103 protein-coding genes and 1 riboswitch (2 of these 104 cut by a window edge) are annotated in these 114,894 nt (G+C 55.5%); of the genes, 54 read left to right on the top strand and 49 right to left on the bottom strand.

The window, feature by feature from the left end; genetic code table 11:
* The 5 genes from AC2IBB_RS01610 to AC2IBB_RS01590 form a co-directional block, all read right to left on the bottom strand.
* Window positions 1-923 carry the 5' portion of an ADP-ribosylglycohydrolase family protein gene (locus AC2IBB_RS01610; RefSeq protein ID WP_486331173.1) on the bottom strand. Its footprint begins 13 nt before the window's first position, so the window shows 923 of its 936 coding nt (coding positions 1-923); it begins with the start codon at window positions 921-923; its stop codon lies beyond the left edge, outside the window.
* Between the two features lie 11 nt (window positions 924-934).
* Window positions 935-4,255, bottom strand: a complete 3,321-nt coding sequence (locus AC2IBB_RS01605; protein ID WP_486331172.1) for a DEAD/DEAH box helicase — start codon at window positions 4,253-4,255, stop codon at window positions 935-937.
* 87 nt (window positions 4,256-4,342) lie between these two features.
* Complete coding sequence (locus AC2IBB_RS01600; protein ID WP_486331171.1) at window positions 4,343-4,690, bottom strand: hypothetical protein; 348 nt, start codon at window positions 4,688-4,690, stop codon at window positions 4,343-4,345.
* Complete coding sequence (gene ybiA / locus AC2IBB_RS01595; RefSeq protein WP_486331170.1) at window positions 4,668-5,147, bottom strand: riboflavin biosynthesis intermediates N-glycosidase; 480 nt, start codon at window positions 5,145-5,147, stop codon at window positions 4,668-4,670. Before ybiA ends, AC2IBB_RS01600 begins: the two co-directional genes overlap by 23 nt.
* 15 nt (window positions 5,148-5,162) lie before the next feature.
* A complete protein-coding gene (locus AC2IBB_RS01590; RefSeq protein ID WP_486331169.1) occupies window positions 5,163-5,903 on the bottom strand; it encodes an NUDIX hydrolase in 741 nt (246 codons plus the stop codon).
* A 124-nt stretch (window positions 5,904-6,027) separates the two neighbouring features.
* Between AC2IBB_RS01590 and pnuC the strand changes: the two genes are divergently transcribed.
* The 6 genes from pnuC (at window position 6,028) to AC2IBB_RS01560 (ending at window position 14,306) form a co-directional block, all read left to right on the top strand.
* On the top strand, window positions 6,028-6,657 hold the full coding sequence (pnuC, locus tag AC2IBB_RS01585; protein ID WP_486331168.1) for a nicotinamide riboside transporter PnuC: 630 nt from the start codon (window positions 6,028-6,030) through the stop codon (window positions 6,655-6,657).
* Window positions 6,650-7,657, top strand: a complete 1,008-nt coding sequence (locus AC2IBB_RS01580) for an AAA family ATPase (protein WP_486331167.1) — start codon at window positions 6,650-6,652, stop codon at window positions 7,655-7,657. Before pnuC ends, AC2IBB_RS01580 begins: the two co-directional genes overlap by 8 nt.
* 131 nt (window positions 7,658-7,788) lie before the next feature.
* Window positions 7,789-8,862 (top strand): bifunctional nicotinamide-nucleotide adenylyltransferase/Nudix hydroxylase, encoded by a 1,074-nt coding sequence (locus AC2IBB_RS01575; RefSeq protein ID WP_431687412.1) that lies wholly within the window; start codon window positions 7,789-7,791, stop codon window positions 8,860-8,862.
* Window positions 8,863-8,943: 81 nt separating this feature from the next.
* Entirely contained in the window at window positions 8,944-10,323 is a 1,380-nt protein-coding gene (locus AC2IBB_RS01570; RefSeq protein ID WP_486331166.1) for a nicotinate phosphoribosyltransferase, read from the top strand.
* Between the two features lie 628 nt (window positions 10,324-10,951).
* Window positions 10,952-12,997 (top strand): elongation factor G, encoded by a 2,046-nt coding sequence (gene fusA, locus AC2IBB_RS01565; RefSeq protein WP_486331165.1) that lies wholly within the window; start codon window positions 10,952-10,954, stop codon window positions 12,995-12,997.
* A 382-nt stretch (window positions 12,998-13,379) separates the two neighbouring features.
* Window positions 13,380-14,306 carry a glutaminase gene (locus AC2IBB_RS01560; protein WP_486331164.1) on the top strand — a complete coding sequence of 309 codons (927 nt, stop codon included), beginning with the start codon at window positions 13,380-13,382 and terminating at the stop codon, window positions 14,304-14,306.
* Window positions 14,307-14,354: 48 nt separating this feature from the next.
* Here the strand turns inward: AC2IBB_RS01560 and nagA are convergent, their stop codons facing one another.
* From nagA to nagB, 3 genes are read right to left on the bottom strand one after another with little or no spacing between them, the layout of a single operon-like run.
* A complete protein-coding gene (gene nagA, locus AC2IBB_RS01555; RefSeq protein ID WP_486331163.1) occupies window positions 14,355-15,494 on the bottom strand; it encodes an N-acetylglucosamine-6-phosphate deacetylase in 1,140 nt (379 codons plus the stop codon).
* On the bottom strand, window positions 15,488-16,369 hold the full coding sequence (locus AC2IBB_RS01550; RefSeq protein WP_486333912.1) for a glucosamine kinase nucleotide-binding domain-containing protein: 882 nt from the start codon (window positions 16,367-16,369) through the stop codon (window positions 15,488-15,490). Before AC2IBB_RS01550 ends, nagA begins: the two co-directional genes overlap by 7 nt.
* Window positions 16,369-17,154, bottom strand: a complete 786-nt coding sequence (gene nagB / locus AC2IBB_RS01545; protein WP_486331162.1) for a glucosamine-6-phosphate deaminase — start codon at window positions 17,152-17,154, stop codon at window positions 16,369-16,371. Before nagB ends, AC2IBB_RS01550 begins: the two co-directional genes overlap by 1 nt.
* A 292-nt stretch (window positions 17,155-17,446) precedes the next feature.
* Between nagB and AC2IBB_RS01540 the strand changes: the two genes are divergently transcribed.
* The 5 genes from AC2IBB_RS01540 (at window position 17,447) to AC2IBB_RS01520 (ending at window position 22,815) form a co-directional block, all read left to right on the top strand.
* Window positions 17,447-18,721: an ABC transporter substrate-binding protein gene (locus AC2IBB_RS01540; protein ID WP_486331161.1), complete on the top strand. Its 1,275-nt coding sequence runs from the start codon at window positions 17,447-17,449 to the stop codon at window positions 18,719-18,721.
* Between the two features lie 142 nt (window positions 18,722-18,863).
* Entirely contained in the window at window positions 18,864-19,793 is a 930-nt protein-coding gene (locus tag AC2IBB_RS01535) for a carbohydrate ABC transporter permease (RefSeq protein WP_486331160.1), read from the top strand.
* A gap of 14 nt (window positions 19,794-19,807) precedes the next feature.
* Window positions 19,808-20,692 (top strand): carbohydrate ABC transporter permease, encoded by an 885-nt coding sequence (locus AC2IBB_RS01530; protein WP_486331159.1) that lies wholly within the window; start codon window positions 19,808-19,810, stop codon window positions 20,690-20,692.
* A 70-nt stretch (window positions 20,693-20,762) separates the two neighbouring features.
* Window positions 20,763-21,914 (top strand): ABC transporter ATP-binding protein, encoded by a 1,152-nt coding sequence (locus AC2IBB_RS01525; RefSeq protein ID WP_486331158.1) that lies wholly within the window; start codon window positions 20,763-20,765, stop codon window positions 21,912-21,914.
* An 82-nt stretch (window positions 21,915-21,996) separates the two neighbouring features.
* Window positions 21,997-22,815: a GntR family transcriptional regulator gene (locus AC2IBB_RS01520; protein ID WP_486331157.1), complete on the top strand. Its 819-nt coding sequence runs from the start codon at window positions 21,997-21,999 to the stop codon at window positions 22,813-22,815.
* A gap of 70 nt (window positions 22,816-22,885) precedes the next feature.
* Here the strand turns inward: AC2IBB_RS01520 and AC2IBB_RS01515 are convergent, their stop codons facing one another.
* The 3 genes from AC2IBB_RS01515 to exbB are packed head-to-tail and all read right to left on the bottom strand — an operon-like array spanning window position 22,886 to window position 24,547.
* Window positions 22,886-23,725, bottom strand: coding sequence for an energy transducer TonB (locus AC2IBB_RS01515; RefSeq protein WP_486331156.1), 840 nt, complete (start codon window positions 23,723-23,725; stop codon window positions 22,886-22,888).
* Entirely contained in the window at window positions 23,722-24,102 is a 381-nt protein-coding gene (gene exbD, locus AC2IBB_RS01510) for a TonB system transport protein ExbD (protein WP_486331155.1), read from the bottom strand. The genes AC2IBB_RS01515 and exbD overlap by 4 nt, the downstream gene beginning before the upstream one ends.
* Window positions 24,103-24,109: 7 nt before the next feature.
* The gene (gene exbB / locus AC2IBB_RS01505) at window positions 24,110-24,547 is read right to left on the bottom strand and encodes a TonB-system energizer ExbB (RefSeq protein WP_486331154.1); all 438 of its coding nucleotides are present in this window, start codon (window positions 24,545-24,547) and stop codon (window positions 24,110-24,112) included.
* A gap of 246 nt (window positions 24,548-24,793) precedes the next feature.
* Between exbB and AC2IBB_RS01500 the strand changes: the two genes are divergently transcribed.
* The gene (locus tag AC2IBB_RS01500; RefSeq protein ID WP_486331153.1) at window positions 24,794-25,684 is read left to right on the top strand and encodes a substrate-binding periplasmic protein; all 891 of its coding nucleotides are present in this window, start codon (window positions 24,794-24,796) and stop codon (window positions 25,682-25,684) included.
* Between the two features lie 45 nt (window positions 25,685-25,729).
* Here AC2IBB_RS01500 and AC2IBB_RS01495 read toward each other — a convergent pair whose 3' ends face one another.
* The 6 genes from AC2IBB_RS01495 to AC2IBB_RS01470 form a co-directional block, all read right to left on the bottom strand.
* A complete protein-coding gene (locus AC2IBB_RS01495; protein ID WP_486331152.1) occupies window positions 25,730-27,490 on the bottom strand; it encodes an ABC transporter substrate-binding protein in 1,761 nt (586 codons plus the stop codon).
* A gap of 74 nt (window positions 27,491-27,564) precedes the next feature.
* Window positions 27,565-27,837 (bottom strand): DUF2160 domain-containing protein, encoded by a 273-nt coding sequence (locus AC2IBB_RS01490; RefSeq protein ID WP_041599056.1) that lies wholly within the window; start codon window positions 27,835-27,837, stop codon window positions 27,565-27,567.
* A gap of 11 nt (window positions 27,838-27,848) precedes the next feature.
* Entirely contained in the window at window positions 27,849-28,655 is an 807-nt protein-coding gene (locus AC2IBB_RS01485; protein WP_085944420.1) for a carbohydrate ABC transporter permease, read from the bottom strand.
* Window positions 28,656-28,752: 97 nt separating this feature from the next.
* Window positions 28,753-29,622: a carbohydrate ABC transporter permease gene (locus AC2IBB_RS01480; RefSeq protein WP_486331151.1), complete on the bottom strand. Its 870-nt coding sequence runs from the start codon at window positions 29,620-29,622 to the stop codon at window positions 28,753-28,755.
* A complete protein-coding gene (locus AC2IBB_RS01475) occupies window positions 29,619-30,716 on the bottom strand; it encodes an ABC transporter ATP-binding protein (protein ID WP_486331150.1) in 1,098 nt (365 codons plus the stop codon). Before AC2IBB_RS01475 ends, AC2IBB_RS01480 begins: the two co-directional genes overlap by 4 nt.
* A gap of 3 nt (window positions 30,717-30,719) precedes the next feature.
* Window positions 30,720-31,808: an ABC transporter ATP-binding protein gene (locus tag AC2IBB_RS01470; RefSeq protein ID WP_486331149.1), complete on the bottom strand. Its 1,089-nt coding sequence runs from the start codon at window positions 31,806-31,808 to the stop codon at window positions 30,720-30,722.
* Window positions 31,809-32,165: 357 nt separating this feature from the next.
* Between AC2IBB_RS01470 and AC2IBB_RS01465 the strand changes: the two genes are divergently transcribed.
* The gene (locus AC2IBB_RS01465) at window positions 32,166-34,112 is read left to right on the top strand and encodes a sigma-54-dependent Fis family transcriptional regulator (RefSeq protein ID WP_486331148.1); all 1,947 of its coding nucleotides are present in this window, start codon (window positions 32,166-32,168) and stop codon (window positions 34,110-34,112) included.
* 31 nt (window positions 34,113-34,143) lie between these two features.
* On the opposite strand, the gene glpK is transcribed toward AC2IBB_RS01465, so the two are convergent.
* The 4 genes from glpK to AC2IBB_RS01445 all read right to left on the bottom strand — a co-directional run bounded on the left by glpK (window position 34,144) and on the right by AC2IBB_RS01445 (window position 39,389).
* Window positions 34,144-35,649: a glycerol kinase GlpK gene (glpK, locus tag AC2IBB_RS01460; protein ID WP_486331147.1), complete on the bottom strand. Its 1,506-nt coding sequence runs from the start codon at window positions 35,647-35,649 to the stop codon at window positions 34,144-34,146.
* 153 nt (window positions 35,650-35,802) lie between these two features.
* The gene (glpD, locus tag AC2IBB_RS01455) at window positions 35,803-37,332 is read right to left on the bottom strand and encodes a glycerol-3-phosphate dehydrogenase (protein ID WP_486331146.1); all 1,530 of its coding nucleotides are present in this window, start codon (window positions 37,330-37,332) and stop codon (window positions 35,803-35,805) included.
* A gap of 375 nt (window positions 37,333-37,707) precedes the next feature.
* A complete protein-coding gene (locus AC2IBB_RS01450) occupies window positions 37,708-38,484 on the bottom strand; it encodes a DeoR/GlpR family transcriptional regulator (protein ID WP_011400628.1) in 777 nt (258 codons plus the stop codon).
* Between the two features lie 101 nt (window positions 38,485-38,585).
* Window positions 38,586-39,389, bottom strand: a complete 804-nt coding sequence (locus AC2IBB_RS01445; RefSeq protein WP_486331145.1) for a flagellin N-terminal helical domain-containing protein — start codon at window positions 39,387-39,389, stop codon at window positions 38,586-38,588.
* Between the two features lie 333 nt (window positions 39,390-39,722).
* Between AC2IBB_RS01445 and AC2IBB_RS01440 the strand changes: the two genes are divergently transcribed.
* Window positions 39,723-40,175 carry a YaiI/YqxD family protein gene (locus AC2IBB_RS01440; protein WP_486331144.1) on the top strand — a complete coding sequence of 151 codons (453 nt, stop codon included), beginning with the start codon at window positions 39,723-39,725 and terminating at the stop codon, window positions 40,173-40,175.
* Between the two features lie 12 nt (window positions 40,176-40,187).
* Here AC2IBB_RS01440 and trpA read toward each other — a convergent pair whose 3' ends face one another.
* The gene (gene trpA, locus AC2IBB_RS01435) at window positions 40,188-40,967 is read right to left on the bottom strand and encodes a tryptophan synthase subunit alpha (protein ID WP_486331143.1); all 780 of its coding nucleotides are present in this window, start codon (window positions 40,965-40,967) and stop codon (window positions 40,188-40,190) included.
* Window positions 40,957-42,237 (bottom strand): tryptophan synthase subunit beta, encoded by a 1,281-nt coding sequence (trpB, locus tag AC2IBB_RS01430; protein ID WP_486331142.1) that lies wholly within the window; start codon window positions 42,235-42,237, stop codon window positions 40,957-40,959. The genes trpA and trpB overlap by 11 nt, the downstream gene beginning before the upstream one ends.
* Before the next feature lie 97 nt (window positions 42,238-42,334).
* Between trpB and AC2IBB_RS01425 the strand changes: the two genes are divergently transcribed.
* From AC2IBB_RS01425 to AC2IBB_RS01405, 5 genes are all read left to right on the top strand, one after another.
* A complete protein-coding gene (locus AC2IBB_RS01425; protein WP_486331141.1) occupies window positions 42,335-42,814 on the top strand; it encodes a TetR/AcrR family transcriptional regulator in 480 nt (159 codons plus the stop codon).
* On the top strand, window positions 42,811-44,121 hold the full coding sequence (locus AC2IBB_RS01420; RefSeq protein ID WP_486331140.1) for an NAD(P)H-binding protein: 1,311 nt from the start codon (window positions 42,811-42,813) through the stop codon (window positions 44,119-44,121). The genes AC2IBB_RS01425 and AC2IBB_RS01420 overlap by 4 nt, the downstream gene beginning before the upstream one ends.
* A gap of 15 nt (window positions 44,122-44,136) precedes the next feature.
* A complete protein-coding gene (locus AC2IBB_RS01415) occupies window positions 44,137-44,607 on the top strand; it encodes a DUF2269 family protein (protein WP_486331139.1) in 471 nt (156 codons plus the stop codon).
* 599 nt (window positions 44,608-45,206) lie between these two features.
* Window positions 45,207-47,189, top strand: a complete 1,983-nt coding sequence (locus tag AC2IBB_RS01410; RefSeq protein WP_486331138.1) for an alpha/beta hydrolase family protein — start codon at window positions 45,207-45,209, stop codon at window positions 47,187-47,189.
* A gap of 172 nt (window positions 47,190-47,361) precedes the next feature.
* Window positions 47,362-47,874 carry a M23 family metallopeptidase gene (locus AC2IBB_RS01405; RefSeq protein WP_486331137.1) on the top strand — a complete coding sequence of 171 codons (513 nt, stop codon included), beginning with the start codon at window positions 47,362-47,364 and terminating at the stop codon, window positions 47,872-47,874.
* Window positions 47,875-47,928: 54 nt separating this feature from the next.
* On the opposite strand, the gene AC2IBB_RS01400 is transcribed toward AC2IBB_RS01405, so the two are convergent.
* From AC2IBB_RS01400 to AC2IBB_RS01390, 3 genes are all read right to left on the bottom strand, one after another.
* On the bottom strand, window positions 47,929-49,191 hold the full coding sequence (locus AC2IBB_RS01400; protein WP_486331136.1) for an OmpP1/FadL family transporter: 1,263 nt from the start codon (window positions 49,189-49,191) through the stop codon (window positions 47,929-47,931).
* 359 nt (window positions 49,192-49,550) lie between these two features.
* Window positions 49,551-51,047 carry a trypsin-like serine protease gene (locus tag AC2IBB_RS01395; RefSeq protein WP_486331135.1) on the bottom strand — a complete coding sequence of 499 codons (1,497 nt, stop codon included), beginning with the start codon at window positions 51,045-51,047 and terminating at the stop codon, window positions 49,551-49,553.
* 275 nt (window positions 51,048-51,322) lie between these two features.
* Window positions 51,323-51,883 (bottom strand): YceB family lipoprotein, encoded by a 561-nt coding sequence (locus tag AC2IBB_RS01390; RefSeq protein WP_486331134.1) that lies wholly within the window; start codon window positions 51,881-51,883, stop codon window positions 51,323-51,325.
* Window positions 51,884-51,943: 60 nt separating this feature from the next.
* Between AC2IBB_RS01390 and AC2IBB_RS01385 the strand changes: the two genes are divergently transcribed.
* Both AC2IBB_RS01385 and AC2IBB_RS01380 read left to right on the top strand, forming a co-directional pair.
* Entirely contained in the window at window positions 51,944-52,384 is a 441-nt protein-coding gene (locus tag AC2IBB_RS01385; protein WP_486331133.1) for a GNAT family acetyltransferase, read from the top strand.
* A gap of 94 nt (window positions 52,385-52,478) precedes the next feature.
* Window positions 52,479-53,036, top strand: coding sequence for a YceB family lipoprotein (locus tag AC2IBB_RS01380; RefSeq protein ID WP_486331132.1), 558 nt, complete (start codon window positions 52,479-52,481; stop codon window positions 53,034-53,036).
* 26 nt (window positions 53,037-53,062) lie between these two features.
* Here AC2IBB_RS01380 and AC2IBB_RS01375 read toward each other — a convergent pair whose 3' ends face one another.
* Window positions 53,063-54,058 carry a LysR family transcriptional regulator gene (locus AC2IBB_RS01375; RefSeq protein ID WP_486331131.1) on the bottom strand — a complete coding sequence of 332 codons (996 nt, stop codon included), beginning with the start codon at window positions 54,056-54,058 and terminating at the stop codon, window positions 53,063-53,065.
* A 178-nt stretch (window positions 54,059-54,236) separates the two neighbouring features.
* Here AC2IBB_RS01375 and AC2IBB_RS01370 point away from each other — a divergent pair, with 178 nt between their 5' ends.
* The 3 genes from AC2IBB_RS01370 to AC2IBB_RS01360 are packed head-to-tail and all read left to right on the top strand — an operon-like array spanning window position 54,237 to window position 60,144.
* On the top strand, window positions 54,237-55,523 hold the full coding sequence (locus tag AC2IBB_RS01370) for an efflux RND transporter periplasmic adaptor subunit (RefSeq protein WP_486331130.1): 1,287 nt from the start codon (window positions 54,237-54,239) through the stop codon (window positions 55,521-55,523).
* 12 nt (window positions 55,524-55,535) lie between these two features.
* On the top strand, window positions 55,536-58,709 hold the full coding sequence (locus AC2IBB_RS01365; RefSeq protein ID WP_486331129.1) for an efflux RND transporter permease subunit: 3,174 nt from the start codon (window positions 55,536-55,538) through the stop codon (window positions 58,707-58,709).
* On the top strand, window positions 58,702-60,144 hold the full coding sequence (locus tag AC2IBB_RS01360) for an efflux transporter outer membrane subunit (protein WP_486331128.1): 1,443 nt from the start codon (window positions 58,702-58,704) through the stop codon (window positions 60,142-60,144). Before AC2IBB_RS01365 ends, AC2IBB_RS01360 begins: the two co-directional genes overlap by 8 nt.
* 129 nt (window positions 60,145-60,273) lie before the next feature.
* Here AC2IBB_RS01360 and AC2IBB_RS01355 read toward each other — a convergent pair whose 3' ends face one another.
* The gene (locus AC2IBB_RS01355; protein ID WP_486331127.1) at window positions 60,274-61,215 is read right to left on the bottom strand and encodes a GGDEF domain-containing protein; all 942 of its coding nucleotides are present in this window, start codon (window positions 61,213-61,215) and stop codon (window positions 60,274-60,276) included.
* Between the two features lie 166 nt (window positions 61,216-61,381).
* The gene (locus AC2IBB_RS01350; protein WP_486331126.1) at window positions 61,382-62,254 is read right to left on the bottom strand and encodes a MaoC family dehydratase; all 873 of its coding nucleotides are present in this window, start codon (window positions 62,252-62,254) and stop codon (window positions 61,382-61,384) included.
* A gap of 213 nt (window positions 62,255-62,467) precedes the next feature.
* Between AC2IBB_RS01350 and AC2IBB_RS01345 the strand changes: the two genes are divergently transcribed.
* Entirely contained in the window at window positions 62,468-63,223 is a 756-nt protein-coding gene (locus AC2IBB_RS01345) for a substrate-binding periplasmic protein (protein WP_486331125.1), read from the top strand.
* Window positions 63,224-63,246: 23 nt separating this feature from the next.
* Here the strand turns inward: AC2IBB_RS01345 and AC2IBB_RS01340 are convergent, their stop codons facing one another.
* From AC2IBB_RS01340 to AC2IBB_RS01330, 3 genes are all read right to left on the bottom strand, one after another.
* On the bottom strand, window positions 63,247-63,774 hold the full coding sequence (locus AC2IBB_RS01340; protein ID WP_486331124.1) for a cytochrome b/b6 domain-containing protein: 528 nt from the start codon (window positions 63,772-63,774) through the stop codon (window positions 63,247-63,249).
* 14 nt (window positions 63,775-63,788) lie between these two features.
* Complete coding sequence (locus AC2IBB_RS01335; RefSeq protein ID WP_486331123.1) at window positions 63,789-64,064, bottom strand: PepSY domain-containing protein; 276 nt, start codon at window positions 64,062-64,064, stop codon at window positions 63,789-63,791.
* 120 nt (window positions 64,065-64,184) lie between these two features.
* Window positions 64,185-64,700 (bottom strand): GNAT family N-acetyltransferase, encoded by a 516-nt coding sequence (locus tag AC2IBB_RS01330; protein WP_486331122.1) that lies wholly within the window; start codon window positions 64,698-64,700, stop codon window positions 64,185-64,187.
* Between the two features lie 192 nt (window positions 64,701-64,892).
* Here AC2IBB_RS01330 and AC2IBB_RS01325 point away from each other — a divergent pair, with 192 nt between their 5' ends.
* Window positions 64,893-65,507 (top strand): FMN-binding negative transcriptional regulator, encoded by a 615-nt coding sequence (locus tag AC2IBB_RS01325; protein WP_486331121.1) that lies wholly within the window; start codon window positions 64,893-64,895, stop codon window positions 65,505-65,507.
* Window positions 65,508-65,527: 20 nt separating this feature from the next.
* Complete coding sequence (locus AC2IBB_RS01320) at window positions 65,528-65,911, top strand: MmcQ/YjbR family DNA-binding protein (RefSeq protein WP_486331120.1); 384 nt, start codon at window positions 65,528-65,530, stop codon at window positions 65,909-65,911.
* Between the two features lie 13 nt (window positions 65,912-65,924).
* Here AC2IBB_RS01320 and AC2IBB_RS01315 read toward each other — a convergent pair whose 3' ends face one another.
* Genes AC2IBB_RS01315 through AC2IBB_RS01305 form a run of 3 tightly spaced genes read right to left on the bottom strand, consistent with a single transcriptional unit; the run spans window position 65,925 to window position 68,390 of the window.
* On the bottom strand, window positions 65,925-66,410 hold the full coding sequence (locus AC2IBB_RS01315; RefSeq protein ID WP_486331119.1) for a pilin: 486 nt from the start codon (window positions 66,408-66,410) through the stop codon (window positions 65,925-65,927).
* A 24-nt stretch (window positions 66,411-66,434) separates the two neighbouring features.
* The gene (locus AC2IBB_RS01310) at window positions 66,435-67,415 is read right to left on the bottom strand and encodes a type II secretion system F family protein (protein WP_486331118.1); all 981 of its coding nucleotides are present in this window, start codon (window positions 67,413-67,415) and stop codon (window positions 66,435-66,437) included.
* A gap of 3 nt (window positions 67,416-67,418) precedes the next feature.
* Window positions 67,419-68,390 carry a pilin gene (locus AC2IBB_RS01305; RefSeq protein WP_486331117.1) on the bottom strand — a complete coding sequence of 324 codons (972 nt, stop codon included), beginning with the start codon at window positions 68,388-68,390 and terminating at the stop codon, window positions 67,419-67,421.
* Window positions 68,391-68,636: 246 nt separating this feature from the next.
* On the opposite strand from AC2IBB_RS01305, the gene AC2IBB_RS01300 reads away from it, so the two are divergent.
* From AC2IBB_RS01300 to AC2IBB_RS01275, 6 genes are all read left to right on the top strand, one after another.
* Window positions 68,637-68,936 (top strand): hypothetical protein, encoded by a 300-nt coding sequence (locus AC2IBB_RS01300; RefSeq protein ID WP_486331116.1) that lies wholly within the window; start codon window positions 68,637-68,639, stop codon window positions 68,934-68,936.
* A gap of 78 nt (window positions 68,937-69,014) precedes the next feature.
* Window positions 69,015-69,236, top strand: a riboswitch (cobalamin riboswitch).
* A gap of 125 nt (window positions 69,237-69,361) precedes the next feature.
* On the top strand, window positions 69,362-72,223 hold the full coding sequence (locus AC2IBB_RS01295) for a ribonucleoside-diphosphate reductase subunit alpha (RefSeq protein WP_486331115.1): 2,862 nt from the start codon (window positions 69,362-69,364) through the stop codon (window positions 72,221-72,223).
* A gap of 28 nt (window positions 72,224-72,251) precedes the next feature.
* Window positions 72,252-73,469 carry a ribonucleotide-diphosphate reductase subunit beta gene (locus tag AC2IBB_RS01290; protein WP_486331114.1) on the top strand — a complete coding sequence of 406 codons (1,218 nt, stop codon included), beginning with the start codon at window positions 72,252-72,254 and terminating at the stop codon, window positions 73,467-73,469.
* Window positions 73,470-73,772: 303 nt separating this feature from the next.
* Window positions 73,773-74,564 carry a hypothetical protein gene (locus AC2IBB_RS01285; RefSeq protein WP_486331113.1) on the top strand — a complete coding sequence of 264 codons (792 nt, stop codon included), beginning with the start codon at window positions 73,773-73,775 and terminating at the stop codon, window positions 74,562-74,564.
* A gap of 164 nt (window positions 74,565-74,728) precedes the next feature.
* On the top strand, window positions 74,729-75,574 hold the full coding sequence (locus AC2IBB_RS01280; protein ID WP_486331112.1) for an SDR family NAD(P)-dependent oxidoreductase: 846 nt from the start codon (window positions 74,729-74,731) through the stop codon (window positions 75,572-75,574).
* Window positions 75,575-75,612: 38 nt separating this feature from the next.
* A complete protein-coding gene (locus tag AC2IBB_RS01275) occupies window positions 75,613-76,527 on the top strand; it encodes an AraC family transcriptional regulator (RefSeq protein ID WP_486331111.1) in 915 nt (304 codons plus the stop codon).
* A 109-nt stretch (window positions 76,528-76,636) separates the two neighbouring features.
* On the opposite strand, the gene AC2IBB_RS01270 is transcribed toward AC2IBB_RS01275, so the two are convergent.
* The 8 genes from AC2IBB_RS01270 to AC2IBB_RS01235 form a co-directional block, all read right to left on the bottom strand.
* Complete coding sequence (locus AC2IBB_RS01270; protein ID WP_486331110.1) at window positions 76,637-78,424, bottom strand: PKD domain-containing protein; 1,788 nt, start codon at window positions 78,422-78,424, stop codon at window positions 76,637-76,639.
* A gap of 385 nt (window positions 78,425-78,809) precedes the next feature.
* A complete protein-coding gene (locus AC2IBB_RS01265) occupies window positions 78,810-79,997 on the bottom strand; it encodes a tetratricopeptide repeat protein (RefSeq protein ID WP_486331109.1) in 1,188 nt (395 codons plus the stop codon).
* Window positions 79,994-82,033, bottom strand: a complete 2,040-nt coding sequence (locus tag AC2IBB_RS01260) for a DUF3857 domain-containing transglutaminase family protein (protein ID WP_486331108.1) — start codon at window positions 82,031-82,033, stop codon at window positions 79,994-79,996. Before AC2IBB_RS01260 ends, AC2IBB_RS01265 begins: the two co-directional genes overlap by 4 nt.
* 109 nt (window positions 82,034-82,142) lie before the next feature.
* The gene (locus AC2IBB_RS01255; protein WP_486331107.1) at window positions 82,143-83,840 is read right to left on the bottom strand and encodes an amidohydrolase; all 1,698 of its coding nucleotides are present in this window, start codon (window positions 83,838-83,840) and stop codon (window positions 82,143-82,145) included.
* Complete coding sequence (locus AC2IBB_RS01250; RefSeq protein ID WP_486331106.1) at window positions 83,837-85,231, bottom strand: sensor histidine kinase; 1,395 nt, start codon at window positions 85,229-85,231, stop codon at window positions 83,837-83,839. The genes AC2IBB_RS01255 and AC2IBB_RS01250 overlap by 4 nt, the downstream gene beginning before the upstream one ends.
* Window positions 85,232-85,233: 2 nt before the next feature.
* Window positions 85,234-85,962 carry a response regulator gene (locus AC2IBB_RS01245; protein WP_486331105.1) on the bottom strand — a complete coding sequence of 243 codons (729 nt, stop codon included), beginning with the start codon at window positions 85,960-85,962 and terminating at the stop codon, window positions 85,234-85,236.
* Window positions 85,963-86,043: 81 nt separating this feature from the next.
* The gene (locus tag AC2IBB_RS01240; protein WP_486331104.1) at window positions 86,044-86,439 is read right to left on the bottom strand and encodes a hypothetical protein; all 396 of its coding nucleotides are present in this window, start codon (window positions 86,437-86,439) and stop codon (window positions 86,044-86,046) included.
* 27 nt (window positions 86,440-86,466) lie between these two features.
* The gene (locus AC2IBB_RS01235) at window positions 86,467-88,062 is read right to left on the bottom strand and encodes a trypsin-like serine protease (protein ID WP_486331103.1); all 1,596 of its coding nucleotides are present in this window, start codon (window positions 88,060-88,062) and stop codon (window positions 86,467-86,469) included.
* 211 nt (window positions 88,063-88,273) lie between these two features.
* On the opposite strand from AC2IBB_RS01235, the gene AC2IBB_RS01230 reads away from it, so the two are divergent.
* Window positions 88,274-89,278, top strand: coding sequence for a serine/threonine dehydratase (locus AC2IBB_RS01230; RefSeq protein ID WP_486331102.1), 1,005 nt, complete (start codon window positions 88,274-88,276; stop codon window positions 89,276-89,278).
* Between the two features lie 24 nt (window positions 89,279-89,302).
* Here AC2IBB_RS01230 and AC2IBB_RS01225 read toward each other — a convergent pair whose 3' ends face one another.
* Window positions 89,303-90,355 carry a LacI family DNA-binding transcriptional regulator gene (locus tag AC2IBB_RS01225; protein WP_486331101.1) on the bottom strand — a complete coding sequence of 351 codons (1,053 nt, stop codon included), beginning with the start codon at window positions 90,353-90,355 and terminating at the stop codon, window positions 89,303-89,305.
* Between the two features lie 320 nt (window positions 90,356-90,675).
* Here AC2IBB_RS01225 and AC2IBB_RS01220 point away from each other — a divergent pair, with 320 nt between their 5' ends.
* The 12 genes from AC2IBB_RS01220 to AC2IBB_RS01165 all read left to right on the top strand — a co-directional run bounded on the left by AC2IBB_RS01220 (window position 90,676) and on the right by AC2IBB_RS01165 (window position 105,095).
* Window positions 90,676-91,914: an ABC transporter substrate-binding protein gene (locus tag AC2IBB_RS01220; protein WP_486331100.1), complete on the top strand. Its 1,239-nt coding sequence runs from the start codon at window positions 90,676-90,678 to the stop codon at window positions 91,912-91,914.
* Between the two features lie 57 nt (window positions 91,915-91,971).
* Window positions 91,972-92,973, top strand: coding sequence for a carbohydrate ABC transporter permease (locus AC2IBB_RS01215; protein ID WP_486331099.1), 1,002 nt, complete (start codon window positions 91,972-91,974; stop codon window positions 92,971-92,973).
* 13 nt (window positions 92,974-92,986) lie between these two features.
* Window positions 92,987-93,826 carry a carbohydrate ABC transporter permease gene (locus AC2IBB_RS01210; protein ID WP_486331098.1) on the top strand — a complete coding sequence of 280 codons (840 nt, stop codon included), beginning with the start codon at window positions 92,987-92,989 and terminating at the stop codon, window positions 93,824-93,826.
* A 38-nt stretch (window positions 93,827-93,864) separates the two neighbouring features.
* The gene (locus AC2IBB_RS01205; RefSeq protein ID WP_486331097.1) at window positions 93,865-95,181 is read left to right on the top strand and encodes a GH1 family beta-glucosidase; all 1,317 of its coding nucleotides are present in this window, start codon (window positions 93,865-93,867) and stop codon (window positions 95,179-95,181) included.
* A 53-nt stretch (window positions 95,182-95,234) separates the two neighbouring features.
* Window positions 95,235-96,329 (top strand): ABC transporter ATP-binding protein, encoded by a 1,095-nt coding sequence (locus tag AC2IBB_RS01200; RefSeq protein ID WP_486331096.1) that lies wholly within the window; start codon window positions 95,235-95,237, stop codon window positions 96,327-96,329.
* A gap of 359 nt (window positions 96,330-96,688) precedes the next feature.
* Window positions 96,689-97,693 (top strand): LacI family DNA-binding transcriptional regulator, encoded by a 1,005-nt coding sequence (locus AC2IBB_RS01195; RefSeq protein WP_486331095.1) that lies wholly within the window; start codon window positions 96,689-96,691, stop codon window positions 97,691-97,693.
* A 40-nt stretch (window positions 97,694-97,733) separates the two neighbouring features.
* Window positions 97,734-99,455 carry an ABC transporter substrate-binding protein gene (locus tag AC2IBB_RS01190; protein WP_486331094.1) on the top strand — a complete coding sequence of 574 codons (1,722 nt, stop codon included), beginning with the start codon at window positions 97,734-97,736 and terminating at the stop codon, window positions 99,453-99,455.
* Window positions 99,456-99,477: 22 nt separating this feature from the next.
* Window positions 99,478-100,464: an ABC transporter permease gene (locus tag AC2IBB_RS01185; RefSeq protein WP_486331093.1), complete on the top strand. Its 987-nt coding sequence runs from the start codon at window positions 99,478-99,480 to the stop codon at window positions 100,462-100,464.
* A complete protein-coding gene (locus tag AC2IBB_RS01180; protein WP_486331092.1) occupies window positions 100,461-101,426 on the top strand; it encodes an ABC transporter permease in 966 nt (321 codons plus the stop codon). The genes AC2IBB_RS01185 and AC2IBB_RS01180 overlap by 4 nt, the downstream gene beginning before the upstream one ends.
* Window positions 101,419-102,417 carry an ABC transporter ATP-binding protein gene (locus AC2IBB_RS01175; RefSeq protein WP_279500885.1) on the top strand — a complete coding sequence of 333 codons (999 nt, stop codon included), beginning with the start codon at window positions 101,419-101,421 and terminating at the stop codon, window positions 102,415-102,417. The genes AC2IBB_RS01180 and AC2IBB_RS01175 overlap by 8 nt, the downstream gene beginning before the upstream one ends.
* On the top strand, window positions 102,414-103,379 hold the full coding sequence (locus AC2IBB_RS01170; protein WP_486331091.1) for an ABC transporter ATP-binding protein: 966 nt from the start codon (window positions 102,414-102,416) through the stop codon (window positions 103,377-103,379). Before AC2IBB_RS01175 ends, AC2IBB_RS01170 begins: the two co-directional genes overlap by 4 nt.
* Window positions 103,380-103,400: 21 nt before the next feature.
* Complete coding sequence (locus tag AC2IBB_RS01165; RefSeq protein WP_486331090.1) at window positions 103,401-105,095, top strand: glycoside hydrolase family 9 protein; 1,695 nt, start codon at window positions 103,401-103,403, stop codon at window positions 105,093-105,095.
* On the opposite strand, the gene AC2IBB_RS01160 is transcribed toward AC2IBB_RS01165, so the two are convergent.
* Window positions 105,080-105,691, bottom strand: a complete 612-nt coding sequence (locus AC2IBB_RS01160) for a DUF1287 domain-containing protein (protein ID WP_486331089.1) — start codon at window positions 105,689-105,691, stop codon at window positions 105,080-105,082. The two genes, AC2IBB_RS01165 and AC2IBB_RS01160, sit on opposite strands and share 16 nt — an antisense overlap.
* A 116-nt stretch (window positions 105,692-105,807) precedes the next feature.
* Here AC2IBB_RS01160 and AC2IBB_RS01155 point away from each other — a divergent pair, with 116 nt between their 5' ends.
* The gene (locus AC2IBB_RS01155) at window positions 105,808-106,551 is read left to right on the top strand and encodes a sulfite exporter TauE/SafE family protein (RefSeq protein ID WP_486331088.1); all 744 of its coding nucleotides are present in this window, start codon (window positions 105,808-105,810) and stop codon (window positions 106,549-106,551) included.
* Here the strand turns inward: AC2IBB_RS01155 and AC2IBB_RS01150 are convergent.
* Entirely contained in the window at window positions 106,531-106,773 is a 243-nt protein-coding gene (locus tag AC2IBB_RS01150) for a DUF1653 domain-containing protein (RefSeq protein WP_127974222.1), read from the bottom strand. The genes AC2IBB_RS01155 and AC2IBB_RS01150 overlap by 21 nt on opposite strands.
* Before the next feature lie 624 nt (window positions 106,774-107,397).
* Between AC2IBB_RS01150 and AC2IBB_RS01145 the strand changes: the two genes are divergently transcribed.
* On the top strand, window positions 107,398-108,828 hold the full coding sequence (locus tag AC2IBB_RS01145; protein ID WP_486331087.1) for a PEP-CTERM sorting domain-containing protein: 1,431 nt from the start codon (window positions 107,398-107,400) through the stop codon (window positions 108,826-108,828).
* Window positions 108,829-108,975: 147 nt separating this feature from the next.
* A complete protein-coding gene (locus AC2IBB_RS01140) occupies window positions 108,976-109,668 on the top strand; it encodes a DUF4336 domain-containing protein (protein WP_486331086.1) in 693 nt (230 codons plus the stop codon).
* A 19-nt stretch (window positions 109,669-109,687) separates the two neighbouring features.
* Here AC2IBB_RS01140 and AC2IBB_RS01135 read toward each other — a convergent pair whose 3' ends face one another.
* Window positions 109,688-110,455 carry an oxygen-binding di-iron domain-containing protein gene (locus tag AC2IBB_RS01135; RefSeq protein WP_486331085.1) on the bottom strand — a complete coding sequence of 256 codons (768 nt, stop codon included), beginning with the start codon at window positions 110,453-110,455 and terminating at the stop codon, window positions 109,688-109,690.
* A gap of 165 nt (window positions 110,456-110,620) precedes the next feature.
* Window positions 110,621-111,304 carry an SIR2 family NAD-dependent protein deacylase gene (locus AC2IBB_RS01130; RefSeq protein WP_486331084.1) on the bottom strand — a complete coding sequence of 228 codons (684 nt, stop codon included), beginning with the start codon at window positions 111,302-111,304 and terminating at the stop codon, window positions 110,621-110,623.
* Between the two features lie 135 nt (window positions 111,305-111,439).
* Between AC2IBB_RS01130 and AC2IBB_RS01125 the strand changes: the two genes are divergently transcribed.
* Window positions 111,440-112,060, top strand: a complete 621-nt coding sequence (locus tag AC2IBB_RS01125) for a class I SAM-dependent methyltransferase (RefSeq protein WP_486331083.1) — start codon at window positions 111,440-111,442, stop codon at window positions 112,058-112,060.
* Here AC2IBB_RS01125 and AC2IBB_RS01120 read toward each other — a convergent pair.
* Window positions 112,036-112,356, bottom strand: a complete 321-nt coding sequence (locus AC2IBB_RS01120; protein WP_486331082.1) for a hypothetical protein — start codon at window positions 112,354-112,356, stop codon at window positions 112,036-112,038. The two genes, AC2IBB_RS01125 and AC2IBB_RS01120, sit on opposite strands and share 25 nt — an antisense overlap.
* Window positions 112,357-112,368: 12 nt before the next feature.
* On the opposite strand from AC2IBB_RS01120, the gene AC2IBB_RS01115 reads away from it, so the two are divergent.
* The 4 genes from AC2IBB_RS01115 to AC2IBB_RS01100 form a co-directional block, all read left to right on the top strand.
* Window positions 112,369-113,121 (top strand): SDR family NAD(P)-dependent oxidoreductase, encoded by a 753-nt coding sequence (locus tag AC2IBB_RS01115; RefSeq protein WP_486331081.1) that lies wholly within the window; start codon window positions 112,369-112,371, stop codon window positions 113,119-113,121.
* A gap of 36 nt (window positions 113,122-113,157) precedes the next feature.
* Window positions 113,158-113,757, top strand: coding sequence for a YigZ family protein (locus tag AC2IBB_RS01110; protein ID WP_486331080.1), 600 nt, complete (start codon window positions 113,158-113,160; stop codon window positions 113,755-113,757).
* A gap of 170 nt (window positions 113,758-113,927) precedes the next feature.
* The gene (locus tag AC2IBB_RS01105) at window positions 113,928-114,689 is read left to right on the top strand and encodes a M48 family metallopeptidase (RefSeq protein ID WP_305902237.1); all 762 of its coding nucleotides are present in this window, start codon (window positions 113,928-113,930) and stop codon (window positions 114,687-114,689) included.
* A 129-nt stretch (window positions 114,690-114,818) separates the two neighbouring features.
* Window positions 114,819-114,894, top strand: partial view of a hypothetical protein gene (locus AC2IBB_RS01100; protein ID WP_486331079.1) — the start only. The gene runs 1,265 nt beyond the window's last position; the window shows 76 of its 1,341 coding nt (coding positions 1-76); its start codon is at window positions 114,819-114,821; the stop codon falls past the right edge of the window.

Here is a 114,894-nt window from a genome sequence, read left to right as displayed (position 1 = left end):
TCTTTCGCCGGTTGCGCCGCGTGCAACTGTTCAGCTATGGAGGCGATGTCCTCGCGCATGTGCAACTTCTCCAGCCAGTCCTGTCGAATACCGTTAACGCCGTAGTAGGCGCCTGCGAACTGGCCAACGATGGCGGCGGTGGTGTCGGCGTCATCGCCAAGGTTTGACGCCTTCAGCACAGCGTCCTGAAAGTTATTGGTATGGGCGAAACACCATAAGGCGGCTTCCAGTGCGTCGATGACGTATCCTGTGCCGCGAATGTCGTCGTAGCTTTTGTTGAGATACTCGCCCATAGAGAGCTGGGCGACTTTGTCTGTATAGGGCACATACATGGGGTCCTCAAGCACATCCTCTTTGGCGTCGCCAGTCAGCAACTGATGCAGGATGACGCCCATCAAGCGGCAGGCGTCCACGCATTCGTCGGCTCCGTGAGTGGTGCGCGAGCTTTCGCCGCAGAATTGCACGACCTGCTCGATACGAGGGCTGTAATACATGGCGACCGGCGCCAGACGCATGATGGAGCCGTTGCCGGCGCTATGCGCGTCCAGTGAGCCGGAGTAGGGCTCGCCGCTGTCCAGAAAGCGCTGGAGAGCGCCGCGCACCGTATTGCCGATATCAAAGCAGTTTCCGGTGCTACTGAAATAGCCCCACTGCCACCAGTTGCAATAGCGGGTCATTTGATCCGCCGCGTCAAAGCCCTGTTTGGTCAGCAGGGACTCGGCGAGACATAACGCCATGGAGGTGTCGTCAGTCCATTGCCCGGGCTGTAATCCGAATGGGCCGCCGCCGACCATATCGTCGATAGGCTCGAAAGAGCCGCGCGGGCGAAACTCCAACGTAGTGCCCACGGCGTCGCCCACCGCAAGGCCCAGCAGGCAGCCCTGGTATTTATCGAGGTTGTTTCTATCTGGTGGTCCAGTCATGTACTTTTACCCTATTCAACCGGGGCGAATAACTTACGCAGTTCTTCTTCATCGAAGGTGAACTTTTCAGACTTGTCTGCAAGCAGGTTATCCGCCAGCGCTTGTTTCTGCATTTGTAATTCGACGATTTTTTCTTCCACGGTTCCTTCTGTGATCAACTTGTAAACGAACACAGGCTTATCCTGGCCGATGCGGTAGGCGCGGTCGGTCGCCTGGTTTTCAACGGCGGGATTCCACCAGGGGTCATAGTGGATGACGGTATCCGCTGCGGTTAGATTTAAACCCACGCCGCCTGCTTTAAGGCTAATCAGAAACAAAGAAACCTCTCCGCTTTGAAACCGGCTGACAGGCGTATCTCTGTCTTTTGTCGCGCCTGTCAGTTTTACATACTCGATACCAGCTTTATCTAGCTGCGCTTCGATCAATCCAAGCATAGAAGTGAACTGGGAAAACAACAGTATTTTGCGGCCTTCCTCAAGCAGGCTGGGCAACATGGACATCAGCGTATCCAGCTTGGCGCTGCTTTTCACTTTACGCGCACTGTCCAATTTAAGCAGCGATGGATCGCAACAAACCTGGCGCAGCTTCAGTAATGCGTCCAGAATTTCTATATGAGAACGCTTAACGCCTTTTTTCGCGATAGCGTCACGAATCTTCTTGTCCATGGCGACGCGAATACTTTCATAAAGATCCCGCTGCTTTCCTTCCAACAAAACAGTACGTTGTATTTCTGTTTTCTCCGGCAGCTCCTTCGCGACCTCCTGTTTGGTGCGGCGCAGCATAAACGGCTTGATGCGTTTTGATAACAAGCGTTGACGTTCAAGATCGCCCTTCTTTTCGATAGGCGTGCGGAACAGGGTTTTGAACTTTCTATCGTCCCCGAGCAGGCCCGGCGTAAGGAAATTAAACAACGACCACAGCTCGCCCAGATGATTTTCCATGGGCGTTCCAGTCAGACACAGCCGATGTCGGGCCTCAAGTCTGTGCACTAGCTGGGTGGCCTGCGCTTTTGGATTCTTGATGGTTTGGGCTTCATCCAAAATAAGATAATGGTAGTTCTGCTGCAGCAGATATTCACTGTCTCGCGGCAGTAGCGGATAGGTCGTCAAAACCAGGTCGTTGTCAGCTATTCGTTCGAAACGCTCAGTGCGATGGGGGCCGTGCAGAACAAGTACTTTTAGTTCTGGCGCGAACTTTTCCGCTTCCTTACGCCAGTTGCTCATTAAGCTGGTGGGCGCGACGATCAGACAGGGCCGATCCATTCGGCCCTGGGCTTTTTCCACGGAGAGCAGGGCGAGGGTCTGGATGGTTTTCCCCAACCCCATGTCGTCAGCCAGGATGCCGCCCATTTCGATTTCTCTAAGGAAGCCAAGCCAGTTCAGCCCCTCTTGTTGGTAGTCTCTTAGGGTGGCGTTGAACCAGTCGGGGGGGAAGACATGGCTCATTTGTTCCTGCTGCTTCAGTCGATCAATCAAGCGCGTCAGTTTATCCGCGCCCAGCCAGCGCAGGCCGACTGAAGCCATGGCTTCGTTGAGCGCCAGAAGCTGGCCAACCTGTCCTCGTTCCAGGCGGAATTTATCGTTCACCAGAGGATCATGGTCGTACAGCTCAATGAGACTGCCTAACAGGTTTCTGACTCTCTCGACATCCAGCTTGATCCACCGGGCAGGGGCGACCTGGAGCAGAACATCGCTATCTCCAGGATAATCGGCCAGTGTCTGAAGCTCCCACTCCTCCGGCGCGTCTTTAATCAGGTTGTACAGAACAGGTAGCAGGTTAATGTGCTCGCCGTCGACTTCCACGCCGAGGTCGAAATCGAACCAGTCGCTGTTGCTCTCATCGAGATTGGAGTACCAGGAGAGCTCTTCAACCTCTGTATTGAGGTACTGAAAGGGAAAGTCTTCCTCAATGGTAATCCTCCATCCCTGTGTCTCTAAGAGGGGGATGCCGTGCTGGGCGAACCCGTGCCACTCCCCGACGCTTGTAAAGCTCAGGTCCATTTGATGCGCCTCATCGACGAGCGGATAGGTTTCGATAATATTGAGCGGGCGCATATCCAGAGTCATTAGTTTGCGCAGGGCTATCTCTTCAACAAGAAAATCCCGGGGAATGATGAGATGGGTATTGTCTTTGACTGTTGTCACTTGCTGAATATCGGAGTCATAAGATACGCGGATATCGCGATAGGAAAACTCCAGCCTGGCGTAGGGAATATCGGCTTGACTCGTTCTATGTGAAAAATAGCCAGCTTGAGCAGGGCTTGCCGCCCCAAGGGTGAGATGAACCTGCGGCTTGACTTTGCTGTCCTTCTCGACGGCGATCTCTTTGGGTTTGGGAAGTCGTGCGCCGGGGAGTCGTTGCTCCAGAAGCGAACGTACTTTTTCCGCCTGCACGGGGGATAACCTGGGCGCGCGATTAAGCGTCATCAGCATGGACGGCGGCAGCTCACTACGTAGCTGGCCACATTCTCCGGTGTGGGTATTGATATAGTAGATCGGATCAGTGGCGACCATTATCAGATGTGATGGGACCATTTCCAGTGTTTGTCCGCCCTCCATGTCCACTCGCCACTCAAACTCCCCTTGCGCTGGCGCGCCTTTGAATAACTTTGGTCCTTGTGGGGTTTCCCAGTACGCGCGTTCCGTCGCCAGTATGCGCTGAAGGGCGTCAGCTCCGCTTTCTTCCGTTAACGGCAGGTCAGAGCCCCATTGCGACCATAACAGGCGTTTGAAGATCGCCAGGTCAGCTTTGGTCAGGAAGGCGGCTGGCTTACTCTGGTTAAAGGCCGCGCTGATATTGTAACGCTGGGTTTTTGTGGAGTATGCGCCAGACTTTAGAGTGCGCGTCTGGATAACGTTGACGCAGACATTGCCGTTCATTTGGTTGTGCTTCAGTAAATAGAGCACACTAATCTGATTAGCGCTATCGGGAGTCGCTTCCTCTGTTGCGGTGTCGACCAACTGGTCAAGCCAGCGCCTGACGTCAAGGTTCAGCGTTACATCTGGGTGGCGAGACGAGTTATGGCCAGACCAAGTATCTTTTTGCGCTGGAATCTGGCTTTTTTCATTCACGGCGAGCAGTGTGGCTGCAACGTGTTTACAGTTATAACCAATAGGGCATGAGCATTCCCCTTCTATTCTCAGGCCATAGGCGTCATTTTCAAGTGTTACCAAGACCTGGTAAACACTGTTACCAGAACCCCGCACTGTTGCTGTGGCGTGATCCTCGCCATATTCCACCAGAGTGACGCGCCGTTGCTTAAAATATTTTACGCCCCGCTCAAAATAAGTGCTCCCAAGCTCTTTGACTATCAGGCTTTCCTTTACCAACATGCGAACTCACTACCTTTATCAAACACTGATATGAAATAACGGGCCTGCAAGAACGCCCGTAGTCGATTCGCATGATAGGTTTTTTATCTATTCGTCTCTATAAGTTGCGATAACTTCAATACTGCCAATAATATGATCATTGAACTCTTCCAATTGCTCCGCTGGAATCCAATATTCCGCGTGTTCTTTACCGCCGACGACTTTGACGTCGAACTGGCTCAGGTATTCCGCATCCACGTCGAAACGAGTGACGTAACCCACGCCGGAGTCTTTGACGTTCCAGTCCCGGGCGATTTGACGGGCGTAGTCTTCGTTACAGACCGGGTAGAAAATGGGCTGCTCCGGCAGACGCGGGGGCCAGCGTTTGAAACCGCTGGCTTCCACCAGCGCCAGCTCATTCGGGCCTGTGGGTCTAAATAAAGTGACCGTTTTCATATTTGCTCTTACCTTGTCGAATTGCGTCGCGCACTTCCATCAGAATTTTTCCCAGCATATTCAGGCCGCTCCCGTCGCCGCCGTCCGCCCAATAACGGTCATTGGCGGTATGCTCGACCAACTCGGCGTCGCCGGTTTCCAACAGTATAGAAGTCAGTTTTTCATGCTGGACGAATTTGGCCATGACCGCTTCGCGCATGATGTCGTCTTTGACAGCTTCCCAATCCGGTCGCAAAGGGCGCGTACGCTCACGTCCCATATTGGCGGCCTCCATGGGTTTTGACGCCATGCGTACGGCTTCTTCGTGTTCAGTGCCTGCGAATTTCTGCGCCTGAAAATAATGTTCGGACGTAGGCCAGCGCTTGTCTTTCAAGTAAACCGGATCGCGGGAGAAATTGGAAAAGCATCCGTATTCGCCGTTGGTCAGGTAAAAGTTAATGGTTTTCTTCTCAGTCATTACATCTCTCCGACGTTAACTGCGCGGTCCTTCGATGGTTCTGGGGAAGAAATGATTCTCCACGCCGCGCTTGAGTCGATACAGTTTTGCAGGTCGGTTGCTGCCGGTGCGCATGGCGCCGCTTTCCTCCAGAATATCCGCATCCAGGATGCGGCGACGGAAGGACTTTTTCTCCACCTCGTTGCCCAGAATCACTTCGAATACTTTCTGCAGCTCCGTCAGCGTAAATTCCTCAGGCAGCAAGTGAATCGGCAGCGCCGTGTATTGCACCTTGCTGGTCAGCCGTTCGCGACACAGGCGCAGAATCTCGTTGTGATCAAACGCCAATTTATAGTCGCTTAAGACTTCGGTTACCGGAACCCAGCGTGTTTCTTCTTTGGCGCCTTTGGGATCGACATCGATTTCCTCATGGGCGACCAGGGCGAAGTACACCACTGTCACTGACCAGCCACGGGGGTCTCTTTGCTTACCGCCGAAGGTGGCGACCTGCTCCAGATAGGGGCTTTTTACCCCGGTTTTTTCCACTAATTTCCGATGAGCGGTGTCTTCGAGGACAGCGTCTTTCTTCAGGTCAATAAACCCGCCCGGCAGCGCCCACTTATCCCTGGCGGGATGTTGCGAGCGCTTCACCAGCAACACTTCAAGTTGCTGTTCCCTGAGCTTGAATATCGCCATATCAACAGAAGACAAAGGTACTTCGTAATCGTGAATGTTGTAGGCGGCGAGAAAGTCTTTTTCTGAGGCGTAATCTTGCATAACCTGAAAAACGTACTAATATTAGTGGCATTAGGCCACTAATATTAGCGGCCCCGGGTGGTGGTGTCAAAACAGACGCTATCGCTTTAACAATAAAAGCATATCCAAATTCCAGAGTAATACCATGGACATACAATCCTTTTTGGTCGGCTTCTTCGGCGGCTCCGCGATAGAAATCATCGCATGCCTGGCGGGCTTTATCTGCGTGTTCTTGATCATTCGGCGCAATATCTGGTGCTGGCCCATCGGGTTGGTGCAGGTGGTGCTGTATATGATTGTGTTTTATGACGCCAAGCTGTATTCCGATTTCATACTTCATGGCATTTATGTGGTGATGCAGTTTTATGGTTGGTGGTTTTGGCTCCAGGGAAGAGGGCGGGACGATGATTTAATAGTATTGCCCACCCCGCCAACGATGATGCTGTTATGGGTGGCGGTCGCTATTACTGGCAGCTTTGTCCTGGGTTATGTCATGTCTACCTACACCGACGCCTCCTTGCCTTATCCAGATGCATTCACCACGGTCGCCAGTCTGGTGGCGCAATGGTTGCTGTCCAGACGCCAATTGATCAACTGGGGCTTTTGGATTGCCGTAGACATCGTCGCCATTGGCGTGTATTGGCAGAAAGGTCTGTACCCTACCACCGTTTTGTATACGGCCTTTCTGGTCATGGCGAGTACTGGCTTATTTGTCTGGTGGCGCCGCTATCAAACCCAGACACTGGAGATGAAGGCGGACTATGCAAATGCCTGAGTATATTGTAGGGCGCAGGGTTGGCTTAACTCTAGGGAAGTTCGCGCCGCTGCACAAAGGGCATCAGTATCTGATTGAACAGGCGCTGGAGCAGGTGGATCACCTGCTGGTGATGATTTACGGCTGTCCAGATGTGATTGATGTTCCGCTGGAACGGCGAGCGTCCTGGATTAAAACACTGTACCCGCAAGCGGAAGTCATTCTGGCGCCGGATGGACCTCAGGAAGTGGGCGATACGCCGGAAATATGTCGGAAGCAGGAGGACTACATCGGGCAATGCCTGGCTGGCAGACGGGTGACTCATTTTTTCTGCAGTGAATTCTACGGCGATCATGTCAGTCGTTATCTCAACGCGCAGGACTGTCGCGTGGATGAAGCCAGAAAGATCGTACCTATCTCCGCTACTCAGGTGCGTAATAACCCCTTCGCCGCCCGAGACTGGCTGCATCCGCTGGTGTACCGGGACCTGGTGAAGAAAGTGGTGTTTCTGGGAGCGCCGTCAACCGGTAAAACCACGTTAGCGCAGGCGATGGCGGCGCGCTTTAATACGCAATGGATGCCGGAGTACGGACGGGAGTATTGGGAGGAAAATCAGATTGAGAGACGTCTGACCCCCGAGCAACTGGTGGAGATCGCAGAAGGTCATCTGCAGCGGGAGGATAACCTGCTGCTGGATAGCCATTGTTATTTGTTTGTAGACACCAATGCCCTGACGACGCGTCATTTTGCTCATTACTATCACGGCTTCGCTTTGCCCGAGCTGGAGCGCCTGGCGGATGTGGCGGCGCAGCGCTATGACTATGTGTTTCTGTGCGCTGACGACATCCCCTACGAAGATACCTGGGATCGTTCAGGGGAAGTGAATCGCGGAGATTTTCAGCGGGAAATCATTGCGGAGCTGGAGCGCAGAAAGATTGATTTTGTGCTGTTGGAAGGCGATGTGGAAGCGAGAATCCGGCAGGTCACGAAAGTTCTGAAAGAGGATAAAAAAAGCGCTTGACCACATAGTGGCATTATGACACTATGTGTCCATCGACAGGGTTCATGGGACTCATGAATCCACGGAGAAAAAGATTTAAGCGGACCTGGAAAGACCGGGTTCCCGTCAACCACAGCAAGGAGATTGCTGATATGCAAAATTTCGAATACGACTTTTTAGTATTTATCGGACGTTTCCAGCCCTTTCATCGCGGCCACCTGGCGGTGATTGAACAGGGACTGCGTAAAGCGCGTCAAATGATCGTCTTATGCGGATCGGCGCATCAGCCCCGCTCCACACGCAACCCCTGGAGCGTCAGCGAACGCGAAGACATGGTGCGCAGCGCCCTCAGCAAAGAAAATAGCCAACGCGTACATATCGCGCCGCTGATGGACATTGTCTACAACGATGAGATCTGGGTCAGAAACGTACAGTCCACAGTTCAGGGACTGGTCACCGCTCATCACGGTATGCCGCACAAATCCGCCAAGGTGGGTTTGATTGGCCACAGCAAGGACCACAGCTCTTTCTACCTGAAGCTGTTCCCTCAATGGGGGAATGTTGAAGTAGAAAACGTGGATGGCATCAGCGCCACGCCGGTGAGAGAAGCGATTTTCGGCGTTAACCAGACGGATCGTCGCGGTGGTTTGAATTATCTGGATAGCGACGAAGCCGCGCAGGTGTTGCCGACAGCGGTGCGGGAGAAACTGGCGAAATTCTGTCTCAGCGAAGACTATGAGGAAATCAAATACGAACATGATTTCATCGCCAAGTACAAACGCGCCTGGAGCGCCGCGCCCTATGCGCCCACTTTTGTAACGGTCGATGCAGTTATCGTACAAAGCGGACATGTGTTGCTGGTGGAGCGCAAAGCGCGTCCCGGTAAAGGGTTGTTAGCGTTGCCGGGAGGCTTCGTAGATCAGAATGAAAAATTACTGGATGCATGCCTGAGAGAGTTGCGGGAAGAAACCCGACTGAAAGTGCCAGCGCCGGTGTTGAGGGGCTCAATCAAAGCGCAGCAAGTGTTCGATGATCCTCATCGTTCAGCCAGAGGACGCACTATCACTCATGCATTTCACATTGAGCTGGAGCCAAGCAGCGAGCTGCCGAAAGTGAAAGGCGGCGATGACGCCAGACAGGCCATGTGGGTGCCCCTGGCGGAACTGGACCCAGGCAAATTATATGAAGATCACTACTTCATCATTCAGGAAATGACCGGTATCTAACCGGAAAATTATTAAGACAAACGAGGGACGCGGATAGACCGCAACACCCTTTACCCAAACATTGACCGGAGGATTTCCGTCATGAAAAACAGCATTATCTTAAACGTAGATTCTTACAAAACCTCTCACTACCTGCAGTATCCGGCTGGCGCCACGCAGGTTTCCAGCTACATCGAATCACGGGGCGGCGCGTTTGAAAAAGCGGTGTTCTTCGGCTTGCAGATGTTCATCAAAGAATACCTGACCAAGCCGATTACCGCGGACGATATCGAAGAAGCCAAGCTGGTGTATCAAGCCCACGGCGTACCCTTCAATGAAGAAGGCTGGCGCTATATTCTGGATAAACACGAGGGTTATCTGCCGATAGAAATCCAGGCTGCGCCGGAAGGGACTGTCATGGATGTGAAAAACGTGATGGTGCAGGTGATCAACACTGACCGCAACTGCGCCTGGTTGACCAGCTATGTGGAAACGGCTTTGTTGAGAGCGGTCTGGTATCCAACTACGGTCGCTACCGTATCCTGGAGCTGCCGCAACATCATCAAGCGTTACCTGGAAGAAACGGCGGACACTATCGAAGGATTGCCATTCAAACTGCACGACTTCGGCGCTCGCGGCGCGAGTTCTGAAGAAACCGCAGCGATTGGCGGGGCCGCTCATTTGGTGAACTTCATGGGTACTGACACCGTTAGCGGCATCATGGCGGCGAGACGTTATTACGGCGCTGATATGGCGGGTTTCTCAATCCCTGCGGCGGAACACAGCACCATTACCAGCTGGGGCAAAGAAGCGGAAGTGGACGCCTACGCCAACATGCTGGAGCAGTTCGCCGAGCCTGGCAAACTGGTGGCGGTGGTCAGCGACTCTTATGACTTGTGGAACGCTATTGACAACCTCTGGGGCGAAGCGTTGAAAACCAAGATTGAGCGCAGCGGCGGCACCTTGGTGGTGCGTCCTGACAGTGGCGATCCTGTCGCGATTGTGACCGAAACCATTGAACGACTGATGCGGAAATTCGGCTTCACCGTCAACAGCAAAGGATATCGGGTATTGCCGGCGTGCATCCGGGTGATTCAAGGCGACGGCATCTCTTTGCACACGATCGAAGCCATTCTGGCGGCGATGAAAGCGCGCAAGCAAAGCGCTGAAAATATTGCTTTCGGCATGGGTGGAGAGCTGTTGCAGAAGGTGAACCGGGATACGTTGAAATTCGCCATGAAGGCCTCTGCGATATGCGTGAAAGGCATCTGGAGAGATGTTTACAAAGACCCCATCACTGATCAGGGCAAGCGTTCTAAAAAAGGACTTCTGGCGCTGGTTAAAGATCTGGATGGCGGCTTTCAGACAGTGCGCCGGCAGGACCTGGGTAATCGGGAAGATCAACTGGTCACCGTTTTCCGTAATGGCGACCTGATGAAGGAATGGACCTTCGACGAAGTTAGGGCCAACGCAGCGCGATAAGCCCGTCGCTACAGCGGAGTCGGCTTTCCGGCTCCGCTTTCTGCGTTTCTGGACGTTGTCATTTTCTCGATAAAAGCGGATTGAATACTAAACAAAGGCTTGTTAATATCCGCGCCCACTAAACGAATTTATCTGAAGAGCAAGGTTATGACATTCACCACTACCAGCATCAGCGGCCGTGTCGGAGCGATCACCATCGTTCGCGACAGCGCGTGCATTTTGGTATTGAAGTCATAGCCTTCGCTATAGCTGGCGGAGGCGTATAGGCCTCCGGTTGCAGTGTGAAAAAGCCCCGGTAGGCCTCCGCCTCCCGGGGTTTTTTCGTTTTCGGTTCCGAAAAATTTCGGACGCTTATTCAACATCGCCAAGCAATGGTTTCGTTATGAGAACTTACGACAAGTACATCGCAGCAATAGTCCCAGCCCAAGGGCCGGAGTTCTCGCGCCTATCCCTTGGTGCTTCCACTTTTTCCACGCTTGTTCGTCCTTTGGGTAAGCGCGGAACGCCAAAAGACCGGGAAACAACTTAACGCTCCCATGACGCCTCTTGCGCCCCGGGAGTAAAACCTTCCGGGCGTAGTCAGAAAAACCTGTCCGGAAGAAAGATTTCAGGTTTTCAGAGGTTTGTTATGAAACTTCAAAAGTTAAGAAATATCGGCATCATCGCTCACGTTGACGCAGGCAAAACCACCCTGACCGAAAGGTTGCTGCACTTCACTGGCGCTCTGCACAGCATGGGCGAAGTGCATCACGGCGGAACCGTCACCGATCATATGGTTCAGGAACGCCAACGAGGCATCACTATCGCCAGCGCGGCGGTTACAGTGGGTTGGCGGGATCATCGCATCAATATTATTGATACGCCTGGTCACATCGATTTCAACATCGAAGTGAATCGCTCGTTGCGCGTGTTGGACGGCGCAGTCGTGGTTTTCGACTCTGTAGCCGGCGTTGAGCCGCAATCGGAAACCAACTGGCGATTGGCGGATCAGTACGGCGTGCCGCGAATATGTCTGGTCAATAAAATGGACCGCGTCGGCGCGGACTATTTACGCGTGGTGAATATGATTAGCGAACGGCTTGGCGCCAGGCCGCTGGTGGTTCACTTGCCGGTGTTTGTCGAAGAAATCTATGTCGGTTTAATCGATTTGACGACCATGACCCTGCATCGCTGGAACACGGATGACGGCTGGAAATATTCGTCCGAAGACATTACGCCTGAGTACCAGAAACAGGCCGAGCAATATCGGGCGCAACTGGAAGAAACTCTGGTTGAGCTGGATGATGAACTCCTGGAAGGCTGGCTCAATGGCGCCGCCTTGCAGACTGATGATCTGCGACGACTGATTCGTCAGGGCGTTGTCAGTGGCGCATTCGTTCCTGTGTTGTGCGCGTCTGCATTCAAGAACAAAGGCGTGCAGATGGTGCTGGACGCGGTGGTTGACTACCTGCCTTCGCCGCAGGACGTGAAAGGCGTGGAAACCGTCGATGGCGCTCAGGTTGTGGAAGCGGACATCGAAGGCGCATTTGCTGCATTGGCCTTTAAAGTGGTGAACGATAAACACGGCGCTTTGACGTATGCTCGGGTTTATCGGGGATCGCTTGCAGCAGGCTCTCGGGTGTTGAACGCCAATGTTGGTCAATATGAACGCATTGGCCGCATATACGAAATGCACGCGGACCGTAAAGTGGCGCGAGACCGCATCGGCGCCGGCGACATCGTGGCGCTGGTTGGCATGAAGCACACGCAGACCGGCGATACATTGTGCGCCCCGGAAGCGCCTTTGGTGCTGGAGCGCATCAGTGCGCCGGAACCGGTTATGGATATCGTGATCGAGCCTAAATCCAGGCAGGATCAGGATCGTCTGGGTGACGCATTGCGCGCCATTGTCGGCGAAGATCCCAGCCTGCGCCTCAGCACGGGCGCGGCAGGAGAAACGCTGGTGTCAGGCATGGGTGAACTGCACTTGGAAATAGTGGTGGATCGGCTACAAACGGACTTCGACATCGCTGTGACTGTTGGACGTCCGCAAGTGGCGTACCGGGAGACGATCACGCAACTGGCTGCTGTGGACTATGTCTACAAAAAGCAAAAAGGCGGACCCGGTCAGTTCGCGGAAGTGCGCATGCGCTTTGAACCCATCGCCGGCGACGGCATTGAGTTTGAAAGCCAGATTGTCGGCGCGGCCATCCCGCGGGAATACATTCCCGCAGTGGAAGACGGCGTCAGACAGGCTGCGCGCTCCGGCATATTGGGCGGTTATCCCAGCGGCGGCTTCAAGGCGGTGTTGCTGGACGGCTCCTACCACGCGCAGGATTCGTCACAGCTGGCGTTCAGCGTTGCAGGACGGGAATCCTTCAAGGAAGCCATGGCGCAGGCCGCGCCCAGGCTGTTGGAACCCGTAATGGCGGTTGAGATTGTGACGCCTCGCGACCACGTCGGCGACTGTATTGGCGACCTCATGCGACGTCGCGGTTCGATCCTCGACCAAGCGGACCGAGGCGACGCCTGCGTCATCAACGCGGAAGCGCCGCTGGCGGAAATGTTCGGCTATATCGGCGACCTGCGCACTATGACGGCAGGGCGAGCCAGTTTCTCCATGACGTTTTCGCACTATGCGGAAACGCCACAGGGAGTCGCCGACTCGGTCCTTGCTCATCAGACAGACAAATAATAGTTTCCATCTATTTGTCTGCAATGACAGCGCCTGCACAGGTCAGGCCCTGTCTCCCGTGGCTGGCCGCCGTGCAGGCGCATCCATGCGCCGGACTATTAACATGCCAATATCATTGCCATGTTAATAACGCCGATTGACCTTGCTCGTCCTGGTCCAACTGTGTTCTATAGCCAAAAGGGGCCTGAAGTTATTCCGGGCCCTTGTTTTTCTTTCCCTTCTGTTTGTGAGTCGCCCGATTTATAGTCAATACTGGCAATGATTCAACCTGGGACTTAGCATAAGTTAAGCGCCCGGCACTGCGTACATCCGCGCATTGTCTGGGCTGGATGCGGCGCCTATATTTTTCGGCCCGGCACATTAATCAGACATTGCTGAGTCCATGAAGTTACAGAAGTCCGAACTCCCCGAATTGCTTGAGCGTATTTATTCCGAGGTGACGCCTTTGTATGGCGTAGGTAAGACGGCGGATTATATTCCTCCGTTATCGCAGGTGAATCCCCGTCAGTTCGGCATGGCGATCCGCTTTGTTGATGGCGATGAATTTACGGTGGGTCAAGCCTCGACGCCTTTTTCCATTCAGAGTATCTCCAAACTGTTCGCCCTGATGCTGGCCCTGGATATTGTGGGTGATGATTTGTGGAAGCGGGTGGGGCGCGAACCCTCCGGTATGCGCTTCAACTCGTTGTTACAGCTGGAGAATGAAAACGGCGTTCCGCGCAATCCTTTTATCAACGCCGGCGCCATTGTGGTGACGGACACCATCGTTAATCACAGCGCGTCACCGGTAAAACGTCTGGAGCAATTCATGGCGTCGCTGTCCGGCAATGTGTTCAACCGCTACGATCCGGAAGTCTATGTTGCGGAAGCGCGCACCGGGTATCGCAACGCCGCCATCGCTAACTTGCTCAAGGCGTTAGGCAATTTGGAAGGTGAAGTGGATGTAGTGCTCGACAGCTACTACAAGCAGTGTTCGATGACCATGAGCTGCCTGGATCTGGCGCGCGCTACCGAGAGTCTGGCGAATAAAGGCAAATCCAGCTTTCGCACTCAGTTTCATGGTGAACGCATGGACAAGCGGGTCAACGCCTTGATGCTGACTTGTGGTTTGTACGACGCCGCCGGTAATTTCGCCTATCAGGTGGGCCTGCCGGCCAAGAGCGGCGTGGGAGGAGGCATTGTTGCGGTGCTGCCTGGCTATTTTTCCGTTGCGGTGTGGTCGCCGGAACTGGATAGCTATGGCAACTCGGTATTGGGCCAGAAGGCGCTGGAGTTACTGACTCATTACACCAGCAGTTCTATCTTCTGACAGTGCGTCTTTGAATCGTCGGGGCGTTCGCGCGACGCTTCGGCGAAACTAATTCCCTTTCCCGCCGATCCAGGTTCCCTCGACTTCTAATTGGTCATTCAACAATACCAGATCGGCGCGGTAACCCGGCGCAATTCGGCCGTACTCGTCATCAATGCCCAGAAACTGCGCAGGGTATAGTGACGCCATGCGCAGCGCTTCCTCCATATTCAGGCCAACGGCGCTGACCGTGTTGCGGACGGCGGTGGCCATATCCAGATCGGAGCCAGCCAGTACGCCTTGCTCCGTCGCCAGACGTCCACTGCTGCGCACGAGTTTCTCCCCCAATAATTCGAACTCCTCGCCCGGCATGCCGACGGAATGCATAGCGTCGGTGACCAGCATGATTTTTCCGTGAGTTTTGGCGCGAATCGCGATACGCATGGTGGCGGGATGCACATGATGATTGTCCGCAATCAGTCCGCACCAACTGTTGGCGTCGTCCAGTGCGGCGCCGACGACGCCCGGGTCGCGATTACGCAGCGGCGTCATGGCGTTGAACAGATGGGTAAAGCCGGTAGCGCCTTCCGCCAACGCCTGATGCACTTGTTCGTAACTGGCGGCGGTGTGTCCTAGACAGACAAGAACGCCGCGTTCCCGCAACTTGCTGATAAATCCTTGTGGGACTTTTTCCGGCGCCAGAGTGACGATGGTCTTACCTATGTCACCCAGGCTGCTGAGCAACTGCAGAGCGTCAGTTTCCGGCTCGCGTATGATGGACTCTCTGTGTACGCCTTTGCGGGCGGCGTTCAGATACGGCCCTTCCAGATGAATGCCCAGTATCCCGGGCGCGCCTTCCCGCAAAGTCGCCTCCACAGCGTTGACCGCCGCTTCCATTTTGTCACGGGTGTCGGTGATCAAGGTGGGCATGAAGGCGGTAGTGCCGTAGCGTCGGTGCGCGGCACCCATTTCACGCAGGACCGCAGGGCAGGGGTTGTCGTTGAACAAGGCGCCGCCGCCGCCGTTGACCTGGACGTCGATATAACCGGGCGCCAGCAGCATCCCGTTGAGAGAAATGCGCGCCGCATCGGCGGGAATCTGGTGTGCGGGCGTAATGCTGTGAATGCGTCCGCCTTCGATAATTAACGCTTGCTGCGTGAGTATAGTCTCACCGGTGAAAATCCGGCCTTCAGTTAAGGCTGTTAGCATTCGCTTGTCTCAGACTTCTGTTTAATCAGTAGAATGGCGCCGTCCAGCGCATCCCCTTGGGGAGACGTTAGATAGGGTTTGATGTCCTGCGGCAACCAGGGGTCAATGACTTCGCTCAGACCGCCCATGATGCAGACGGCGGGCGCGCCCAGATTGATGAGACCGCGAATCATCAAGACAGCTTCCTCTGCGGTTTTCGCCAGTAGCTGCGCGGCGATGGGGTCATCCTGACGGGCGAACTCAAAAACCAGGGGCGCAAACGCGGCGTAATCTCTTGGTTTGGCCTGATCCATCCAGGCCACGACGTTTTCCTGACTATCGTCAAAGCGCTTCATGACTGCATTGGTCAGGGCCGATGCGGGCTGCAGGCGCTCAAACGCCAACAGGGAGCGCCGGAGCGTATTCAGACCGAGCCAGGCCCCGCTGCCGCAATCCGATACCGGAAAACCCCAGCCCCCTAACAAATGAAACTCGTGATCTATGATGGCCACCGCGCAAGAGCCGGTGCCCATGATCAGTATTCCGCCGTCACTCCCCTTGAAAGCGCCCAGACAGGCGGTGTGTGCGTCCGTGTGTAGCGCCAGATCCGCGAAGGGGTGGGGATGGTTCAATACCAGTTCCCGCTCTTTTTTCTGCGCGACGCCAGCCAGGCCAAAACCCGCATGAATAGAGGGTAGCGCGCTGTCGTCAAGGTCGGCCGCCGCCAATGCCTGGCGGGTGGCCAGCATAATGTTGGCGTAGGCGAAGTCAAGCCCCAGGCGGGGATTGGCGCCGCCGGCAAAGCCTTCTCCAAGGACGCGGCCATTCGCGTCGCAGAGGCGCGCCCGGCAGGAAGTGCCGCCGCCGTCGACGCCAAGGTACATAGGTTGCTGCATCACAAGTAGGCCCCCTGCACCCGTAAAGTTTCGCTTTGCACCCAACGATAATAGTCGATCAACTCCAGTTTGGAGGCGGCTTCCGTGTCCACGATCACCAGCGCGGAGGCATGCATTTGCAAGGCGGAAGCCGGGTGCATGGCGCTGATTGGCCCTTCCACCATGGCTTTGACTGCATCCGCTTTGGCGGCGCCCGCCGCCAGCAGCATGACTTTGCGCGCATCCAGAATGGTGCCGATGCCCATGGTGATGGCCAGATGCGGTTGTTCCTCATCCACAGAGAAAAAGCGGCTGTTATCGCGGATGGTTTCCTGGGTGAGGGTCTTGGCGCGGGTGCGGGAGCTTAGACTGGAAGTGGGCTCATTAAAGCCGATATGGCCATTGCGGCCCAATCCCAGTATCTGTAGATCTATACCGCCGGCGCTAAGGATCTTGTCTTCATAGGCCTGGGATTCCGCAATGGGGTCGCCCAGGCCTACCGGGATATGAGTATTCTCGGGAAGAATGTCGATGTGATCGAATAATTGCTTCTGCATGAAGCTACGGTAGCTCTGTGGATGTCCAGGGGCAATACCAATGTATTCGTCCAAATTGAAGGTGCGTACCTGACGGAAGCTCACCTCTCCCTGCTGGCGCCGCTGAATCAAGTGTGCATACAATGCAATGGGCGTGCTGCCAGTGGCCAGACCCAAGACCGCAGCCGGTTTGTCCTGTAATAAACGAACGCACTGTTCAGCGCCCATCCGGGCCACTGCTTCCGGGGAATCTGCGATGATGACGCGCATAAGATCTCCTGCTGACTCAACGCCCTCTGAGGCGAGCGTTCGGGACGTTTGATCGAAACAATACCTTTTTAATACCATTAATATAATAAGCGCACATGCGGACGAATAACAGCCCCAAATTTAGATAAAGGCGCCATTTTTGGACAAAGGTATTAAATTTCAGCGCTAGGAAGACTTGATTACCACTTTGCAATGGGTTTATATTGGTATTGTCAAATAAAAATACCAATTATTCTCCGGTATTGAGTACGAGCTGTTGAATCACTAACAACCTCTATGGGAGAAACAAGCGATGAGCTTTTTAACAATAAAGGGTGCGTTTCGCCAAGCGGCGAAAATCGGGTTGGGCGTTTTCGCCCTGTCGGCATTAACCGTGGAGGCTGGCGACAAGCTGGTCATCGAAAGCTGGCGCAACGACGACGCCAAAGTCTGGAACGACGTTATCATTCCCGCCTTCAATAAAAGTCACCCCGATATCAAAGTCACTTTTACCCCTACACCTCCCGCAGATTACAACTCGGCTCTACAGGCTAAACTTCAGGCGGGCACCGCGGGCGATCTGATCACCTGCCGTCCGTTCGACGTTTCCCTGGCTCTTTACCAGAAGGGCAATCTGGAGAAGTTGAATGGTCTTGAAGGAATGGACAGTTTCCCGGATGTCGCCAAAACGGCGTGGTCCACTGACGATGGCAAAGACGTGTTCTGTTTGCCTATGGCCTCAGTTATTCATGGCTATATCTACAATAAGGAAATTTTCAAAGAGCTTGGCTTATCCGTACCTAAGACGGAGTCTGAGTTTTTCAAAGTACTTGAAAAGATCAAGGATGAGTCCCGTTACACGCCCCTGGTAATGGGGACGGCGGATCAGTGGGAAGCCGCCACCATGGGCTTCCAGAATGTAGGCCCTAACTACTGGAAAGGGGAGGAGGGCCGCAAAGCTCTGATCGAAGGCAAAGAAAAGCTGACCGATCCTGAATACGTGCAGGTATGGGAGCATCTGGCCAAGTGGAAGCCTTTCCTTGGGCGCGGTTATCAAGCACAGAAATATGCGGATTCGCAAAACCTGTTCACCCTGGGCCGCGGTGCGATTTACCCAGCCGGTTCCTGGGATATCACCACCTTCAATGAGCAGGCTGACTTTCAGTTCGGCGCCTTTCCTCCGCCAACGCCCGATGGGCAGAAAACCTGCTACATCAGCGATCATACTGATATCGGCATGGGCCTGAACGCAGCGTCCGCCAACAAAAAAGAAGCGCGTATCTTCCTGTCCTGGATGGCGGGGCCCGAATTTGCGGAACTGTACGCCAATCAACTGCCCGGCTTCTTTCCTCTGGGCAATCACAAAATCTCCATCAAAGATCCGGTGGCGAGCGAATTCCTGAGCTGGCGCAATCAGTGCGAGCAGACCATTCGCAACTCCTACCAGATCCTGTCTCGCGGTACGCCCAATATGGAGAATCAGCTTTGGAACGTGACGGTACAAGTGCTTAACGGCTCCATGGCTCCCAAAGCGGCGGCTGAAGAAGTCGAGAAGGGCCTGAAAGCCTGGTATCAACCGCACATGTAATCTTCCTCAAGAGAAGACCTCGCCCCGTCGCTCCAGTTGTGGAGCGACGGGCGCATAATGAACACAGCCGCAGACGCTTTATCGCCTGTGCAAAGGCAAACCGGGGCGGACTTCCGTCTCTCACCGGCTTGGTGTAGCGATTATGACTCACTCTGATATACGCAAACCTTTTCCCTGGCATATCCTGGTCTTTCTAGCGCCTGGACTGCTGATTTATTTGACCGTCAGCGTATACCCGTTGCTGGATACGCTAAGGCTGGGCTTTTTCAGTGAAGACGAAAGCGGCGCCACCTTCTTTGTCGGTATGCAGAATTACGCCAATCTCCTGTTCAGCGAGATATGGTCGGAACCGTTCTGGAACGCCCTGAAAAACAACTTAATGTTCTTCGTCATTCACATGCTGCTGCAGAACCCGATTGGTCTGCTGCTGGCGCTGTTATTGAGTTCTCCGCGGCTGCGTCTGAGCGGAACCTACCGCACCCTGCTGTTCATGCCGACCATGCTGTCGGTGGTGATAGTCGGCTTCGTGTGGCAGTTACTGTTGAGTCCGCTGTGGGGCATATCCGAAGACTTCATGTACAACATTGGGCTGGGTGATTATTTCGACGCCTGGCTTGGGAAAGAAGGAACGGCGTTAGTTACGTTGTCGCTGATTTCCGTGTGGCAGTTTGTTGGTATCCCCATGATGCTGATATACGCCGCATTGCTGAATATCCCCGAGGACCTCAATGACGCTGGCGTGGTGGATGGCGCTAACAGCTGGCAGATCTTCTGGAATATCAAACTGCCGTTGCTGCTGCCGACCATCAGCATGGTGTCGATACTGACTTTCGTCGCTAACTTCAACGCCTTTGAATTGATCTACGCCGTGAAAGGCGCGCTGGCTGGCCCCAATTTCTCCACGGACATCATGGGCACTCTGTTCTACCGCACTTTCTTCGGCTTCCAGCTTCAGCAGGGTAGCCCCACCATGGGCGCAGCGGTGGCGACGTTGATGTTTCTGATCATTCTTATCGGCGTGGCGATTTATCTGTTCTTCGTACAACGGCGCATCCAGCGCTTCCAACTGTAACGCGGAGGCGAACTATGTTAAACAAGATGGCGCTGGCGATGCCCCGGAGCGGTATGAATAAACTGATGTTAAAGCCGGATCTCGGCAAGAAGTTGATGGTGCACGCCGTATTGCTGACTTATACGGTGATTGCGCTGTTTCCGATTCTGGTGATCCTGATCAACTCTTTTAAAACCCGTAAGGCGATCTTCAATGATCCGCTTGGACTGCCGGATGCGAGCAGCTTCACGCTGGTTGGCTTCGAGGAAGTGCTGGCGCGCTCCTCGTTCGATGTGTTCTTTTTCAACAGCCTGATCGTGACGGTGCTGTCGCTGTTCTTCGTGCTGCTGTTCGGCGCGATGGCGGCCTGGGCGCTGACCGAATACCGGTTTCGCGGCGCGCTGTTCATTGCGGCGTTATTCGCCATGGGGATTATGATTCCCATCCGTCTGGGCACGGTGAGTATTCTACAACTGATGGTGGACCTGGATCTGGTCAATACGCGCACGTCGTTAGTGCTGGTGTATATCGCCCAGGGGTTGCCGCTGGCGGTGTATATCCTGTCGGAATTTATCCGCACCATCCCCAAAGAACTGAAAGAAGCGGCCCGTTGCGACAACGTCAGCGAGTACAAGATCTTTTTCCAGATCGTGTTGCCGCTGATTCGCCCGGCGATGGCCACGGTGGCGGTATTCACCATGATTCCGATCTGGAATGACCTCTGGTTCCCTCTGATTCTGGCTCCCGGTGAGAGCACGCAGACGATTACGTTAGGCGTGCAACAGTTTATCGGGCAGTTCGTGACGGACTGGAATGCGGTGTTGTCTTCCCTGACACTGGCGATCGCGCCGGTGCTGGTTCTGTATCTGATTTTTTCACGCCAGCTGATTCGCGGCCTGACGGCGGGAGCGGTGAAATGAGCGGCGCAATCTTTATTCGTGGCCTGCGTTCCGGCGCACCGGCGGGGCTATGTCGGACAAGAGGTGAGTAATGGCTGACGTACAACTTAAACAGATTAAGAAGAGTTACGGCCAGGTCAATGTCCTGCACGGCATAGATCTGGACATCAAGCACGGTGAATTCGTGGTGCTGGTGGGCGCGTCCGGATGCGGCAAGTCCACATTGCTGCGCCTGATCGCCGGTCTGGAGGAAATCAGCGGCGGCGAGCTGCTGATCGACAAGCAAGTGGTGAATCACCAGCCGCCCGCCAAACGCGGCATCGCCATGGTGTTCCAGTCGTACGCCCTGTATCCGCACATGTCGGTGTTCAAGAATATGGCCTTCGGCCTGAAGATTTCCGGCAAAGACAAGAACTTCGTGCGGGAAAAAGTGGAGCACGCCGCCAGGATATTGCAGATCGACCACCTGTTGGACCGCCTGCCTCGGGAGTTGTCCGGGGGACAACGTCAGCGGGTCGCCATAGGGCGCGCTATTGTCCGCGATCCCAATGTGTTTTTGTTCGACGAACCGTTGTCTAACCTCGACGCCGCATTACGGGTGCAGACCCGGGTGGAGATCGGCAAGCTGCACAAGGACCTGGACGCAACCATCATTTACGTCACCCACGATCAGGTCGAAGCCATGACCCTGGGCGATAAGATCGTGGTGATGAATAAAGGCAGAGTGGAGCAATGCGGCTCGCCGCTGGAGCTGTATCGCCACCCTCGCACGCAATTTGTCGCGGGCTTTATCGGTTCGCCGAAAATGAATTTCATGAAGGGGACCGTGTCCGCCAAAACCGAAAGCGCCCTGTTTGTGAAACTGGCGGATGGCGTAGAAGTGGAAGCCCGCGTAGAAAGCGGTTCTATGGCGGTGGGCGAGGAAGTGACAGTGGGCGTGAGGCCCGAGCATTTGCAGGAAAGTCTTCAAGGCGAAGGCCGGTTAAAAGGAAAAATTAACCTGGTCGAGCATTTGGGTGAAGTCAGTTATATATACATGACATTAACGGACGGATCTGAAGTTGTCGTGCGTGGCGACGGTGAAACGGAAGTGAAGGTGGGCGATGAGATATACGCCGAGTATCAGCCGCAGAATGTTCATGTATTCAATGCGCAGGGACTGGCTTTCAAACGATTAACGGCAGCGGAAGCCGATGCGCCGGCGGCCGCCATGATTAGGCAGGCAGCCGGTGGAAATACCTGACTTTATTCAAGTTTCTGCTATGCTAGCGTCTTCTCGCAGCTCTAAAAGCAAATCTACTGCTAAGAACCTACGTCAAGACGCTATGAGCAAACCAGACAGTCTGATTACTAAAATCTTCGGCATTCCGGAGCAAATCTCGCGGCATTCCGCTCCTTTGTATCTGCAACTGCAGACCAAGATCCGCGAGGCGGTGGACGCCGGCGTATTACGCGCTGGCGATGTGGTCCCCGCGGAGCGTGAAATCGCCGCCGCCATGAAAGTTTCCCGCGTGACCGTGAGGCGCGCGATTGACGATCTGGTGGAAGAAGGCCTGCTGACCCAGCGTCAGGGCGCGGGCACTTTTGTGACTGAGCGTGTCGAGCAGCCCTTAAACTATCTCAAGAGCTTCTCCGAAATCATGCAGGAGCGCGGCAAGAAGCCAGGCTCCCGCTGGTTGGATCGCTCTGTCGGCGTGCCTCACGAAGACGAACGCGTGGCGTTGAAACTGGCGGTGGACAGTGAAGTCGTGCGTTTCCACCGTCTGCGCTTGGCGGACGATAAACCCATGGGCTTGGAAGTGGCCACTATCCCGCGGCAGTTTCTGGATAACCCGTTTGAAGTCACCGGTTCGCTGTATGAAGCGCTGGCGGAAAAGGGATTACGTCCTGTTAAGGCGCTGCAACGTCTGCGGGCCATCTCTATTGATGAAACCCGCGCCAAGCTGCTGGATATACCTGTGGACAGCGCCGTTCTCTATATCGAACGTTTAGGCTTGCTGGAAGATGGCGTTCCCATTGAATTCACGCGCTCTTACTTCCCCGGCGACGCGTATGATTTCGTCGCAGAGATTCGCAATGTGTCTCACTATGCGCCAATGGGGTTTCATAAGTCGGATGGGGTTGAGGACGACGACGAGGGTTGAGTGCGTTGCGTCAGTGACGACTGAGCGAGGGGAGGGCGATACCGCCGACTCCCCTTTGTTTTATGTGGAGTCAGTTCAACTGAAATCGGATCGGCACCGCCATTTTCCACTGATTGCGATCAAGCTCATCCGGAATGGGGTGGAATTGCGCAAGGGTGACCAGCGCCTTGACAGCGGCTTCGTCCAGACGGGAAATGCCGGAGCTGTCCCGCAGTCGCACTTCCGCGATATCGCCGCTTTTCATAATAGTAAATTCCACCGTGGTGGTGCCTTCCTGACGACGGCGCTTGGCGCTCAGCGGGTATCTCTTGTTTTTCTCCAGAGCCAATTGCAGTGCGTTGATATAAGCCTGCTCAATACTGACGATTTGCGCAGAGCTTAATTGCGGTTGCTCCGCAATGGCCGGGGCTGTGGAGAGGTCTGTGCGCGGGTCCGGCGAGGGAACGGGGTTTTCCGCCACTTCCTTGTTGGGCTCAGGATCGACTTTGGCGACCTCCTCTTTCTTCGTCGGCTGCGGTTTCTTCACCTTCTCGACGACCTTTTTCGGCTCAGGCTGTTTCTTGACCGGCTTCTTAGGCTCTTTCGGCTTTTCGATTTTGGCGACTTCCGGTTTGGACTCTGGCGGGGGCTCAGCCGGCTCGGGCGTTTCCTCCACGATTTCAGGCTCAGGCTCTTCAACGACTGGCTGCTCGACTTCCACAACCTCTTCTACTGCTTCCGGTTCGGGTTCAGCTTCTGGTTGTTTCGCCTCGACCTGCTGCTCGACGATGCGCATTTGCGACAGCACCAGGGACACCGGCGCAGCGGCGACAGGAGCCGGCGCTGGCGTTGAAACGCCGGAAATCAGCCAGGTTGCGAGCGATGCATGCAGGCACAGGGCGACGGTGATTCCGATGATATGGCGTTTCATTGGTTACGACTGGCGAGTACGGAAAAATTAGTCAGTGAATATTTCTGCAGCAGATCAGCAACCGCTACGAAGCTTTTAAAGTCCGCCTGACTGTCTACCTTGAGGGTGATCGGATTGGACTTCTCCAGGTTTTTCAGGCGACTTTCCAACTGCTCCAGAGACGCGGCTTCATCCTGGTAGTAAAACAGGTTTTCCTTATCGATAACGATATTGACCGCATGTTCCGAGGCAGGCTTGTTGGAGACGTTTTCCGCGTTTGGCAGCTCAATGGGTATCTTGCCCTGCACCACAAAGGTGGCGGTGGTCAATACGATAGCCAACAGCACGAGCATGATGTCGATAAACGGAATGACATTGATCTGATCGAACTTTTTCATCGCGGGCCTAGCTCCCCTGGCGGGTCTCTCTGTCGGCGCGCCACAGCGCCTGTGTGACTTCCACTTTGCGGGACAGCGCGTTGTAAATCATCAGGGTGGGGATCGCCACCAACAGGCCAAGGGCGGTCGCCTTCAAGGCCAACGCCAGGCCGCTCATGATAGCGCCTACTTCCACATTGCCGCTTTGGCCAATCTGATAAAAGGTCAGCAGGATGCCGGCGACGGTGCCCAACAGGCCAACGTAAGGGGCGTTGGCGCCGATGCTGGAAATGGTGGTGAGGTGCTTGGTCAGGTCAACGGTGAGCCGGTCGAAATTCTGGTAGTCCGGCAGCGACAATGTACGCATGAACAGCCAGCGTTCGACGGACAGCCATACGACAATGAAGCTCATCAGGCCCAGAATGCTGAAAATGGTGTAATCAAGGTATTCAGAAAGAAGTTCCACTACGCCTCCCTTTGCGTCCGGCGCTGAAACGCTGTTGCGATGGAGTGGATCGCCGGGCTGCAAGACTAATTTGGGGATCAAAGACGAAAAACAATAATCATACACAAATGAAAATGATTATCAATAAGTAGCTGAGTCGACGGCATTGTAATAGTGGCCTTCTGGCGGGTCCAACCAGGGCCGACGCGGGAATGGAATTTATCGACTACTATTTAATTAAATCCTCAAGGCTTTATCTGGGTAATTATGGGCGCACCATGTTGTTTTCACCGTTATAGCCGTACGCCTCGTCGCCTTGCCGGTCTGGCGTTAGCGCTGTTGTTGTCTACTACTTCCGCATCCGCCGCTTCGGTTGGGGTGTGCGATACGCTGAATGTAACCGGCAACCCTGAGTACCCCCCGTTTTTGTGGCGGGATCGCGATAACCCGGAGCAACTGACCGGGGTCGCGGTGCGGTTGCTGGAGATGGCGTTGGAGCCGGAAAATATCGCTGTTGACTCACGCTATGTCGGGCCGTGGTCGCGGGCGCAGGTGGAAGCGCAACTGGGGCGTGTGGATATGCTTACAGGAGCGTTCATCACAGAAGAGCGGCAGACCTACATGGATTACATCAAGCCGCCCATGATGATTATGCCCAACGTCATTTTTGTAAAAAAAGGCAAAGCCTTTCCAATGAACAGCTGGCTGGACCTCAAAGATCGCCATGGCGATACTCTGATCAACAACAGCTTTGGCCAAGAATTTGATGAATTCGCTGAGCGCCAATTGAACATTGAAGAAGTCCGCTCAATTGAGTTTGCGTTTGAGCGTTTATTGTTGGGGCGCACTGATTATGTGATCTATGAGCTGTATCAGGGTTACGCCATTGGCGAAGTCAGAGGCTTCAAAGGCGAGATTGAGCACCTGCCTACTCCTATCAGCTCGGAAGGTCTTTATTACACCGTGTCAAAAAAATCGCCCTGCCATAATCAGGAGCTGATCGACTTCCTCAACAAGCGGTTACATGAGCTGGTGGATAAAAAAGCGCCGGAAAGTCTGGTGGAGCGCTACATGACGCTGTGGCGCAAACAGGCCACGGCCATTGATATCTCAGAAATCTCCTCCCTCAGAATGAAAAAAAGCCGCTTCTCAAATTGAGAAGCGGCAAACTCCCAGGATTGAAACGCTGAGGGCAGGCTTCAATTACTTGCGTGCGTCCTCCCAGGACTTGATCAGAGCGTCATAGCTGACGGTCTCGCCTTTTGGCTTCTCGTTAGCCAGTTTGGCTTTCGGAGAACCAGGCTGACTCAGCCAATAGCTCGGGTCCTTCTTCTCGTTCAGCTTGGGACCGCACTCGCCCTGTACATTGGCGCGCTCAAGGCGCTGCAGTACTCGGTCTTGTGCTTCCGCCAGGCCGTCCAAGGCTTGCTGCGGAGACTTCTCGCCGTTGGCGGCCTCCGCGATAAACTGCCACCACAACTGGGCCAGCTTCGGATAGTCAGGCACGTTGGTTCCGGTCGGCGTCCATTGAGTGCGGGCCGGGCTGCGATAGAACTCAACCAGACCGCCCAGTTTCGGCGCCACAGTGGTCATTTCTTCAGACATGATGTCGGACTCACGGATAGGAGTCAGACCCACCAGCGTCTTCTTCAGAGAGACGGTTTTGGCCACGGTGAACTGCGCGTACAGCCATGCCGCCAGGCGACGATCATCCGGAGTGGACTTCAGGAAGGTCCAGGAACCGGTGTCCTGATAACCCAGCTTCATGCCGTCTTCCCAGTAAGGTCCTCTGGGTGAAGGCGCCATCCGCCACTTCGGCGTGCCATCTGCGTTGACCACGGGCAGACCTGGTTTGGTCATGTCTGCGGTAAATGCGGTGTACCAGAAGATCTGCTGAGCGACATTGCCTTGTGCTGGAACCGGACCTGCTTCGGAGAAGGTCATGCCCTGAGCTTCAGGCGGCGCATACTTACGCAGCCAGTCCACGTATTTAGTGGTGGCGTATACCGCCGCCGGGCCGTTGGTGGCGCCGCCGCGCTCTACGCTGGAGCCCACTGGACGACAGCCGTCTACGCGAATCCCCCACTCGTCAACGGGTACGCCGTTTGGCAGACCTTTATCGCCCGCGCCCGCCATGGAGAACCAGGCGTCAGTGAAACGCCAGCCCAGGGAGGGGTCTTTCTTGCCGTAATCCATGTGGCCGTAAACGCGCTGACCGTCGATGTTTTTGACCTTGTCGGTAAAGAACTCAGCGATGTCCTCATACGCCGACCAGTTCTTGGGAACCCCCAGCTCATAGCCGTAGATTTCCTTGAACTTTTTCTTCAGGTCGTCGCGCTGGAACCAGTCATAGCGGAACCAGTAAAGGTTCGCGAATTGCTGGTCCGGCAGCTGATAGATCTTGCCGTCTGGTCCAGTGGTGAAGGACAGGCCGATGAAGTCCTGCAGATCCAGCGTGGGCAGGGTCAGGTCCTTGCCGTCGCCTTCCATCATGTCGGAGATGGGCACGGCTTTACCGTAGCGGAAGTGGGTGCCGATCAAGTCGGAATCGTTGATGTAACCATCATAGATGTTGCGGCCGGACTGCATCTGAGTCTGCAGCTTCTCGACCACGTCGCCTTCCTGAATCAGGTCGTGGTTTATCTTGATGCCGGTGATTTCATAGAATGCTTTGGCGAGTACTTTGGACTCGTACTCATGGGTGGTGATGGTTTCGGAAGCAACGTTGATTTCCATACCGCGGAAACGCTTCGCCGCCTCGGTGAACCACGCCATTTCTTTCATCTGTTCTTCTTTCGACAGCGTTGAAGCGGTGAATTCGCTATCCACCCATTTCTTCGCTGCGTCACTATACTGGTCCGCCCAGCTCGCACTACTTGAGACCATCGCCACTGCCGCAGCTAAGCTGGCCAGCCGTAGCTTCATTGGTCCGGTGGGCAGTTTAACCTTATTATTTTTCTTCATGTCTACCTCTCTAATTGTTAGTTGGTTGGCTTCCATGCAAAATCCATCTGAATCCCTATGACGCAGGGGGCGGTTTACCCCCACCTCATTACAATTCCCATCCAAAGAAGGGAAATGATCGTCGCTATCCACACCGCCATGCTGGTGAAGCCCACAAAGGCCAGGTGGATATAGGCGCTGCCGAGCAAACCGATAAAGAGACGGTCGCCACGGGTGGTCAGAAGCGGCAGAAAACCTCTACGTTCAATGCTTGGTGACTTCAGCTCCCAGACCGTCATCGCAATCAGGATGAGCACGATGGTGGTGAAGAAACTCGCCGTTGGTACAGTCCACGCCATCCAGTTCATACAAAACCCCCTTATACACGACCCAGAGCAAAGCCTTTGGCGACATGGTTACGGACGAACCAGATCACCAATACGCCAGGAACAATAGTGAGAACGCCTGCGGCTGCGAGCACGCCCCAGTCGATGCCGGATGCGGAGACGGTCCGCGTCATGACGGCTGCGATGGGTTTGGCGTCCACGGATGTCAGCGTCCGCGCCAGAAGCAGCTCCACCCATGAGAACATGAAGCAGAAGAATGCTGTGACGCCAATGCCGGAACGGATCATGGGGATGAAGATTTTGATGAAGAATTTCGGAAAACTGTATCCATCAATATAGGCGGTTTCGTCGATTTCGCGAGGCACGCCGCTCATGAAACCTTCCAAAATCCACACCGCCAGCGGTACGTTGAACAAACAGTGCGCCAACGCAACGGCGAGGTGGGTGTCGAAAAGGCCGACAGAGGAATACAGCTGGAAGAAAGGCAGCAGGAATACGGCGGGCGGCGCCATCCGGTTGGAAAGCAGCCAGAAGAACATGTGTTTGTCGCCGATGAACTTGTAGCGGCTGAAGGCGTACGCCGCCGGCAGCGCGATCAACAGGCTCATGATCATGTTCAGGGACACATAGGTAATGGAGTTCACGTATCCCATGTACCAGCTTGGATCAGTGAAGATTTTGACGTAGTTGTCAAAAGTGATGTCCTGTGGAAACAGGCTCAGACCACCCAGAATTTCCGCATTGGTCTTGAGAGACATATTGAGAAGCCAGTAGATCGGCAGCAGCACGAAGGCGATGTAGGCCACCAATCCGAATTTGCTGCGACTGAACATAGACATTACCCCTTTGCTTGCTGTGGCGGAGTCCTTTGCGCCCGTGTCGGCGGCCACATTGGCCGCTAGGTTTACGTTTTGTTGACTCATTTCCAACTCCTCATTAGCGGTCGTCTCGGCTGATGTGCATGATGGTGGTGTAGAACAACCAGCAAACCAGCAGGATGATGAGGAAGTAGATCAGGGAGAAGGCTGCTGCAGGTCCCAGGTCAAACTGTCCTACCGCCATCTTGGTCAGCGACTGACTCAGGAAGGTGGTGGCGTTGCCGGGGCCGCCGCCGGTCAATACGAACGGCTCGGTGTAGATCATGAAGGAATCCATGAACCGCAGCAGTACGCCGATAATCAACACGTTGGTGAGCTTCGGCAACTGAATGAAACGGAACACCGCCCAGCGGGAAGCGCGGTCAATGCGCGCAGCCTGATAATATACTTCGGGAATGGCGCGCAAGCCGGAGTAGCACAGCAACGCCACCAGCGGCGTCCAGTGCCAGACATCCATCAGCAATACCGTCAACCATGCGTCCACAGGGTCGCCGGCGTAGTTATAGTCGATCCCCAGGGCGTTAATGCCCCAGCCGAACAGACCGATATCGGCGCGACCGAAAATCTGCCAGATGGTGCCCACCACGTTCCAGGGAATCAACAGGGGCAGGGCGATCAGGATTAAACTCAGAGAAGCGGCTTTGCCTTTGGTCGGCATCAGCAGCGCCACACCTACGCCCAATGGGATTTCAATCAGCAATACGGCGAAGGAAAACAGGAACTGACGCACCAGCGCGTCATGCAGACGAGCGTCGTTCATCATTTGTTTGAACCATTCGACGCCGACGAAATAAGCCGTGTTCTGGTCAAAAATATCCTGCACGGAATAGTTGACCACCGTCATCAAAGGAATGATGGCGGAGAAAGCTACAATCAGGAATACCGGTAATACCAGGAACCAGGCCTTATTGTTTTCTACCTTGTTCATTGATCGCCCTCCAGCAGGAATTCATCCACATAGACCTTGAGCCATTGATCCGGGAAGCTGATGAAAGCGACGCCTTGCGGCACTTTCTGGTCTTCCTGCAGGCGCGCTTTCATTTCCACGCCGCCGAGGTAGAAGGTCATGATTTTGTAGGTGCCCAGATCTTCCACAAACCTGACGTTGACCTGCATGGCTTCGTCGTTGGCTTCATCCCAGACGTGAACGAATTCGGGGCGGATGCCGAGCTTGATATTGCTGCTGCGGATCTGCTTCAGGCGCTCCAGCAGCTTCGGCCGCAGAGGCAACTCTACGCCGCCGAACGTGGCGCCCTGTTCCGTCAGCTCAACGCTGACCAGGTTCATGCCCGGGCTCCCGATAAAAAAGCCGACAAAGGTGTGGTTCGGCGCTTCGAAGAGATCGCGGGGCGTGCCGAACTGCACGATCTGGCCTTCATACATCACTGCGATTTTGTCGGCGAATGTGGACGCCTCCAACTGATCGTGGGTGACGTAAACCATGGTGATATTGAACTGCTCATGGATCTGTTTCAGCTTGCGGCGCAGTTTCCACTTCAGATGCGGGTCGATAACCGTCAGCGGTTCGTCGAACAGGATGGCGGACACATCGTCCCGCACCAGACCGCGTCCCATGGAGACTTTCTGTTTCTCGTCCGCGGTCAGCCCTTTGGCTTTCTTATCCAGTAATGGCGTCAGATCCAGAATGGACGCGATTTCATGGACTTTGCTTTTGACCTTGTGCTCTGGCGTTTTCACATTGCGCAGAGGGAACGCCAGATTATCGAACACGGTCATGGTGTCGTAGATTACCGGAAACTGGAAAACCTGGGCGATGTTGCGGGCTTCCGGCGGCAGCGTATTCACGCGTTTGCCGTCGAACAGCACGTCGCCGTCGGAAGGCGCCAGCAGTCCGGAAATGATGTTCAACAAGGTGCTCTTGCCGCAGCCGGATGGGCCTAGCAGGGCGAAAGCGCCTCCCTGTTCCCAGATATGGTCCATCCTGCGGATGGCGTAGTCTTCATCGCTTTGCGGCGCTGGCGCATAGGAGTGCGCCAACTGAGATAGTCTGATTTCTGCCATGGCTTAAACTCCAACGCGTCTTACCGGCGCTTGCACCAGATGTCCGCTCATATCGAACGCATACAGTTTATGAGTAGGGAAATAGATATTGATGCTTTCATCCACGTCGTAAGCGTGTACGCCGGACAGGTGCATCACCAGACTCATATGGTCGTTGCGGACGTGCAGGAAGGTCTCTGAACCACTGATTTCCGCCAGATCGACATTGACGGACAGCTCCAGGTCATCGTCATTCTGCGGCACCAGCCCGATGTGGGAGGCTCTGACGCCGAATTTGTAGCGCCCTGGCTTCAGTGCGCGCAAATCCTGATTCAGCGGGAAGTGAACGGTTTCGTCGAAGGTGACTTCTTCGTCGGTAACCAGGCCTTCCACCACGTTGATAGGCGGCTCGCTGAACATTTCGGCAGTGAGAATATCCTGCGGACGGTGGTAAACTTCCGCGGTCGGACCGTGTTGGAGAACACGCCCTTCATGGATAACTGTCGTTGTGCCGCCCAGAGCCAGGGCCTCGTTGGCCTCAGTGGTGGCGTAGACGGCGATGGTGTTGCGCTCTTTGAACAGTTCCCGTAATTCCTGACGCAACTCTTCACGCAGCTTGTAGTCCAGGTTCACCAGAGGCTCGTCGAATAGAACCATGGTGGCGTCCTTGACCAGGGCGCGGGCCATTGCCGTACGTTGCTGTTGACCTCCGGAAAGCGCCAGAGGCAGCCGGTCCAGGTAGGGTTCAATATGCAGCATCGACGCCGTCTCACGCACCCGCTCCTTGATTTTGGCTTCGCTCATATTGGCGAGGCGCAAAGGAGATGCGATGTTTTCAAAGACGGTCAGGTTGGGATAGTTGATGAACTGCTGGTAGACCATGGAGATATTGCGGTCTTTTACCGGCACGCCGGTAACGTCTACGCCGTTCATGAAGATTTTGCCGCTGCTGGGTTTATCCAACCCCGCCATCAAACGCATGAGGGTGGTTTTACCGGCGAGGGTGCGGCCTAGGAGTACGTTGAAGGAGCCGGGTTTCAATGTGAGGTTCACATCGTTAATCCAGGTCTCGCCGTCAACAATACGACTGACATTTCTAAGCTCAAGGGACATCTTGCTAATCCCACCTTTGTTCTTGTTTGAATATGTTCGTAAATGTTCTTTTGAACAATTTGTTTTTTTCGAGTAGGTATATATACAAACATCAGGCCAACTTTTTTGCAAATCGGCCGTTTGCCGGAGCCAAAACAAATAAGATAGGTATAACAATGAGTTGTAGAGGCGAAAGTCGCCACTGAGAATGAAAGGTAACGGTTGGGCAACAATTTTCCATTTCGAAAAGTGTTGACAACTGTTCACACTTAACAACAATGTCTGAACAGGTTGACTGTTTTGTGAACAGTTGAACACTGTCCTGAACACCGATTTGAACACTCATGTGAGCTCACCATTCAGAGAGACGAGGGTCCTATGGACTCAGATGAAAATAAAAAAACATCAGTCTTCGCCGCTGAGGGGATGACGCGTAGTCATAAGGAATTGATCGAAGATTCCTGGCGCCGTTGTAAGGAATACGGGCTGACTCACAATAGCGTCCCCCAGTATGGCGTGTTGGGAAGAGGGGGCGTATCCGCGCTGCTGGAAGAGCACCAGTTACTGGTGAACACCACACAGAAAGAGGTGTTGCCTTATTACGACCATATTCTGTCCAACTCCAACTGTCTCATCGTGTTGGCGGATCGCCGTGGCCATGTATTGAATACCTGGGGCGAACAACGCTTCACGCCCTTGGAGTGCGCCCATGGTCTGGTGGTGGGCAACCGCTGGACGGAAATGGGGGCGGGAACTAACGCGATCGGTACGGCCATCGCAACCGGCGCCGCCGTACAAGTGGGCAGGGATGAACATTTCCTGCGCGCCAATCGTTTCATGGTTGGCTCCGCAGCGCCGATATTCAACACGCAGAAGGAAATGGTGGGCGTGTTGGACATTTCCTCTGACGCCTATCTGCCTCAGGACCATACGCTGGGGATGGTCAAGCTGATGACGTTGAGCGTGGAGAATCGGCTAATCCATAACGCTTTCCAACGCGAAAACCTGCTGATCACCTTCAATACGAATATTGCGGCGCTGGAAAGTCCCTGGTCGGGATTGGTGGTGATCGATGAGGAAGGACGCATCATTTCCGCCAATCGTCGCGCGGAAGTGATGCTGGCCCATGATCTGGCGCTGGCCAATATCGAAGACATCTTCAATTGCAAGCTGAGGGAACTGCGGCACCATCCAGAGGGAATGCCGATGGAGGTATCCGCATTGGGCAAGTATCGCATGCACTTGATGATTAAACGTCCTCCCCAGGCGGCGATTATCGCTCCGGATTATCGAAAGAAAGAAAAGCCTGCGCCGGTAATCGTGGAGGAAGAACTGCCGGACGACGTGATTCCCTTCCAGGAACTGGAGCACGGCGATGATCGGGTGGCGCGCATGGCGAAACAGGCCAACCGCATCATGGAAAAAGACATTCCCATTCTGATCCATGGCGAGACCGGCAGCGGTAAAGAGATATTCGTTCGCTCCCTGCATTACCACAGCTCCCGCAAGGCCTTTCCGCTGGTAGCGGTGAACTGTGCGGCGATTCCGGCGGAGCTGGTGGAATCGGAGCTGTTTGGCTATGAGAAAGGCGCATTCACCGGCGCCAGCAACAAAGGCTCCATCGGCCTGATCCGCAAAGCGCACCGGGGCACCTTGTTCTTGGACGAAATCGGCGAAATGCCATTGAAAGTGCAGGCGCGCCTGTTGCGGGTGCTGCAGGAGCGCTGTGTGACGCCGTTGGGCTCTACGGAAACCTTCCCGGTGGATATCAAGCTGATTTCCGCCACCAACCGAGTGTTGAAGGAGGAGGTCAAACGAGGCGAGTTCCGCGAAGACCTGTACTATCGCATTTCCGGTCTTAACCTTGAGCTGCCGCCATTACGGGAGCGCGCAGATAAAGCCAAGCTGATTGAATATGTGCACGCCAGACTGACTCGCAGCGCGGGGGAAGCCTATCATCCTTTGAGCCTTGAAGTGCTCAATATGCTGGTGGACCATCCCTGGCCTGGCAATGTGCGTCAGCTGATCAGCATGCTGAGCGTCGCTCTCGCTATGGCGGATGGCGATCCCATAGAAGACTGGCACATTCCTGATGATTTTTATGATGATCTGAATGGGTTGGGCTTGGCGGAGCATAATAGCGATGGGTTGAGCGAGGGAGCGGACTGCGCCGACCATCACAACGAAGGTCCTGTATTGCGTAATCCGAAAGAGGAGCTGGAAGCGAAAATCGTAAGGTTATATAGAGAATACGGCGGCAACGTCAGCCAGACCGCTAAGGCGGCGGGCGTCAGTCGCAACACCGTATACAAATACATCCGCTAGGCGCGCGCCCGGCGGATGCTTTCTTGGAGAGTTATTTCTTGTGCGCGGCCTTCGCCATATTGCGCACGCCTTCCACTGAGTTGAGCCAGCCTTTGTAGAGACGATCCGCCACGGTTTCTTCCATGCTGGGCGGGAAGGTTTTTTCACATTGCCAGAGTTCCTGTACTTCTTCCAATGAAGAGTAAACGCCTGCTTTCAGGCCCGCCAGAAAGGCGGCGCCTAATGCGGTGGTTTCAGTGACGAAGGGGCGATCCACGCGCACATCCAGAATGTCCGCAAGGAACTGCATGGCCCAATCATTGACGACCATGCCGCCGTCCACGCGCAGCGCCGCCAGGCTTTCTACGCCATCCGACTTCATCGCTTCAAGCAAATCACGAGTCTGATAGGCGACGGACTGTAGGCCTGCCGTGACAATCTCGGCGATGCCGGTATCCCGGGTCAGGCCGACGATGGCGCCGCGGGCATTAGGCTCCCAATAAGGCGCTCCCAAACCGGTAAAGGCGGGAACCAGATATACCGAGTGGTCAGGACCGACTTGCTCCGCATGCCCCAGACTTTCACCAGCGCTTTTCAATAGACTGATGCCATCGCGCAGCCACTGCATGGTGGCGCCCGCCATAAAGATACTGCCTTCAATGGCGTAGGTGGGTTTTCCGTTAAGCCGATAACCAACCGTGGTGAGTAGCTTATTATTCGATTCCAGCGGATCATCGCCAGTGTTCATGATCATGAAGCAACCGGTGCCGTAAGTGCTCTTGCACATGCCCGGCGCGAAACACGCTTGCCCGAACAACGCCGCCTGCTGGTCGCCGGCGACGCCGGTGATGGGGATTTCCGATCCCAGGAAGCGGTGCTCGGTCACGCCGAAATCGTCGGAACTGTCTTTCACAACCGGCAGCATATTGCTGGGCACGTTCAACATATCCAGCAGCTCTTCATCCCATTGCTGGCTGTGAATATTGAATAGAAGCGTACGGGAAGCATTGGTGGCGTCTGTGGCGTGCACCGCCCCCCCGGTCATTTTCCAGATAAGGAAACTGTCCACCGTGCCAAATAGAAGATCGCCGCGTTCGGCCTTCTCCCGCGCACCTTCCACATTGTCGAGAATCCAGCGGATCTTGGTGCCGGAAAAATAGGGATCAAGCAACAGGCCAGTTTTCTCACGCACCATAGATTCGCGGCCGTTTTCATACAGCTCAGCGCAGAAAGCGGAAGTGCGGCGGTCCTGCCAGACAATGGCGTTATAGATGGGTTCGCCGGTATGACGGTCCCACACCACGGTGGTTTCCCGCTGGTTGGTGATGCCGATGCAGGTGATGTCGCGGCCGGAGATGCCGGCCTCTTTCATAACGGCGCTACAAACGCGTTTGACGGTGTCCCATAAATCATGGGGGTTGTGCTCTACCCAGCCGTCATTGGGAAAATGCTGGGCGAACTCCTGTTGCACGCTGAATGCGGGCAGGCCTTCACGGGTAAACAGAATGGCGCGGCTGCTTGTCGTGCCTTGATCGATTGCTAATATGTACTTGCTCACAGTCGTCGTTCTCATGTTTGGCCACGGCGACGCAAGCCAGTCTGGAAACTAACATCCGGCCGCCACGGTCTGCTTATTATTGTTCAATACCCTTTCGGTCGCTTGCGTTACTTTCCGTCAGTTCCGTTTATCCGCTCTGTTTTGACCTCCCGCTCATGCGCTCGCTTGCATGGGCTGATAAGGCTCAGCGGCCCGAGGGTGTTTACCCGCGAGATACTCCGCCAGAGCGGCCTGTTGGTTTTCATTGAGGAACAGACCCATCTTGGTGCGGCGCCACAGGATATCGTCAGCGTTCATCGCAAACTCATACTCTAGCAGATAGTCCACCTCTTTTTGGAAAAAGCCTTCTCCGAACTTCTGACCCATATCCGCTTCCGATTGCGCGTCTTTCAGGAACAGCTCACAGCGGCTGCCATAAGTCGTGGCGAAGCGTTTTGCGGTGCGGGCGGTCAGGAACGGATAGCGACTCTGTAGCCCCTGGCTGTAATTGACCACTGTGCCAGGCAGGTCGCCGCCCGGCAGTACACTGTCTGCAGTCCAGGGCGCGCCCATTTGTGGGTAAAACGGCTTGAGCGTTCTCAGCGCTGATTCCGCCAGCTTTCGATAAGTGGTCAGCTTGCCGCCGAAGATGGAGAGCAGCGGCAGTTCGCCTTCGGTTTCCAGCTCGACTGTGTAATCACGGGTGATCGCCTGGGCGGAATCGGACTCGTCATCGCATAGGGGGCGTACGCCGGCATAGGTCCAGACGACGTCAGCGGGTGAAATCTGCTTCTTGAAGTGAGCGTTCACTACGTCGCAGAGATAGTCTATTTCTTCACTCGAGATGGCGACGGTTTCCGGCGCGTCTTTGTGTTCGACATCCGTGGTGCCGACGATGGAGAACTCATCCAGATAGGGAATCACGAACACGATGCGCCCGTCTTCGTTTTGCAGAATGTAGGCTTCATCTTCGTCATGTAGTTTTGGCACGACCATGTGGCTGCCTTTAATCAGGCGAATTCCGCGTGGGCTGCTGCGATGCATTTCTTTGGTCAGCAGAGTCTTAACCCAGGGACCGGCGGCGTTTACCAAACCTTTGGCCTTCAGGGTGTATTCTTCGCCAGTGACTTCATTACGCAATTGAACATGCCACAGGCCTTTTTCCTGAGATACGCCTACACACTTGGTCTGCACGAAAACATCTCCACCCAGTGAGCGGAACTGCATGGCGTTCAACACCACCAGACGGGCGTCGTCCACCCAGCAGTCGGAGTATTCGAAGCCTTTGGTGATTTCCTGCTTCAAAGCTGCGCTGGGTTGATTAAAACGAATGAATTTGCTGCCGGGAAGAATGTCGCGCTTGCCCAGCATGTCATACAGAAAAAGTCCGATTCGAATCATCCAGGCGGGACGCAGATGCGGGCGATGGGGAAGGCGAAAACGCATAGGCTTCACGATATGGGGGGCCTTGCGATAGACCGTCTCGCGCTCGTTCAGCGCTTCTTTCACCAATCTGAACTCATAATGCTCCAGATAGCGCAGGCCGCCATGAATCAATTTGCTGCTGGCGGAAGAGGTGGCCCATGCGAGATCGCGCATTTCCACCAAGGCGGTTTGCAATCCGCGGCCCTGGGCGTCTACGGCGACGCCGACGCCATTGATGCCTCCGCCGATTACGAGAAGATCGTAAACTTTCTCATTCATTATTCGGAACCTTTCCATGCGGTTAAAAATTGACTAAAGTTTAAACGAAAGAAAAAGGAAAATAAAAGGAAAATTTGCGAATTATTTTGTGACAGTTTCTAAATATTCTCTGCTTTATTGGGCGGCATGGCGAAGGTAAATGAAAATAAATTATTAAATTCAGCAAGTTAACTTTAGTGTGAAAAATAGGCTTCCGATTGCCTAAAGGAAGAGAGAACAAAACGTCAGGCCAATAGTTGGAAGCGGATCAATTGCTCTGTAGCGGCTAAAAAGGCGCGATGGGGAGAGAAAAGAAAAAAAACGAAGATAAAATCGTGAGCGGTAAGACCTGCGATGGCGAGAGGGCGTTCCCTGGCCCGTTCTCAGAAGGTGGCGTTACGGCGTACAGATATGCAAACGTACGTCGTGGTTCTTCATCATGGTCTCTATTTCTTCACTGGGGCGTTGATCGGTGAAGAACATATTGGCCTGGGTGATGCTGCCAAGGCGCACCATGGCTCTGCGACCGAACTTGGAATGGTCCGCCGCCAGAAACACATGTCGGCTTTGTTGAATGATCGCCTGGGCGACGCGAACTTCGCGGTAGTCGTAATCCAGCAGCGCGCCGTCTTCGTCAATGGCGCTGATGCCGATAATGCCAAAGTCCAGGCGAAACTGCTGAACGAAGTCCATGGTGGCCTCACCCACAATACCGCCGTCCCGCGCTCGAACCTCGCCTGAGGTGACAATCACGCGAAAATCTTCTTTTTGGCTCATCATGCTGGCGACATGCAGATTGTTAGTCACTACCTGTAAGCCCTTGTGGTTCATCAGGGCTCTGGCGATGGTTTCGGTGGTGGTGCCGATGTTGATGAACATGCTGCTGTGATCAGGCACATGCAGCGCAATTTCACGGGCGATGGCTTCCTTTTCTTCCAGATTGCGGATCTGGCGGTCCTGGTAGGACAGGTTTTCCGTGGACGTGATGGAGGTGGCGCCGCCGTGAAAGCGTTGGATCAGGTTGTAATCCGCCAGCAGATTAAGGTCCCGTCGTAAGGTTTGTGGTGTAACGTCGAAGGCCTCCACCAGTTCGTCAATGGTGGCGACGCCGTTCTTTTCGATGAGCTTGAGAATCGCGGTTTGCCGCGCATTTAAAGGCTTGTCAGCGGACATGTTCGTTTTATTTTCGTGCGCAAATGATAAAACGAAATGTTAGTAGAAAATTACCTGGGGTGAAACCAGTAATAGTACTTCCCTCGACAAAGCTGTATTTCTCAGCCGGACAATAGGGTAAGCACGAATCTGGCTTGAGCGTTGGCCTGAGCTCGGATGGCGACCTGCGCTTGTGTGAGTATTTTTTGTGTGGCCAGATTGGCGCTTTCTGTGGCGATATCCGAATCCGCAATGCGGCTGCGCGCCTCGGATGCATTGAGGCGAGCGGTTTCCAGCTCACGTATGCCTGCCTCGAAACGGTTTGACAGGGCGCCGAATTGCGCCGCCCGATCAACCGTCGCCTGCAGGCTGTCGTCAATGACGGATACTGCGCTGATGGCGCCCTGTTGGCTGGAGATATCCAAGCTGTCCAAACCGAAATTGCTCAACTCCTGTACTAGATTGCGGCCCTCTAAAACGATCTGTTCCCCGCCCTCGGCGCCAGCCTGAAAACGGTGCTCCTCATTCGAATCGAACAGATTGACGCCGTTAAAGCTGGACTGCTTCATCAATTGTCGGGTGCTTTCCAGAATTTGCGCGGCTTCCTGTTGCAAGGCGGCGCGGTCGCTGTCGTTGTATACCCCGTTGCTGGCCTGAAGAGCGAGTTGGCGGATGCGCTGTAGATTTTCGGTAACCTGGCCCAGTGACCCCTGTGCTGTCTGGGATAGGGAAATGCCGTCTCCGGCGTTGCGAATAGCGGATGAAAAGCCATTGATGCGACTGCTGATGCGGGTGGCGATGGACAGACCGGCGGGGTCGTCAGCCGCGCTGTTAATACGCGAGCCGGAACTGATGCGGGCGAAGCTCCGCTGAATTTGCGTGTCGCTCGGGGAGGGAAGTGTAGGACCATTGATGGAAACTGCCATGAAGTACCTCTATAAACCCCAGCATCAGGCCATTTTAGATCAATAAATAATCAATTGCGACACTCTTATGTTGCTATTAACATGGTGATGATTATTGGCATGTTAATAGTCAGGCGCATGGATGCGCCTGCGCGGCGGCTAGCGGCGGGAGACAGGGGCTGACCCGTACAGGCCCTGTTGTTGTAGACACTGTCTTTGCAGGCAAATAGAAGGAAGCTATTTGTCTGCCTGATTAATAGGCGCGCCGCCTCTTCAACGCGCAGCTTTCTTTTCCGTTTCCGAGCGTCATCGCTTAGACTTTGGGTTTTAACGTTTTATTGAAGAGAAATAATCATGCGTATATGGGTAGACGCTGATGCATGCCCGAACGTCATCAAAGAGATTCTGTTCCGGGCGGCGGAAAGGGTGAAGACACCCTTGATTCTGGTGGCTAATCAGCCGCTTAAGACGCCGCCGTCGCAATATATCCGCAGTTTGCAGGTGGCGCCGGGATTTGACGTGGCGGATAACCATATTGTGCAGCATGTCGAGCAGGGCGAATTAGTGATCACCGCCGACATCCCCCTGGCGGCGGAAGTCATAGACAAAGGGGCCCATGCGCTGAATCCCAGGGGGGAATTCTACAGCAAGGAAAACATTCGGCAGCGACTGATGATGCGCGACTTCATGGAAACCATGCGCAGCAGTGGCGAGCACACCGGCGGCCCCGCGGCGTTCAACCACGGCGACCGCATGGAGTTCGCCAATCAGCTGGATCGTTTTTTGGCGAAAGCAAGCAAGCCCTGACTGGGCGACGGATTACGCCGTCGCCTGACGCCCGCCCGCCGCCTCACATAGTTCCGCCATTCGCTCCGCGGCGGCGTCACCTCCAAACTTTCCTTGCCATTCAATATAGCGGGAGCAGACTGCCGCTACTTCCACGCGTCCTCGCAGTTGGCGCAAATCCTCTGCGCTGCGTACCCCGAAGCCAACTGTGAGAGGGAGTGAGGTATATCCCCTGAGTCGCGCAATATACGCATCGAACTCCGTGTCCCAGCGGGTTTGAGAGCCGGTGACGCCGGTGCGGGCAACCACGTAAAGCATACCCCGCGCGGCGTTGCTAATGCGTTGCAGGCGCTCCGGGGGGGTAACGGGCGTCACCATCATGATTGGCGCCAGTCCAAGTTTATCCAGTTGCGGTAAATGCGGCTCCAGTGCTTCCACAGGCAGGTCCGGAATGATCAGCCCCTTTAGGCCAGCCTTGGCCGCATCGATGAACAGCGGCTCAAGTCCATAACGGTAAAGCGGGTTAAGGTAGCTCATCAATAGAAAGCTCACCTGTGGGTGACGTCGAGAGACTTGCGCCGCCAACGTCAGCGCTTGTTTGACGCCACCGCCGTTCTTGAGGGCGACATGGCAGGCGTGAGCCAGGGTCGGGCCATCCGCCACTGGGTCGCTGAACGGAACTTGCAGCTCGATCATTTTCACGCCTGCGGCGACCAGTGCGTCAATGGCAGGCAGGTTGGCTTCAAGAGAGGGATAGCCCACCACCGCATGGGACATGACCAGCAGTTCTTGTGGTTTTTTCTCAGGCAACATCGACGGCGTTCTCCCCTTGCGTTGTTTGTGGTGTGAAATCCGGTTGGCGCGCCAGCTCGCGTTGCAGGAAGGCGGACCAATCTGGATGCGGGAAAGCGCGGGCCACATTGAAAATGTCTTTATCGCCGCGTCCACTCAAATTAATCACTACATGTTCGTTGGGCGACATCTGAGCCGCGCGGCGGAACCCGCCCGCCAATGCGTGGGAGGATTCCAGCGCAGGGATGATGCCTTCGTGTCGCAATAACGTCTCAAACGCCGCCAGGGCTTCCTCATCAGTGGCGGAATCTGGCGTTAATCGCCCGCGTTGGGCGAGGTCCGCCAGAATTGGCGATACGCCGACGTAGTCCAGTCCCGCCGCTACGCTGTGCGTGTGTCCAAGTTGTCCGTCAGCGTTCTGTAAGAAGAGTGTTTTGAAGCCCTGGGCGATGCCATCTTCGCCAGTTCCTTCCTGAAGTCGGATAGAGTGCTGACCTTCTTCGCGGCTGCGTCCGCCAGCTTCCACGCCTATCAATTCGACGTCATTCTGGTCGATATACGGCGCGAATGCGCCGAGGGCGTTGCTGCCGCCGCCCACACAGGCCACGACGCTGTCAGGATTGCGACCGATTTGGGACAGAGCCTGTTGCTGTAGCTCTTTGCCGATAATGCTCTGGAAATAAGCCACCAGCTCTGGGAAAGGCGCGGGGCCGCAGGCGGTGCCGAGCACGTAGTGGGTGTCTTCGAAACTGGCGGCCCAGTCCCGCAGCGCCTCGTCCATGGCTTCTTTCAAAGTGCGAGCGCCGGTGGCGACAGGAATGACCTCTGCACCCAGACGACGCATCCAGAACACATTGCCGTACTGACGCTCAATGTCATCCGCGCCCATATAAATGCGACACTCAAGGCCCAAACGAGCAGCCATGATCGCTGTGGCGAGCCCATGCTGACCGGCGCCGGTTTCGGCGATCACTCTACGTTTGCCCATGCGGCGCACCAGGAGGCCCTGGCCCAGTACGTTATTCACTTTGTGAGCCCCGGAGTGGTTGAGGTCTTCCCGTTTTAACCAAATCTGTGCGCCTCCGTTTACTTGAGACAGGCGTTCGCAGGGCGTGAGAGGCGTGGGTCTGCCACTGAATTGCTGCGCCAGAGTCTGATATTCTCGCCAGAAGTCAGGATCGTCGCGCAAACTGAAAAACAGGCGCTCCAGCTCCATCAGAGCGGGCGTCAGTATTTCCGGGGCGTAACGGCCGCCAAAGCTGCCGAACATACCGTTGTTGCTGCGGATCATGGCGATTTTCTCCTGTATTATTCGGGCCCATAAGGCATAATGGGGACGGTTCAAATTAAACTAAACTGTTTAGTTAAAATAAAGTGAAATTCTGAGCATGGCAAGAGCATCGAAGCGAGATTTTATTGTTGAGACGGCGACAGGGATTTTTTTGGAGCAGGGCTTCAAGGGAACATCGATCGATATGGTGGTCAACGCCTGCAAAGTGTCGAAACCGACGGTATACAATCATTTTCCCGACAAATCCCAGCTGATTGACGCCGTTATTGACGCCTGGCTCGTTGCGCAACGCCCGATCATGCCTGAATGCCATAATGAGGCGGCCCTGTGGCGGGAGTTAAAGCGAGAGTGGTGGCGCGGCGAGAGTGTCGCTATGTATCGTTTGATTATCGGTGAGGGCTGGCGTTTTGAGACGACCGCTCAGCGGTTTTGGCGCGAATATGATGCGAAATGGCGTGAAATTGTAGATAACTACGGGAAGAATCATCAGTTATCTGCAGATGACATCGCTTTGTTACAGGCCCGAGTCAGCCATGAGTTATGGACAAGACTCAGTCACGGAGACCAGGGTTCATGAAAATTTTACTGACTGGCGCTGGCGGGTTTATCGCCAGCGTCGTCCTGGAGAAGCTGCTGGAGCAAGGCTGTCAGGTAGTGGCGGTGGCGCGACGTCGCGCGAATATTCCTGTCTCAGATTCCGTCAGCTTCATTCAGGCGGATCTGCAAAACCTGACCCGCATGGAGGATTGGTCCCCTATGCTGGGAGACGTTGATACAGTGATTAATTGCGCAGGCATTTTGCGGGAGCCTCGCAAGGGAGACTTCGATCTGGTGCACTTTCAGGCCCCGAAAGCATTGGTGGAAGCCTGCCTGCAGAATGGCGTTGCGCGCTTTGTGCAGATTTCGGCGTTGGGAACAGAGCAGGATGGCGGTTTTATTACTTCCAAGCACAAGTTTGACGACTACCTCATGCGGGCGTTGCCGACGGCAGTGGTGTTGCGTCCTTCTGTGGTGCTGTCGGAAAGAGGATCGTATGGCGGCACTTCGTTACTGCGGGCTCTGGCGGCTTTGCCTTACCTGCTGTTCATCCCCGGTTCTGGCGATCAGAAAATTCAACCCATTCTGCTGGAGGACCTGGCGAGCGTCGTAGCGCAAGCAGCCATGCGGACGGATGACGAGCAAAGCCTGGAGCGCTCCAGTGGCGTGGCTTACACCGTGGGGTCGGAAGTCATCACATTGCGGGAATATCTCAGGTTGATGCGGCGATGGCTGAAGTTTCCCGCTGCAAAACGGGTCTCTGTTCCCTTGTCGTTAATCGGCTTGGTGGCCTGGATAGGGCAGCGGCTGGGAGCGGGGCCTCTTAATGATACGGTATGGGGCATGCTGCAGCGGGGGAACTATGCCGAGCCAGGCGCTTATGAGCAGGCTTGTGAGAAATTTGACTATGCGCCGCGTTCCGTGAAGGGATATTTACAGAATTCCGCCAGTTTTGTGCAGGATCGCTGGCACGCCAGGCTTTACCTGTTGCGGGAGCCCATATGGTTGACGCTGGTCGTAGTGTGGTTGCTTTCCGGCGTCGCCGGGATCGCGGCTCCTCCCGAGGCATTTGAGCCTATACTGAGGGCGATCAGTCTACCTGAATCTCTCTGGCGGCCTGCGGTGTGGCTCACCAGTCTGCTGGACATCGTTCTTGGAGCGTTATTGCTTAGACGACGCAATATGGCTTTGACCGGTCAATGCATGTTGTTGTGTGTGGTGGGATACACACTGACTTTGGGCGCGCTGGCGCCAGTCTTATGGCTGGAGCCATTGGGCGGACTGTTGAAGAACTTGCCATTGCTGTGTCTGTTGGGCGTATTTCTGGCTGTGGAAAAGTTGCGTTGAGAGAGGCGTTGTCGTATGGAGTGGTATCCCCTGGTCAAACTGATTCACATCCTTTCCTCCACCCTACTGTTTGGTACGGGACTGGGAACGGCGTTTTACATGTGGCGAGCGGATTGTACCGGTGATGTGCGGGTCATCGCCGTAGTGGCTCGCAACGTGGTGCTGGCGGACTGGTTGTTCACCACTCCGGCGGTGATTATCCAGCCGCTCACCGGCTTCTTGATGTTGCATTGGCTTAATATTCCCTACAGCACCCCCTGGATATGGATGAGTCTGGCGTTGTTCGTCCTGGTGGGCCTGTGCTGGCTACCGGTGGTCTGGTTACAGATACAGGTAGCCCGTGGAGCGGAAACGGCGGTGCGAGAGGGAACCGGTTTCAATTATCCCCACCGCGTTTACATGCGTATCTGGTATGCGCTGGGTTGGCCGGCTTTTTTCGCCGTTATTGGGATTTTCTATCTGATGGTGACCAAACAAGGCTGGTGATACGGATTTTGCAGGTTTGTTCGTATTAAAAAGGAGCATTTGCGGTTATCCGCCTGGGTAAATAATACGGAATCTCCGGATGTCGGTCTGATCTTTGCTAAGCTTTTGAAAAGAGTGGAATTACCATTTTACCCCGTTACAATTGCGATGAGGCTGGGCATATCTTCCAATCGTTGAGGGTGGCGCGAAGGAACGGTCCCAGCAGTCAGCTTCATGTTAATAATCAGGCGTAGGGATGCGCCTGCGCGGCGGTTAGCCGCGGGAGACAGGGTCTGACCTGTGCAGGCCCTGTCGTTGCAGGCAAATAGAAGGAAGCTATTTGTTTGCCTGATTGATAGTAAAACATGATGTCGGTCAGATGGGAACGCGAACGGCGACGGCCCGGAGACCGGGGAGAAAGGAGTTCTCTCCTCGCGGGAGGCGCGCGCGTGGCCGCCCACTGAGCAGTGACGAATGAGTTGTTAACGCAGTAATGGATGCGACGATCCGGTCCAGGTTAGACGTTCGCAGTCTGCGGTTTACGTTCCCTTTGCAGGCGGTTGGATTACACCGGCGCGCCTTACCGATGATGTCATATCACAACAAAAAGGGAATGATATATGAACATGGATCAAGAGAAGTCAGACGAATGCCTGGCTTTGAGGAAAGTTGTCGGCGCTTTTTTTATCACCGCCATGATATCCGCCCCGGCGCTCGCCGCAGACCTTGTCTGCTCCTATGGCGATGGCCAGACTTTTCTCAAATGGAATGAAGTCAATGACCCCACCGTCCGTTACCAAGTTTATCGGGGATCGCAGCCATTTCAGGTGAATGAAGCGACGCAGACAGTATTGGTGGGCGACGCGGAGATGCTCGGCGATGCGGAATTCGGCTCCGGGCTGAATAAGCGAAGGTCAGGACGGCCGTTCCTGACGCCTTATTTTCCGATGACGAAAGGCGAAGGCCTGTACGTGCACACGATCAGGCAGGACACCGCTACCGCTTATTACGCCGTGTTTCCCAATCGGGGCGGTCAGCGTCTGGAGTCCGTCGATGACGTATCCTTCGGGTGTGCGGTCAGCAACGAAAGGGTGGCGAAAACTACGCCTTTCCTGCAGGAAAACGAAGGCGGCGTTCAATACTTCACCCATTGGGGCGCGCATTACGACACCGCCGCGCAGAAAGCTTTCTCCAACATGCCCAGCCGTCCGTTCACTTTTGGCATAGAGGGCGATCTCAGTAAGCCGGACCAACCATTGTTTGTCGCCTTCCATCCACGACGCGCGGACCCGAGCAAGACGCCGGAGTTTGAGGTGAAGCCAGGCTCTTTCGATAACCCAGCCGAAGATGAGATTGTTTATTATCCAGAAAACTTCAACACCAATTTGCTTGATGCCTGTGACGGAGATGAGACACAGCCGATCTGTGAAAGAGGGCCTGTAGAGTTTGTGAATGACTTTTGGTATGGCTACCCCGACCGCCTGGGGATTCGTCATTGCAGCGCCAAGGAGTTGCCCCGCAATAGCAATGGGCAAGTGATTATTCGCGATTACAGCCGGCAGAGGGTGCTGCATATCATTGGTTGGTTGAAGAGACGATTGATCAAGACGGGGGATGAGCTGAAACCTGTCATCGACCCTAATCGAGTGTACGCCGGGGGATACTCCATGGGCGGCATTGGCGCTTTGTTCACGGCGGTGGCGTCGCCGGACATATTCGCTGCGGTGATGGCCAGCGCGCCTAAACTCAACTTCGCCGCTTCCTACAGCGAACAGACGGATCAATGGGATATCGGTGAAACGGAACGTTGCTACGGCGATCATTTATGGGGCGATATACCTTCCAGTACGGTGTTTGTCGATTCCGACGGCGTTTGGATCTACGACCGACTGAATCTGAGTTACCTGGTGGAGCACACCCGGGCTGACTTGCCGATTATGTATATCATCAACGGCAAAAACGACAATGTCGTTAGCTGGGATGAAAAGCCGGAGTTCTACCAGACGATGGAAGCCAATAAGCAGTTGGGTTATTTCTTCTGGGATCAGCGCGTCAAAGGAGGTAAGGCTCATACGCCGGTGGGCGGAGAATGGGACCCGATGATCGATTTTTCCACGGTTTACGCCTATCGCAAAAACCAAAGCTATCCGGTGTTCACTAATGTGCTGGGAGCGGATGACCCGGGCGCCGGTTCGCCGATGGACGGGGATGCTGTGGGTGTTCTCAATGGTTATCTGACATGGGACACCAATACGATTGTGGACACGCCGGTGAGATTTCGCATGACGTTGAAGTTACGCAGTCTACGCAAGTGCGTCCGCTTCAATCCAGAGAGGGACTGTCTGCAGTTGGGTAAAGCCCATGCGCCGTCAGACATTGTGACGGCGGATGTCAGTTTCCGCGGCTTACAGAGTTTTGTAACGGAACCGAAGGGTGTCTATCTGTTCAAAGCGACCAACCCTGAAAACCCTTCTGAGATATATCAGAGCGGGCTGGCGAAAGCTGACCCGGGCGGCTTGATCACGATTGAAGGGCTGCAGGTCAGAGACGCGGGCGTTACGGTGCTTCTTGGCAAAGCGGAGGACGCCGCCGAGCGGCCCTAGCCCGTCCCCTTTTCATCTTTTGACGCCGCTGCATTCTGGCGGCGTTAACCCGCCTGCAGTTCATCTTCAGTTGCGCAGAGTCTGAGGACTTTGTAAGGTCGGCGCTTTAATCTCTTTATCGCGGACTGACTTATCGCCAGTGCGACGATCGAAAATAGAGCTGGCATAGGCTGTGAAAAAGAAACGTGTTCTGCTTATTTTATTAGGAATAATCATTGTTTGGGCGGCGGCGCCGGAGTCTCCGATCATACCGGTGCAGGGAGCGACCAGCAAAGACTGGAACGCCAATACATTTTGGTATGAACCCTGGGGGAGATCCGGGGTGCACAAAGGAATAGATATCTTCGCTGATGCGGGAACGCCATTGGCGTCTCCTACCTATGGCGTCGTGGTGTTTCGTGGCGATCTTGGTTTGGGCGGAAAAGTGGTGGCGGTGCTGGGGCCGAAATGGCGCATACATTACTTCGCGCATCTTAAGGATCAGGCGGTATATCCTGGCTATCTGGTGCGTACGGGAACGTCGTTAGGAACCGTGGGAGACACTGGCAACGCGAAAGGCAAGCCGCCTCATTTGCATTACTCAGTCGTGACGCTGCTTCCTTACCCGTGGCGGGCGGATGACTCTACGCAAGGCTGGAAGAAAATGTTCTTTCTCGATCCCAACGAAGTGTTGGGCGTGAAGTGAGTCTGTCGAGCCTGAAAGAAATAAAGCGCCTGGGAGGCAGGCGCTTTGGGGAGATTACATTACCCAGTTCAACTGTACGGAGTACAGATTGGCGTCGCCTTCGGAGGAACCGCTGAATGTACCCGTACTCTCATTTGTCTCGGACAAATAGACCTTATCGCCGTTCAAGTGGGTATAGCCTGCATCAACACTGATGTTGGCGTTGACTTTATAGGTAGCGCCAATGCTGTACCACATCCGGTCCGCGTCAGGGATGCTCAGGCTACGGTTTTCTTCCGCAACAGGGGTTTCGTCCAGCGCCAGGCCTGCTCTCAAGGTCAGGTTATTGTCGACATTATAGGTCGCGCCAATCGCGTAACGGATGGAGTCGTCCCAGTTCTCATGTTTCAAAACTTCATCTTCACCACTGTTCAAGTTCACTTCCAGTTTGTCGAAGTTTTCCCAACCCATATAGGTAACGCTGGCATGCACAGCCAGTTGGTCATTAATACGTTGGAATAAGGACAGTTCGGTGATGTCGGGCAGATCTACCGTTAATGAGCCGCTGTCATTATATTCGGCCACGGTGTCCGACTTGATTTCGCCTTCCAGCTTAATGGATAACTTGGAGCGATACGACAGTCCCAAGCGGGTATCCTGACTTAGGTTCCAAAGTACGCCTGCGTTCCAGCCCCAGGTATCGCCATCGCCGGAAAGGTCGACGTTCTTGGCTCTAGACAGGCCCGTTATCCCATCGGGCATAGTGGAAAGTAGCTCTGCTTCCGCCTTCACATAGTTGATGCCAAAGCCCATGCTAAATTGGTCACTTAACTTATAAGCAATGCTAGGGTTGATATTAACTGTCGTGATGCTGGTCTTATTGGCGATATCGCTAGCGCCGAAAGTATCGCCGTAATTAGTTTCCAAGCCAAAGTTGGAAAATGCGCCGATGCCAAGCGTTACTTGGTCGTTTAAGGGGTGCACATAGTAAACGGCGGGCACCAATGCGCTGGGAGCCGCGCTATCTTTATTAGCCTCTCTGGAAGGAACTGGTAGAGGAAATTCTGAGAAGTCTCTTTCTCCATCAACCTCCACGTTAGGATCGATATAACTCAATGCGCCGCTGAAGGTGGCTTTTTCGATCAGGGACATAGCCGCGGGATTGGCCGCCAGCACGCTGGCGTCGTCTGCGATTGCGGCTTCGCCGGCATAGGCCCGGCCCATGCCTGACGCGCTGTGTTCTACTAGCTGGAAACCTGCCGCCAATGCGGAATTACTCAGGGCCAGTGCTGCGCCGGTCACTAGAGACCTTACTACTTTATCTTGAAAGTGCTTCATCAATTTCCACGCTTTTATTAGATTTTTTACGATGTCGTGTAACGGGTAAATTACCCGTCTCTTGAAAAGAGAGGATACAGGGTAGGCGTGAGGCTCGCTTCCGCCAATTGGCGTAAATTACTGTGATTGTTCGATTTTTAGGCGTCCTGCCTGAGAGGGCGCGTGGTTGCTGGGTTTTGCTAAAACATTAATTTTGTTAATTTTTATTAACTACGCCTTTTGAACTACCAAAAACGTGACGTTTAGGGGGCGGAGGCGTTCATCACTCCACAAACTTGCGTATCGGGGAAGCGGTGGCGGGAGGACAATTAGCGGGGTAAGGGCGAGGGAGGCGGCGCAATTGCGCCGCCCGTTAGGGTTTATTGAGATGTCCACTCCAAGGTGACGCCGCTGAAGTCACGATAACCACGCAGACTCATGAACCATTCGCCGGCTGAAGGGTTAGGAATGACGCAGGACTCATTATTGCCGTCTTTATATGGGCGGCACTGGAAGCGACTGCCGCTGGGCTGTCTGCCCTGGCGCACATACAGGTCGGCGTCGCCGCTGCCGCCGGAGATCTTAACGGTCAACGTCGAAACGCCTTCAGGGATGATGTCGTTGAAATGCAGCCACTCGCCAGAACCGCCGCTCAAGCCGCTCTCAACGCCGTTGCCTTCACTGCCGTCGCCGTTGTCACCGCCATCGTCGCCACCGCTGTATGAGCCGGTCAGGCTCAGACCGCTGTAGGCGCTGTAGCCCTGCAGCATGACATAGTACTTGCCAGGTTTTACAGGGAGGTCTGCACAGGTTTCGTTGTTGCCGTTTTTGTAGGGGCGGCAGTCATAGCTGGAGGAAGTCGGCTTACCGCCTGCTTTTACATATAGGTCGGCGTCGCCGGAACCGCCTTCAATTTGGAAGGAAAGGTCGCTGGCGCCAGAGGGGACGTCCAGCACATAGTATTTAGAGCTGCCAGCGGAGCCGCTCAGATTAGTCAGCGCCTTGCCGTTGCTCATGCTGACGGCGTCGCCGTTGTCGCCATCATCGCCGCCGTCGTCACCACCATCATCGCCGCCAGTGTGGGTGTTTATCCAGCTGGTGAAGCTGGGGACGGCTGTATAGACCCCATACTTATTCGGGCGCGCGCAACCGTCGCCCCAACTGACTACACCCAACTGCCGGAACTCGCCCGCCTGATTGATAAACAAGGGGCCGCCGGAATCGCCCTGACAGGAGTCCTTACCGCCCTGCTTGAGGCCGGCGCAGACGTTATGGTTGTGAATATTGCTGCTGCCATAGGCGCTGCGGCATTCTTCCAGGGACACCACAGGCACATCCACTTTCTGCAGCGAGTTGGGAGAGCTGCCGCCCTCGGAAGTGTCGCCCCAGCCAATAACCGTCGTCATGAGGCCGTCGTAGATGTCATTGCCTTCCCCGAGGGTGATGCGGGTGTATTTTTCGTCGATCTTCTGCGCCACTTTCAACAGCGCGATGTCGTTCTGCATGGTGTTCGAGTTATAGCCAGGGTGGTTGATGACTTCCGTCACCTGAATCACCTGGGCGTCGCTCATGTCGTTCTGGCGGTGCAGGCCGACAACGGCCTTGAAGCTGCTGGCGGAGCGGCCTGACGTACAGTGCGCAGCCGTGAGCACATAGTAGTCGCTGACCACGGAGGCGCCGCACCACTGTCCGCCGTTGTATTGCAGATACACCATGAATGGGAATTCGCCGGGAGAGGCTTCTTCTCCACCGACGATTTTTGCGGTAATGCTACGGTAGGATTCAATATTATCGGGGCCGCTTGCGGAGGCGTTGGCGGCGGTGAACGTCAGTCCGGTCATTATCCCTGCAAGCAGGTTTTTTTTGCACAGTTTCATTGTTGGTTCCATTGCATGAGATTGTTTTATTAGAGAGAGCTTTTTCTTAGTTGTATCGATTGCTCCCCGTCGGCTGTGCACCAAGGCGAGAGGGGACTGCGCTCCCGCGGCTCCTTTATATTTATTGGTGTTCAGATTATAAACCATACATCCACCTCCGAATGCCTTCAATTCGGTCGAATGTCTTAGGAATAGGGGCCTACGTATGGGGTTATCCGGCCTTACCGGCAAACCAATATAGCGGTGAAGCTGAGATTATGTATCACCTGTACAGCCTAGGCGTTGTTGGTCGAGGTCTCACAGTTTTGTCGTGAGGAGCGAAAGCGCACCCGCAGTTTGCCGCGACGGACCTCCACGTTTTTCACCAGACTGCGCGCCAACCGGTGACGCAGGCTATCCATGCGGAACTGAAATATGGGCGCGCCTGCGACATAACGGGATAGCGCAATACGCACGGCGGCGCGCGCCGGTTTGAGATAGCGGCTGGGGATAGGATGTATTTGTAAATCATTGATTTGCGGGTCGAAGAGATAAAAGGCGCCTTCCTGCCGTGAGTAGGAGAGAACGCCCTCCATTTCCACGATGCCAGTGGAGATGAAGCCGCCTGGAATCTGCAGTTTCACCTTGGCGCCGATGGCGATGCGATTGCGGGCGTCGTCCAGGCGCACCCAGGGATCATGTAAACGTACGCCCAGTAAATACTTTTTGGTCTCGATGGGAAAGTGCGCGGTGAGATAACGCTGCAAGTCCAGCTCGGTCAGCGCCAGCCTGTACGCCAGCGCTCTGACGATGCTGCGACTGATTTTGTAAGTCCATGCGAGCCTTAAGTTTTGCATACCGCGCTTTATTGTGTTGTGTTAGGCGTCATGTTCAATTCCTGACGGAGATGTCTGGTCATGGTAACCAGTAGTGAGTCTGAACTGATAATAAGAACTTTCCAGCGGCAAGATGAAGACGAGGTCCTCGTTTTGTGGGAAAAGTGCGGCTTAGTGCGACCCTGGAACGACCCGCGCAAGGATATTCGCCGCAAACTGGAGGTCGGCTCCGATTTGTTTCTGGTGGGAGAATGGCGTGGACGGGCGGTTGCGACAGTGATGGGCGGTTATGAGGGACATCGCGGATGGGTGAACTATCTGGCGGTGGACCCACAGCATCAGCGTTCGGGGTGGGGGCGCGCCTTGATGGATGAATTGCAAAGACGGCTGCTGGCGCTGAACTGCCCGAAGATAAACTTACAGATTCGTAAGGATAATCTGACGGCTATCGGGTTTTATACTGCCCTGGGCTATTTGGAGGATCAGTCCGTCAGCATGGGAAAACGACTGATTCCGGACTGATTCACCTCCCTGCGACGCGACGTGGATATACGCTATTGCCCCCCGCGTCGGCATATTGCAGGATGGACGACAAAGAACTCTGGAAATGATCCACATGAAAAAACTGTTTTTACCTATTTTGATTTTGATCTCTCTTTTGAGCGGCTGTGCGACCTTGTCGCCGTTCAGCATCAGCGAGGCCACGCTGGAGAGTTACATGCAGGAGCAGGTGGGTCGCTATGACCGCCAGCAGCTGGAATCCGGATCGCCATTGTCATTGGCGCTCGACAAAGTGGATGTCACCTTGGGCCCTGAAGGTCGCGATGTGGCGGTGCTGGAGTTAAACGGCGAAGTGGCGGTCAACGCGCTGATGGCGAAACTGCCGGTGGGCGTTTTCCTGAAAGTAGAGGGCGCGCCTTATTACAACAGCCAGGAAAAAGCGGTGTATATCCGTCGCCTGCGCTTGCTGGACAGCCGTATCGACTCCCCTTACTTCAAAGGCGATTTCAAGCCGGTGACGGACAACGCCATGCGCTTCCTGGCGCAGATGCTGGAAACCATGCCGGTATATCGCCTGGACGACGCCAATCTGGCGGGGCAGTTTATGTCTCTGACCAATATGGACCTCAAAGTAGCGCCGGGCAAACTGGTGTTTGTGCCTTCCGATAAGTAACCCTTTTGGACTGGCCGCTCTGGCGGTCAGTCTATGATCAGCTTACTCTTACTCTCTTCCTCTGTCGTTTCATCCCATGGACGTAAATGACATACCTGCGGACAACAGCTTGGCAGGTATTTAAGCCACTCGGCGATAGTGAAAAACTTGATCTTTTCTCTCAGCCACAGCACCCCGGGGTCACGGTCATGGCGGGCGTGCCAGATCATGGACACGGGGGTAGGGCGTATCTCCAGGGGCGGCTTAGTGACGTGCAGCGAGCCGCATTTAGCGCCTTTGGCGATCACCATGTTGGGGACGATGGAAATCAGGTCGCTGCCTTCCAGCAACGCTGGCACGGAGGCGAAATGATTCACAGTCATCGCCACCCGGCGGCTGAGCCCCTGCTGACTGAGCGTAATGTCAACGAACCCGGTAGCCTCTCCGGTTAAAGTCACCAGCAGGTGGTCCGCCTTTAGGTATTTCTCCAGCGTCAGCGGCTCCGCCGCCAGGGGGTGGTCTTTACGCATCGCGCAGACATAATCGCTTTCGAACAGGAAGTCATTACGGAACGAGGTGCGAAACTCCTGCATCACACCTACGATCAGATCCACTTCGCCGTTAGTCAGGATGCTTTCTGAGTTGTTGCCATTGGCGGGGACCGCATGCAGGTCGATATTAGGCGCCTCCGTCTCCACCATTCTGCGCATGGGCAGCCAGATCAGGTCCGTGGTGATATCGCTCATGCCCACGCGGAAGCGTCTGCGCGTCGTGGATGGGTCGAAGTCTTGCGGGTTGACCGCATCCTTCAGTTGAATCAGCGGGCCGCTGACCTGGTGCCACAGGCTGAGCGCGTGGGTGGTGGGCTGGATGCCGCGCCCGTTTTTTACGAACAAGGGATCGTTCCAGACCTGGCGCATGCGCGCCACCGCATTGGAGACTGCAGGCTGGGTCATGGAAAGCCGCTCAGCTGCGCCGCTAATGGAGTTTTCGGTCATGATGGCGTCGAAAATAACGAGCAAATTCAGATCTATATTACGCATATCGAGTCTTCATATAAAAATTAGTGATGTATCGAATATTAAATATAAATTAGACGATATCAATGATTACGAACAGAATGCAAGCATCGCAAAAAACCTGAGGCGCTAACGGAGTTACTGACAGCAGGTTGTCAGTAGAGGCCGGTTATTGTGCGCCTGTCAGTCAAAGGAGCTTGTCATGAAATTTCCCAGATCTCTCATTCTATACGGAGCGGCAGTGTCGTCGGCAGTCCTGTTGAGCGCCTGCCAGCCCGCTGAGTCTCCCCAACAGCAAGGCCACGCCATGCCGGCGCCGGCTGTGGACGTCGCTACAGTTATTAACGAGCCCGTTACGGAATGGGATGAGTTCACGGGTCGTCTGGAGGCGACCCAAACGGTAGAGTTGCGCCCCCGCGTGTCAGGATACATTGATAAGGTGGCCTTTGAAGAGGGCGCCAGAGTCAAGAAAGGCGACTTACTGTTTGAAATCGATCCGCGCTCATTTCAGGCGGAAGTCAATCGCCTGAGCGCAGAGCTGACCAGTTCGGAAGCGCGTTTGGAACTCGCTGAGCGCGATATGAAGCGGGCGCAAAGTTTGAAAAAGCAGAACGCCATTTCCGTGGAGCAGGTGGACAGCCGCGAGAGTCAGTTGAGTCAGGCCCGGGCGCAGGTGCAGTCCACCCGGGCGGCGCTGGAATCCGCCAAGTTGAATCTGAGCTTCACCAAAGTGACTGCGCCGATCTCCGGCCGCGTCTCCCGCGCCATTATTACTGAAGGCAACTATGTGCAGGCCGGTCAGAGTCTGCTGACTACATTGGTGTCGGTGGATAAGGTCTACGCCTACTTTGACGCTGATGAGCGCACTTATCTGAAATACCGCGAGCAGGTGGCCCGTGGCGACCGTCCCAGCGCACGCGATGGGGATAACCCCGCGTTGATGAGTCTGGCTGACGAGCAGGACTATTCCCACGCTGGCTACATCGACTTCCTGGATAACCGGGTGAATCCGCAAACCGGCACCATTCGCGGGCGGGCGGTGTTTGATAATCAGAACGATGAGTTCACTCCCGGCTTGTTCGCGCGGGTCAGAATCATCGCCAGCGGCCGCCATGAAGGCATCCTGATCAGCGACCGCGCCATCAATACGGATCTGAGCAACAAGTTCGTTCTGGTGCTTGGCGAGGACAACAAAGTGAATTACCGCCCGGTGGAGTTGGGACCGAAAGTGGATGGCTTGCGCTTGATCCGCAACGGTTTGCAGCCTGGCGAGAAAATCGTGGTGAACGGTCTGCAACGCGTGCGCCCCGGCGTTGAAGTGACTCCGCAGGAATCCGCCATGGTGGAGCCGGCGGCGCTGGAGCATTTCTATGCGCAACAGCGGATCGTTGAAAAGTATTTGACGGAGCAGGCCCGTCTGGAGGCGGCGCAGGCGTCCGCTCCGGCCAAGGCGACTCCTAACGCCGCTCTGGAACAGCCTCGCGGCTAAAGGTAAGCAGTTATGAATCTGTCGCAATATTTCATTCATCGGCCCATATTGGCCGGCGTACTGTCGATAATGATTTTTATCGCAGGCGCACTGGCGGTATTTGAGTTGCCAATAACCGAATATCCCGAGGTAGTTCCGCCTACGGTGGTGGTGAACGCCACCTATCCCGGCGCCAACCCGAAAGTCATTGCAGAAACCGTCGCGTCGCCGCTGGAGCAGGAGATCAACGGCGTTGAGAACATGCTCTATATGTCTTCCCAGGCCTCTTCTGACGGCCGCATGGCGTTGACGGTGACTTTCGCCCTGGGTACAGATCTGGACGAAGCTCAGGTGGACGTGCAGAACCGCGTCAGCCGCGCGCTGCCGCGTTTGCCCAACGAGGTGCAGCGTATAGGCGTCACCACAGAGAAATCGTCGCCGGACCTGACCATGGTGGTGCACATGGTGTCGCCGGATAACCGTTACGACACGCTGTATCTGGCGAACTACGCCACCTTGAACGTAAAAGACGCGCTGTCGCGCATCGAAGGCGTTGGCGCCGTGCGCGTGTTTGGCGCCGGGGATTACTCTCTGCGGATCTGGCTGGACCCCGAAAAAGTGGCGGCGTTGAATCTGACGACCAGCGATGTGCTGTACGCCATCCGTGAACAGAACCGGGCGGTGGCGGCGGGCACTCTGGCGGCGCCGCCGTCTCCCAGCGCCAGCGACTTCCAGTTGCTGATCAACGTTAAAGGCCGCCTGGAATCCACGGAAGAGTTTGAAAACATCATTGTCCGCGTTGGCCCGAATGGGGAAATGACCCGTCTGAAAGATGTCGGTCGCGTGGAGCTGGGCTCCAGCACTTATGCTTTGCGCTCTTTGTTGAATAATAAGCCTGCGGCGGCGTTGCCGATTTTCCAGCGTCCCGGCTCCAACGCTATTGAGATTTCCGATAACGTGCGCGCCACCATGGCGGAACTGAAAAAGACGTTCCCGGAAGGGGTGGACTACTCCATCGTTTACGATCCGACCGTTTTCGTGAAAGGCTCCATCAAAGCCGTGGTGCAAACCCTGCTGGAAGCCATTCTGCTGGTCGTCATCGTCGTGGTGCTGTTCCTGCAGACTTGGCGCGCTTCGATTATCCCGCTGGTGGCGGTGCCGGTATCCTTGGTGGGCACCTTTGCGGTGATGTATCTGTTCGGCTTCTCGCTGAACGCGCTGTCGCTGTTTGGATTGGTGTTGGCTATCGGCATCGTGGTGGATGACGCCATCGTGGTGGTGGAAAACGTCGAGCGTAATATCGAGTTGGGCATGACCCCGGTGGAAGCCACCAAACAGGCCATGAAAGAAGTTACCGGCCCGATTATCGCGACCTCTCTGGTGCTGAGCGCGGTATTTATTCCGACTGCGTTTATTTCTGGTCTCACCGGCCAGTTTTATAAACAGTTTGCGTTGACCATTGCGATCTCCACGATCATTTCGACGATCAACTCACTGACCCTGAGTCCGGCTCTGTCCGCTGTGCTGTTGAAACCGCATAGCGCCAAGAAAGATCTGTTGAGCCGCGTTATCGACGGCCTGTTCGGTCGCTGGTTGTTCGCGCCCTTCAACAAGTTTTTTGCGAAAGCGTCCAATGCCTATACCTGGGGCGTGAAACGCATCATTCGCGGCGGCCTGGTGATTCTGGTGGTGTACGGCGGTCTGATCGGTCTGACTTACCATCAGTTCCAGACAACGCCGGTAGGCTTTGTGCCGCAGCAGGACAAGCAGTACTTGGTGTCTTTCGCGCAGTTGCCGGATGCAGCCTCGCTGGATCGTACGGAAGACGTGATTCGGGAGATGTCTGAGATCGCATTGAAACATCCCGGCGTAGAGTCCGCCGTGGCGTTTCCCGGCTTGTCCGTGAACGGCTTCGTGAACAGCCCCAATAGCGGCATCGTATTCGTCACTTTGAAGCCTTTTGAGGAGCGCAAGGATCCGTCTCTGTCCGCCGGCGCTATCGCAGGACAGTTGAACGGGGAGTACAGCGCCATCAAGGAAGCCTTCGTGGCGATCTTTCCACCCCCTCCCGTTATGGGATTGGGGACCATCGGCGGTTTCCGTCTGCAGATCGAGGATCGCGCCAGTATGGGTTACAACGAGCTGTATGCGCAGACCCAGAATATTGTGCAGAAAGCCTGGGCGACTCCTGGTTTGACCGGCCTGTTCAGCAGCTTCCAGGTTAATGTGCCGCAGATTGATGTGGATGTGGATCGGGAGAAGGCCAAGTCGCACAACGTGTCGTTGAACGATGTGTTTGAAACCATGCAGGTCAATATGGGCTCGCTGTATGTGAATGACTACAACCAGTTCGGGCGCACCTATCAGGTGAATGTGCAGGCGGAAGACGATTTCCGTCAGGAAGCGGATCAGATCAGTCGCCTGAAGGTGCGTAATGCGCAGGGCGACATGATTCCCATTGGCTCTTTCGTGAACGTGACGCACACGGCGGGGCCGGATCGGGTCATGCATTACAACGGCTATCCGACAGCGGAAATCAACGGCGCGCCGGCGCCGGGCTACAGCTCTGGTCAAGCGCAGGCGGCGATTGAGAAGCTGCTCAACGACGAATTGCCCAACGGCATGACCTATGAGTGGACCGAGCTGACTTATCAGCAGATTCTGGCGGGCAACACAGCGGTGTTCGTCTTCCCGCTGGTTGTTTTGCTGGTGTTCCTGGTGCTGGCGGCGCAGTACGAAAGCTGGTCGCTGCCATTGGCGATCATTCTGATCGTGCCGATGACGCTGCTGTCAGCCATGACCGGGGTGATTCTGTCTGGCGGCGATAACAATATCTTCACCCAGATCGGTCTCATTGTACTGGTGGGGCTGGCGACCAAGAACGCGATTCTGATCGTGGAGTTCGCAAAGGAGCGTCAGGACGCGGGTCTGAGTCTGATGGACGCCATTCTGGAAGCCTGTCGTTTGCGTCTGCGTCCGATTCTGATGACGTCACTGGCGTTCATCATGGGCGTGGCTCCATTGGTCTACTCCAGCGGCGCCGGCGCGGAGATGCGTCACGCCATGGGCGTCGCAGTGTTCTCCGGCATGATCGGGGTGACCATCTTTGGACTGCTGCTGACGCCGCTGTTCTATCACCTGATTCGTCGCTGGGTGAAAAAGCGTAATCCGCAGGAGGAGGCGCAAGGGGAGGTGGCTCATGCGTAAGTCGAAGCTTTTTATAGTCTCCGCACTCACTCTTGCTATGGCGGGATGCGTGACAGTGGGGCCTGATTATCAGGCTCCAGAACAGCTTGAGGCGCAGTTGCAGACGTTTAATCAACAGCAGTTTGACTTCCAGCGTATGGAAGAGAACTGGTGGGGGCAGTTCAATGATCCCCGAATTGAGAAACTGGTGGACATGGCGCTCGCCAATAACCATGACATCGCCAAGGCGCGGGCCAATGTGAAGGCGGCCTACGCCGCCTTTGAGGACAGTCGCGACGACTATTTTCCGAAAGGCGGCGCAGACGCTGAGTACAGCGCCTCTCGAGCGAAGTCGGCGCCGACTTTTTCTGACGCCGCCAAGGTGGAGCAATATTCCGCCGGAGGCGCCCTGAGCTGGAACCTGGACTTCTTCGGTCGCGTGACGCGGCTGATCGAAGCGGCCGAGGCGGAAGCCCTGTCCAGTGACGCAGCATTGCGCAACATGCAGGTGGAGATTATCGCCGAGGTCGTGCGCGTCTATGCAGACTTGCGTGGCGCTCAGGCGCAGGTTCAAGTGGCGCAGCGCAATCTGGAGAATTTGAAATCCGTCGTGGATCTGACGGAAGCCAAGTATAAGACGGGAGTCGGCGCAGAGCTGGATGTGGCGCGCAGTAAAGCGCAGTATGCCGGCGCCCAGGCTACGCTGGCGCCGTTACAGGCGCGCATCGCCCGCGATGAATATCGACTGGCGGTGCTGACTGGGTCGGAGCCCGGGAAGCTGGCGCTGGACTTAAGTTATCAGCCCATTCCTCAAGTGGCCACGGCGCTGGCCATTGGCGATCCTGCCGCGCTGTTGCGTCGTCGTCCTGACGTTCGCGTCGCCGAGCGCAGACTGGCTTCAACCAACGCCAGAATTGGCGTCGCGACGGCGGATCTGTTTCCCAAAGTGGAGATGACCGGCTTTTTGGGCTTCATTTCCGGTTCAGGGAGTGAGTTGTTGAAATCTTCCTCAGGCGCCTGGTCTGTCGCCCCCAGCCTGAACTGGGCGGTCTTCGACTGGGCCTCTCTGAAGGCGCGGGTGCGTGTGGCCGAGGCGCAGAATGAGGCGGCCCTGGAAGACTATCAGCAGACGGTCCTGCGGGCGTTGGAAGACGCACAGCTCAGCTTTGTTAATTATCACCAGAGCCAGCAACGCTATCTGCACTTGCAGGCGCAGGTGGAGAGCAGCACGCGGGCTCAGGAAATCGCCCAGGCGCAATACAAGGAAGGTTTTATCGATCTGCTGGTGTTGCTGGATACAGAGCGCACCCGCCTGGCGGCGGAAGACGCCGCTGTGCAGGCGGAGACCGATATCATGAAAGGCGTAGTGGACATTTACCGCTCCCTGGGCGGCGGCTGGGAAGCGCCGGCGGATAATGTCGCCACAACCGGCTCGGAGACGTTCACACGAGGCTAGCCCCTGTTTTCTGCGGCCATCTGACGTTGTCGCGCGCTCTGCGGTCTTTTTGCGATCTCATGACAAGCGCAAGAGCGCGCGACGCTGACGGCGGATGGTCGCAGATCCTTTTCCTGTGATGGCTAGGCGTCAGGGTCTTTTCATGTGGTAGGCCGCCACCTGGTTTCTGCCATTGTCTTTGGCTTGTTGTAAAGCCACTTCCGCTTGTTTGAAAAGCTGTTCGAAGGGGGTATCGCATTCACCGATACACAGCCCGATGGAGGCGGTGACGCGAACCTCAGGATCGTTGTTCGCCGGGCCGGTGAAAATCATGGCCGCTATCGACTCAATGAGGCGCTCTGCTATCTGCAAACCAACTTTATCATTGGCCTGACTGAGGAAAATAGCGAACTCCTCGCCAGCGATGCGTCCGAACACATCGTACTCACGCAATGCGTCCCGGGTGAGTTCGGCGACACGGCGCAGTATTTCATCTCCAACCGGATAGCCGCAGCTGTCATTGACCTTTTTGAAGTGATCCATGTCCAGCAACATCAGCGTCATCGGCGCGCCGGTGCGCCAGCAGCGATTCGCCTCGGCTTCCGCCGCTTCAAAAAAGCCGCGATAGTTGGATACATGCGTGAGCTCATCCGTCATCGCCATATGGCGTAACTTCTGATTGGCGTGATTGATGCGGCCTTCCAGTTGCTTCTGCGCGGTGAGGTCGCGGGCGCGCACCAGCATCCGGCCTTCTTTGTCGATCTGCTCCGAGAATAAAAACCAGCGTCCGCCGCTGATCTCCACCTCATAGCTGCGGAACTGACGTGTGCGACGTAATTCCTGTGCGTAACGCAGCCAGCCCTCAAGATCATCGGACTCAATGTGAATCCCTTGGCGGGTGCTGTAACAGCGTTCGGCCAGACGACGAAAACTGAAACCAGCCAGAAAGTCGCGCTCGGCATTGAATAATCGGGCGAATGCGGCGTTGCAGTAAACAAGTAGGTCCTGGTCGCTGAAGAGGGCGTAAGCTTCATCGCTGCTTTCTATAAAAGCAAACAGCGTATGTTCCAGATCGTTGACTTCGCTGGACATGAATTAAGGCTCCACGGCGGGTGCAAAAAATAAATCGGAATCAGGCGTTAAGCGCTTTCTGACGCATAGTCCGGCATCGGCGCACTGTCGCGCGACAATATAGCGCTTACTAATTAAGTAGCATACTTTTCAGGATTATTCCGCCGCGGGATACGGCGGAACAGCTTCAGCCCAGCTTGTATTCTATTTCAGCGGAGACGCTGGGGGCGTTGGAGCGACTGCCCAACGTCACCATGGTGCGGTTGTCGAAAGGGTGGGCCCACAGGGAAAGGTCATTGGGCACGTAGACGGGGCGCGTGAATTTCAAGGACGCCTGACGAATCTCACGCTCGTTCTGATTGCTCAGGTAGCCCATGATTTTACCCACCGAATACATACCGTGCACGATCGGCCGCTTCATTCCGCACAGGCGCGCGGTCCACTGGTAGAGGTGGATCGGGTTGAAGTCGCCGGACAGCCGCGCATAACGGCGAATATCGGCGCTGCCGAAGTAGAAGGTAGTCTCAGGAGCGGCGTCTGATAGCGGCGTGCGCGGTCCGCTGCGGGTGGGGCGGTGATTGCCGGGATGTTTGCTGAGGTAGTGGTTGATCATTTCCACCGCTACCTGACCCCGGGTCCAGATCTCCGTCGTGATCGTGAAACTTTGTCCGTGAGCGCATTCTTCCTGGCCAGATAAGTAGGCGCGCACTGTCAGGCGGTCCTGGGCGGATATGGGGAAGCGCTGAATGAATTTGACGCCCAGGTGCACCAGTCCCAGCAGTTTGAGCGGGAATTCCGGCCGGGTCAGCAGGGTCAGCTGGGGCTTTTGTGTAAAAACATAGAGAAACGGCAGGGGCGCGCGTTCAGTTTGTCGGTATTGCGGACTAAACTCAAAGAAGTGGAGATATTTATCCAAATGGTTGCGGCAAAGAGTGATATCAAAAACCTCAACGCATAACTCCGGCAGACGAGTGTAGGTCAACTCCCGCTTCAGCAGCGTCTTGGCGTACAGCGTCAGCAGGTCGGGTAATTGGGGTTCGGTGTAGCTTACTACGTGCATAATACTCTCTTCTCGCCGCCGGCCGGTGGTCGAATGTGCTCATTCGTGACATCCCGGTTGTCTGTTATAAAGTTGTCTGTTGTAAATATGTAACCTTTTGTAAAGTTGCTATATAAATAGATTAAAAAAGAATCAGCTACAATAGGCTTTTGGGTTGGTGGGATCGGCCGAAAGGATGATAAGGCGCTTTTATCATTGCGGAGAGAACGCCAAATGAGACTGTCAGTTTTGGTGCTTAGTGGGCTGCTCACACTACTGATGATGCAGCCGTCGGCGGCGGAAATATCGCTTGTGCTGGCTTCGCAGGAGGATTTCAAGCCATATGAATGGCGCGATGGCGACCAAATCAAAGGACTGGATGTGGATATCATCGAGGAAATGGCGCGTCGCCTGGGCTGGAAGGTCGAAATCAAGCTTTATCCCTGGAAACGGGTTTTGCACGAGATCGCGGCGGGCTCCATTGATGGCGGCTTTTCCGCCTTTCGCACGCGGGAGCGGGAGGAGTACGCGATCTTTCTTGATCCCCCGGTGCATCTAAGCACCTATTGCGTGTTTGTAAATCGGGAGCGACCGATGGTGTTTTACAGCCTGGAGGATCTGGATGGCAAGGTATTGGGCAAGAATCTGGGCTTTTCTATCAACTCGGAGTTTGATTATGCGCAAAGGCGGGGGCGCTTTGAGGTTATCGAGAAATCCATGAGCCATAATCTGCGTTTGCTCGCCGCTCAGCGCATTGACGCGGTGATCGGCAATGAGCTGGAAGTTGATTATATGGCGCGAGAGTTGGGACTGGATGAGCAAATTGTGGCCTTGCCGACGAAAATGGCGTTAGATACGCCGGCCCATCTGATTATTTCCAGAAAGTCGCCGCTGGCCAAAGACCCGGAAATACTGCGGCGAATGGAAGACACGCTGCAGCGTATGCTGGAAGACGGCGCTTACGCTGAGTTTCTGCAAAAGTATCAGTAGTCGCTGATTCGGGTCGTCCGCGGTTACTCGGGTTTGTTGACGTGTTTCTTACCGGTGACCATGGCGGCGATGAGATTCTCTTTACCGGCGCGTGAATACAGGATGACTGCGGCGATATGAATAAGTATGAGCGCCATCAGGCCGTTAGCCAGCCCTTCATGGATATCTTCCAGCCAGTCTTCGCCCCAGAATGCATCCAGGCTCATCATCCAGCCGCTGACGGCCAGCGCCGCCACCAGGAGCATGAGTGCGAGAATCATCAGGCCCCCCATTGGGTTGTGGCCTACTGTCTGCGGTGGTCTACCGGAGAGAAGCCCGCCTACATAGCTTTTTAGCCGTGTCGGCGTAGGAAAAAAAGACCGGAAGCGCGCGTGGGGCGTCCCTATAAAACCCCATAAGACTCTGATCGCAATCGCGCCTCCGGCGTAATATCCCACCCATTCGTGCCAGGAACTGCCGTCCTCCAGTATCCACAGATTCAGAATGCACGCTGTGGCTAACGTCCAGTGAAACAAGCGGACCAAAGGGTCCCAGACACGAATGGTTTGCATGGAATGCTTCCTCCTTAATCTGTTTCTGTTTTGATGGCGTCGCCGTTAACCGGGTTAAAGTAGACCTCCACTTTCTGGCCCTGGTTGTTCCAGCCATAGATTTCGTAGCAACCCGTGTCTGTTTCTTTAAACTTCTTGATCTTGTAACCCTGATCCAGCAATGACTGTTTGAAGACTTCCTGATCCTGCCAGGCGGACTTGGGCTCAGTGGTGCAGGTCGGGTCGGCGAAGGCCGAGGTGGTGGATAGACTCAGGGCTGTGGCGAGTAAGGCGATTGAGATTGATTTCATAAATCTGTTCCTTGTGTGAAGGTCTTGTTTAACGACAAGGAGCAGATTAAAGGGCGAAACTTAAGGGAGGCTTAAGGCAAATTCAGGTTGCCAAGAAAGTGCGAAAAAACGGAAGGCCGCTTAGCGCGGCAGCGCCAGACCCATCAGTGTGACGCTGTAGAGCGTCTGGTCCATTTCCGCCACATCGGGCAGTTCTCCCCAGCATTGGAATCCGTGCTTACGAAACAGAGCGAGGCTGGGCGCGTTATGCGAAAAAATCACACCAATCAGCGCGGTGACGCCAAGCTGAGGCGCCAGCGCGATGGCGTGCGCTAAAAGACGCGAGCCCAGTCCTTTGCCGCGTTGCTGCGACGCGAGGTAAATGCTCAGCTCCGCCGTGTGACGATAGGCGGGGCGGGAGTGATAGGGCTCGAAACTGATCCAGCCAAGGAGAGTGTTGTTCTGTTCCGCCACTAGCAACGGGCGCTGTTCCGTATGCTTCAGAAGCCAGTCCCGGCGACTTGCTGCGGACACTTCTTCCGTATCCGCCGTCACTTGTCTCGACGCAACTGTGGAGTTGTAGATATCGACGACGGCGCGCAGATCCGCCTCGTGAGCGGGACGTAACTGAAAATCTTCAAATACGGCGTGAAGCATGTAATGTGATGTCCTTAATCCTGAGTATTGCGAAGCGTCTGGACGTTATAGCGCAAAAATTTATTATCGAAAAGCCCGCTGGCGAGTTGTATTAGCGCGGGTTAAAAACGCTATATTATTCAACCTAATGCGTTAGTCGCCATCAGGCGCGGCGTTTTACCTACATTCCGTGCAGTCAGGGATATTTCGACTATGTACATGCCTGCTTCGTTCAAGGTGGAGGAGCGCTCCGCCATGTTGGATTTTATTGATCGCTGGAGCTTTGGCGTTTTGATGACGCTGAAAGCCGGGATGCTGGAGGTCAATCAGGTTCCTTTTATACTGGACCGCGAGAATAACCGTTTGTATGGCCATCTGGCCCGGCAGAACGATCAATGGAAGGCGCTGGACGGCGCCGACGAAACGCGGGTGCTTTTTCAGGGACCGCATGCTTATGTGTCGCCGGACTGGTATGAGAGCGCAGGCATGGTTCCGACCTGGAACTTTATGAGTGTGGAAGTGCGCGGACGCTCAACGCTATTGCCCCCTGAGCGCCTGCCCGGGCTGCTGGAGCAATTGAGCGACAAGCATGAAGCCGCATTTGATGAACCCTGGAAAATGAGCAAAGTTCCTCCCGCCAGACTGGAGGCGATGATGAAAGCCATTGTTGGCTTCAGCATTGATATCGAAACCTTGAACGGCAAATTCAAACTCAGCCAGAATCGTAACCCGCAGGACAGAGCCGGTGTCATCGCCGGGCTGTCGATGCAGCCGGATGAAAACTCCCGGACGATCGCGCAGCAGATGCAGTGGCTGCAGGAAAACTGACCACAACTGGAGGCGATAACATGGATTACGCGGCGGCCAGAGAGGCGCTATTAAATAAACCCGAAGCCATTGAGGATTTTCCGTTTGGACCCGATGTGGCGGTATTCAAGATCAAAGGCAAAATGTTCGCGACCCTTGGCGTGGAAGACGGAGAAGGACGCATGAATCTGAAGTGCGATCCGGTGGAAGCGCTGGCGTTGCGGGATATCTTCCCCTCCGTGACGCCGGGCTATCACATGAATAAAAAACACTGGAATACGCTGGCGCTGGATGGCGGAGTACCGCCCGGAGAGATAGGGCGAATGATAGATAATTCCTACGCGCTGGTGGTCAAAGGCCTCACCAAGGCGGAGCGTCAAGCGCTGGAGCTGCGTTACGGCAGGGAAACCCTGTTCCCCGCCTAAGCGTTTTCGGCATTCAGAACCGGCAGTTGGAGGGCAGGTAAGCCGGATCAATATCCGTCTTGTTGGCGCCGACGGCCTCCATACCCTCGACGGCGGGGCTATGTCCGCACAACCAGGTCATTGGGCTGGCGGGGCTGCCAGTCACGATGGCGGGGCGAATGGTGAGATATTTGTCCTGCAGACTTTTGTTCACCTTGTTGCCCAACTGAACATGAAAAGCGCCGTTCTCCAAAGTGATGTTCTTCACAAAATTCCCCAATAACTTGTTGGGCGCAGGCATGCCCGCGGCGGCGTTGTCGGTGGGAAAATCGCCTTTGTATTTGTAATACTCTTTCACCTGATCACGCAGTTCGCCCACGATGGTGACGGCCTCGGTGACCTGCGCCCGCGTGACGTAGACCTGATAACTGGGCAGGGCGACGGACGCCAGAATGCCAATGATGGCGACCACGATCATTAATTCGATGAGGGTGAAGCCGTTTTGCGCTGTGTTAGTCATAATTCTGCCTTTGATGAATAACCGTTAAAAAGCGGAGCCTAAGCTGAATAACGGGAGGTAGACGGCGATGATGGCCGCCCCCACCAGTATGGCGATCAGGGTGCTGACGCCTGCGACGAGTTTGGTTTTGAAGGAAGTCAGCGCCGCGGCGTACGCGACGTTGAGTCGCTCGAACTGATACGCCAACTCCTGCTCCAGCGCGCCAGTTTTCAGGGCGATCAACAGATCCAGGTAGTCCGGTTGTGAGAGCTTGTCTTCCAGGCTGGCGCTGGAACAGAGCTGCAGCGCTTCACGTAAGGACGTTTCCGTATCCATACCGGAGCGGTTAAGCAGGTAGGCGTTGGCGAGCCAGATATAACGCAGATGGGCTTTGGCGATGGAGGACAAGCCTGGGAGGCGTTGTATGAAGTCCGGCATGGGCCTCAATCGTCGAATACAACCGACCGTCTTGAATCCAATCCAAAATAGCGGAGTCAAACCGATCAAGACGAAGATCCAGACCGACTGAAACGCCTCCAGGCCGGATATCAGCGCTATCGTAAATGCTGGCAGCTCCATGTTCATTTCACTGTGGAACGCCTGAAATCCAGGCAACACCTTGATGAGCAGGACGCTGAAAATAAAGATGGCGATCATTAACAGAACAAAGACGTAGCCAAGCAGACTTTGCAATCCGTCCCAGACGCCCCGCCAGGAGACTTCCATAGCCTGAGAGTGGCTGATGTAGTGTTCCAGAAAGCCGGGTAGCGAGCCGCCTTTGGCGCGCACAATGGCGGCGAGGCGACTTATGTCGTAGTAGGGACTGTCCTGATAAGGCGTCGCATGTAAGCTGACGTCACCCTGCAATACTTTTTTCAGTTGCTCAACCTGAGGTTGCGCGTGAGCCGGCAGGAGAGGCTTCAGTCGGGCCAGCGCCTGCTCCAGAGAAAGCCCCTGCTGAATCTGATGGTTCAAGTGCCGCAATAACTGGCTCAGATTTGAGTTTGGCGAAGAAATAAGGATCACGGTTTAACCTCTACAGATATAAGGGAGTTGCTCCGGAGGCAGCGAGCTTTTGTCGTCGCCGTAGATTTTGCGTGGACCCGAGTGGGCTGACGCGCATGTCCATCCCAGAGTGCGTAATGCGCCATCGGGATTGCTGACAACCGGTCGAAAGCTGATGGTCCTTGGCGCTTCTCCTGCGCGAGGGGAAAGGGTGAAGTGCAAGGCGCCGTCTGTATCCAGTTCAATATGCTGGAAATAAGTCGGCTCGACATTACTCAAAGCGTGAAGCCCTTCTCTGTCCGGCCAGACGCCGGAGTAAGCGTACGTTTCCGCTATGTCCAATCTGGTCCCTTCCAGCAAGCCAAAGGCCTCGGTCAGGCGGGATTTGATGATCCCGTTACGTCCGGCGTCCAATGCAAACGTCAAAGCGCTGCAAACAACGGCGATGCAGGTGAGTATCTCCAGCCAACGAAAGCTTCCGGCAGTCTGAAAAGATGGTTTTAAAGCGAGGGGCGCGCCGCCAGGTCGCGGCGGCGGGCTGGTTTCGAGTACAGGAACGCCAGCGTTCGACTGGGTTGGAACAGCTATGAACTGCTGGTTGATCCAGCGCGCCCGCCAGTTCAAATAGGTCAGGAAGAAGAAGGAGGGCAGGATAAATAAAGGATTCAATACCTGTGCGAGCGTAGCGGCGGTTATCGCCACCGCAAGATAGAGCGCGCTGGTCCATGGGCCAAGCAAAGGGTCAGAGCGACCCGCCAAGGAGGAACTGCGTGCGAGATTGCCAACCAGCGACGGAATAAAAAAGTAAAAGAATAATCCTCGCAGCGGCGGCCAGATGGGGTCTCCTGATATGAGCCGATACTTGCGCCAGTTCATGTAATGCCAGAACAGCTCATACGCGCTCAGCGTTACCACATACAAAAGACAGTGCAGCCACATAGGCGGCGCAAAATAAGGCGTCAGTGTTTCTTTGAAAAAGCGGCGGCGTTCAGGCAAAGCCAGTCCTTAATGCGAAGCAGAAAATTATTAGCAGTTTAGCTGATTTGCGTCCTGAACTACTTTTGATTCAGGTAATTACCCGTTTATTTTCTTGGGATGACAATGAGGTTGGGCAAACTTCGCCTGCAAGGCAACCTTGATAATCGTGGATATGTTAATGTGGCCGTTAGGAATATCAGTGCGGTTTAGCTGTATTGACTGCGTCGGTTTACTGTTTAGAATAGCCGCCTTTTGAGAATTTCCATGGATTTGAATCTAGTCATCGGCGTCTTGATTGAGAGCGCCTGCCTGTTCGTTGCGGCTAAGATACTAAAAGTCTCGCTGGCGTTTATTGAAGCGTTCTTGATCGTTCTTACGGCGGCATTGATTGTGTACTTTGTCTATGGTCTTCCTGGTTTTCTTCTCGCGATTGGGTTTTATTTGGTGGCGTTGAAGCTAATCACCAAAGCGGATGCTTATTCAGAGATTTTTATTCTCACGCTCATAGGATTAGGCGTCCAGGCGCTACTGAAAAAGTTTTTATTCGCCGTCGTTTTAGCCTGATTCTCTCCAATGCGGCGATGGCCGTGTAGCATCTCCTTTCCTCTATATCTAGTATTTACTTTTAATAGTTAAAACAATATATTGTGCCTCAGCTATGGTTCACGCCTGTTCACAGGTTGTGCTAAGAGGGAATCCGGTGAGAATCCGGTACTGACGCGCAGCGGTGTGGGGGAACGAAGGCGACGGGGGCGAAAACGCCCACGCACTGTCCGAAAAAGGATGGGAAGCGGTCGCCGTAGGTTCGCAAAAAACGTGTAAACGCCCCCGAGTCCGAAGACCTGCCATGCTGAAGTTATTCATGCCTTCGCGACTCAGGGTAATGATAAAGCGCCGCTTTGTGCGAGGCGATTTTCGTCCTGTCTGCGCGTCGCTTTATGTCCCGGTTCGTGGAGGTTTGGCCAGAACACGCGATAGAGGACAATTCCATGACCGGCAGTTTTTCGTCCCCCAGCGAGGCGCGCGCCTCCAGCTCCCCATCTGTTTCATCCGAGTCACACACTCATAACGCCCTGCTGCAGGTGATCAAACGCACCGGTCAGGCTGCGCCGTTTGACGACCGCAAAATCGCTATGGCGGTGACCAAGGCGTTTTTGGCGGTGGAAGGACAATCCGCGTCCGGCTCGCCCCGTGTGCGGGATTCCGTAGAAAAACTGGTTAAAGATATCGTCGCGCGTCTGCGTCGCCGCAGTCCTGAAGGCGGTTCGGTGCACATCGAGGAAATCCAGGACCTGGTGGAATTGGGCCTGATGCGCGGCGGTTTCCAGAAAGTGGCCCGCGCCTATGTGCTGTATCGTGAAGAACACGCCCGTCAGCGCGCGCCGGCGCCAAGCGAACAGGCGGGGGAGGCGCATCCCGATATTAATGTGAAGTTCGCCGACGGGACGGAAGCGCCGTTGAACATGGGGCGTCTGCGCACGGTGATTGGCGACGCCTGTGCGGATCTGGACGGCGTCAGCGAGGAAAAAGTCCTGCAGGGCGCATTGAAAAACCTGTACAACGGCGTCAAGCATAAAGACGTCAACGCTGCACTGGTCATGGCGGCGCGTCCTCTGATCGAAGAAGAACCCAACTATTCCTATGTTTGCGCCCGTTTGTTATTGGACGGTCTGCGCGAAGAGTCTCTGAGCTATCTGAATATTGCGGCGTCCGCGACCGAGGGCGAGATGGCGGAACTTTATCCGACTGCTTTCCGCGCTATCGTTGAACGCTGCATAGAGCATGAATTGTTGTCGCCAGAACTGCTGAAATTCGATCTGGAGCGCCTGGGCGCCGCGCTCAAGCCGGAACGGGATCGTCAATTTACTTACCTGGGGCTTCAGACCCTTTACGACCGCTACTTCATCCACTGGCGCGAGACCCGCCTGGAATTGCCGCAGGCGTTTTTCATGCGCGTTGCCATGGGATTGTCGGTGCAGGAAGATGATCCCAACGCCCGCGCGATTGAGTTCTACAACCTGTTGTCCTCTTTTGATTACATGTGCTCTACGCCGACGCTGTTCAACGCGGGGACCAATCGTCCGCAGTTGTCTTCCTGCTACCTGACGACGGTGCCGGATGACCTGGAGGGAATTTACGGCGCGATCAAGGACAATGCCCTGCTGTCCAAATGGGCGGGCGGTCTGGGTAATGACTGGACGCCGGTGCGTTCTCTGGGCTCCCACATTAAAGGCACCAATGGTAAGTCCCAGGGCGTGGTGCCGTTCCTGAAAGTCGTCAACGACACGGCGGTGGCGGTAAATCAGGGCGGCAAACGTAAAGGCGCGGTATGCGCTTATCTGGAGTCCTGGCACCTGGATATCGAAGAGTTCCTGGAACTGCGCAAAAACACCGGCGATGAACGCCGACGCACCCATGACATGAACTCCGCCAACTGGATTCCTGACCTGTTCATGAAGCGGGTGTTCGAGGACAAGGAGTGGACGCTGTTCTCGCCCAGCGATGCGCCGGACCTGCACGATGTATACGGCTCCGCTTTTGAATCGCGCTACACCCACTATGAATCTCTGGTGGAAAGCGGCGCTATCACCCTGTTCAAGAAAGTGTCTGCGCAGAACCTGTGGCGCAAGATGCTCTCCATGTTGTTCGAAACAGGCCATCCCTGGGTGACCTTCAAGGACCCTTGCAATCTGCGTTCGCCGCAGCAACACGTTGGTGTGGTGCATTCCTCGAACCTGTGCACGGAGATCACTCTGAACACCAGTCAGGACGAAATTGCGGTGTGTAACCTGGGCTCGGTCAACCTGGTCAACCACATTCGCAATGGCGAAATCGATCACGACCGTCTGCGCAACACCGTGTATACCGCGGTGCGCATGCTGGATAACGTTATCGATATCAACTATTACGCGGTTCCCCAGGCGCGCAACGCTAACCTGCGCCATCGCCCAGTAGGCATGGGCCTGATGGGCTTCCAGGATGCGCTGTACAAGCTTGGCCTGCCATACAGCAGCGTTGAAGCGGTGCGCTTCGCCGATCAATCCATGGAGCTGATCAGCTATTTTGCGATTACCGCGTCCTCCAATCTGGCGAAAGAACGCGGTCGCTACGAAACCTATGCAGGTTCTTTGTGGGATCAGGGCGTTCTGCCTATCGATTCTCTGGATCGTCTGGAGCAGGAACGCGGCGCGGAGTTTTGCACTCTGGATCGCGGTCACAGCCTGGACTGGGCGCCGGTGCGTGAGCTGGTGAAAAAGCAGGGTATGCGTAACTCCAATGTCATGGCGATTGCGCCTACTGCGACGATTTCCAACATTGTCGGCGTCTCCCAGTCTATTGAGCCGACTTATCAGAACCTGTTCGTCAAATCCAACTTGTCTGGCGAATTCACCGTGATCAACCCCTGGCTGGTGCAGGAGTTGAAGGCGCGGGAACTGTGGGATTCCGTCATGGTTAACGACCTCAAATACTTCGATGGTTCCGTCGCACAGATCGACCGCATTCCAGAAGACGTCAAACAGCTGTTCCTGACGGCGTTTGAGATTGATCCTCGCTGGTTGGTGGAGGCGGCCTCCCGTCGCCAGAAATGGATTGATCAGGGGCAGAGCCTCAACCTGTACATGGCGGAGCCCTCCGGTAAAAAACTCGATAACCTGTACAAGCTGGCCTGGTCCCGTGGCCTGAAAACGACTTATTACCTGCGCTCTCTCGGCGCCACGCAAATGGAGAAAATCTCTTCCGGGGCTTCCCAGAGCGACAGCGCCAAACCTGATGTTGACAACACTGAGAGTCAGGAGCCGCAACCGAAGTTCTGCTCGATTCTCGATCCGGACTGCGAAGCCTGTCAGTAAGCGACGATAACAACCAGGAGCTATGACCATGAATACCGAACTGATGAAGCAGAATGCTACCCTGTCGGACTGGGACGATCCTCTGGCGGTGGCGATTCCTGCGGTGTCGACAAATGCTTGCGTCGCCACCGATTCTCCCGTTTCCACCTCTCCCGCCGCGGCGTCAGCCGCCGGGGGGGGGGCTGTCAGCAAGACTGAGCCGGCTCCTGTAGAAGAGCCGGCGTTAGCAGAGGTTCCGCAGCAGCTGGACCCGGTCAACCCCGACGACAAGCGGGTGGTGAACGGCATGACTGACATCAACCAGCTGGCGCCGTTCAAGTATCCCTGGGCGTGGGAGTTTTTCCTCAACGCCAACAAAAACCACTGGACGCCTCTGGACATCAACATGTCCCAGGATGTGTACGACTATCACCACAAGCTGACGCTGGAAGAGAAGCATGTGTATGAAAACGTGCTGGCGTACCTGACCACGTCCGACATTCTGGCCATGCGCAATATCGGTCTGGCCGTGATGGAGAAAATGAGCGCGCCGGAATTACAAATCTATCAGGCGCGGCAGGTGTACGAAGAATCTCTGCATACCTGGACTTATCAGCACTGTATCGAAACCATTGGTCTGGATCAGAGCGAGATCTATAACCGTTACCGCGTCACGCCGGCGATCTATCGCAAGATCAAGATGGGCAACGAGCGTATCAGCGCGCTACTGCGCCCAGATATCAATCTGCGTAACCGGGATGACCTGGAAACCTTCGTGATGGCGTATATTTTCTTCGCCGGTATTTTCGAAGGCTGCTGGTTCTACAATGGGTTCAGTCCCATCTTCGCCTTGCAGCGTCGCGGATTAATGAAAGGCACCGGCGAGCAGCTGCAATACATCATGCGCGACGAAGTCATGCACTGCGCTTTTGGTATCCGTGTGGTGAAACAGATCATCAAAGAAGAAGGCGTCACCCTCGATCCCAAAGCCATCAAAACGCTGTGGGAAGAAGCTGAAGCGGCGGAAACCGGCTACGCCCACTTCCTGCTGAAAGAACCCATTCTGGGTTATACCGCGGAAGACCACATTGAACAGTTCCGCTTCATCGCCAACCGCCGCGCTAAGCAGCTTAAGCTGGACGAACCATTCCCCGGCGCCGGTAACGCACTGCCCTGGCTGGACGAACAGGCCAGCATGCGTAAAGAGAAAAACTTCTTTGAAACCCGCGTAACGGAATATCAGACCGGGGCGTCGTTGCAGTGGTGAGTTTGAGCATCAAGCGCTCGAAATAGGAATTGTAGTTATCACAAACCGAGCCTGAGCCTCGCGAAGTTAGCGAGGCTTTTAGCTTCTGGTCATTTCCCCGCCTGCCATTTATGGCATTGTTCAGCGGCAATGCACTCCTCTCAGTTAACCTGTTTTTCCTCTTTCTGAAGATGCGACTGGCGTTATCATGCACCGGCCGGTTTTCGTCCATACTTATGTACGTTAAAGCGTTGGCTCGATATGTATGGCGATAACTTGTTGTCGTGAGCAGTCGGGTTGTCCAGATGTTAAAAGGGGTTGATTTTGTTTGGATTTTTTAAGAAACCTATTGTCAGTGAGGAAGAACTTAATTGGCAGATAGACACCTACAGGTGGTTGTTGAACAACTATGGCAAAAGGTTTCGTGACGGCACTTATAAACTGGTTAAGCCTAACAAGGACTTTTTCCCGGATGAGTGCGCCTCTCCTGAAGAGGTCTTTAGAAAAACCTTCATAAGAGTCAAAGGCCTGTGCGGTCTGAAAGACTGGCCCTGTCGCCTTGAGCCCCAAGAGGAAGATCCTGACACGGTCTTGGCCCCCACTTTAAGGGTGAAAGGATCGCCAAACAGTCCGGCAGGGACATTTCGAGAGGCTTATCGTGGTTCGGCAGTTATTACCTTTAACCCCAATTTAGTGAATAACCCAGAAAGTCTTGTAGCGACCTATGCGCATGAACTGGGGCATTATCTGACGTATAACTGTCAGGTCGCGCCGCCTGGCGGCTGGGAGTGCTGGGAGCATGCCACCGACCTGACGGCCATATTCATGGGGTTTGGAATATTCATGGTGAATACGGCGTTTGTGTTCAGACAATTCACCAATGCGGAATCCCAAGGCTGGGAAGCCCGCACCCTGGGTTATATGTCACAAGAGGAAAGGGTAAACGCCCTCTGCATTTTCGTACTGCTTCAAGGCATCGACGTGAATGAGCCCTTGCCCTATTTAAAGCCCCAACTACGCAGAACCTATAAAAAAGGCATTAAGCATCTGAAAGAAGCTGAATGCCTGGAAGTTATTAAAAATACAGGGAAAATCCTCAGGTTATTGAAGCTGTAAAAACCCGCTGATATAGAGACGTCGTCACTTTTATGCACTCCGGTACCGTCCCATGTTGTGGAGTATTGTGCAAAGAGTTAAGAGAATCTTGCTAACCCTCTGGTCACTGCAGACTGCATTCTGGTACTCGCTTTCTACAGTCAATTACATCTTGGAGGTTGAGCATGTCTGATAGAAAAAACAAAACCTGGTTTATTACCGGGGCTTCTCGCGGGTTGGGATATGAGATTGCTGCCGCGGCGCTGGCGGCGGGAGATAATGTCGTGGCGACCGGGCGCCAACTGGATGCGCTGCGCAAGGTATATGAGCCTGATGAGCGCTTATTGCTGCTGGCGCTGGATGTATGCAGTCATTCCCAGGCGGAGGATTGTGCGAAACAGGCGGCGGCGCATTTTGGCGGCGTTGATATCCTGGTGAATAACGCTGGATATGGTCAGTTGGGCGTCTTCGAGGAGGTGGCGGCTGACAAAATTTCCGCTCAGTTTGAGACCAATGTATTTGGATTGATGGGCGTTACCCGTGCAATATTGCCCTACATGCGGGAACAGCGTCAGGGACGTATATTCAACATTTCCTCAATCGGAGGAGCGATAGGTTTTGAGGGCGCCTCGGCGTATTGCGCCACCAAGTTCGCGGTGGAAGGGTTTTCTGAATGTCTGGCTGCGGAGGTGAAACAGTTCGGCATTGGCGTCACCATTGTTCAACCCGGCTTTTTCCGTACGGATTTCCTGGACGACAGCTCAATCAGTTACGGCGACCTGAGAGTGAGCGACTACGAACAGTATTCCTCCGCTGTTTTGGGGGGCTATCGGAGCCGTAATCACCAGCAGGCGGGCGATCCGGCCAAGTTGGGCGAGGCGCTGGTGAAGCTGTCTCGAGAGGAAAACTGTCCGTTAAGGTTCGCTGCGGGCTCTGACGCAGTTCAGTACCTCGGCGTTGCATACAGCGCACGCCAGGAAGAAGTGGATAAGTGGGCGTCGTTATCGGTAACGACAGATATACAGGAATAACTGACGCGTAAGCGCGCAGATAAAACGGGATGCTGGGTATGTCGGAAATCTTTGATCGGATTAAAGAATTGGCGCGCCTGATTCAATGGCATTGCCCCACGGACGGCGTGCGGGAAAGCGACATTCCCAGGCTCTCGTTTATCCGCTCCTCATCACCCACGGAACCGGTGCTCGCGGTCCATCAGCCCGCCGTATGTATTGTGGCGCAAGGCGCGAAGAAAGTGATATCAGGGGAGCAGTTATTCAAGTACGACGCCGCCCATTATCTGGTGGTGTCGGTGGATCTTCCCATCGCCGGACAAGTGATGCAGGCGTCGCCTGAGCAGCCTTATTTGTGCGTGCGACTGGATTTGGACCTTACTATTCTCAGTGAACTGATCCTGGATGAAGGGAGCGTCGATAATGGCGCGCCGCATCAAAGCGTTGGCGTCAGTCTCGTGACGCCGCGCCTGTTGGAGGCGGTGATCCGGTTAGTCGCACTGCTGAACGACAATCCTAAAGACATCGCCGTTCTGGCGCCGCTGGCGGAAAAAGAGATTTTATATTGGCTGGCGAATGGCGATCAGGGTGGGCTGCTGCGCGAGATTACCAACGGGGACAGCCGATTACGGCAGATAAGCAAAGCTATTCAACATATCAAAACCACGTTTGATCAGCCTTTTGATATGGATGAACTATTGAAACTCACCTGCATGAGCGCCTCCTCCTTCTTCCATCACTTCAGGGCCGCCACCCACATGACGCCGCTGCAGTATCAGAAACAACTGCGGCTGCTGGAAGCGCGCCGCCAATTGTTGCTGGGCGACCAGGACATCTGCAACATCGGCTATGGCGTCGGCTACGACAGTCCCTCGCAATTCAGCCGCGAATACGCCCGGCTGTTTGGCCTGCCTCCTTCCAAAGACCTGGCGCGAATAAAGAGCGCCGACTCCTCTCAATACTGGCTGCCTTAGCTGACCTATTGTGCTGTAACGAAAAAGCCGACCGTGCAAGGACGATCGGCTATTGAGTACTTCAGAGCCGTTGCTTCAGGCTACTGAGTAGTAGGTGAAGGCTGGCGGATCACTCCAGTTCGCCTGTTAGATCCACCCCTGAGTAATCGCGGTAGGCGCGGATGCTGATGTACCAGTCGCCGGCGGCGGGGTTGTTGATGGCGCAGAGTTCGTTGTTGCCGTTGGTGTAGGGACGGCAGTTGTACTGGGAGGTGGTGGGCTGGGCGCCTTGGCGGACGTAGAGGTCAGCGTCGCCGGAACCGCCGGAGATGGTGGCGGTGAGTTTGCTCATGCCGGACGGGACGGACAGTTTGTAGTGCTTCCAGTCGCCAGTGTTGTCGGAGAGATTTTTCTCTTCGATTCTTGGCGTGTCTCCCACGGCGACAGTTTGCGTCTTGCTGGCGCTGTTGCCGTCGTTATCCGTGACGCTGAGGCTGACGCTGTATCCGCCAGCGCTGGCGTAGGTGTGGGTCGGGTTGCGTGAGATGGAGGAGTTGCCGTCGCCGAAATCCCATTGCCAGCTGACGATTTCACCATCGCTGTCTGAGCTTTCGTCGCTGAAGCTAACGTCCAGTTTATCCACTGTGTATGCGAAGTCCGCCACAGGATCGCCATTGGGTATTTCATTGTCGCCAGCGGGGATTTGATTATTGAAGTAGCTGGCGACCTGCGGCCAGATTTTATGAATCAACACGCCCTGATTGGGACAACCGCCGAAATGATGCAATGCAATGACGCGATTCGTTTGCGCGGCGAGTACGGGCGACCCGGAACTGCCGCCTATGGTGTCGCAGTTATAGCCCATGTCGGTGCCGGTCCCGCGTCCGTTGGCGGAAGGTCTGTCCACCCGGCACAGGCCGCCGCTGTTCTGGTCGCTTTCAATGGAAAGCTCCTTGGGATTGCCGCTGCCATGCTGGGGGATGTAGATGCGCTCCTGATTGGTGGCGGGACGCACGTCCAGACCAAAGTAACCGAATGACTGGATGGAGGAGAAGCTGTTGACGGTAAACAGGGTGTAGTCCAGCTCGTAGTTGGTGGCCAGCATGGTGGCGCCGGTCACTACTTTCGTTCCCGCCAGTGAACCGCTGCCGCAGCTGGTGCGCTGATAGTTGAACCAGACCTCTGTATTGGCTACGCCGGACTGAGACGAGACGCAATGGTTATTGGTGAAGACCCGGTTGTCGGGGCCGACGCGCCAGGCGGTGCAAAGACTGGAGCCATTCACCAGGATGCGCGCCACCGGGCGTGAACGTTCATACTCTTGCGGGTGGCTGTCCGCCCAGCACTGCACGTCGCGTCTTTCATTGACGCCGCAGGTGGAGAAGGCGCTCGCCTGCTGACTCATCAGCTCGTCGATCTCTTCCTGAGGAAAGCCCTCCATGACGGAGTCGACTTCAATCTTGTAAGTCGCCTGGCCGCTGGCGCCGGGAAAATACTCCACGATAGCGGTTGGCCCAATGACGGAAAGCGCGGCGAAAGAGGCTGTTCCATCATCGCCTTCGCGCAGGGTATGCAATGATGGGCTGGCTCCGCCGTAGCGATGCGCGATATCTCCCTGAGCGTTACGCACCACGACGTAGCTGCCCTCAGGTATGTCGAACTGCGAGAAATGCACTTTGATAAAACTGGCGTCTTCTCTATGGATTGTTATGCGGCGATCGCTGATCGCCTGATAGGCGCTTGCGCTCTCACTCCTTAGTTGGCGTTCATCCGTCAGTAACCCTTTGAACTGAGTTTCCGAAGCAATGGTGATGGGGGGTTGGGGGGCTGCGACGGCGTCGTCTGACGCGGCCTGCAAGTTGGCGGATAGTGTTAAGGACAAAGCAAGCCCGGCGACCCAAGCTATTTTTGTTTTCATAAGGTCCTCTCACATTAGATAGTTAATTCCATTTTCCTAGCCTTAGCGGCGCTTTTAACCCTACCTCTTACGTGAATGGATATACTCAAACGGAATATTTATAGTTATTGGTATTCTAATGGTACAGCATAGCCAACTTATTCGAGCAGTTAGAAAAGAAGTGATAGTTTCTACAATTTAATCTAAAGGGCGGGGCGTTTATGCTCGAAAGGAATGAGCGGCGGCGTAAACAGCCTGTCAGGAACGATATGGGCTGAAGACCGGTTTCAAGCCCGCGCCGGGGTGCGGATTCTAACGCCGGATACAACAACGCCGGCCGCTCATACAAGCGGCCGGCGTCTCAGGTAATGGCGTAGTGCGCGGGTTCTGACGAATACGCGCAGTTTTAGCCTTGTTTTAGCCAGTGACGAAAATCTTCCCGCTCCAGTAAGGGGGCAAAGCGCCCATCCTCGCGCAGAGAGGCTTCGTCAAACTCATAACTGAAGCGCTCTTTCAGGACTTTCAAAGTGTCCCAGGCGACATCGAGCCGGTCAGTTTTAATGAGAGCGAGGGTGAGCGTGGAGTAACTCGGCTCATAGTAAGAATCGCTGCGGATGGCTTCATAGGAAAGACGAATCGCCTCGTCGTACTTTTCGCTGAGCAGCTTGATGCGCGCCAGCTCGTCCAGGATGCCGGCGTCTTTCAATCCCGTCTGCTCGATCTGCGCTAGTAAATGTTCTGCCGCCGCTTGATAGTTTTCCAGGTGGAGATTGCGGTAATAAAGCAGCCACTGGTAGTTGGGAGAAGTTCCCAGTCGCTCGTCCAGTACTGCGGTCTGTTCTAGAAATCCCGCCAAATCCCCTGCGTTAAAGAGTGACTCCGCGTAGAGCAGCTGCAGGTAGTCATCAGTGCGGCGCTCATCGGCGAAACCCTGGAACACGCGATGTATCTCTTCGGGATTGTTGGACTTGGCGACCTTGCCAAGCTCAAGCATGAGCGCTTGTTTGGTGGGGTTTCTGTCCAGATTGATCCGATAGCTCAAGGACAGTCCTTGAGCGATGCGGTAGCTCAGGTCGTACACTGACAACCAGTTGTGATAATCGGTAATCCGATATTCCCCTGACGCGTCTCTGCGGTAGTAAACAGTCAGATACCCCAGGGTTTCGTCATCCAGCCGATAGGTAATGCGAAACTGCTCCGGGTCGATGTTGACAACCTCGTAGTAGCCGGTTTCCGTCGGCATATTGAGGAGGCTTTCGGCGACAATGGCGTGATAGGTGGATAACTGCGTGTCGATGATTCGACGCTTGGCGCTGGGGCGAAACGCAGCGGGAAGATCAGAGCGATCAATGGCTTTGCCCAGCAGCTCATGCATGTCCACCATGTCGACGATCCTGTCGGCGTCGCGCTTGTTCAGGCGTTCCTGTAGCTGGCCTGCGAACTCGTTGATGGAGCGGGAAGGGTAGTTCGCCTGATCTTCTGTTGCGGCGGCTGTATTGTCGCTGGTGGTGGGCTGCGTGGCGCAGCCGACGACGAACAGTGAGAGCGCCAGAACGGCGCAGTGTTTGATTACCCAGTTTCCAGAACGGATCATTGCGGCGTCTCCAAACCATATACCATTGACTGAATCGACGAGATAAAGTCTGCGAAGCGGGACTTATCGTCCGCTTTATGACGGGTCACCTGATAATAGTGCTCGCCGGAGTCGTTGATCTGCTTCTTCAGGTCCAGAAAAGTCTGGGTTTCCGCCGCAGGCATCGCCGTGCGCTTGAACTCCAGTTCGTGGTGCAATTTCAGAGTGCGGCCGAGATAATCTTCCTGATAGAAGTAGTTGAAATAGTCGTTGCTCACGCTGGCTTTGGCGGCCTGATCGGAAAACTTCAGGGCGGACGGATATTCCAGGGAGATATCGTGCACGATCCTAACAGGCCCGGGTAGATTGAGAGGGCCTGCGCGGCGCGTCACCGCTGGGCTTTTTACGTACTCGAACAGTGAGTAGGCGTAGAAGCGGGTGGCGTGTACGCTGTCCTGACGGGCGTAAAAATCATTGATGCGGTAATGCTCGTCAATAAAGAAGCGGTTGTTGGCGCCATCATCGGTGATTTTAACCGGCTCCAATTGTTCTGCGCCCGGATACAGCTTCTGCATGTAATTCAACATGTCCTGACTGAACTCGCGCGCGGACTTGTTGGCCAGACGCTGGCGCATGCGATCCGCTTCTATTCCGGTGTATTCCGTGGTGATGAAATGCTCTACGGGCGCGCTGTAATCAATGACCTTGAAGCGCTCGCGAGTGATCATGCTGGGCGTGGCCGCCACCTCCGGCAGACCGACCTTGACCAGTTCCCGCTCACTGGGATGGCCGATGACCAGCGCTTTGCCGTAATCGTAGTATCCCAGGGTATTCAAAGAGCCTTTCTGGTAGCGACGGGTGGGGTCCAGCCAGTAACGCTCGCCATCCAGCTCCACCAGGGTGATGACATGATCGAAACCGCCGGGCGAGGGCGCGATTTTATCGACGCCGGAAGCGATCTCCCAGGACACCAGGGCCGGGTAAGCGTCGATGCCGATGCTTCTGAGCAGGGACACCAGCAGCAGGGTTTTGTCTTTGCAGTCGCCGTAACGGTTTTCAATCACAGTGTCCGGCGCGCGGGGCAGGTGAGAATTCTGGCCTAACTCGATGCCCAGATAACGGATTTGTTCCTGTGCGAACTGCAGCGCGGCGATCACCGCCTGCTCTTTGGGCATGCTTTTCAGCTCATCCCGCAGGTCGCGCAGTTCTTTGGATTTGATGGGGCGCGTCGCATACAGAGGCTCCGCCCAGCGAATCACGCCATCCCAGTCCGGGAAGTCCGTCAGGCTGATAAAGCTGCCCGGTTCGTAGTCCAGAGGGTAGTCGCCTTCGTGATAGTAAGCGGGCACGTCAGCGTCATCCCATACGTAAACGCTGGACTTGCCATAGGCGCTGATCGCGGGCTGGGCGTCATACTTGACTGAAGCGATACGCAGTTCGCGGCCCGGCGGAGCGATGATGCGGGTGTACAGGCGATGCACCGGCACTTGCCAGGACATGGACAAACCTTGGAAGTAGTGATCGCCGAACACCGGGTTGCGGCCGACGATGGAATAACTGTAGTCCACCACGTCTCCCACCCGGGTGCCTTTGACGAATACCACGCTGGTCACATAGCCGCTGAACATTTCCTGGCTCAGTTCCGTTTCCTCTCTGATCAGGGTGATGCTTTGCGGGTCCAGGCGGTTGATGATCTTGCCTTCGCGGATAACGTTCAGCTTATGCCAGACCAGCTGCTGAAAGTCAGGGTTATAGGTAACTTTGAGGTGGGAGATTTCCTCCAGCCCGTCCAGATTGTTGGCGCGTTCGACAAAGCGAAAGAAATATTGGGGCGAACGCGATGCGGCGCTGGTCTGGCGGTCCACCAGCATATATTCGACCGGGCCGTTGCTGGATTCAGGGGCGGCTGGCGCTTCTATGGATTCCACCCATTTTGGGGCGGCGGATATGTCGTAGGTATAACCGTTGGATTTGTGGGTTTGGCCGTTGGCCTGGCAGGCGAGCATGACGCCCAGGGCGGCGAGAAGGCCATAAAGTCTGCCGGAGAAGCGATTCATTCGTCTTCCTTGTGAGTACATCAATCAAAAAGGGTAGGCGGCGCAGTTTACCACGTACCCCGTAGCATGTGAGCGGTCAAATTGTAAACAAATTAAGAATGTCGCCGCGTCATTCCGCGGTGTAAACCTCCTCGCCCCGCAACCAGGTCATCAACACCTGCGCCTGACGGATGTCGTTGGGGGCGGCGTTGAGAATATTCCTGTCCAGCATCACAAAGTCAGCGGATTTGCCGACGCGGATGGAGCCGGTGATCGCTTCCAGCCCCAGGGCGTTTGCTGCGTTGATGGTGTAGGCGTCAATCGCGGCGGGGACACTGGGCAGTCCGCGATCTTTGAGCTGCACCGCGTTGGCGATGGCGGCCATCGGGTTGATGGGGTTGACGTTCCAGTCGCTGCTGAGGGTGACATTGGCGCCGCTGGCGTACACATCCGCCAGGGGAATAAGTCGATGCGACCGTTGTTTCCCGATCAACGGCTCGGCCCAACTATGGTCCGCTGCGCCGACATAATCGGAGCCTACCTGAAAATCCGCGTCCACTCGCAGGGTTTTGAAGCGGTTCAGGTCGCTGGCGTCCACCAGCTCTACATGCGTCATGTTGTAGCGGCGCTGTGAGCCGGACTCGCGGGCGGCGGCGATGGCGTTGAGACTCTCACGCACGGCGCCGTCGCCAATGGCGTGGATGTGCGCGCCATAGCCCAGACGATCCAATTGGATCAGCCAATCCTGCATGACTGCCGGAGGCAGATAGTTAATACCGTAGGGGGATTGAGGAAAATAGGTGAAATCATAGGGCTGCAGGGTTTTCGCCGTGCCATTGATGAGAATGCCGTCGCTGTACATTTTTACCTGGTTGACGATCAACAGACCGTCTGGGTCCGGGTTGTAAATCGAACGTAGAAACGCCAGCTGTTCTTGTTGCGGCACATGTGGGTAGATCCAGGGGCGCAGGGATACGCGGGCGGTCAGCTCGCCGTCGGCGGCGACGGCGCGCCACACCTCATACCAGCCGCGCTTCCAGTACAGGCGACCGTCGCCGATGGTGGTGACGCCGTGACGCGCAGCTTCCGCCAGCCCGTTCAACAGGCCGTCGTAGCTGACTTCGAACTTATTACGCAGACTATTCCAGGCCTGCTCCATGATGATATCGCCGGCGTTATCCACAAGGACGCCGTTGAGCGCGCCGGTTTGCGGATCTTTCATGATTTTGCCTCCCTGCGGGTCTGGCGTATCAGCGTTGACGCCGGCAAGGCGCAAGGCGACGGAGTTGACCCACATGGAGTGAGAAGTCTGCTCCATGATCACCACCGGGCGGTCCGGGAAGATGCGGTCGATCACTTGCAGAGGGGTTGGGCCTTCACCGTCCAAGGTGGCGTCTATGGTGTGACCCCAGCCGATGACCCATTGCCCGGGCTGTGAGGATGTTCGACAGTGCTGCAGGTAGGGGACTTGTTCGCTGGGCGTCAGGTCCGGGGCGAGTTCGCAATCGCCGCCAGCGGAGGAGGCGGCCTCGAAAACATGATTGTGGTTATCGATGAAGCCGGGTAGCAGTAGTCCGCCTTTCACATCAATAATCCGGGTGTTTGCATCCAGTAACGCCTCAATGTCCGCCGTCTCTCCCACTGCGAGTATCGTCCCGTTACGCACCGCCACCGCCTGCGCCATCGGTTTCTGTGCGTCAGCGGTGTAAATCACGGCGTTGATAAAGGCCAGATCGGCGCTGTTATCACCGAGAGTCGCCGCTTCGATAATTGGCGCGTTTATGGAAAGTGTCAGCAAAATCGTGGCGCATGCATTTGTCTGGTTCATTGAGTCGGCTCCTTGGGCCAGCACAGGCTGAAGCAAGCGCCGCCTTGCCGGCTGTCAGTGACGCTTACGGTTCCGCCATGCAGTGTGGAAATACTTTTTACGATCGCCAGGCCCAGACCGGCGCCGCCGGAATCCCGGGAACGGCTGGGGTCGAGACGGGTGAACGGCTCGAAGACGCGTTGCCGCTTGCCGGGAGGCACGCCGGGGCCGTCGTCATCCACCTGAATTTCGAAGTGGGCGTCGGTCAAACGCCAGCTGATTCTGACGCTGTGGTCGGCGAAACGGGCGGCGTTTCTGATCAGGTTCACCAGTGCGCGAGAAAACAGGCGCCGGTCCGCCCATACCTGAACTTCCTGTATGACGGGGTCTGTCGGGGTGATGAAGGCCACCTGCGGATGAATGTTTCGCTGTTTAAGCAGGATCTCCTCCACCACGTCCGCTACCGTCACCGGCTCCCGTTGCAATTCGCCGCGGCCATGTTCGAGGCGGGAGTAGCTGAGGACCTCCTTCACCAGTCCGCTCAGCTCGTCCAGAGCGCCGCTGATTTCCTGGTGCAGGGCGCGGATGTTCTCCGCATCCGGGGTGAGTTTATCGGTGGCGTCATCCGCCAGATCCAGCGCAAAGCTGATGCGCGCCATTGGGCTGCGGAATTCGTGGGCGACGCCGTGCAGCAGGTCGCGCAGGTCGTCGTAGTGGCGGGCGCGGCTTTCCTTTTCACGGGCGATATGGCGCTCCACCGCCGACGCCTGTCGCAGCAGATCGGTCGGGGCGGCGGTTGGAACGGGGGTGGCGGGGCCGTTGAAGAGTTCGCTAATGCGTCGCAATGCGGCGCTCACCTGTAATATAGCTTCACCCAGCGGACGTTTTATATCGCTAAGCAGCAGGTGTAGAACCACCGCGAGCAAGCTCAGATAGAGAATGACGTAGCCCGCCAGCCAAGTATAGAAAGAGCCGCCGCTTTCCTGTTCTTTGAAGACCGCCTCCAGTGTCATGTCTTTATTGGGAATAGCGGTCTTTACGCTCCAGGAACCGGGCGAACTGCGCTCTGTCACCAGATAACCCGCCGCCTGCAGACGTTGACGCTGCGCCAGGGGCAGGGACATATCTTTGTTTTCAAGTATGGAGTACTCAATCAGCTCGTAAGAGGGTTGCAGTGAAATATCTGCATTTTCCAGAAGATCTGATGCGGCGGAGAGCATCTGGTCGCCAGCGTTTGTCTTGTTGGACGAAGACAATTCGCTGGCGATGTCCTGCAGCCCTTCGGCGGAATGCTTGCGCGCTTCTTCGGCGGTTAGCGCATTTTCCCACCACAGCAGAGGATAAGCCCAGTCGTAGGCGATGAAGCAGACACAGAACAACAAGGCCAGGGTGGCGTAAAAGCGTAGAAACATGCTCAACTCTCCCGACTGTCAGCGTTATCTACAAAGAGATATCCTTCACCTCTAATGGTCTTGATCAGGTGTGGCTGCTTGGGGTCGTCGCCCAGACGTTTGCGAATGCGTGACACGCGCAAGTCGATGGAACGGTCGAGCCCGTCATATTCCAGGTTGAAAATTTCCCGGTACACCAGATCCCGGGAAATAACCGAGCCAGCCTGGCGGGCAAGGTAATACAGCAGATTGAATTCCGCTGTGGTGAAATCTATGGCGACGCCGGATTTATAAACTGTCCTGGCGTTGGGATTGATCACCAGTTCTCCAATGCGGAGTATCCCGTTTTCATGGGGCGCCGGCATATCGACGTCCTGGACGGAGTAGGTTTCTACGCGGCGTAATTGCGCGCGTATATGCGCCAATAACACTCTGGATTTCACGGGTTTGGCCAGATAATCGTCGGCGCCGACTTCCAGACCGGCGACCTCATCGATGTCGTCGTCCAATGAGGTCAGCATGATGATAGGGCCTTTATAATGCTTCCTGACTTCACGGCAGACAGACAGGCCGTCCATGCCTGGCAGCATGACGTCCAGCAGGATCAGTTGTGGCTGGTTCCGCTCCAGCCAGGCGACGGCGGATTCGCCATCGTGGATGACTTTAACCGGATAGCCGTTCTGCTCCAGGAACTGCTTGATCAGGCGGGTCAGCCCCTTATCGTCGTCCACCAGCAACAACCGTTCAGTCATTTCTAGGCCTCGTATTTTCCATTTACATCAGCAATATAGAGAGAAGAGGGAGCGCGCGGGTTGCGGCGCGCTCCTGCCGGATCAGGTTCCGGGTTTAACCACTAAAGGGTTATTGATATACACAGTTTCCCACTCCCGCAGACCTGGGTCGGTCAAAGGCAGGGAAAAAGTCGCCCAATGCGCCTTTTTACGACACAAGTCCTGCTTCAGTCGCACTATGGTCAGGTCAGGACCGTCCCATAACAGTCTGAAGTCCTCGCGCCGGGTGCAGCCGGTGCTTTTGACGGTGAACGTCAATTGCTCCTGCTGAATCGACACCGACTGCAATACGGCGGGACGGCTGAGCGGGACGCTCACCTGTGAGTCGTCCGCTTTCTCAGCATAGCCGGGTGCGGATAACAGCCCCCATGTCAACGCCAGGGCAAGTCGGCGCCCGTTGCGAGCTATAGACCCTGGATATGTATTGTAATCGCTCATCGGGGCGACCTCCTGTATTAACCGGGATTATTGATTTCCGCTCAGGCGGCGACGCGCCAGCCAAAGAAGACCGAGCGCCGGCAGCAGATAGCCGATAGCGCCTCCGCCCCCTTTATTGTCTTTTTTCTCAGCTTTGGCGTTCAGAGCGACCGAGCGGATATGGGCGCGTTTGAATTTACCGTCGACGCTATCGGAATTGTCCTTAAGTATCCAATAGACACTGTGTTGGCCTTGCTCCAGCGTATATTCGAACTTCTTGTATTTTCCGCTCGCTTTGGCGTTAAAGATGCGCTTTCCATCAATATACAGATAGAGGTCGTCCGCCTCGCCATTATCAATCTTCCATTCGAAGCTGAAAACGCCTTTTCCACTGAAGTGCGTCAGCAGGGCGGCCTGGCTCTTATCGGCGCCCAGCTCCGTGGAGAGGCTTTTCTTACCCTTGTTGTTGTGCTGGGTCCATTCTCCATCTTCAGCCTGTCCCCAAGAGAATTCAGCGTTTTGTCCCAGTGTAAAGTCAGCTTTGTTGATGGCTTGGACTGAGAAAATATAGGTCCAGTCTGGATGCTCGCTGTCCGTGCTGCTGACGGTCATGGTTGCTGTTTTACGTCCTGTTTCCGTGAACTGCGCAGTCAGATTCAGTTGACAGGAAGCGCCGGGCTTCAGCATTGCGTTGTCACAAGAGGCGGCGTCGATCTGGTAGCCGTTGTCGCCAGTCAAGGTCAGACCCTGCACCACCATGTCTTTTGGGCTGTTATTGGTCAGAGTGAGGGCGCGCTGCATTTTGTAGTCCGCACTGATCAGTTTGAAATCCGTTTGACTGATGGACAGCCCGTCAGCCTGCGCCATTTGCTCTTTGATCCAGTCATTAAAGGTAGCGACGCGGGCATAAACGCCTGGGAAGCCAGGCTGTGCGCAACCTTCGCCAAAACTGACCACGCCAACCTGGGTCAGTACGCCATTGTTGTTCCACAGCATGGGGCCGCCGCTGTCGCCGTCGCAGGTGTCTTTTCCCCCCAGCGGGTAACCCGCGCACATCATAGTGTTGTCGATATCTATGCCAATAGCGCTGTAAGCATTGGCGCAGTCGACTTGATCGGAAAAAGGCACTTCCGTCTGCTGTAATCTCTCAGGATAGTCGAACCCATCGGCGGACATATTGCCCCAGCCCATTACTTTGAATTGGGTGCTGGGTGGCAGAGTCGCCATGGCGGCTTCATCCGCCAATGGAAGCGTAGGGTGTTTGACAGCCTCTTTCAGTTCCATCAGCATCAGGTCCCCATAGGGCTCACCCAGCGCGTGAACAAAGCGCTTCACGCCGACTCTTTGCTGTCCGGCATCCGGCTTGTTGAGGTCAAAATCGCCGGCGACGACGAATACGGTGTCCGCTGGCTCATCTTCGATGCAATGTGCGGCGGATAACGCCCAGCGCTCGGCAATAAGGCTGGCGCCGCAGAAATGGTCGCCCAGGGTTTCGTTTTGCACGGACAACATCCAGGGATATCCGTTTGGCGATTGATCTCCGCCGATAATTCTGGACGTGACAGGATCGACTGCGATGGCGTTATGGGACAGGGCGACTAGCCCAAGCGTTGCGCTCAGAGATAGAACTCTTTGAGGACTCATAGCAAACTCCACTATAAAAACAGATTTACGCTTTTCCCGGCGTAAGCTAACTTGTTGGGGCGGCAGCGGATGCTGACGCCCGCCGGCGGGGCTATTTAAGTGGTTGGCCATGTAGAGCTCTGTCTCGGTTTTGTATCAGAACGTACAAACCGGAACCAGGCGACGCTCGTTAGGAATAAACAGTAATGCTGATTTAAGGTGGGACAGGATAGTGACGACGTCAGAGCATCATCGAAACTTGGGCATTGCGGATATTGCGCAGGCCAAACGCAGAATTCATGGATATACCCTGGAAACGCCGTTAGTCAGCTCTTCCTTGTTGAACCAGTGGCTGGGGCATGAGGTTTACTTCAAAGCTGAATGCCTGCAGAAAGTGGGCGCATTCAAGGCCCGCGGCGGGTGCAATACGGTGCGCTGGCTGCTGGAGAACGGGCGCAGACCGGAGCGCATCATCGCCAACAGCTCTGGCAACCACGCTCAGGCGGTGGCCTGGGCGTCGAGTTTGTTTGGCATTCCTTCGACGATTTTTATGCCGGAGAACGTCTCCCGCGTTAAAGCCCGCGCCACCGAATCCTATGGCGCCGAAGTCGCCTTGTGCGCGACCCGCGCCGAAGTGGACGAACGAGTGCTGGAAGCGGCCAAGGACCCCGGCGTGTACTGGATTCCCCCCTACAATCATGAGCAGGTCATCTGCGGCCAGGGCACTGCGGCTTATGAGGCGCTGCATGAACTGGGAGAAGTGGACGCGGTGTTTGCGCCCTGCGGTGGCGGCGGCCTCGTCTCCGGCACATTGATCGTGACGCGGGCGCTGGCGCCCAAAGCGGAGGTCATCGCGGCGGAGCCCTTACAGGCCAATGATGCGGCGATTTCTCTGCGGGAAAACAGGATTCACCGTCTGAGCGCCACTCCAGACACCTTGGCCGACGGTGCCAGAACCTTGGCGGTGGGCGACATCACCTTTGAATATATTCGACAACTGGACGCCCTGTATGAAGTAGAAGAGCAGCGCATTGCGTTTTGGACGCAATGGTTGAGTCACTTGCTCAAGCTGCATATCGAACCCACCAGCGCCATGACCATGGATGCGGTGCGTCAGTGGCTGAAAGGCCGCAGCGGCAAGAAGCGCCTACTGGTGATACTGACCGGCGGCAACGTTGATCAAGGGATGATGTCGGCCCTGTGGCGGGACAATTATCTCAATGAGTTCGAGCTGTAACGGCGTGACGCGTCGCGTTGGGCGTTAACCCAGGCGACGCGTGGACTCTCTTATCACCAACTCCACGTTCAGATTGACGGACTCCGCGCCTTCGCCGCGAATCAGGCGCAGCAGTCGTTTCGCCGCGGTTTGCCCGACTTCATAAACCGGTTGCCGGATCGTGGTGAGGGGCGGGGTGGTGTAGGACGACATGGGCAGGTCGTCGAAGCCGATCAGGGACATGTCCTCAGGCACGCGGATACCGCGGCGGTACAGGGCCAAACGGGCGCCGTAGGCGGTCTGATCATTGGCGCAGAAGACCGCGCTGAAAGAAACCCCTTTGTCGAGCAGTCTGTTCATCGCCATCAGGCCGCCGGGCTCGATAAAATCCCCTTGCGCCACCAGATCTTCGTCAAAGGCGATGCCGGCATCCTCCAGCGCCATTTTGTAGCCATGCAGTCGGTTACTCGCGTCGCTCTGTTCCTGCGGCCCCTGAATATGCGCGATTCTGCGATGACCGAGTGAGATCAAGTGTTTGGTCGCCAGATAACCGCCCATGCGGCTGTCTATAAAAATAGACGCGGCGTTCTCCGAGTGCGCATTATGTCCGACGGCGACAATGGGAGTTTGCGAGGATAGATCCAGAATCTGTTCGTTGTTAAGGTTGCCGGTCAGCAGAATGATGCCGTCCACCCGTCGCGCGATCAGCAGGCGGATGCGCTCGATTTCGCTCTGGCTGTTCCAGTGGCCGCTGGCCATCAGCGAAGCGTAGCCCGATCCTTGCAGACCTTCTTCAATGCCCTTGAGCAACTCGTTGAAGAAGGGACTTTCCACCGCCTGGGTGATGACGCCAATCGTCATGGACTGGCCGCTCTTGAGGCTTTGCGCCAGCACATTGGGTTTGAAGTTCAGATCCTCAATGGCCCGCTCCACGGATCTGCGCTTGTCGTCGGAAACCCGGGCCGTGCCATTGAGAATACGGGAAACGGTGCTGACGGAAACCCCCGCCCGTTTCGCCACTTCGGTGACGGTGGAGGCCGCCGGCTGCGCGCCAATCCGTTTCTTCTTTACTAGATTTTTTCTGATTGTCTGTTCCAAGCTAAACTCCCATAGCCCGTCGAAATCCTGTCATTCCCTGGAAGATATGCGCATACGTCACTCTTCACTTCGCATGCGGCCGCTGAATCGTATAAGAACGGATTCGCTCCCGGCGTGTGCTCGTACGGATCTGATAATAAATGAAATTTCCGGATATTTTCATTTTTTTATTGACAAGCGTATTTGCACGACGTTATAAAATTGCTGTGTTTGAAAACGTTTTCATTACGTTTTTGTCAAAATAACACAGCGCATTGATGAATAGAATAAGCACAAAAACCAACCTCGATGTAAGGGCTTCGGCCCAGGAGAATAATAAGATGAAGATCATGCATGCTCTGCTGTTGAGCGCGGCCATGTCGGGAAGCGTCGCCGCGCAAACAGTGACTCTGGAAGTGGCTTCATTTCCGGATCTGGACAGGGGCATTAAAGCCGCCATACCGTTATATCAGGAAGCGCATCCCGATGTGGAGATCAAGCTGGTCAGCCTGGCTTTCGGCGATCACCACAATGCGATGACCACCTCTCTCGCCACCGGCTCCAATCTGCCCGACGTCATGGCGGTGGAGGTCGGGTTCATCGGCAGATTCGCCGCCTCTGGCGGTATTGAGGATTTGTCCAAACCCCCCTATAACGCCATGCAATATCAGGATCAATTCGCCAAGTTCACCCTTCCGCAGGCCACCGGCGGGGACGGCAATCTGGCGGCGGTGCCCGTGGATATCGGGCCGGGCGCTTTGTTTTATCGTCAGGACCTGCTACAAAAGGCGGGAGTGGATGAAAGCGCTTTCTCAAAAAACTGGGAGGCTTTTATCGACGCAGGTAAAAAAGTGAAGGAAAAAACCGGCGCCTATATGGTGGCGTACGCCGGTGACTTGAAAGACATCATCATCCGTTCAGATCTGGAGGACGGCGAAGGCATCTTTTTTGGCAAGGACAACAACTCTCTGGTGACCAGCCCGCGATTTGAAAAAGCGTTCAAAGTGGCGAAAGCGGCCCGTGACGCCGGCATCGACGCCAATGTGAAATCCTGGACCAGCGAGTGGACCGAAGGGCTGCGACGGGGCCAGATCGCTACGCAGATGATGGGGTCCTGGGTGGCGGGGCATCTCGCCAACTGGATTGCGCCGGAGTCCGCCGGTTTGTGGCGCAGCAAGCAATTGCCCGACAATGTTTACGCCAGCTGGGGCGGCTCCTTTTACGCCATCCCCGCTAAAGCGCGGCACAAGGAAGAGGCGTGGGAGTTTATTCGTTTTCTGGCCTTGAACAAAAGCATGCAGTTGGAGGCGTTTCATAAGCTGGATGCGTTTCCCGCCCTGGTCACGGCGCAGAATGACCAGTTTCTTGAGCAGCCCATCGAATTTCTGGGTGGGCAGAAAGCCCGCGTTCAGTGGAAAGAAGCGGCGGATCGCATTCCCGCCATTACTGTGAACAAGTACGACACTATCGCCGATGAGATCGTTAACGCCGAGCTGGATAAAGTGCTGCTGCACGATAAAGATATCAAGGAAGCGCTGGCGGATGCGCATAAGCTCATCAAACGCCGGGTTCGCTACTAAGCGGGCCTGAGTGCGTGAATGACGAAAGTCCCTATCAGACATAGTGGAGGCCCGGTAATGTCGGCGGTTATGGAGCGACGGGAGACGTCAGCAGCGGTGAAAGTCAAAACCCGACGCAGATGGCTGACCCGTAAAACGGCGCCTTATGTGTTCATCAGTCCGTTTTTCATTCTGTTCGCAGTGTTCGGATTGTTTCCGTTGCTGTTTACGATCTATCTGTCTTTTCATTACTGGGACCCCTCCACTGGCCTGGGCGGCATGAAATGGGTCGGCTTTGAGAACTTCACGTTCGTGCTCACAGACGACTGGTTTCACAAGTCGCTCTACAACACCTTCTGGATTGCGCTGGTGAGTGGCGTTCCCCAACACCTCGCGGCGATACCGCTGGCGTTTTTCCTGCACACCCGGTTGTCGCGCTGGCGCAATGCGGTGGTGGGGTTGTATTTCCTGCCGTTCATTACCTCCACGGTGGCGATTTCTCTGGTGTTCACCTCGTTGTTCTCTCGTGACTACGGCTTGATTAACGTGCTGATGACGCAGATGGGGCAATGGGAAGTCGCCGGTCTCAGACCCTTGAGCTGGGTGTTTCCCACGGAAAACATCGACTGGAATGACCCCGGACATACCAAGTGGGTGATTTCCTTTGTGGTCTGGTGGCGTTACGTGGGCTGGAACACTGTGCTGTACCTGTCCGCGTTGCAGACCATTCCCAAGGATCTGTATGAAGCCGCGAGCATCGACGGCGCCAGTCGCCGCCAGCAGTTCTGGCATATCACCGTGCCGTTGCTGCGGCCCATGATGTTTCTGGCGATTACCCTCAGCATCATCGGCAACCTGCAGTTGTTCGAGGAGCCCTTTATTCTCACCGGCGGTCTGGGGCCGGGCGGCACCAGTATCGGTGGGCCGGATCAGGCGGGTAAAACGGCGGCGATGCATATGTACGCCACCGCTTATATCGAGAGCGATTTCGGCACGGCGTCCGCGGTCGCATGGCTGTTGTTCCTGATCATCGCGATGATGACCTGGGCCAACAACAAAGCCTTCAAAGAAAAATCCTAGGCGGGAGCAGGTAATGGAAAGACGCAACATCCTGGACCCCGGTCAGTGGATCGCATTCATGGTCGTGGCTCTTGGCGCCATGATCATGCTGGGTCCCTTTTATTTCATGTTTGTATTCGCCACCCATAACAACACGGATATTCTTTCCGTGCCGCCGCCGGTGTGGTTTGGCGGTCAGTTTGTGGCGAACGTGCAGGTGCTGCTGGAGAAACTGCCTTACTTCTGGAATAACCTGGGCGTGAGCTTTTATGTGGCCATCATCACCACGGCGCTGAATTTGTTCTTCTGTTCCCTGGCGGGCTACGCCTTCGCCACCTATGAATTTCGTTTCAAGAACCTGCTGTTCATGATTGTCATGAGCACGCTCCTCATCCCGCCGTTTCTCGGCATGATACCCACCACCCTGATCATGACGCTGTTCGGGTGGATGAATGAGCCGCGGGCGCTGTATCTGCCCATGGCTTGCAGCGCCTTAGGCGTATTTTTGATGCGTCAGTACATCAGCTCGGCGATTCCCCGGGAGTTGCTGGAAGCGGCGCGCATGGACGGCTGTGGCGAATTCGCCACCTTCCGTCATATCGTGCTGCCGCTGACGGGTCCCGCCATGGGCACCCTTGGGCTGATCACTTTTATCACATCCTGGAACAACTTCATGACCCCTCTGGTGGTCATGCGGGACATGGAAATGTACACGGTTCCGTTGGCGCTGCGCGCGCTACAGGGCTCCGGGCAAGTGCCCTGGGGCGCCATTTGCGCAGGCTCCTCCATCGCCGTGGCGCCGCTTCTCGTCATATTCATACTGGCGTCGCGGAGGCTGATCGAAGGTATGACAGCCGGCGCGCTGAAGGGATAGAAGCGGCGATTTAGAAAGCAATAAGAGGCTTGTATTTTATGAATCAGAAATTTGCAAAGGATTTTACCTGGGGCGTGGCGACCAGCGCGTACCAGATTGAGGGCGCCGCCAATGAAGGCGGCAGGGGGCCTTCCATCTGGGACACCTTCTCTCATACGCCGGGCAAGACGGTGAATGGGGAGACTGGCGACGTCGCCTGCGATCACTATCATCGCTACCAGGAAGATGTGGATCTTATTGCTGGATTGGGTGTGGACGCCTACCGTTTCTCCATCGCCTGGCCGCGGGTGCAGCCAGACGGCAAAGGCGCCTGGAATGAAGCCGGCTTCGACTTTTACAGTCGCTTGATCGATGCGCTGCTGGTCAAAGGCTTGCAGCCCTACGTCACTCTGTATCATTGGGATCTGCCGCAGGCGCTGGAAGACCTGGGCGGCTGGCGCAATCGCGACACCAGCTATCGATTCGCCGATTATGCGGCGGAGTTCATGCGGCGTTACGGCAATAGCGTGAAAACGATTTCCACCCACAACGAACCCTGGTGCACCGCGACCTTAGGGCACGCTACCGGCCAGTTCGCGCCGGGTTATCAGGACGAGGCGATGGCCTATCAGGTGTCTCATCATCTGTTGTTGTCGCACGGTTTGGCGCTGCAGAGCATGCGTGCGGTGAACAGCGAGACGCCAGTGGGCATCGTGCTCAACCATACCCCTACGTATCCGGCCAACCCGGAGTCGGAAGCTGACCGCCAACTGGCCCGTCTGGACGACGGAACCAACATTCGCTGGTACATGGACCCGATTTTCCGCGGCGCCTACCCCCAGGATGTGCTGGCCTATCTCGGCGATAAAGCGCCCAAGGTCACGGACGGCGACATGGATATTATCAGGCAGCCGCTGGACTTCCTGGGCGTGAATTACTACACCCGCGGCTACTTCAGTCACGCCAATCCGCAAACGCAGGCCCCGGCGACCATGGGGCTGACCGACATGGGATGGGAAGTCTATCCGCAAGGTCTGGCGCAGCATTTGGTGAGAATCACCCGCGACTACCTGCCGCCGCCGATTTACATCACCGAGAACGGCGCCGCTTTCCCCGATCGCATGGAGAATGGCGAAGTGCAGGACCCGGCGCGCATTCATTATCTGGAGTCTCACCTGCAGGCGCTGCGCCAGGCCATGGAGTTGGGCGCGGACATCCGCGGGTATTTCTATTGGAGCCTGGCGGACAACTACGAATGGAACTGGGGTTACAGCAAGCGCTTCGGGTTGACCTACGTGGATTACGCCACCCAGCAGCGCACGCTGAAAGCCAGCGGCCACTGGTATCGGGATTTTATTGCCCGTCAACGCGCCTAGCTGCGGCGGGCGCAAGCAAGTGAAACACTAACGCGGGACGAGGGGAGAACAGTATGGCGTCCTTACAATTGCTTGGCGTTGAAAAGAGCTATAAAGGCGGCGCCGACATCATCAAAAAGCTGGATCTGTTTGTGGAAGACGGCGAGTTTGTGGTGTTGGTGGGCCCCTCCGGCTGTGGTAAATCCACTCTGCTGCGCATGATCGCGGGCTTGGAGGACGTCAGCGCCGGCCAAATCCTGATCGGCGACAAGCGCGCAGAGGGGCTGCCGTCGTCCGAACGCGGCGTCGCCATGGTGTTCCAGAGTTACGCCCTGTATCCCCATATGACCGTGGCGGAAAACATGGGGTTCTCTCTCAAGATGGCCGGTCTGCCGAAACCTCAGGTGACGCAGGCGGTGGAGCGCGCGGCGGAAGTACTGCAGATCACCCACCTGCTGCAGCGTAAACCCAAGGCGCTGTCCGGCGGTCAACGCCAGCGGGTGGCCATCGGCCGGGCGATTGTGCGCGAGCCCAGCATCTTCCTGTTTGATGAACCCCTTTCAAACCTGGACGCTGCGCTGCGCGCCCAGATGCGGCTGGAGCTGGCCAAGCTCCACAAGCAACTGGGAACCACCATGGTCTACGTGACTCATGATCAGACTGAAGCCATGACTCTGGGGGACCGCATCGTCGTGCTTAACGGCGGTCATATCGAACAGACCGGCCGTCCCATGGAGTTATATGAGCGACCCGGCAATCAATTCGTAGCGGGTTTTATCGGTTCGCCGAAGATGAATTTTCTCCCCTGTCGCGTGCAGGCCAGCAGTGAGCAGGGCGCGACGGTGCAGATCGGGTCATCGCCGCGCCCCTTGCAGATTTCCGCGCCCTCTGGTCGAACGCCTGGCGAACCGGTGTGTCTGGGCGTGCGGCCTGAGCATGTGCGGTTGACGACCCCGGATCAGGGCATTCCGGCGCGTGTGGACATCATTGAAGAAATGGGCGACGTCGCGGTGGCTTATCTGCATGTGCCGGGGCTGGAAAAACATCTGGTGGTGAAGACGCCTTCCTCCGCCATGGGCTTTTATGAAGGCGGTCAGGTCGGCGTTGCGGCCGAGCTGGAGTGCTGCCATCTGTTCAATCAACAAGGGGTTAACCTGTCTTTGGGCTGAGCCTGTTGCCGACGCGATTGCGGGGCCAGGGAACAGCCCGAAGTACGCAGAGAGCTTTGGGGGCGATTTGCGTATCGACGCGGCCAGATAGGCCCGTCTTGGTGACGGTTGTCAATTTGGGAACAAATTGGGAATCGTCGCCTTTCTTGTTTTCAGTCGCTGTATAAACGCTCTTCTCCATCTAAAAATATTAATTATTTCAATAATATAGATTATTTTTGCGGGCTTCTGGCGTAAGCAGGGTTTCGCCTCGGGTGACAGGCTGTCGCGTTATAACGCCCTGGTTAAGCCGCTGCAGCCTTGACCCTAATACCCCCCTGCAACATGATTTTGGGGACGTTCCCAACGGTAAGCCTGTCATGCCAACAATTATCGATGTATCGGAGCTGGCCCATGTGTCGAAGTCCACGGTCAGCCGGGTGGTGTCAAACAAAGGGTCTGTTTCTCCCGCCGCGCGTAAGCGGGTGGAGGACGCCATTCGCAAGCTGGGCTACCGTCCCAATCACTTCGCGCGGGGCCTGAAAAGTAATAAGTCCGACATCATCGGCGTGGTGGTGGTGAACCTCGCCAGCCCTTTCTATGCGCAGATGCTGAGCGGCGTACAGGACTACATCTCCGGTTCCGACAAACATTTGGTGGTCACCAGCGGCTATGGCGATCTGGACCGGGAAGTCGCCGTGATCAACTCATTGCTGGATCGCCGCTGCGATGGCCTGTTGCTGTATGTAGAGAACGAAGTGCCGTTGGAGCGTCTGGCCGGCGTACATCCCGGCAACTACCCCATTGTGACCATGGGACGCATGCTGCCGGGGATTTCCAAATGGTCGGCGCGGGTGGACAACCTGCATGGCGGCTATCTGGCGGCGCGTTATTTATTGGAGAAAGGACACCGGCGCATCGCGCATCTGATGGGACCGGAGGGCTATCTGGACGCCCGTCTGCGCCGGGACGGCTTCCTGCGCGCCATGGCGGAGAACGGCCTGACCGAGCGCGACTATCTGATTCTGTCCGGCCCCTACGAAGAAACGTTCGGCTATCAGGCGACCCTGCGGCTGCTGGATGGCGGCGCCCGTTTCACGGCTATTTGCGCCGGCGATGACGATATGGCGGCCGGGGTCTATCAAGCCCTGCGCGAGCGGGGCGTCAGCGTGCCGGAGCAGATCTCGGTGGTGGGGTATGACGATAATTTCCACGCCAAATTAATGTGTCCCGCCCTGACCACTGTCAGGCAGGACGTAATGAAGATGGGCGAGGCGGCGGTAAAACTGCTCATCGAACGCTTGGAGAATCCGACCATGGCGGAGAAGCATGTCGTGTTGGAGCCCAAGCTGATCGAACGGGATTCAGTGAGGGATCTGAACTGAATCCTCAGGGGTTCAACTTAAACAGGAAATGGGAAGACGAATGAAAGCGACGACAAAAATAAAAACGCGGTCTTTAATCGCTTGTTTGGCGCTGACGGCTTCGGTGCAGGCGGCGGAGGCGGATCAAAACAGGATTCACGGCGGCGAACTGGTGCTGGCCCCGACTCAGACCAACGCCCATGTGCGTAACTTCAACCCCTATAATTTCTCCGTCGGCGCTTTTTACGCCCAGGACTTCATCTACGAACCCCTGTGGATTTACAACATCGCCCACCCCGGCCAGGACTTCCCCCGTCTCGCCGTCTCCTTCGAGACCGCTGACGACCTGCGCTCCGTCACCTATCATCTGCGCTCAGGCGTAAAGTGGTCGGATGGTCAGCCCTTCAGCGCGGACGATGTGATCTTTACGTTCGAACTGGCGAAATCCCACCCGGCTTTTCCAGTCGGTCTGGACATCCAGTCTGACAGCAACCCCAACGGGCTGATCGTCAGCATGGAAAAGATCGACGACCTCACTTTCGTGGCGCGTCTGAGCAAGCCCAGCGCACTGGCGCACGAACATATCGGCGTGATGTATCCCTTGCCGCGCCATATCTGGAAAGACGTGCAGGACCCGACGACTTTCGCCAACCCGGAGCCGGTGGCCACCGGACCCTTTACGGAAGTGCGTTCTTTCAGCATGTCCCAGTTCAAGGTATGCCGGAACGAGAAATACTGGGACGCCGGCAAACCCTACATCGACTGCCTGAAGTTCCCGCAGTATTCCGGCAATGACCAGACCATGCTGGCGGCGCGGGCCGGCAAAATCGACTGGCTGGGAGACGGCATGTCGGACCCGGAAAAAACCTACGTCAACGGCGACAAGCATAACAAATACTGGTTTCCCGCCGGCGCTAACGCCAATTTGCATTTGAACACCCGTAAAGCGCCGTTCAACAGTCTGCCGTTCCGCCAGGCGTTTAGTATGGCGCTCAACCGCCGCTTTATTCTGGATGTGGCCACCTTCGGCCTGACCACGGAAACCCAGTTTCCTATCGGCACCGGCGAATTGTACAAGGACTGGTACGACGCGCAGGCCCTGCAACCCTATCGCTACCTGATGGAGTACAACCCCAGGCGCGCCAAGGCCCTGTTGGATGAGAACGGCTTTGTTGATCGCGATGGCGACGGCTGGCGCGACAATCCAGACGGCTCCCCCATTGAGTTCAAACTGGCGGTGCCCTCCGGCTGGTCGGATTGGGTCAACACCATGATGACGGTGTCGGAAAACCTGCGCGACATTGGCGTCAACGCCCATCTCAGCACCCAGGACGAAAGCACCTGGTTTGCGGGAACCACCCAGGGCGACTTTGACGTTTACATCATGTGGACCAAACCTTCCGCGACGCCCCATGGGACCTACAGCCTGATGTTCATTACCGATGGGCTGGCGGAAGGCCGGCGGCTGGAGCAGAACATGCACGGCATGGTTATCCCGGAGATCAACCAGGCGCTCGATCGTTTCGCTCAGACCCTGGATAGAGCCGAACAGAAAAAATGGCTGACGCAGGTGCACAAACAGGTGGCGGAGAAACTGCCGGTCATCACCCTGTTCGCCAACCCGGACTGGTATCAGTACAACGACTCCCGCTTTCAGGGCTGGGTAACCCAGGACAATCCCTATGTGCGGCCGATGCTGCATCTGGGGGTGCCGGAGCGGGGCGTGCATGTGTTGAACCTGTCTCTGCGTAAAGAAGCGGCGGCGCAAGTGGCGCGGCAATAGCGTCCGTCAGGGAGATGTGCTGATGCGCTTTATTCTGCGCCGTCTCGGGTTTTACAGCGCCGCCTTTGCGGTGGCGTTGACCCTCAACTTTTTTATCCCCCGTCTGATGCCGGGCGATCCGGCGGCGACGCTGTTTGTCAGCCTGCGCGGGCGCATGTCGCAGCAAAGTCTGGACGCCATGCGCGCCGCCTATGGGTTTGACGGCAGTCTGTGGGATCAGTTTGTCGCCTATGTGATCCGGCTGTTGCATGGCGATCTGGGCGTCTCCACCGTCAATTTTCCGCAGCCTGCTTCGGAAATGCTGTTATACGCCGCCGGCTGGACTTTGTTTCTGGTGGGCGTTGCGACTTTGTTGAGTTTTGGCGTGGGCATTTTATTTGGAATGCTGGCGGCCTGGCGGCGCGGCTCCTTTTTCGACACGCTGTTTACGCCAGTGAATGTCATGCTCAACGCCTTTACTCCGGCGGTGGTGGCGTTGCTCCTGTTGTACGGCTTCGCCCTGCAACTGGAATGGTTTCCCTTGGGACGGGCCTATGACATTGATCTGGAGCCGGGATGGAATATGGCCTTCATGGGCAGTGTCCTGTATCACAGTGTGCTGCCGCTGGCGTCTTTGGTGATCATCGCCATTGGCGGGTGGCACCTGAACATGCGCAACACTATGATCAATCTGCTCAACGAAGATTACATCACGCTGGCGCGGGCCAAAGGGCTCAGCGGTCGCCGCATTCTGTTCCGCTACGCCGCCCGCAACGCCATGCTGCCGCAGATCACGTCACTGGCCCTGACCTTCGGCTTTGTGCTGGGAGGGGCGTTGATCACGGAGGTGGTGTTCAACTACCCCGGACTGGGCAAGTTCACTCTCGCGGCGATTGAGAAAAGAGATTACGCCTTCATTCAGGGACAACTGTTGCTGCTGACATTCACCGTGTTGCTGGCGAACCTGATTGCGGATCTGCTGAATCTGCTGCTGGACCCCCGGTTGCGCGACAGGAGCGAATTAGCGTGAAACTGCATGATCTACAGGTCGAACTGGGCCTGGGCAACCTACAAACGGATGGGCTGCTCCGTCGGGCGCCGGCGCCTCTGCGGGTGTTTCTGGCGGATAAGCGCGGCGTCGCGGGTCTGCTGATTTTACTGTTACTGACGGCGGCGGCTTTGGGTGCGCCCTGGTTGACGGAGTTTCCCCCTGATCGCATGAGCGCCATGCCGCATTTGCCGCCGGACGGCGACCATTGGCTGGGAACTACGCGCATGGGCAAGGACGTGTTCGCGCAATTGCTGTACGGCGCTCAAGCCAGTCTGACAGTGGGGTTGCTGGCCGGGGCGCTGGCGACGCTGATCGGCGTATTCGTGGGCATGTGCGCGGGTTATTTTGGCGGTCGTCTGGATGACGTCATCAGCTTCGTCGTCAACGTGGCGCTGGTGATTCCAGCGCTGCCGCTGATTATCGTGATCGCCAGCTTTGTCGACAGCGCCAGTCCCATGGTGATCGGATTGGTGCTGGCCGCCACCGGCTGGGGCTGGACCGCCCGCATTATCCGGGCGCAGACCCTGCAAATCCGTCATAAAGACTTCATTCTGGCCGCCCAACTGTTGAATGAACCCTGGTGGCGTATTCTGGCGGCGCATATCCTGCCCAACATGCTGTCTCTGGTGGTGAGCGGCTTCGTGCTGACCACTATCTACGCCATTCTGGCGGAGGCGGGTCTGGAGTTCATCGGCCTAGGCGATCCCAGCGCGGTGACCTGGGGAACCATTCTGTTTTGGGGGCAGCAGAATTCGGCGCTGCAGGTCGGCGCCTGGTGGGAAATTCTGCCCGCCTGCTTCGCTATCATGCTTACCGGCGCGGCGCTGGTATTGATCAACTTCACAGTGGATGAAATCGCCAACCCGTTGCTGCGCAAGCGGCGCGGGGAAAAAGCGGTTATCGCTTACCTGCGCAAGAAGGGATTGCCTGCCAATGACTGACGTTTTACTGAGCATTCGCAATCTGTGTGTGGATTACCTGACGGACGCCGGCGTCGCCCGCGCCGTGGACGAGATCAGCTTCGATATCCGCGCGGGGGAAGTATTCGGTCTGGCGGGGGAATCCGGTTGCGGCAAGAGCACCACTGCTTTCGCTATCGCCAGATTGATTCGCATGCCGGGCTTTGTCTCTGATGGCGAAGTGCTGTTCGAGGGGGAGGACGTGTTGCGCATGGACGCAAAACGGCTGCGGGCGTTTCGCTGGGCGCAGACCAGCGTTGTTCTGCAGAGCGCCATGAACGCCTTGAATCCGGTGATTCGGGTGTCGGAACAGGTCTGCGACGCCATTCGCGCCCACCAGCGTGTGAATGAGGATCAGGCGCGCTCCCGAACCAGGGAGCTGTTTGCCCTGGTGGGCATCGATCCCGGCAGACTGGACGATTATCCCCATCAATTCAGCGGCGGCATGCGGCAGCGTATCTGCATCGCCATGGCGCTGGCGTTGCGGCCGCGGCTGATCATTATGGATGAGCCGACCACGGCGTTGGATGTGGTGGTGCAGCGCGACATCATCGGCAAGATTTCCGCATTGCAGCGGGAGTTTGGCTTCTCTGTGCTGTTTATCTCCCACGACTTGGGATTGATGCTGGAGTTTTGCGACCGCATCGGGGTCATGTACGCCGGTCGACTGGTGGAAGCCGGAACGGCGCGGCAGGTCGGAGAGCAACCGGCGCATCCTTATACGCAAGCGCTGCTGCGCTCCTTTCCGTCATTGCGCGGCCCTCGCAGACGCCTGCAGGGCATTCCCGGCGCGCCGCCGCGTCTGACGGAATCGATCGCGGGTTGCGCTTTTGCGCCCCGTTGCGAGAAGGCGGAGTCGACCTGTCTTACCCAGACGCAAGCGTTGGCGTCTTTAACGGAAGGACGCATCGTCGCCTGCGCCAGAGTTTCCCGTCCGCTCGTAGCGACGACGCAAACCGCGGAGGTCTCATGACGTCAGAATCTGCATTGCTGCGCATGGAAAATGTGTCCCTGGATTTTAAAACCGGAACATGGGGGCGCCGATCCGTCTTGCGCGCCTTGCGTGAGGTCAGCCTGTCTCTGCGGCCGGGCAAGGCCTTGGCGTTAGTAGGCGAGTCGGGCAGCGGCAAGAGCACCTGCGCACGCCTGCTGAGCGGGCTGCATCAGCCGACGGCAGGCGATATCTATTGGCGCGGCGCGGCTCTGGGGCAGCGTAAATCCAAAGAGACCGCGGCTTATCGTCGTAGCGTGCAAATGATCTTTCAAGACCCATTCAGCTCTCTAAATCCGGCGTTATCCATCGGTTATCAGATTGAGCGGCCCCTGCTGGCCAACGGCGTTGTCGACAACGCGGCCGACGCCGCCCGACAAGCCCGCATCTTGCTGGAGCGGGTCGGCCTGCATCCCGCCGATGAGACCGCCGCGAAACGTCCTCATGAGCTGAGCGGCGGTCAGCGTCAACGAGTCGCCATCGCCAGAGCGCTAGCGGTTAAACCGGAAGTGATTCTGGCGGACGAACCTACTTCCATGCTGGATGTGTCGGTGCGCATCGGCATTCTGAATCTGCTGTTGGATCTGAAGCAGGAGCAGGGCATTGCATTTCTGTTCATCACTCATGATCTGGCTTCGGCGCGCTATTTCGCTGACGACATCGCCGTCCTTTACGGCGGCTCTTTGGTGGAGCAGGGCGATAGCGAGGCCATTACACAGAATCCGCAGCACCCTTATACCCGGTTGCTGCTGAACTCCATTCCCGGCGCGGGGGACAATCCCTCGACCGCCCCGGCGCAGATGGACGCGCCTATGCGTCAGCCGGACGCCAAAGGTTGTCCTTTCGTCCATCGTTGTCCGCAAGCCCTCGCCGAATGCAGGGAAGTCATGCCTGCGTTGCGCCAGCTGGCGGATAACCACGCCATTCGTTGTCATCTTTATTGAACTCATTTTCGGAACGCTTTTATGTCGACCAGCCTGCTAGTGAACCATCTTGGTTATTCCTGTGACGCCGTCAAACAGTGCATCGTCCAAAGCCGGGAGCGATTAACCGGTTCGATGACGCAACTGATCAGTGAGGACGGCGAGATCGTGGCCAGATTCGCTTTGGGAGATCCCATGCGCGCCGCGGGCTGGCATACCGGCGACTGTTACGTTTTGGACTTCAGTCAGGTTACGGAAGCGGGCCGCTATCGTTTTGAAATGGATGGCTGTGAGGCGGACGGCGGTCGCGTGCGCTCGCACTGGTTTGACATAGACCCGAGTATCGGACAGCGTCTGACGCCGCTGATGACGGAGTATTTCCGGCTGGTGCGGTGTCAGGGACGCTATGACGACTATGACCGCAACCTGCCGTTTTTTGGCCAGCGTAAATCCGGACGTGTCGATGTCAGCGGCGGCTGGTACGACGCTTCTGGAGATGTCAGCAAATATTTGAGTCATCTTTCTTACGCCAACTACATGGCGCCGCAACAGACGCCGCTGGTGGTGTGGAGCCTGCTGTCGGCGGCGCCGCGTCTGCCCAAGGCTGTTCAGGCTCAGGCGGGGGAAGAGGCTTTATATGGCGCGGACTTTCTATGCCGGATGTTCGACGAGGACGAGGGATATTTTTATCAGATTGTATTTGACCGCTGGAGCAAAGACCCCGAGCAGCGCAATATCTGCAACTACGCCACGCAGAAAGGCTACAAGAGCGAGCGCTGGGAGGCCAGCCTGCGTCAGGGCGGCGGCATGGCCATCGCCGCATTGGCCGCGGCGGCGCAGTATAGCGTGGCGCTTGGCGTATATGACAAACCCTACCGGCGCATCGCTGAGCGCGCCTTTGCGCATCTGCAGGAAAACAATCTCGCCTATCTAGATAACGGCAAGGAAAATATCATTGACGACTATTGCGCCTTGCTGGCGGCGGTGGAGCTGTATCAGTTAACCGGACAGGAGCGATACAGCCAGTACGCCACGGCGCGCATCCGCAATCTGGTCAATAAACAGAGTTGCGGTCATGGCTATGAAGGCTGGTGGCGGGTGGAGGAAGACAATGACCGGCCTTTCTTCCACGCCTCTGATGAAGGCCTGCCCATCATCGCCCTGCTGAGAGCGCAGGAGGTGATGGATAGCGACATTCCCCTGCAGTTCTTTGTGCGCCGTGGGCTGGAGTTTTATCTCTCTATCAGCCGGGATGTGGACAACCCTTTCGGCTATCCCCGGCAGTTGGTGAAACCCCTCAAACAACGCCCGCGGGCGCAGTTTTTCTTCCCTCACAGCAATGAATCCGGCTATTGGTGGCAGGGGGAGAATGCGCGGCTCGGCTCGCTGGCGGCGGCGACCCGCTGGTATCGACGGCAGAACGAGGTTCCCGAACGCCTGCGGGCGGAGCTGCGAGGATTCGAACAGAATTTGCAGAATTGGCTATTGGGACTTAACCCGTTCAATTGCTGCATGGTGGAAGGCGTGGGCCATGACAACCCGCAATACAGCGAACTCTATCCCGCCTCCAAAGGCGGGGTTTGTAACGGCATTACCTCCAGCCTGCATGATGAAATGGACGTCGCCATGATGGAGACGGACGACCCCCTGCACAGTTGGCGCTGGAGCGAGCAATGGCTGCCCCACGCCGCCTGGTGGCTATTGGCGTTCTCTATGGAGGATCAGGGCGTTTCGTAGCGATAATGCCCGGTGATGGGATAGTCGAACAACATGTCCTCTAGTTTGGGACCGCGTCCGATGTTGTGCACGATCATCGGGCGACCGTTTAGCCAGTGTTTTTTATCCACGACGATGCCGATATGAGGCAGATTGCCCGGCAGCATCCAGGTCACCAGATCGCCGGGCTGATAATCCTCCGCCTTGTCGGTGACGGGCAGCGATTGGCCGTGACGGGAAAAGTAGGTCTGCAAATTGGGAACGCGACGGTGGTCAATGTTGGCGTCCGGCTTTTTCAGTCCCCAGATTTTCGGATACAGCGAGAAATACTGGCTCATGTCCTCATGCACTTCTTTTTGCAGATCCACGCCTAATTGACGGTAGGCGCGTATCACCACATCAGTGCAGACGCCGGTGTTCGCAGGCACGTCGCCGTTGGGGTAGGGAATGGTGCGATAACTGCCGTCATAAACCACCTGGTGGTTCGTCCGCTCCAGGGCGGCGATGGACAGACGTTGCGAAAACTCACCGTCGGCTATCGCCAATGCGGAATAAAACGCGATGACGGTGATCGCGGAAAAACGTGCTTTGAAATCGAAAATACAACGCATATACATAACATCTGCTTACTGGTCGGTACTCCTGTCAGCATGGCGGAAAGTGCTATGGAAAACCATTAAACTTCAGCGAATAATTCGATTCTTTTATACGCCTGCCGGACCGTCCTTTTTCTATGACGCTTCTCGATCCTAGCATATTGGTTTTTCTTGCCGCCGTGGCGATATTCACGGGTTTCGTCAAAGCGGGCGTACCGGCGTTGGGCGGTCTGATTTCCGCCGCCATGGCGTTGGTGTTTCCTCCCAAAGACGCTTTGGGAATCACCTTGTTGTATCTGCTGGCGGGAGACGTGGTGGCTGTCAGCCTTTACTGGCGGCAGGCGCATTGGAGTGAGCTGGGCAAGATGCTGCCGTCTATTTTTATCGGCATCGGGCTTGGCGCTCTGGCGTTACAGTTTCTGGACAACGAGAGTCTGGGGCCTGTCATCGGCGCCTTGATTCTGTTCCTGGTGGCGATGGAGCCGCTGCGGCCTTATATCACCGCCTGGGCGATGCGGAGGCTGAACGCCGTGCGCTATTCCTCGGGGATCATGGCGGGTGTCGCCACGACCATCGGCAACGCCGCCGGTCCCATACTCACCCTGTATTTTTTATTGCTGAAAATCGATAAGCACGGTTTTATCGGCACCGCGGCGGTATTCTTTCTAATCGTCAACCTGACTAAGGTTCCGGTCTACGCCTATCTGGGCGTGCTCAAGGATTATTACCTGCTGAGCTATCTGGCGACAGTTCCCCTGGTGTTGCTCGGCGCCTACGCAGGACGCCGTTTTCTGGTCTGGATACCACAACAATGGTTTAACCGCATCGCTCTGATCATGACTGGCGTAGCGGGATTATGGTTACTGCTGCGGGCGCTCTGAGTCAGCGTCCGCCGGGCCCACGTAGGCGAAACGTTTTACTTTGACTCCGTCTTTCTCGATGGTTTCATCAAACATCGCCAACGGCCGCACCCACACGCCATAATCACCGTACAACGCGCGATACACCACAAACCACTCCTCCGTCTCCGAATGCCGCGCCACCTCCAATAACTGATAACGCGGTCCTTTGTAATGCTGGTAGATGCCTTTGGGTAAGTGCATGCAGGAATCCTTTGAGTCTCATTTTGTATGGACAAGCCCTGTAATGGACGGCTGTCTTGTTGGCGGGGAATAATAACGCATTATTAACATGGTGATGATACTGGCCTGTTAATAATCAGGCGCATGGATGCGCCTGCGCGGCGGTTAGCCGTGGAAGACAGAGCCTGGCCTTTGAGGCCCTGTCGTTGCAGGCAAATAGAAGGGAGCTATTTGCCTGCCTGATAAATAGTATGCAATCTGCGCTTTCAATCTGATTCACATCAGCGTACCGCCCTCGCATTCACCAGAACAGGCCTTTCTCTGTTTCTGGATAACCCTCTTTTTCCAACAAATATAGCGACAAAGTAGTTCATTCATCTCGCTATTTGAGCCGCCATTTATAGCTTGTCCCCCGGAACATGAAACGTGAATATTAATCATGTAATAGGGTGACCATTTGCAAGTTTACTTAATGCTTGCGTTTATAATTAACCATTTGATTTATATAAATTAAAATAATTTTAATAAATGTCACTTCGAGTGATTGAAATGGATTTGTTTTATTGATTATAAAAATAGAATGACTCGAATAGAGATGAAATATCTGAGTTATATAAAACAAATCAGTACACAAGGGGTGTAACAGTGAAGACGACTCAAGGTCTGGGAATTTTAACTTCATTAGTGTTTGTAAGCTGCGCGTCCGTTGCGCACGCGACAGTCATTGATTGGAGCAATACAAGCGGCGGTGATTTTAATAATGGCGCGAATTGGGCGGGAGGCACGGCTCCCGGCGCATCGGATACGGCGTCTTTTAACACCAATGCAGGTAGTTCCTATACCGCATCGTTGTCGGGAGACGCAGATATTCGTGATGTCTCTGTGCGGAATGACCATGTTGTTATCGACCTCAATGAGCATGATTTAGCGATACATTCAGGCATCTCTGTCAACGGTAACGGCGATAGCCATCTGGAATTCAAGAATGGCCGAGTGAATTGGGCTAGAGAAAGCACTGTGAAAGCAAATATCCAGGTTGGAAGTGAGTCTGGGGCAAAAAACAATTTGGCTCTGAAGAAAGCTACGATGAATGTCCACTCAGCTTTAATTGAGGATGGTGGCGCAATGGTTGTAACAGATGAATCTCACCTGAAGCTCTCCAACGGAATCACTGTACAGAAAGGAGGGAGCCTGAGGGTATCGAAAGGATCGCAAAGATATAGTTTTATTGATGGTCGCGGGCCCGTTAAATTTAATGGGGAAGTGGTAGTGGATAGTGGCGGCTGGATTGATATAGACGGTACCGATCAGCTCTCCTCAATTAATGGCAATGCGACTGTTCAAAATGGCGGCGGCTTTTATACGGGAGATTTAACCATAGGTGGTGTCCTGAATTTAAATGGCCTGGACACCCGTGCAGAGGCTCGAGATGTGACAGTAACAGGGAACCTTAAAGTAGGCCATGGAACGATACTGTCAGCAGATTCGATTACTGTGCTTTCCGGTGGCGTGCTGGATCAGGACAGATATGGAACCTTGTGGATGTTGGGAGGGCCTGTAGTGGTGGATGGCGGCAGATATCAAGCATCTGGCGCGATTGAAGGTCATTTGATGAATGTAAATCATGGAATGGTCTCTATTGGTGAAGAAGGAATATACACCTTCGCTGGAGGCTATGACCAAGATAGTACGAGTACTTTGGCGCTTACTCTGGGGGAAGAAGATCTTCTTGGGTACGATAGGCTTTACCTACATGAGGGCGATGCTGTTTTGGATGGTACGCTTAAGATCGATTTGTGGGAGAGCTTCAAACCGAAACTGGGTGATGAGTTTAGGCTGATATTCGCAGGAGCGGGATTCGAAGGCATGTTCAGTAATTTTGTACTGCCGGAACTAGACACAGGGCTCGCCTGGACATGGGGAATCGAGGAGGTCGAATCTAACGAAGATGGTGAAGAGAGGTTCAGCCTGAAAGTCGTGGAAGGCCATTCCGTGCCCGAACCCTACACCCTGGTTCTAATGACCATCGGCCTGGCTGGATTCGCTGGCGCGAGGCGCTTTCGTAAAGCGGCGTAACTAGGCCCAAGCAGCTTTAAGTATGGCTCGTTCTTCAAATGAAGTAGTTGGGCGGGCTATGCTTTTAGAATATTTTGACGTCTTGGCTGGAGAGTGGCATAGGATATGCTGACGTCAGTATGTGAACGCTCATACAAGGAGGAAGGCATGAGTCTCATTTCAATAGCGGAAAATCTCTGGATCTACAACGGCGAAGCAGTTCCCTACTTTGGATTGGCGTATACCACCCGCATGACAGTGGTGCGCTTGTCCAATGGCGATATTCTGGTTCACTCACCCACTCGTTATGATGACGCATTGGCGCGGGAAGTAGCCGAGCTGGGTCCGGTCAAATATCTGGTGACGCCGAATAAACTTCATCATTTGTTTTTGCCTCAGTGGATGGCGCACTTCCCCGACGCCGCCTGTTACGGCACTCCAGGTTTACAGGAAAAACGTAAGGATATTTCCTTTGACGGCTTACTGGGCGAGAACCCGGAGCCGGGGTGGGAAAAGGATGTGGATCAGACTTTGTTTCGCGGCAGTTTCGTCATGAAAGAAGCGGTTTTCTTTCATCGCAGTAGTCGCACTCTGATTCTCGGGGATTTGATCGAAAACTTCCGAGTGGACCACTTCCATGGGTGGCGACGCTGGGTCGCTTTGCTGACGGGGATTATCGCTCCTCATGGCAAGACGCCGATAGACTGGCGTCTCACTTTTATATTCGGCAGGTCTAAAGCCAGGGCCGCGCTGAAGAAAATGCAGGCGTGGCGACCGGACAACATCATCATTGCCCATGGCGAGTGTGTCATCGGCCATGGCTCTGAGTTTCTGGCGCGGTCTTTTTCCTGGCTCAAATAGCAGATCGGCGCGGGGCCGTCTACATCAGGTCGACCCCGCACTTCAGGTCTTCGAACCAGGACAGGAACTGGCCGATTTTGTCTTTGCCGAAAAACGGCTTGCCGTGCTGCGGCAGCATCATTTCCACATCGAGCTTGCGCACTTGATTCACCCATGCCTGACAGGCTTTGTTGGAAGCCATATAGCGTTTATGGAAGCCTTCCATCAACGGGATATGCTTGGCCATATCCTGCACGGGCTCATGATCCCAGCCTGGAGTCATGGCGGCGCCGACGTCGCCGGAGAACAGGATTTTGCTGACGGGATCGTAGAAGTGAAAGTTACCAACTGAGTGTAAAAAGTGCGCAGGTACGGCGCGAATCTGGGATTTGCCCAAGGGAATCTGCGCTCCGTCGTCTGGTAACTCCACCATGCGGTGGCTGAGAGATTTATTCATTTTTCCGGAGACGAACTCCGACACCAAATGCGGCAGGAAGCGCGCCCACAGACGTGAGGTCACCACCTGACAGTCGGTGTGCATCAGCCAGCGCGGCAACGAAGTGATGATATCCGGGTCCTGGTGCGAGGCGAAGACATAACGCAGGGAGGACTTGATGGAAATGTGTTTGGACAGTTCGATGGAAAGCGGCGTGTAGGTCAGTTCGCCGCCGGGGTCAAATAGCGCGGCTTCGCCATGGTCCACGATGACCAATTGATTGCTGGGAATCGCTTCCCCTTCGACCAGACCGGTCAGGAACAGGCAGACATGCCCGTTTTTATCATACAACTTCATTGCTTTTTGGCTCATATTCCCTCCATAGCCATTCGGCGCCGGCCGCCTCGGTTAAAAACAAGACAACCTGACAAGAAAGCGGCGTATTGTACGTGGCAAGTCCAATGCGGCTCTGATATAGGTCAAAATGGAGAGATTAGGAGGGCCTGAACCATAAAGATATCAAGGACAATAGGGGGCTCAGGCCTGTTCGAGTAGTTGTTCGACCAGGGTGACGACACCTTGAGTGGCGGGTTCATTTATCACCACTGCGTCATGCGCCTCTGGATCAGCGTTAGGATCGACGATATATATGGGGACGCCGCGCATGCGCTTCTCCACCAGATAGGCGGCGGGATACACCTCCAGAGATGTACCCACCACCAGCATGATATCGGCGCTGTGAACGATTTTCTGCGCCTGGGAGAACAATGGCACCGGCTCGCCAAACCAGACTACGTCTGGCCGTAACTGGCTGCCTCGTTCGCATTTGTCGCCAATGTTAATGTCCCGATCGCCGTGCTGGTAAACCAGCTTAGGATTCACTGAACTGCGACTTCTCATTAACTCGCCATGGATATGCAGCACTTGGTTGGATCCGGCGCGCTCGTGCAGATCATCCACGTTCTGGGTGATGATGGTTACTAAGTAGCATTCTTCTAATCGACTCAGAGCGTAATGCGCGGCGTTGGGCTGAGCGGCGGCCATGATGCGGCGTTGCGCGTTCCAGTAGGTCAGCACTTTCTCGCGATCTTTGCGCCAGCCTGTTAACGAGGCGACCTCGTTATAGTCGGTCTCGCGCCACAGACCGTTTTCGCCGCGATAAGTTTGAATGCCGCTTTCGGCGCTGATTCCGGCGCCTGTAATTACCACGATATGCTTCATATAGAACGTACTTCAATATAGGAAAACTGCACTGCGTATGTGAGTCAGAATGCCAAACAATCCGCTATCAAGGCAACCACGACGACTCGCAGGCGCCGAGTCGAATCAAACATCAGCCGTTCGCAAGGAGAGGCAATGAGTTTCGATGCTTTTGTCGCACGCCATTTAAGACATCCGAAGGGATTTTTCGGGAAAGTATTCGCCAATGCGATGAGCAGCGCCAATTACGAGCTGAACCAGTTCATGAAACAGGCTATGGGTCTCGGGCCTTCAGATCGTGTACTGGAGATTGGTTTTGGCGCCGGCAAGTTGATTCGCGAGATGGCCCAAATCACTACTAACGGCGGCGTGGCGGGCATTGATACATCAGTGACCATGGTATCCCAGGCGACGCGCAACAATCGCAAACTTATCTCAGAGGGGCGCGTGACTTTAGTGAACGCCTCTGTTGAAAATATTCCATTTGAGGATGCGGCTTTCACCAAGGTGTGCAGCGCCAACACGCTTTATTTCTGGCCTGACCCGGAAGAGAATATCCGCGAAATTTATCGCGTGTTAACCAATGGCGGGACTTTAGCTTTGGGCTTTCGTACAGACAGGCAGCTGAGCAAGCTGCCGTTTTCCCGCCATGGTTTTCAGCTCTATTCCGAGGAGGGGGTGATGGCGCTTTTACGCCAAGCTGGTTTTTCTTGCGTTGAGATTCTGTGGGAAAAGCGTCAACAAATGACTTCCTACTGTGCTTTGGCTACCAAATAGTCGCCGACCTTGAAATCATCCGGCGTGACGTAAAAGCTGGCCCCGATGCGGCTGCTAACCGCGACGCCATCTTGTATCTTCGCCAGACATCCGCTGATCTCTACGGCGCATTCCAGTTGATTGGGGCGCGCTATATCAATCATTATCAGATAGCGGTTTCCGGCAGCCGATGTGATAGTCGTTTCGCTATGGCTTCCGGCGCGCTGCAGCAGCTCAGCATAGGAAGCATCCCAAAGTTCTTTCATCGCAGCCTGCAGCGCCGCAATGGCGTCTTGATGTTCGTTATTACTTAGCAAAGGAATGATCTCATGGATAAAGACAAGGCTCGGATTGCGTTAGTAACCGGAGGTAGTAAGGGTATCGGACTGGCCGTGGTGAAGAAACTGTTGCGTCAGGGGGATTGCGTGGTCACCTGCGGTAGAAACGACGCCAATTGGGAAGAGGCGAAGGCCGTGCATCCAGATCTGGATGCGGTGGATTTTTACGCCTGCGACCTGACGGATCGTCGTTCGCTACGCCGCCTGTTCGGGTACATCGAGAGTCGTTACGGCGCGTTGGATATGGCCGTGAACAACGCCGCCCCGGGAGCTGGTTCGGCGACCGCCATTACCGACATGTCGGAAGAGCAGCTTCGAGGGCCGTTGGAAAACGAACTCTGGGCGCCAGCGCTATGTCTCAAGTATGAGCTTGAGCTCATGTCGCGCGGCGGCGCCATCGTCAATGTCAGCTCCTCCAATCGCTTTCGCTTGCAGCCGGACCCCTTCAACGCCGCCGCCGGGCAGGGGCTGGAGAGCCTGACTCGTTCTCTGGCGCTGTCCTACATCGCGCGTGGCGTGCGCATCAATTCGGTGGCGCCTGGGGTCACTCACACCCCGCGCTGGACCTCACGCCAGCAAGACGGCCATAATTCGCAACCAAAGCAAGCCGCGTTGCAGGCGCCCATTGGCCGCTGCGCTGACCCGGAAGAAGTGGCGGAAGCGATAGTCTGGTTGGCCTCTGAGAGCGCAAGTTATGTGGTCGGCCATACTCTGGTGGTCGATGGCGGCTTGTCGCTGACCTGAAATTTGCGCTGACCTGGAAAGTACGAGAGAGGATTGATGTCATATCTGGCCCCGGTGGCGGCAGTGGAAACTGTCTCTGAAGTGAAAAAAAGCCGTTTCATCGCCCGCGCTGGATATGCCGACAGTCGGGAAACTGCGATGGCGATGCTGGCTCGGGCGAAGCAGGATTATCCCGACGCCGGACATCATTGCTGGGCCTATCTGTTGGGTAATCCGAAATCCGCCCAGAGCGCGGCCATGTCCGACGATGGCGAACCCGGCGGCACAGCGGGAAAACCAATCCTTAATGTATTGCAACATAAGGGCGTCGGCGATGTCATGGTGATCGTCATCCGCTATTTCGGCGGCGTTAAGCTGGGGGCGGGCGGTTTGGTGAGAGCCTATTCCGGCGCGGCCCAGCAGGCGATGGTGGAACTGCCGGTTCAGCTTCGGGAAACCCTGGCCAGCATCAGCCTAGGCTGTGACTTCCGCCACGAGCAGGTATTGCGTTTATGGCTGGATCAACATGGCGCCCGCAATGTGGCTGCGGAATATGCTGAGCATGTCACGCTCAGCGCTGAGTTGCCGCAGGATGATCTGACTGCTTTGCAGGAGTTCGCCGCCGGTTTGGGAGTGGCGTTGACGGTTGCGGAATAAGCAAAGTAACAGCTGTAACCTGGCGGACGGCGCTAATAGGATGGTTGCCAGCGGCGTCCGCATAATTTCTAATGGTCGCGCTAGCGCCCGAATTGATAATCAGACTGAATGATTTAATCCGGACCTGCTTATGGGCGGGTTCGTTCAACTATAGCTGAGGAAGCCTGAGAATGTTGCGAAAACATCTATTGCCTTTAGTCGCCGCCCCTATTTTAAGCCTGGGCTTGGTGTCCGGTTGCGCTAATAGCGGCGCCTACACTGACTCCGCATTGACGCTGGGAGCAGGTGTGCTGCAGGCCACCACCCTGTCGGAAGACCAGGTGAAATCCGTGTCCCAGCAGGCGGCGGATAAGATGGATAAAGAAAACAAAGTGGCCCCGTCCAGCAGCAAATACGCCAAGCGCTTGGAAGCCATTACCCGCAATCTGAAAAACACAGACGGGCTAACGCTGAACTACAAGGTTTATCTGTCCGATCAGATCAACGCTTTCGCCATGGCGGATGGCACTGTGCGGGTATACTCCGGTCTGATGGACGTCATGCCCGACGATCAGGTGCTGGCGGTTATGCAGCATGAGATTGGCCACGTCAAACTCAAACACAGTTACAAGCAGATGCGCGAAAAAATGCTGACGGACGCCGCATTTCAGGCGGTGGTTTCAGCTGGCGGCACAGTGGGTGAACTGACCCAGTCGCAGTTGGGGCAAATCGCTTACGCCGCCGTCAATGCGCGGTTTTCTCAGGCGGATGAACTGGAGGCGGACGCCTATGCCGTGAAATCACTAAAACGGTTGGGTAAAGACCCCTACGCCATGAAGCGCTCTATCGAGACCTTGCAGAAAAAAGTAGGCGGTGAATCCAGCTTCCTGAGTTCACATCCGTCCAATGAGAAGCGACTGGAGAAAATTCAGGAAGAGATCAATCGCCTGTAACAAGAAAAGCCTCATCCAGGTCAGGGAACGCTTGGCCTGGAGAGTGGGCTGAGCGGCGGGCGTCGGTTTGGCGCCGCCGCAAAGCGGGGCTACGCTTAAGACAGTTCTACCAGACGCAGGGAGTGTGTGATGGCCGCGACAACAATCAGTCCTGTAATCAGCAAAGCCGAACAGGAGTCCGGCTATACGGAGCCTAACTTTATTC

The organism is Hahella sp. NS-SX17 (genome assembly GCF_057367735.1).
Note: the sequence above shows the minus strand (reverse complement) of the source record. Positions and strands in the feature narration are given on the sequence as shown.

Excerpts from the sequence above, each read along its gene's own strand:
- AC2IBB_RS01500 (WP_486331153.1), top strand. The coding sequence starts at position 24,794 with ATGGGCGCACCATGTTGTTTTCACCGTTATAGCCGTACGCCTCGTCGC.
- trpA (WP_486331143.1), bottom strand. The coding sequence starts at position 40,967 with ATGTTGCCTGAGAAAAAACCACAAGAACTGCTGGTCATGTCCCATGCG.
- pnuC (WP_486331168.1), top strand. The coding sequence starts at position 6,028 with ATGGACATACAATCCTTTTTGGTCGGCTTCTTCGGCGGCTCCGCGATA.
- AC2IBB_RS01415 (WP_486331139.1), top strand. The coding sequence starts at position 44,137 with ATGGAGTGGTATCCCCTGGTCAAACTGATTCACATCCTTTCCTCCACC.
- AC2IBB_RS01465 (WP_486331148.1), top strand. The coding sequence starts at position 32,166 with ATGGACTCAGATGAAAATAAAAAAACATCAGTCTTCGCCGCTGAGGGG.
- AC2IBB_RS01220 (WP_486331100.1), top strand. The coding sequence starts at position 90,676 with ATGAAGATCATGCATGCTCTGCTGTTGAGCGCGGCCATGTCGGGAAGC.
- AC2IBB_RS01240 (WP_486331104.1), bottom strand. The coding sequence starts at position 86,439 with ATGAGCGATTACAATACATATCCAGGGTCTATAGCTCGCAACGGGCGC.
- AC2IBB_RS01295 (WP_486331115.1), top strand. The coding sequence starts at position 69,362 with ATGACCGGCAGTTTTTCGTCCCCCAGCGAGGCGCGCGCCTCCAGCTCC.
- AC2IBB_RS01515 (WP_486331156.1), bottom strand. The coding sequence starts at position 23,725 with ATGAAACGCCATATCATCGGAATCACCGTCGCCCTGTGCCTGCATGCA.
- AC2IBB_RS01125 (WP_486331083.1), top strand. The coding sequence starts at position 111,440 with ATGAGTTTCGATGCTTTTGTCGCACGCCATTTAAGACATCCGAAGGGA.
- AC2IBB_RS01235 (WP_486331103.1), bottom strand. The coding sequence starts at position 88,062 with ATGAGTCCTCAAAGAGTTCTATCTCTGAGCGCAACGCTTGGGCTAGTC.
- AC2IBB_RS01535 (WP_486331160.1), top strand. The coding sequence starts at position 18,864 with ATGACTCACTCTGATATACGCAAACCTTTTCCCTGGCATATCCTGGTC.
- AC2IBB_RS01250 (WP_486331106.1), bottom strand. The coding sequence starts at position 85,231 with ATGTTTCTACGCTTTTACGCCACCCTGGCCTTGTTGTTCTGTGTCTGC.
- AC2IBB_RS01175 (WP_279500885.1), top strand. The coding sequence starts at position 101,419 with ATGACTGACGTTTTACTGAGCATTCGCAATCTGTGTGTGGATTACCTG.
- AC2IBB_RS01115 (WP_486331081.1), top strand. The coding sequence starts at position 112,369 with ATGGATAAAGACAAGGCTCGGATTGCGTTAGTAACCGGAGGTAGTAAG.
- AC2IBB_RS01245 (WP_486331105.1), bottom strand. The coding sequence starts at position 85,962 with ATGACTGAACGGTTGTTGCTGGTGGACGACGATAAGGGGCTGACCCGC.
- fusA (WP_486331165.1), top strand. The coding sequence starts at position 10,952 with ATGAAACTTCAAAAGTTAAGAAATATCGGCATCATCGCTCACGTTGAC.
- AC2IBB_RS01270 (WP_486331110.1), bottom strand. The coding sequence starts at position 78,424 with ATGAAAACAAAAATAGCTTGGGTCGCCGGGCTTGCTTTGTCCTTAACA.
- AC2IBB_RS01290 (WP_486331114.1), top strand. The coding sequence starts at position 72,252 with ATGAATACCGAACTGATGAAGCAGAATGCTACCCTGTCGGACTGGGAC.
- AC2IBB_RS01325 (WP_486331121.1), top strand. The coding sequence starts at position 64,893 with ATGTACATGCCTGCTTCGTTCAAGGTGGAGGAGCGCTCCGCCATGTTG.
- AC2IBB_RS01475 (WP_486331150.1), bottom strand. The coding sequence starts at position 30,716 with ATGGCAGAAATCAGACTATCTCAGTTGGCGCACTCCTATGCGCCAGCG.
- AC2IBB_RS01425 (WP_486331141.1), top strand. The coding sequence starts at position 42,335 with ATGGCAAGAGCATCGAAGCGAGATTTTATTGTTGAGACGGCGACAGGG.
- AC2IBB_RS01560 (WP_486331164.1), top strand. The coding sequence starts at position 13,380 with ATGAAGTTACAGAAGTCCGAACTCCCCGAATTGCTTGAGCGTATTTAT.
- nagB (WP_486331162.1), bottom strand. The coding sequence starts at position 17,154 with ATGCGCGTCATCATCGCAGATTCCCCGGAAGCAGTGGCCCGGATGGGC.
- AC2IBB_RS01550 (WP_486333912.1), bottom strand. The coding sequence starts at position 16,369 with ATGCAGCAACCTATGTACCTTGGCGTCGACGGCGGCGGCACTTCCTGC.
- AC2IBB_RS01485 (WP_085944420.1), bottom strand. The coding sequence starts at position 28,655 with ATGTCTATGTTCAGTCGCAGCAAATTCGGATTGGTGGCCTACATCGCC.
- AC2IBB_RS01360 (WP_486331128.1), top strand. The coding sequence starts at position 58,702 with ATGCGTAAGTCGAAGCTTTTTATAGTCTCCGCACTCACTCTTGCTATG.
- AC2IBB_RS01470 (WP_486331149.1), bottom strand. The coding sequence starts at position 31,808 with ATGTCCCTTGAGCTTAGAAATGTCAGTCGTATTGTTGACGGCGAGACC.
- AC2IBB_RS01440 (WP_486331144.1), top strand. The coding sequence starts at position 39,723 with ATGCGTATATGGGTAGACGCTGATGCATGCCCGAACGTCATCAAAGAG.
- AC2IBB_RS01300 (WP_486331116.1), top strand. The coding sequence starts at position 68,637 with ATGGATTTGAATCTAGTCATCGGCGTCTTGATTGAGAGCGCCTGCCTG.
- AC2IBB_RS01105 (WP_305902237.1), top strand. The coding sequence starts at position 113,928 with ATGTTGCGAAAACATCTATTGCCTTTAGTCGCCGCCCCTATTTTAAGC.
- AC2IBB_RS01200 (WP_486331096.1), top strand. The coding sequence starts at position 95,235 with ATGGCGTCCTTACAATTGCTTGGCGTTGAAAAGAGCTATAAAGGCGGC.
- AC2IBB_RS01170 (WP_486331091.1), top strand. The coding sequence starts at position 102,414 with ATGACGTCAGAATCTGCATTGCTGCGCATGGAAAATGTGTCCCTGGAT.
- AC2IBB_RS01445 (WP_486331145.1), bottom strand. The coding sequence starts at position 39,389 with ATGGCAGTTTCCATCAATGGTCCTACACTTCCCTCCCCGAGCGACACG.
- AC2IBB_RS01400 (WP_486331136.1), bottom strand. The coding sequence starts at position 49,191 with ATGAAGCACTTTCAAGATAAAGTAGTAAGGTCTCTAGTGACCGGCGCA.
- AC2IBB_RS01605 (WP_486331172.1), bottom strand. The coding sequence starts at position 4,255 with ATGTTGGTAAAGGAAAGCCTGATAGTCAAAGAGCTTGGGAGCACTTAT.
- AC2IBB_RS01190 (WP_486331094.1), top strand. The coding sequence starts at position 97,734 with ATGAAAGCGACGACAAAAATAAAAACGCGGTCTTTAATCGCTTGTTTG.
- AC2IBB_RS01320 (WP_486331120.1), top strand. The coding sequence starts at position 65,528 with ATGGATTACGCGGCGGCCAGAGAGGCGCTATTAAATAAACCCGAAGCC.
- AC2IBB_RS01395 (WP_486331135.1), bottom strand. The coding sequence starts at position 51,047 with ATGAAACTGTGCAAAAAAAACCTGCTTGCAGGGATAATGACCGGACTG.
- AC2IBB_RS01150 (WP_127974222.1), bottom strand. The coding sequence starts at position 106,773 with ATGCACTTACCCAAAGGCATCTACCAGCATTACAAAGGACCGCGTTAT.
- AC2IBB_RS01335 (WP_486331123.1), bottom strand. The coding sequence starts at position 64,064 with ATGAAATCAATCTCAATCGCCTTACTCGCCACAGCCCTGAGTCTATCC.
- AC2IBB_RS01540 (WP_486331161.1), top strand. The coding sequence starts at position 17,447 with ATGAGCTTTTTAACAATAAAGGGTGCGTTTCGCCAAGCGGCGAAAATC.
- AC2IBB_RS01140 (WP_486331086.1), top strand. The coding sequence starts at position 108,976 with ATGAGTCTCATTTCAATAGCGGAAAATCTCTGGATCTACAACGGCGAA.
- AC2IBB_RS01210 (WP_486331098.1), top strand. The coding sequence starts at position 92,987 with ATGGAAAGACGCAACATCCTGGACCCCGGTCAGTGGATCGCATTCATG.
- AC2IBB_RS01370 (WP_486331130.1), top strand. The coding sequence starts at position 54,237 with ATGAAATTTCCCAGATCTCTCATTCTATACGGAGCGGCAGTGTCGTCG.
- AC2IBB_RS01265 (WP_486331109.1), bottom strand. The coding sequence starts at position 79,997 with ATGATCCGTTCTGGAAACTGGGTAATCAAACACTGCGCCGTTCTGGCG.
- AC2IBB_RS01315 (WP_486331119.1), bottom strand. The coding sequence starts at position 66,410 with ATGACTAACACAGCGCAAAACGGCTTCACCCTCATCGAATTAATGATC.
- AC2IBB_RS01495 (WP_486331152.1), bottom strand. The coding sequence starts at position 27,490 with ATGAAGAAAAATAATAAGGTTAAACTGCCCACCGGACCAATGAAGCTA.
- AC2IBB_RS01255 (WP_486331107.1), bottom strand. The coding sequence starts at position 83,840 with ATGAACCAGACAAATGCATGCGCCACGATTTTGCTGACACTTTCCATA.
- AC2IBB_RS01590 (WP_486331169.1), bottom strand. The coding sequence starts at position 5,903 with ATGCAAGATTACGCCTCAGAAAAAGACTTTCTCGCCGCCTACAACATT.
- AC2IBB_RS01520 (WP_486331157.1), top strand. The coding sequence starts at position 21,997 with ATGAGCAAACCAGACAGTCTGATTACTAAAATCTTCGGCATTCCGGAG.
- AC2IBB_RS01385 (WP_486331133.1), top strand. The coding sequence starts at position 51,944 with ATGGTAACCAGTAGTGAGTCTGAACTGATAATAAGAACTTTCCAGCGG.
- AC2IBB_RS01490 (WP_041599056.1), bottom strand. The coding sequence starts at position 27,837 with ATGAACTGGATGGCGTGGACTGTACCAACGGCGAGTTTCTTCACCACC.
- AC2IBB_RS01420 (WP_486331140.1), top strand. The coding sequence starts at position 42,811 with ATGAAAATTTTACTGACTGGCGCTGGCGGGTTTATCGCCAGCGTCGTC.
- AC2IBB_RS01480 (WP_486331151.1), bottom strand. The coding sequence starts at position 29,622 with ATGAACAAGGTAGAAAACAATAAGGCCTGGTTCCTGGTATTACCGGTA.
- AC2IBB_RS01330 (WP_486331122.1), bottom strand. The coding sequence starts at position 64,700 with ATGCTTCACGCCGTATTTGAAGATTTTCAGTTACGTCCCGCTCACGAG.
- AC2IBB_RS01110 (WP_486331080.1), top strand. The coding sequence starts at position 113,158 with ATGTCATATCTGGCCCCGGTGGCGGCAGTGGAAACTGTCTCTGAAGTG.
- AC2IBB_RS01275 (WP_486331111.1), top strand. The coding sequence starts at position 75,613 with ATGTCGGAAATCTTTGATCGGATTAAAGAATTGGCGCGCCTGATTCAA.
- AC2IBB_RS01345 (WP_486331125.1), top strand. The coding sequence starts at position 62,468 with ATGAGACTGTCAGTTTTGGTGCTTAGTGGGCTGCTCACACTACTGATG.
- AC2IBB_RS01130 (WP_486331084.1), bottom strand. The coding sequence starts at position 111,304 with ATGAAGCATATCGTGGTAATTACAGGCGCCGGAATCAGCGCCGAAAGC.
- ybiA (WP_486331170.1), bottom strand. The coding sequence starts at position 5,147 with ATGACTGAGAAGAAAACCATTAACTTTTACCTGACCAACGGCGAATAC.
- AC2IBB_RS01340 (WP_486331124.1), bottom strand. The coding sequence starts at position 63,774 with ATGCAAACCATTCGTGTCTGGGACCCTTTGGTCCGCTTGTTTCACTGG.
- AC2IBB_RS01135 (WP_486331085.1), bottom strand. The coding sequence starts at position 110,455 with ATGAGCCAAAAAGCAATGAAGTTGTATGATAAAAACGGGCATGTCTGC.
- AC2IBB_RS01580 (WP_486331167.1), top strand. The coding sequence starts at position 6,650 with ATGCCTGAGTATATTGTAGGGCGCAGGGTTGGCTTAACTCTAGGGAAG.
- trpB (WP_486331142.1), bottom strand. The coding sequence starts at position 42,237 with ATGATCCGCAGCAACAACGGTATGTTCGGCAGCTTTGGCGGCCGTTAC.
- AC2IBB_RS01365 (WP_486331129.1), top strand. The coding sequence starts at position 55,536 with ATGAATCTGTCGCAATATTTCATTCATCGGCCCATATTGGCCGGCGTA.
- nagA (WP_486331163.1), bottom strand. The coding sequence starts at position 15,494 with ATGCTAACAGCCTTAACTGAAGGCCGGATTTTCACCGGTGAGACTATA.
- AC2IBB_RS01530 (WP_486331159.1), top strand. The coding sequence starts at position 19,808 with ATGTTAAACAAGATGGCGCTGGCGATGCCCCGGAGCGGTATGAATAAA.
- AC2IBB_RS01600 (WP_486331171.1), bottom strand. The coding sequence starts at position 4,690 with ATGAAAACGGTCACTTTATTTAGACCCACAGGCCCGAATGAGCTGGCG.
- exbD (WP_486331155.1), bottom strand. The coding sequence starts at position 24,102 with ATGAAAAAGTTCGATCAGATCAATGTCATTCCGTTTATCGACATCATG.
- AC2IBB_RS01165 (WP_486331090.1), top strand. The coding sequence starts at position 103,401 with ATGTCGACCAGCCTGCTAGTGAACCATCTTGGTTATTCCTGTGACGCC.
- AC2IBB_RS01260 (WP_486331108.1), bottom strand. The coding sequence starts at position 82,033 with ATGAATCGCTTCTCCGGCAGACTTTATGGCCTTCTCGCCGCCCTGGGC.
- AC2IBB_RS01350 (WP_486331126.1), bottom strand. The coding sequence starts at position 62,254 with ATGCACGTAGTAAGCTACACCGAACCCCAATTACCCGACCTGCTGACG.
- AC2IBB_RS01205 (WP_486331097.1), top strand. The coding sequence starts at position 93,865 with ATGAATCAGAAATTTGCAAAGGATTTTACCTGGGGCGTGGCGACCAGC.
- AC2IBB_RS01160 (WP_486331089.1), bottom strand. The coding sequence starts at position 105,691 with ATGTATATGCGTTGTATTTTCGATTTCAAAGCACGTTTTTCCGCGATC.
- AC2IBB_RS01375 (WP_486331131.1), bottom strand. The coding sequence starts at position 54,058 with ATGCGTAATATAGATCTGAATTTGCTCGTTATTTTCGACGCCATCATG.
- AC2IBB_RS01195 (WP_486331095.1), top strand. The coding sequence starts at position 96,689 with ATGCCAACAATTATCGATGTATCGGAGCTGGCCCATGTGTCGAAGTCC.
- AC2IBB_RS01575 (WP_431687412.1), top strand. The coding sequence starts at position 7,789 with ATGCAAAATTTCGAATACGACTTTTTAGTATTTATCGGACGTTTCCAG.
- AC2IBB_RS01570 (WP_486331166.1), top strand. The coding sequence starts at position 8,944 with ATGAAAAACAGCATTATCTTAAACGTAGATTCTTACAAAACCTCTCAC.
- AC2IBB_RS01450 (WP_011400628.1), bottom strand. The coding sequence starts at position 38,484 with ATGTCCGCTGACAAGCCTTTAAATGCGCGGCAAACCGCGATTCTCAAG.
- AC2IBB_RS01155 (WP_486331088.1), top strand. The coding sequence starts at position 105,808 with ATGACGCTTCTCGATCCTAGCATATTGGTTTTTCTTGCCGCCGTGGCG.
- glpD (WP_486331146.1), bottom strand. The coding sequence starts at position 37,332 with ATGAATGAGAAAGTTTACGATCTTCTCGTAATCGGCGGAGGCATCAAT.
- AC2IBB_RS01185 (WP_486331093.1), top strand. The coding sequence starts at position 99,478 with ATGCGCTTTATTCTGCGCCGTCTCGGGTTTTACAGCGCCGCCTTTGCG.
- AC2IBB_RS01215 (WP_486331099.1), top strand. The coding sequence starts at position 91,972 with ATGTCGGCGGTTATGGAGCGACGGGAGACGTCAGCAGCGGTGAAAGTC.
- AC2IBB_RS01390 (WP_486331134.1), bottom strand. The coding sequence starts at position 51,883 with ATGCAAAACTTAAGGCTCGCATGGACTTACAAAATCAGTCGCAGCATC.
- AC2IBB_RS01280 (WP_486331112.1), top strand. The coding sequence starts at position 74,729 with ATGTCTGATAGAAAAAACAAAACCTGGTTTATTACCGGGGCTTCTCGC.
- AC2IBB_RS01380 (WP_486331132.1), top strand. The coding sequence starts at position 52,479 with ATGAAAAAACTGTTTTTACCTATTTTGATTTTGATCTCTCTTTTGAGC.
- AC2IBB_RS01355 (WP_486331127.1), bottom strand. The coding sequence starts at position 61,215 with ATGTCCAGCGAAGTCAACGATCTGGAACATACGCTGTTTGCTTTTATA.
- AC2IBB_RS01410 (WP_486331138.1), top strand. The coding sequence starts at position 45,207 with ATGAACATGGATCAAGAGAAGTCAGACGAATGCCTGGCTTTGAGGAAA.
- AC2IBB_RS01525 (WP_486331158.1), top strand. The coding sequence starts at position 20,763 with ATGGCTGACGTACAACTTAAACAGATTAAGAAGAGTTACGGCCAGGTC.